The organism is Streptomyces sp. NPDC045695, from assembly GCF_056432025.1.
In genome coordinates this window covers 4,271-85,230 of the sequence record NZ_JBWKJU010000025.1, presented here as the reverse complement: position 1 = coordinate 85,230, position 80,960 = coordinate 4,271, and the positions used below count along the sequence as shown (strand labels likewise).

At 71.9% G+C, this 80,960-nt stretch carries 76 protein-coding genes and 5 pseudogenes; 44 read left to right on the top strand and 37 right to left on the bottom strand.

Translation table 11 applies throughout. The features are described from left to right. Positions 1-777: pseudogene (locus AC07DU_RS30215) on the bottom strand (Fe-S oxidoreductase); the annotation flags it as partial. 227 nt (positions 778-1,004) lie between these two features. Here AC07DU_RS30215 and AC07DU_RS30210 point away from each other — a divergent pair. Next, a pseudogene (locus tag AC07DU_RS30210) lies at positions 1,005-1,376 on the top strand (flavin reductase family protein); the annotation flags it as partial. Positions 1,377-1,457: 81 nt separating this feature from the next. Here AC07DU_RS30210 and AC07DU_RS30205 read toward each other — a convergent pair. Continuing rightward, positions 1,458-2,342 (bottom strand): helix-turn-helix transcriptional regulator, encoded by an 885-nt coding sequence (locus tag AC07DU_RS30205; RefSeq protein WP_479114871.1) that lies wholly within the window; start codon positions 2,340-2,342, stop codon positions 1,458-1,460. A 230-nt stretch (positions 2,343-2,572) separates the two neighbouring features. Here AC07DU_RS30205 and AC07DU_RS30200 point away from each other — a divergent pair, with 230 nt between their 5' ends. After that, positions 2,573-3,589, top strand: a complete 1,017-nt coding sequence (locus tag AC07DU_RS30200; protein ID WP_479114869.1) for a zinc-dependent alcohol dehydrogenase family protein — start codon at positions 2,573-2,575, stop codon at positions 3,587-3,589. Between the two features lie 26 nt (positions 3,590-3,615). Beyond that, positions 3,616-4,113 (top strand): cyclophilin-like fold protein, encoded by a 498-nt coding sequence (locus AC07DU_RS30195; protein ID WP_479114867.1) that lies wholly within the window; start codon positions 3,616-3,618, stop codon positions 4,111-4,113. Positions 4,114-4,197: 84 nt separating this feature from the next. Here the strand turns inward: AC07DU_RS30195 and AC07DU_RS30190 are convergent, their stop codons facing one another. The 5 genes and pseudogenes from AC07DU_RS30190 to AC07DU_RS30170 all read right to left on the bottom strand — a co-directional run. Beyond that, positions 4,198-4,470 carry a hypothetical protein gene (locus AC07DU_RS30190; protein ID WP_479039045.1) on the bottom strand — a complete coding sequence of 91 codons (273 nt, stop codon included), beginning with the start codon at positions 4,468-4,470 and terminating at the stop codon, positions 4,198-4,200. Positions 4,471-4,604: 134 nt separating this feature from the next. Then, a complete protein-coding gene (locus AC07DU_RS30185) occupies positions 4,605-5,222 on the bottom strand; it encodes a hemerythrin domain-containing protein (RefSeq protein WP_479114865.1) in 618 nt (205 codons plus the stop codon). Beyond that, positions 5,222-6,418 carry a hypothetical protein gene (locus AC07DU_RS30180; protein WP_360902109.1) on the bottom strand — a complete coding sequence of 399 codons (1,197 nt, stop codon included), beginning with the start codon at positions 6,416-6,418 and terminating at the stop codon, positions 5,222-5,224. Before AC07DU_RS30180 ends, AC07DU_RS30185 begins: the two co-directional genes overlap by 1 nt. Before the next feature lie 204 nt (positions 6,419-6,622). Next, positions 6,623-7,120, bottom strand: a complete 498-nt coding sequence (locus tag AC07DU_RS30175) for a DUF1360 domain-containing protein (protein WP_479039039.1) — start codon at positions 7,118-7,120, stop codon at positions 6,623-6,625. Positions 7,121-7,223: 103 nt separating this feature from the next. Continuing rightward, positions 7,224-7,493 (bottom strand): annotated as a pseudogene (locus AC07DU_RS30170) (phosphatase PAP2 family protein); the annotation flags it as partial. A gap of 107 nt (positions 7,494-7,600) precedes the next feature. Between AC07DU_RS30170 and AC07DU_RS30165 the strand changes: the two are divergent. The 3 genes from AC07DU_RS30165 to AC07DU_RS30155 all read left to right on the top strand — a co-directional run bounded on the left by AC07DU_RS30165 (position 7,601) and on the right by AC07DU_RS30155 (position 10,310). Next, positions 7,601-8,128 (top strand): DUF4142 domain-containing protein, encoded by a 528-nt coding sequence (locus tag AC07DU_RS30165; protein ID WP_479114863.1) that lies wholly within the window; start codon positions 7,601-7,603, stop codon positions 8,126-8,128. Positions 8,129-9,174: 1,046 nt separating this feature from the next. Further along, positions 9,175-9,663, top strand: a complete 489-nt coding sequence (locus AC07DU_RS30160) for a phage holin family protein (RefSeq protein ID WP_479039030.1) — start codon at positions 9,175-9,177, stop codon at positions 9,661-9,663. Then, positions 9,639-10,310, top strand: a complete 672-nt coding sequence (locus tag AC07DU_RS30155; RefSeq protein WP_479114861.1) for a DUF3618 domain-containing protein — start codon at positions 9,639-9,641, stop codon at positions 10,308-10,310. The genes AC07DU_RS30160 and AC07DU_RS30155 overlap by 25 nt, the downstream gene beginning before the upstream one ends. Positions 10,311-10,414: 104 nt before the next feature. Here the strand turns inward: AC07DU_RS30155 and AC07DU_RS30150 are convergent, their stop codons facing one another. Further along, a complete protein-coding gene (locus tag AC07DU_RS30150; protein WP_479039026.1) occupies positions 10,415-11,065 on the bottom strand; it encodes a YqjF family protein in 651 nt (216 codons plus the stop codon). Between the two features lie 1,095 nt (positions 11,066-12,160). On the opposite strand from AC07DU_RS30150, the gene panD reads away from it, so the two are divergent. The 5 genes from panD to AC07DU_RS30125 all read left to right on the top strand — a co-directional run bounded on the left by panD (position 12,161) and on the right by AC07DU_RS30125 (position 15,316). Then, positions 12,161-12,580, top strand: coding sequence for an aspartate 1-decarboxylase (panD, locus tag AC07DU_RS30145; RefSeq protein ID WP_470860336.1), 420 nt, complete (start codon positions 12,161-12,163; stop codon positions 12,578-12,580). Positions 12,581-12,594: 14 nt separating this feature from the next. Further along, positions 12,595-12,936, top strand: coding sequence for a GNAT family N-acetyltransferase (locus AC07DU_RS30140; RefSeq protein ID WP_479037766.1), 342 nt, complete (start codon positions 12,595-12,597; stop codon positions 12,934-12,936). Then, a complete protein-coding gene (locus AC07DU_RS30135; RefSeq protein ID WP_479037763.1) occupies positions 12,933-13,607 on the top strand; it encodes an aspartate/glutamate racemase family protein in 675 nt (224 codons plus the stop codon). The genes AC07DU_RS30140 and AC07DU_RS30135 overlap by 4 nt, the downstream gene beginning before the upstream one ends. Before the next feature lie 20 nt (positions 13,608-13,627). Next, on the top strand, positions 13,628-13,822 hold the full coding sequence (locus AC07DU_RS30130) for a hypothetical protein (RefSeq protein WP_360902079.1): 195 nt from the start codon (positions 13,628-13,630) through the stop codon (positions 13,820-13,822). A gap of 240 nt (positions 13,823-14,062) precedes the next feature. Next, entirely contained in the window at positions 14,063-15,316 is a 1,254-nt protein-coding gene (locus AC07DU_RS30125) for a transglycosylase family protein (RefSeq protein WP_479037782.1), read from the top strand. A gap of 24 nt (positions 15,317-15,340) precedes the next feature. On the opposite strand, the pseudogene AC07DU_RS30120 reads toward AC07DU_RS30125, so the two are convergent. After that, positions 15,341-16,153, bottom strand: a pseudogene (locus AC07DU_RS30120) (DMT family transporter); the annotation flags it as partial. Positions 16,154-16,443: 290 nt separating this feature from the next. Here AC07DU_RS30120 and AC07DU_RS30115 point away from each other — a divergent pair. From AC07DU_RS30115 to AC07DU_RS30105, 3 genes are all read left to right on the top strand, one after another. After that, entirely contained in the window at positions 16,444-17,931 is a 1,488-nt protein-coding gene (locus AC07DU_RS30115) for an SDR family NAD(P)-dependent oxidoreductase (protein ID WP_479114859.1), read from the top strand. A gap of 587 nt (positions 17,932-18,518) precedes the next feature. Next, positions 18,519-18,692 carry a hypothetical protein gene (locus tag AC07DU_RS30110; RefSeq protein ID WP_360902130.1) on the top strand — a complete coding sequence of 58 codons (174 nt, stop codon included), beginning with the start codon at positions 18,519-18,521 and terminating at the stop codon, positions 18,690-18,692. Positions 18,693-18,876: 184 nt separating this feature from the next. Further along, on the top strand, positions 18,877-19,860 hold the full coding sequence (locus AC07DU_RS30105; RefSeq protein ID WP_479114857.1) for an NAD-dependent epimerase/dehydratase family protein: 984 nt from the start codon (positions 18,877-18,879) through the stop codon (positions 19,858-19,860). Here AC07DU_RS30105 and AC07DU_RS30100 read toward each other — a convergent pair. Then, the gene (locus tag AC07DU_RS30100) at positions 19,846-21,285 is read right to left on the bottom strand and encodes a lipase maturation factor family protein (RefSeq protein ID WP_479114855.1); all 1,440 of its coding nucleotides are present in this window, start codon (positions 21,283-21,285) and stop codon (positions 19,846-19,848) included. The genes AC07DU_RS30105 and AC07DU_RS30100 overlap by 15 nt on opposite strands. A gap of 355 nt (positions 21,286-21,640) precedes the next feature. On the opposite strand from AC07DU_RS30100, the gene AC07DU_RS30095 reads away from it, so the two are divergent. The 4 genes from AC07DU_RS30095 to AC07DU_RS30080 all read left to right on the top strand — a co-directional run bounded on the left by AC07DU_RS30095 (position 21,641) and on the right by AC07DU_RS30080 (position 26,293). Continuing rightward, a complete protein-coding gene (locus AC07DU_RS30095) occupies positions 21,641-22,816 on the top strand; it encodes a DUF6777 domain-containing protein (RefSeq protein ID WP_479114853.1) in 1,176 nt (391 codons plus the stop codon). Positions 22,817-22,823: 7 nt separating this feature from the next. Beyond that, complete coding sequence (locus tag AC07DU_RS30090; protein WP_479114851.1) at positions 22,824-24,887, top strand: SpoIIE family protein phosphatase; 2,064 nt, start codon at positions 22,824-22,826, stop codon at positions 24,885-24,887. Between the two features lie 134 nt (positions 24,888-25,021). Beyond that, positions 25,022-25,882: an Fpg/Nei family DNA glycosylase gene (locus AC07DU_RS30085; RefSeq protein ID WP_479114849.1), complete on the top strand. Its 861-nt coding sequence runs from the start codon at positions 25,022-25,024 to the stop codon at positions 25,880-25,882. 27 nt (positions 25,883-25,909) lie between these two features. Continuing rightward, a complete protein-coding gene (locus tag AC07DU_RS30080; protein ID WP_479037745.1) occupies positions 25,910-26,293 on the top strand; it encodes a hypothetical protein in 384 nt (127 codons plus the stop codon). Positions 26,294-26,328: 35 nt separating this feature from the next. Here the strand turns inward: AC07DU_RS30080 and AC07DU_RS30075 are convergent, their stop codons facing one another. Both AC07DU_RS30075 and AC07DU_RS30070 read right to left on the bottom strand, forming a co-directional pair. Continuing rightward, a complete protein-coding gene (locus AC07DU_RS30075; RefSeq protein ID WP_453370065.1) occupies positions 26,329-26,829 on the bottom strand; it encodes a hypothetical protein in 501 nt (166 codons plus the stop codon). A 243-nt stretch (positions 26,830-27,072) separates the two neighbouring features. Beyond that, positions 27,073-27,612 (bottom strand): sigma-70 family RNA polymerase sigma factor, encoded by a 540-nt coding sequence (locus AC07DU_RS30070; protein WP_360902049.1) that lies wholly within the window; start codon positions 27,610-27,612, stop codon positions 27,073-27,075. Positions 27,613-27,928: 316 nt separating this feature from the next. Between AC07DU_RS30070 and AC07DU_RS30065 the strand changes: the two genes are divergently transcribed. The 3 genes from AC07DU_RS30065 (at position 27,929) to AC07DU_RS30055 (ending at position 33,473) form a co-directional block, all read left to right on the top strand. Next, complete coding sequence (locus tag AC07DU_RS30065; RefSeq protein ID WP_479037739.1) at positions 27,929-29,125, top strand: CapA family protein; 1,197 nt, start codon at positions 27,929-27,931, stop codon at positions 29,123-29,125. A 69-nt stretch (positions 29,126-29,194) separates the two neighbouring features. Then, positions 29,195-32,497 (top strand): bifunctional lysylphosphatidylglycerol synthetase/lysine--tRNA ligase LysX, encoded by a 3,303-nt coding sequence (gene lysX / locus AC07DU_RS30060; protein WP_479114846.1) that lies wholly within the window; start codon positions 29,195-29,197, stop codon positions 32,495-32,497. Positions 32,498-32,567: 70 nt separating this feature from the next. Continuing rightward, positions 32,568-33,473: a polysaccharide deacetylase family protein gene (locus tag AC07DU_RS30055; protein WP_479114844.1), complete on the top strand. Its 906-nt coding sequence runs from the start codon at positions 32,568-32,570 to the stop codon at positions 33,471-33,473. Between the two features lie 11 nt (positions 33,474-33,484). Here the strand turns inward: AC07DU_RS30055 and AC07DU_RS30050 are convergent, their stop codons facing one another. Next, a complete protein-coding gene (locus tag AC07DU_RS30050; RefSeq protein WP_360902037.1) occupies positions 33,485-34,147 on the bottom strand; it encodes a class F sortase in 663 nt (220 codons plus the stop codon). A 408-nt stretch (positions 34,148-34,555) separates the two neighbouring features. On the opposite strand from AC07DU_RS30050, the gene AC07DU_RS30045 reads away from it, so the two are divergent. After that, a complete protein-coding gene (locus tag AC07DU_RS30045) occupies positions 34,556-35,056 on the top strand; it encodes a hypothetical protein (protein WP_479114842.1) in 501 nt (166 codons plus the stop codon). 147 nt (positions 35,057-35,203) lie between these two features. On the opposite strand, the gene AC07DU_RS30040 is transcribed toward AC07DU_RS30045, so the two are convergent. The 3 genes from AC07DU_RS30040 to AC07DU_RS30030 all read right to left on the bottom strand — a co-directional run bounded on the left by AC07DU_RS30040 (position 35,204) and on the right by AC07DU_RS30030 (position 36,940). Further along, entirely contained in the window at positions 35,204-35,797 is a 594-nt protein-coding gene (locus AC07DU_RS30040) for a hypothetical protein (protein WP_479114840.1), read from the bottom strand. Between the two features lie 183 nt (positions 35,798-35,980). Continuing rightward, complete coding sequence (locus AC07DU_RS30035) at positions 35,981-36,751, bottom strand: bestrophin-like domain (protein WP_360904336.1); 771 nt, start codon at positions 36,749-36,751, stop codon at positions 35,981-35,983. Between the two features lie 36 nt (positions 36,752-36,787). Further along, positions 36,788-36,940, bottom strand: coding sequence for a hypothetical protein (locus AC07DU_RS30030; RefSeq protein WP_479037727.1), 153 nt, complete (start codon positions 36,938-36,940; stop codon positions 36,788-36,790). 282 nt (positions 36,941-37,222) lie between these two features. Between AC07DU_RS30030 and AC07DU_RS30025 the strand changes: the two genes are divergently transcribed. Then, positions 37,223-37,633 (top strand): hypothetical protein, encoded by a 411-nt coding sequence (locus AC07DU_RS30025; protein ID WP_479037725.1) that lies wholly within the window; start codon positions 37,223-37,225, stop codon positions 37,631-37,633. Between the two features lie 87 nt (positions 37,634-37,720). Here the strand turns inward: AC07DU_RS30025 and AC07DU_RS30020 are convergent, their stop codons facing one another. Continuing rightward, the gene (locus tag AC07DU_RS30020) at positions 37,721-37,945 is read right to left on the bottom strand and encodes a hypothetical protein (RefSeq protein ID WP_479037785.1); all 225 of its coding nucleotides are present in this window, start codon (positions 37,943-37,945) and stop codon (positions 37,721-37,723) included. Here AC07DU_RS30020 and AC07DU_RS30015 point away from each other — a divergent pair. Continuing rightward, positions 37,884-38,714 carry an SAM-dependent methyltransferase gene (locus AC07DU_RS30015; RefSeq protein WP_360904359.1) on the top strand — a complete coding sequence of 277 codons (831 nt, stop codon included), beginning with the start codon at positions 37,884-37,886 and terminating at the stop codon, positions 38,712-38,714. The genes AC07DU_RS30020 and AC07DU_RS30015 overlap by 62 nt on opposite strands. Positions 38,715-38,815: 101 nt before the next feature. Continuing rightward, entirely contained in the window at positions 38,816-40,957 is a 2,142-nt protein-coding gene (locus AC07DU_RS30010; RefSeq protein WP_360904362.1) for a putative bifunctional diguanylate cyclase/phosphodiesterase, read from the top strand. 19 nt (positions 40,958-40,976) lie between these two features. On the opposite strand, the gene AC07DU_RS30005 is transcribed toward AC07DU_RS30010, so the two are convergent. Beyond that, positions 40,977-42,044, bottom strand: coding sequence for an FAD-dependent monooxygenase (locus AC07DU_RS30005; protein ID WP_479114838.1), 1,068 nt, complete (start codon positions 42,042-42,044; stop codon positions 40,977-40,979). Positions 42,045-42,183: 139 nt separating this feature from the next. On the opposite strand from AC07DU_RS30005, the gene AC07DU_RS30000 reads away from it, so the two are divergent. After that, a complete protein-coding gene (locus AC07DU_RS30000; RefSeq protein WP_479037720.1) occupies positions 42,184-42,828 on the top strand; it encodes a TetR/AcrR family transcriptional regulator in 645 nt (214 codons plus the stop codon). 22 nt (positions 42,829-42,850) lie between these two features. Here AC07DU_RS30000 and AC07DU_RS29995 read toward each other — a convergent pair whose 3' ends face one another. Beyond that, entirely contained in the window at positions 42,851-43,729 is an 879-nt protein-coding gene (locus AC07DU_RS29995; protein ID WP_479037717.1) for a LysR family transcriptional regulator, read from the bottom strand. Positions 43,730-43,800: 71 nt separating this feature from the next. Here AC07DU_RS29995 and AC07DU_RS29990 point away from each other — a divergent pair, with 71 nt between their 5' ends. The 4 genes from AC07DU_RS29990 to AC07DU_RS29975 all read left to right on the top strand — a co-directional run bounded on the left by AC07DU_RS29990 (position 43,801) and on the right by AC07DU_RS29975 (position 48,034). Next, the gene (locus AC07DU_RS29990) at positions 43,801-44,505 is read left to right on the top strand and encodes a succinate dehydrogenase cytochrome b subunit (RefSeq protein ID WP_479114836.1); all 705 of its coding nucleotides are present in this window, start codon (positions 43,801-43,803) and stop codon (positions 44,503-44,505) included. 2 nt (positions 44,506-44,507) lie between these two features. Further along, positions 44,508-46,466, top strand: coding sequence for a fumarate reductase/succinate dehydrogenase flavoprotein subunit (locus tag AC07DU_RS29985; protein WP_479114834.1), 1,959 nt, complete (start codon positions 44,508-44,510; stop codon positions 46,464-46,466). Continuing rightward, the gene (locus AC07DU_RS29980; RefSeq protein ID WP_479037711.1) at positions 46,463-47,209 is read left to right on the top strand and encodes a succinate dehydrogenase/fumarate reductase iron-sulfur subunit; all 747 of its coding nucleotides are present in this window, start codon (positions 46,463-46,465) and stop codon (positions 47,207-47,209) included. The genes AC07DU_RS29985 and AC07DU_RS29980 overlap by 4 nt, the downstream gene beginning before the upstream one ends. A 174-nt stretch (positions 47,210-47,383) precedes the next feature. After that, positions 47,384-48,034, top strand: a complete 651-nt coding sequence (locus tag AC07DU_RS29975) for a hypothetical protein (protein WP_479114832.1) — start codon at positions 47,384-47,386, stop codon at positions 48,032-48,034. Between the two features lie 33 nt (positions 48,035-48,067). Here AC07DU_RS29975 and AC07DU_RS29970 read toward each other — a convergent pair. Next, positions 48,068-50,456, bottom strand: a pseudogene (locus AC07DU_RS29970) (excinuclease ABC subunit UvrA). A gap of 10 nt (positions 50,457-50,466) precedes the next feature. Further along, the gene (locus AC07DU_RS29965) at positions 50,467-51,465 is read right to left on the bottom strand and encodes an LLM class flavin-dependent oxidoreductase (protein WP_479114830.1); all 999 of its coding nucleotides are present in this window, start codon (positions 51,463-51,465) and stop codon (positions 50,467-50,469) included. A 72-nt stretch (positions 51,466-51,537) separates the two neighbouring features. Here AC07DU_RS29965 and AC07DU_RS29960 point away from each other — a divergent pair, with 72 nt between their 5' ends. Next, on the top strand, positions 51,538-52,029 hold the full coding sequence (locus AC07DU_RS29960) for a phosphatase domain-containing protein (protein ID WP_360903700.1): 492 nt from the start codon (positions 51,538-51,540) through the stop codon (positions 52,027-52,029). A 16-nt stretch (positions 52,030-52,045) separates the two neighbouring features. Here AC07DU_RS29960 and AC07DU_RS29955 read toward each other — a convergent pair whose 3' ends face one another. Next, entirely contained in the window at positions 52,046-52,261 is a 216-nt protein-coding gene (locus AC07DU_RS29955; RefSeq protein ID WP_030012846.1) for a dodecin, read from the bottom strand. A gap of 165 nt (positions 52,262-52,426) precedes the next feature. Between AC07DU_RS29955 and AC07DU_RS29950 the strand changes: the two genes are divergently transcribed. Continuing rightward, positions 52,427-53,689: an extracellular solute-binding protein gene (locus AC07DU_RS29950; protein ID WP_479114828.1), complete on the top strand. Its 1,263-nt coding sequence runs from the start codon at positions 52,427-52,429 to the stop codon at positions 53,687-53,689. A gap of 207 nt (positions 53,690-53,896) precedes the next feature. On the opposite strand, the gene egtD is transcribed toward AC07DU_RS29950, so the two are convergent. Genes egtD through egtA form a run of 4 tightly spaced genes read right to left on the bottom strand, consistent with a single transcriptional unit; the run spans position 53,897 to position 58,369 of the window. Continuing rightward, entirely contained in the window at positions 53,897-54,907 is a 1,011-nt protein-coding gene (egtD, locus tag AC07DU_RS29945; protein WP_360903696.1) for an L-histidine N(alpha)-methyltransferase, read from the bottom strand. Then, positions 54,904-55,662 carry an ergothioneine biosynthesis protein EgtC gene (egtC, locus tag AC07DU_RS29940; protein ID WP_479037693.1) on the bottom strand — a complete coding sequence of 253 codons (759 nt, stop codon included), beginning with the start codon at positions 55,660-55,662 and terminating at the stop codon, positions 54,904-54,906. The genes egtD and egtC overlap by 4 nt, the downstream gene beginning before the upstream one ends. Then, complete coding sequence (gene egtB, locus AC07DU_RS29935) at positions 55,662-57,050, bottom strand: ergothioneine biosynthesis protein EgtB (RefSeq protein ID WP_479037690.1); 1,389 nt, start codon at positions 57,048-57,050, stop codon at positions 55,662-55,664. Before egtB ends, egtC begins: the two co-directional genes overlap by 1 nt. Continuing rightward, positions 56,993-58,369 carry an ergothioneine biosynthesis glutamate--cysteine ligase EgtA gene (egtA, locus tag AC07DU_RS29930; protein ID WP_479114826.1) on the bottom strand — a complete coding sequence of 459 codons (1,377 nt, stop codon included), beginning with the start codon at positions 58,367-58,369 and terminating at the stop codon, positions 56,993-56,995. The genes egtB and egtA overlap by 58 nt, the downstream gene beginning before the upstream one ends. Positions 58,370-58,484: 115 nt before the next feature. On the opposite strand from egtA, the gene AC07DU_RS29925 reads away from it, so the two are divergent. Further along, the gene (locus AC07DU_RS29925; RefSeq protein WP_479114824.1) at positions 58,485-59,330 is read left to right on the top strand and encodes a TIGR02452 family protein; all 846 of its coding nucleotides are present in this window, start codon (positions 58,485-58,487) and stop codon (positions 59,328-59,330) included. A gap of 86 nt (positions 59,331-59,416) precedes the next feature. On the opposite strand, the gene AC07DU_RS29920 is transcribed toward AC07DU_RS29925, so the two are convergent. Continuing rightward, entirely contained in the window at positions 59,417-59,881 is a 465-nt protein-coding gene (locus tag AC07DU_RS29920; protein ID WP_479037682.1) for a type II toxin-antitoxin system PemK/MazF family toxin, read from the bottom strand. 142 nt (positions 59,882-60,023) lie between these two features. On the opposite strand from AC07DU_RS29920, the gene AC07DU_RS29915 reads away from it, so the two are divergent. Further along, on the top strand, positions 60,024-61,241 hold the full coding sequence (locus AC07DU_RS29915) for a phospholipase D-like domain-containing protein (RefSeq protein WP_360903677.1): 1,218 nt from the start codon (positions 60,024-60,026) through the stop codon (positions 61,239-61,241). 84 nt (positions 61,242-61,325) lie between these two features. On the opposite strand, the gene AC07DU_RS29910 is transcribed toward AC07DU_RS29915, so the two are convergent. After that, positions 61,326-62,201, bottom strand: coding sequence for a YihY/virulence factor BrkB family protein (locus tag AC07DU_RS29910; protein ID WP_453370045.1), 876 nt, complete (start codon positions 62,199-62,201; stop codon positions 61,326-61,328). A gap of 213 nt (positions 62,202-62,414) precedes the next feature. On the opposite strand from AC07DU_RS29910, the gene AC07DU_RS29905 reads away from it, so the two are divergent. The 4 genes from AC07DU_RS29905 (at position 62,415) to AC07DU_RS29890 (ending at position 67,175) form a co-directional block, all read left to right on the top strand. Beyond that, positions 62,415-63,614: a thiolase family protein gene (locus tag AC07DU_RS29905; protein WP_479114821.1), complete on the top strand. Its 1,200-nt coding sequence runs from the start codon at positions 62,415-62,417 to the stop codon at positions 63,612-63,614. Between the two features lie 173 nt (positions 63,615-63,787). Next, positions 63,788-65,227, top strand: a complete 1,440-nt coding sequence (locus tag AC07DU_RS29900; RefSeq protein WP_479114819.1) for an aldehyde dehydrogenase family protein — start codon at positions 63,788-63,790, stop codon at positions 65,225-65,227. 71 nt (positions 65,228-65,298) lie between these two features. Then, positions 65,299-65,706: a thioredoxin family protein gene (locus AC07DU_RS29895; protein WP_360903665.1), complete on the top strand. Its 408-nt coding sequence runs from the start codon at positions 65,299-65,301 to the stop codon at positions 65,704-65,706. A gap of 41 nt (positions 65,707-65,747) precedes the next feature. Next, positions 65,748-67,175 (top strand): dihydrolipoyl dehydrogenase family protein, encoded by a 1,428-nt coding sequence (locus tag AC07DU_RS29890; protein ID WP_479114817.1) that lies wholly within the window; start codon positions 65,748-65,750, stop codon positions 67,173-67,175. 4 nt (positions 67,176-67,179) lie between these two features. On the opposite strand, the gene AC07DU_RS29885 is transcribed toward AC07DU_RS29890, so the two are convergent. Beyond that, positions 67,180-67,380, bottom strand: coding sequence for a DUF5988 family protein (locus tag AC07DU_RS29885; protein ID WP_360904899.1), 201 nt, complete (start codon positions 67,378-67,380; stop codon positions 67,180-67,182). Positions 67,381-68,160: 780 nt separating this feature from the next. On the opposite strand from AC07DU_RS29885, the gene AC07DU_RS29880 reads away from it, so the two are divergent. Further along, positions 68,161-68,934: a metallophosphoesterase gene (locus AC07DU_RS29880; protein WP_479114815.1), complete on the top strand. Its 774-nt coding sequence runs from the start codon at positions 68,161-68,163 to the stop codon at positions 68,932-68,934. Here the strand turns inward: AC07DU_RS29880 and AC07DU_RS29875 are convergent. From AC07DU_RS29875 to AC07DU_RS29845, 7 genes are all read right to left on the bottom strand, one after another. Continuing rightward, positions 68,907-69,215 carry a DUF2087 domain-containing protein gene (locus AC07DU_RS29875; protein ID WP_479114813.1) on the bottom strand — a complete coding sequence of 103 codons (309 nt, stop codon included), beginning with the start codon at positions 69,213-69,215 and terminating at the stop codon, positions 68,907-68,909. The two genes, AC07DU_RS29880 and AC07DU_RS29875, sit on opposite strands and share 28 nt — an antisense overlap. A gap of 150 nt (positions 69,216-69,365) precedes the next feature. Further along, positions 69,366-70,016: a hypothetical protein gene (locus AC07DU_RS29870; protein WP_479037662.1), complete on the bottom strand. Its 651-nt coding sequence runs from the start codon at positions 70,014-70,016 to the stop codon at positions 69,366-69,368. Continuing rightward, positions 70,013-70,489, bottom strand: a complete 477-nt coding sequence (locus tag AC07DU_RS29865; RefSeq protein ID WP_360904914.1) for a DUF6114 domain-containing protein — start codon at positions 70,487-70,489, stop codon at positions 70,013-70,015. Before AC07DU_RS29865 ends, AC07DU_RS29870 begins: the two co-directional genes overlap by 4 nt. Next, on the bottom strand, positions 70,480-71,109 hold the full coding sequence (locus AC07DU_RS29860) for a DUF6230 family protein (protein ID WP_360904917.1): 630 nt from the start codon (positions 71,107-71,109) through the stop codon (positions 70,480-70,482). Before AC07DU_RS29860 ends, AC07DU_RS29865 begins: the two co-directional genes overlap by 10 nt. 107 nt (positions 71,110-71,216) lie before the next feature. Next, positions 71,217-71,969 carry a MerR family transcriptional regulator gene (locus AC07DU_RS29855; RefSeq protein WP_360904920.1) on the bottom strand — a complete coding sequence of 251 codons (753 nt, stop codon included), beginning with the start codon at positions 71,967-71,969 and terminating at the stop codon, positions 71,217-71,219. A 28-nt stretch (positions 71,970-71,997) separates the two neighbouring features. Beyond that, complete coding sequence (locus tag AC07DU_RS29850; protein ID WP_479114877.1) at positions 71,998-73,191, bottom strand: methyltransferase; 1,194 nt, start codon at positions 73,189-73,191, stop codon at positions 71,998-72,000. A 69-nt stretch (positions 73,192-73,260) separates the two neighbouring features. Further along, complete coding sequence (locus AC07DU_RS29845) at positions 73,261-73,629, bottom strand: tetratricopeptide repeat protein (protein WP_479037777.1); 369 nt, start codon at positions 73,627-73,629, stop codon at positions 73,261-73,263. A 188-nt stretch (positions 73,630-73,817) separates the two neighbouring features. Here AC07DU_RS29845 and AC07DU_RS29840 point away from each other — a divergent pair, with 188 nt between their 5' ends. Further along, positions 73,818-74,783, top strand: a complete 966-nt coding sequence (locus AC07DU_RS29840) for a pirin family protein (protein WP_479114811.1) — start codon at positions 73,818-73,820, stop codon at positions 74,781-74,783. A gap of 1,238 nt (positions 74,784-76,021) precedes the next feature. Here AC07DU_RS29840 and AC07DU_RS29835 read toward each other — a convergent pair. Next, the gene (locus AC07DU_RS29835; RefSeq protein WP_479114875.1) at positions 76,022-77,275 is read right to left on the bottom strand and encodes a protein-glutamine gamma-glutamyltransferase; all 1,254 of its coding nucleotides are present in this window, start codon (positions 77,273-77,275) and stop codon (positions 76,022-76,024) included. A gap of 1,511 nt (positions 77,276-78,786) precedes the next feature. On the opposite strand from AC07DU_RS29835, the gene AC07DU_RS29830 reads away from it, so the two are divergent. From AC07DU_RS29830 to AC07DU_RS29815, 4 genes are all read left to right on the top strand, one after another. Beyond that, a complete protein-coding gene (locus tag AC07DU_RS29830; RefSeq protein ID WP_479114809.1) occupies positions 78,787-78,987 on the top strand; it encodes a hypothetical protein in 201 nt (66 codons plus the stop codon). 233 nt (positions 78,988-79,220) lie between these two features. Continuing rightward, positions 79,221-79,604, top strand: coding sequence for a hypothetical protein (locus AC07DU_RS29825; protein ID WP_479114807.1), 384 nt, complete (start codon positions 79,221-79,223; stop codon positions 79,602-79,604). Between the two features lie 5 nt (positions 79,605-79,609). Then, positions 79,610-79,741 carry a hypothetical protein gene (locus AC07DU_RS29820; protein WP_479114805.1) on the top strand — a complete coding sequence of 44 codons (132 nt, stop codon included), beginning with the start codon at positions 79,610-79,612 and terminating at the stop codon, positions 79,739-79,741. Between the two features lie 703 nt (positions 79,742-80,444). Continuing rightward, a partial coding sequence (locus AC07DU_RS29815; protein WP_479114803.1) for an RlpA-like double-psi beta-barrel domain-containing protein occupies positions 80,445-80,960 on the top strand: 516 nt, incomplete at its 3' end.

Here is an 80,960-nt window from a genome sequence, read left to right as displayed (position 1 = left end):
GAGGGCGACCGCGCCGTCCGCGTTGCGCTTGAACCAGATGTTCGGGAAACCGAGGAAGCGGTGCCAGGCCACACCCATGTTGGTGTTGAGCGAGATCGTGATCATCCAGATGAAGGAGGCCGAGATCTTGACCATGGCGAAGAAGTAGACGAGGTTCGCCAGCGTGTCCGTGCTCAGCCCGTCGAAGGCGAGCACCAAGGGGTACGAGGCGAAGTACGCGGCCTCGTAGCCCTCGACATGGTGCAGCGCGCCCTCCAGGCCGCGCAGGACCATGATGCAGATGCCGATGGTGAGGATGACGGCCTCGACGAAGTACGCCTGCCACGCCTTCGAGCCGGTGAAGCGCGACTTGCGGCCGGGCCGGGAGGGCAGGTTCGCCAGGCGGATGGCGATGAGGGTGAGGATGCCCACGGTCATCATCGAGCCGAACACCTCGACCACCAGCTCCCACGGCAGGAAGCTGCCGATGATCGGGAGCAGCCAGTCGGCCTGGAAGAGCTGGCCGAAGGCGTTGACGATGGTGAGGAGCAGGCTGAAGAAGCCGACGGCGACGAACCAGTGGGCGACGCCGACGACGGCCCAGTTGTTCATTCGGGTGTGGCCCAGGAACTCCCTGACCACGGTGACCGTCCGGGCGACAGGATCGTTGGTCCGCGATCCGCCCGGGACCGGCTGGCCGAGCAACACGAAGCGTAAGAGCTGCGCGATGGCTCGGCCGAACAGTGCGACGCCGACCGTGGCGAGCACCAGCGACACAATGATCGCGGTGAGTTGCATGAGGGGCTCCTCGGGCCTGCGAGAGCGGGTAATTCGAGAACTACTCGGCGGTAACTTTGGTGTTCTCGGCAGAGATTACCCAGGACCGAGAGCTTCATGAAGTCGCGCCATCGGTGATCTACGTCGCTGTGCCGGCCCTGACTCCCGCCCCGCCGGTACCCGGCTCGTCGTCCGTCTTCAGCGGGGAGGGGGCGCGGCGGTGACGAGGGCACCGATGCTCGCTCTCCCTCGATCCACCGCTGGTACTGGTCTGCCTCTCCGTCAACGCGCAGTGCCACGCCGCTTTCTCGGCCGCGAGATCGTGGGTGGTCCACATACTGCCGCCCAAGCACCGAGACCTCGCCCTGTGGTTCTCTTCCAAGGGCGTCGACAAGTTCTCCCGGGGCGAGTTCACGACGAACCCTCAAGGCCACCCCCTGCTCGAGGGTGCCTGCGCCGTGCTGGAATGCGCAGCGACCGCCCGATATGGAGGCGGCGACCACTCCATCCTCGTGGGAGAGGTCACGGACGCTCGCGTGTACGACGAGGACCCGGCCGTGTACTTCCGGCGGGAATTCCACACTCTGACACCGCTGTTCGAGCCGAGCCCACCCTCCTGAATCCCGCGTTCCGAACCGTTGACTGGCTGTTTCGCCGGTCCCAAGGCCGACGATGGGGACGGGATGGTCAGTCGCGGATCCTCAGTCGCTTGAGTGGGGTGCGAGGGTCTGGGGCGTGGCAGCCCATGACGCGAGCAGGCGAAGTCCCTCTTCGGAGGGTGAGCCGGGTTCGGCGCAGTAGATGGTGAGGGTGAGGCCGGGTTCGGCGGCCATCTCCAGGCCCTCGTAGGCGAGGGTGAGGTCGCCGACGGCCTGGTGGTGGAAGCGTTTGGTGCCGGCGCCGTGGTGGCGGACGTCGTGGGCGCCCCAGCGGGTGCGGAAGGCGTCGCTACGAGTCGACAGCTCGCCGACGAGGTCGTGGAGGTCCTTGTCGTGGGGATTGCGGCCGGCCTCGGTGCGCAGGATGGCGACGACCACGTCGGCGGCGAGGTCCCAGTCGGGGTAGAAGCGGCGGGAGGCGGGGTCGAGGAACTGGAAGCGGGCCAGGTTCGCCTCGTTGCCGGGCGTGGCGTAGACGTCGGCGTAGAAGGCGCGGGCGAGCTGGTTGGCGGCCAGGATGTCCATGCGTCCGTTGCGGACGAAAGCGGGTCCGGCGGTGATGGCGTCCAGGGTCCACTGGAGGCTGCGGTGCGGCTTCCACTGGTCTTTGGTACGCCGGCGGCGGGGTCGGGTGAGGGCGTCGGTGCCGTCGGCGGCCTGGGCCAGATGGAGCAGGTGGGCGCGTTCGGCGTCGTCGAGCCGGAGGGCGCGGGCGACGGCTTCGAGGACGGCCGGTGAGACGCCGGCGAGGTTGCCGCGCTCCAGTTTGGCGTAGTACTCGACGCTGACGTCGGCGAGCGCCGCGACCTCGCTCCTGCGCAGGCCGGGGACACGTCGGCGGGGTCCGGTGGGCAATCCGGCCTGCTCGGGGGTGATCTTCGCGCGCCGCGAGGTGAGGAACTCGCGGACCTCTTCCTGGTTGTCCACCCTCCGACCGTACGCCCGGCACGCCGGGGTAGGGATGTACTGCCGGTACACCCCTTGTCAGTGACTCGCTGCGCGCGTGAAGTGAGGGTTGGCTGGATGGCGTGGCGCTTCCTCGGCCGATTCTCGGGCGGGAAGGAGCGCCGCGGTCCCACGGTGTTCCCGCTTCAGGGAAGGCCGACACATGAGCCGCACCCAAGCGGTCCGGCCCCTCGTAGGTGAGGAAGACCCCCATGCGCGGCGCAGTGATCCACGCCCCTGGTGACGTCCGTTTCGAGACCCTGGACGACCCGAAGCTCCTCCGTCCCACTGATGCCGTCATCCGGACGGCCGCCACCTGTGTCTGCGGCTCCGACCTGTGGCCGTACCGCGGTGCGGAGCCGATCGGTGACCCGCAGCCGATGGGGCACGAGTACGTCGGCTTCGTGGAAGAGGTCGGCTCCGAGGTCACGTCGCTCCGCCCGGGCCAGTTCGTCGTCGGCTCCTTCGCCACCTCCGACAACACCTGCGTGAACTGCCAGAACGGGTTCCAGTCGAACTGCCTCCACCGAGAGTTCATGTCCACCTGCCAGGCCGAGTACGTGCGCATCCCCAACGCCCAGGGCACCCTGGTCGCCACCGGTGAAGTGCCCGGTCATGAGCTCTGGCCCGGCCTTCTCGCTGTCTCCGACGTGATGGGCACCGGCTGGTGGGCGGCCGACGCCGCCGAGGTCAGGCCCGGCTCGACCGTCGTGGTCGTCGGCGACGGCGCGGTCGGCCTGTGCGGCGTGATCGCGGCCAAGGAGATGGGCGCGGAGCGGATCATCGCCATGTCCCGTCACGAACCCCGGCAGAAGCTCGCCTGGGAGTTCGGCGCCACCGACATCGTCACCGAGCGCGGCGAGGAGGGCGTGGCCCAGATCAAGGAGATGACCGGCGGGATCGGCGCCGACAGCGTCCTGGAGTGCGTCGGCACCGCCCAGGCCATGAGCCAGGCACTGCGCTCGGCCCGCCCGGGCGGCAGCGTCGGCTTCGTCGGAGTCCCTCACGACGTCGCCGTCGACGGTCAGGAGCTGTTCTTCTCCCACGTCGGCCTGCGCGGCGGCCCCGCCCCGGTACGCCGTTACCTGCCCGACCTCATCGACCGCGTCCTTGCGGGCCGGATCGACCCGGGCAAGGTCTTCGACCTCACCCTGCCCCTCGCCCAGGTCGCCGAGGGCTACCAGGCCATGGACGAGCGCCGCGCCGTCAAGACCCTCCTCAAGCCCTGAACCACCCGCCGCCCGAAAGAGCGATCATGCAGATCACCCGCAGGTCGATCGACGTCGCAGGCGAGGACTACACCGCTGCCGCTGCCGCTGCCCCGGCCACCGACTGCCTCGGGCGGCCTGCGCCCCTACCTGCACGACGATCCCCGTCGTCCGTCTCCGACAGGAGCACCGCCGCCATGGACATCCGCGTCACCCTCGACGGCCGCTCCGTCGGGGCCACCTTGAACGACAGTCCCGCCGCCCGCGACTTCGCCGACCTGCTCCCGCTCACCCTGCGCCTTGAAGACTTCCACGGCACGGAGCGAGTCGCCGACCTGCCGCGCAAGCTGGACACCTCCGGCGCCCCCGAACCGGCCGTAGTCGATACCGGAGACATCGCCTATTACGCCCCCTGGGGCAACCTTGCCCTCTTCTACCGGGACGGGCCTGCTGCTTCTGCCGACCTGCTCATCCTCGGCCACCTCGACGGCAGCGCCGACCAGCTCGGCAGGGCCGACCGCATCACCCTCGAAGCCGCCTCCTGATCGGTGCGAACCCACCTACGCGCCCGAGGAACACACGGCAGGGTCGGGCCTCGCTGCGCCCGGCGTGGTGGCGGCGGGTCTCGGTCAGTCGAGGAGCTGTGTCCTGATCAGGTACTCGGCCTGAGCGGACAGCTCCGTGCGCCGGGTCTGTTCGTCGGCGATCTCGATTTCCCTGCGCAGCACCAGTTCGGTGCGCAGCACCGTCGTCCGGGGAACCGGCACCCGTTGGCCGGGTTTCTCGGTGAACGGCTGCAGTTCTCCGGCGAGGGCGTGGGCATCGGCGGACGTGCCACGTCGCAGGGAGAGGAACACGCGGGCGAGCCAGTCCGCGGGGATCTGAACCATGAAGTCAGACATGCCGGTACAACGACGGGTCACGTAGCCCGTGGCGCTCAATCGCCCGTCCGGCCGAGTGCCGGGGCCGCCCGTGCGGACCCCTCCCCGCAACAGCCGAGACCTCCGATGGCGTGGGGTGCCTCGGGCCATGGCCGTCAGGCGCCGTCGCCGTCCCGCATGGCGCCGCGAATGGCGTCGCGCGCCCGGTCGACGACGGCCGCCACGGGACCCAGCGTGAGGTTCGCGGTGGCCGATTCGACCCCCGGGTGCGGGCGCGTCGGCGCGGTCGCCTCGGCCGCCTTGACGGCCTTGGCCATCAAGGCCAGCCGGGCCGGTGAGGTGCTACGGCGCAGCAGGGCGAATTCGTAGCGTTCCTCTGCCCGGGCGTGTGCCAGGACGGCGTCGCGGAGGGACAGCAGGGTCGGCATGAACTTGGGGTCGGACACGTCCAGGTCCTCCAAGGCGGAGAGCTTCTCCTTGGCGGCCTTCTCCTCGGCGAGCCGCTCCTCCACCACATCACCTCCGCCGTCGAAGGCGGAACGGGCGTGGGGGTGCACGACCTCTTCCTCGGCGGTCTCGTGTACGGCGAGCAAGTGCATCAGACGCCGGAACGGCTCTTCGCGTTCCTCACCCTCGGCGGCGCGCACCTCGTCGAAGAGGGTGTGGATCTGACCGTGCTGGCGCATGAGGAGTGCCACCACGTCCTCGTCGGCCGCCGGGTCGCCCTTCTGAGCCTGCTCGTCCATCACCTCGTCGTCTCCCGTCCCGGCCATCAGGCGCGCTCGGATTCGACGGGGTGGGGGCCTTCTGTTTCCATGCGGTAGTCGCGGTCGAACATCTCCTGGTGCTGGTCGATGACGCGGTCGCTCGGCGGCTTCTCGCCGTCGTGCAGGCGCTGCTGCATCTGCTCGAACCGCTCGTGCGCCTCACGGACGTAGCCCGCCCCCAGGGTCGTCAGGTCGATCTGGGTCGCCAGGAGTTCGCGCAGGTACTCCTTGTTCGGTTCGAAGGTGAGCACGTTCGGCAGCTGCGGAGCGAGGACCTCCTCAGGCTCCCGGCCGTCGTGCCGGCGCATCAGGTCGCAGGCGATCCGCAGGTGCTCCAGCTCCATGTTCAGGTGCAGCTCCCACAGTGCCTTCACCTTCGGGTGGGACTCCTGCTCCATGAAGGAGTAGTACAGGTAGCACTCGTTGTACTCATGGTTGACCAACTGCTCCCACCACGTCTCCCCCGGGTCGACCAGGGACTCGTAGTGGGTGACGTGCTCCTCCTCGATGAGCCCGATCTCCTGGTAGAGCTGACGTGCGATCGGCTCCATGTAGGTAGGACCGGTGTTCATGTAGAAGTTCATCGTCTGCTGCTCCGCCGACAGCACCGTCAGCGCGTGCAGCTTCGACAGCGGGTCGGTGGCCGCCTTGTCGTAGGGGTCGCGGACGTTGTCGAACGGGTGCCGGTGGTGCATGCGCGTGGGCCGGCCCGGCATGACTTCGGTGAGGCCGTCGACGATCGCCTCTGCCTTGCGGTGCTCGATCATCTCGTACAGGTTCGCGTACCGGTACAGGTGGTCGAAGTCCTCCAGCACGCCGAACTGGTACGCCTGCTGGAGGTAGGGGTCCGGCTCCATTCGGGCGATCCAGGACGTGAGGTCGACAGCCACCTGCTCGTAGGCGATCGTCGTCTCCAGCACCGAGGAGACGCCCGGCAACAGCCAGTTGACCGCCTTCTGCTGCTGGGCCTCGACGTACCTCACCTCGGCGAGCTGCCGCTTGACGTCGGGGTCGACCGTGTTCCGGGCGAGCTGGTGGCTGAACAGGATCGCCTCGACCTCAATGCCGTTCATCGTGATGACCCGGCAACGCGTGTAAGGATCTGAGGCATCGGGGTCGATGGGGGACACGTTCAGCTCGCGCCAGCTGCGTACCTGGCGGTCCAACGGGATGCCCCGCTGCTCCAGAGGGTTGAACGTCATACGGCACCAGCCTTTGACCGAGGGCGAACGGGACGCAGTCGGTCATCCTTCCCGGCCCTCCCGCCGGGTGCGCTGCTCCACACGCGGCGCCCTGCGCAACTCACTCCATCGGGCCCGCCCGCCGAGCCGGGGCGCGGCTCGAGAGCCGGCGCGCACTACAGAGCGGCCCCGTGGGCAGAGCCGCGGGGGCCCCGGTCCCGCGGGTTACTCGCGCTCGCTGTCCGGTTCGCCTTCCGCCGCGCGGACCAGCATCGAGTAGGCAAGCTGCATGGCATCGGCGACGGCCACCACCGCCAGCGTCCGCTCCGCCGCCGTGGTCGCACGCGGCCAGATCAGGCGCGCGCCGGTGAGACCGGTCGCCACCCACACGCTCAGGCAGAACGGACAGCTCGCCAGTTCTCCCATGATGCGCCGGTCTTCTCGGGGGAACTCATTCAGCTCCGCCGGGGCCCCGTCGCCGTCCACCTCCGTGAAAGGGGCGCGCAGGGGCCTGGTGATCTTGGCCTTCCCGATCAAGCGGCTCAACCGGAACGTGGCGGCCGCGCTCAGCAGCACTCCCGTCGGCCGTTCGAGATGGGCGGCAGGCCGACCGCGGAGCTGTACCTGCCAGGCCCAGGCGGCGGCGTAAGCCCCATAGGCTGCCAGAGCCACCAGCCGTGTCGGCTCCAGGCCCGAGCGGTCTTTCCTCGTCGGCGTGGTCATGGGCTGCGCCTGCCCGCAAGACGAGCAACGATGCGCCCCGACCTGCCGCCCGTCCCATGCGGGGGCACAAGAGGAGGTGGAGCGCCATCGGGACCATCGTGGCGGCCGTGACGCCGACCACCGCGCCGGCTGCGACGTCGGAGGAATGGTGAGCGCCGCTGTGGACCCGCTCAACCGCCACCAGCACCGCCGGCACGGCCCACCCGGCAACCGCCCACGGCCACTCGGTCGCGACGGACACGGTGAACGCCACGGCGGCGGCCGTGGGCCCGGACGGGAAGGAGGAGCCGTCGGGCCGGTCGCGGCTGCCTCGCGACCCGCGGGCAGGACTGCCAGAAGTCCCCTGTCCTGCTGTTTCTCGGGCATCACCGATTTTTGACGGCGTCTGCGTTTGGCGGGCGCGGACCTGGTAAGGCGCCGCGGAGAACGCGGTCGCACGCGTGGCTCGCCGAGCCCGGGCCGTGTGAGGAGATGAGTGCCATGGGCAAGCGCATGCTCATGCTGGCTGTGGCGGCCACCGCGACGGCGGTGACCGGGATGTGCGCACCGGCAGCGCTGGCCGGCGTGCCTGCCGGTGACCAGGACACGACCTACGTGACGTCAGCCCACCAGGGCAACCTGGCGGAGATCGCCGCAGGCCAGGATGCCCAGAGGAATGCGATGACCTCCTGCGTCAAGGACGTGGGCGCACAACTGGTCGCCGATCACCAAAAGCTCGACAGGGACCTGAAAGCCCTCGCCGCCAAAGCCGACATGACCCTGCCCACCGCTCCCACGGCCGCGCAGCAGCAAGAGCTCAAGGACGTCCAGGAGAAGGCCGGCACGGCCGGATACGACCCGGCATGGCTCGCCAACCAGGAAGCCGCCCACCAGAAGACCCTGACTCTGATCGACACTCAGATCCGGTCCGGCAGCGACACGGCCGTCACCGACGCCGCCAAGAAGGCACGCCCGATCGTCGCCATGCACCTCGACATGGTCCGCGGCGGCGCCTGCCACACCTCGTAGCACGACGACGCCCTCACTCGCCGCCACCCGGTCCCCCGGCGCCGCGCTTTTCACGCCCTTGCCAAGGAAGCTGGGCGAAGGAGCCGGCTCCGTGCCTGTCCACCCGCCGGCGTGATGATCGGCGCGGAAGGAAGGGCGCTCCGTACCGGATGCCGCGCAGTCGGCGGGGTACGCGCCGTGTGAAAGCAACCGACTGTTCGCTTCGAATGACCAGGAGGAGCCTTGAGTGACATCCAGGACTTCGACCGCCGACAGGAGGGCACGTCGGCGGGCATAGCGCACACCGCCCAGGACAAGGCAGGCGAAGGCGCCGCCCTGGTCGGGGAGAAGACCACCGATGTGGCCCAGACCGCCAAGGAGCAAGCGTCGGAGGTCGTCGGTGAGGCAACGGCACAAGCCAAAGACCTCGTCGGTGAACTCCGCCATCAGCTACAGGACCAAGCCCATACGCAGACGCAGCGCCTGGCGGACAACGTCCGCAAACTCGCGGGTGAGCTTCGTGACATGAGCGAGAACGGCGCACCGGATTCCACCGCCGCAGGGATCGTCCGCCAGATATCCGACGGCGGTCACCAGGTCGCCGAGCACCTAGAGAGGCGCGGCCCCGACGGACTGGTCACTGACCTCCAGGACTTCGCCCGCCGTCGGCCAGGAGTGTTCCTCGCCGGTGCCGCGCTGGCCGGATTCGCCGTTGCCCGAGCGGGCAAGGGCGTCAGCGGCGCGGCACCCTCGGGGTCCGCTGATCCCGGTGCCTCGGACCCCCGTACGTCGGATCCTCGTACGTCGGATCCTCTTGGCTCAGTCCCGACAGCGAGCCCCCGGCCGGCCGAGGCCCCACGCACGGCAGACAGCTCCCTGACCACTCGGGACCGCCTCGGCGAGGCCGGTTACCAGGACCCCGCGGAGACGTACGGGCAGTCACAGCCCCCGCACGTGACGCACGCGCCGCCGGTCACACCCGCCCCGCCGGCCTACCCGCCGGCAGCGGCGGATCCTTCCCGGCCCGGGTCGGCACAGAGCGTCCGACCCGGTGAAAGGAGCTGACCGTGGCCATCTCCTCCCACGAGCGGCCCACGGCGCCTCCCGTTCCCCCGGCGCCTCCCGTTCCCCCGGTGCCGCCCGCACCCTCGGCCACCCGGCACTCGCCGGGCAGGTCACACGACCCGTCGATCGGTGACCTGATAGGGGAAATCGGCACGGACCTCTCCCAGCTGGTCCGGGACGAGTTCGAACTGGCGAAGGCCGAGATCAAACAAGAGTCCACGAAAGCCGGCAAGGCCTTCGGCATGCTGGGCGGCGCCGGGTACGCCGGGCATCTCGTCCTGCTGCTGGGCAGCCTGACCGTGATCTTCGCCCTCGCCAACGTCATGGACCCTGCGTGGGCCGCACTGATCGTCACCGCCGTCTGGGCCGTAGTGGGCACCGTCCTGTACGCCACCGGGCGCAAGCGCCTGCGCACCGTCAACCTCAAGCCCGAACAGACCGTGGAAACGCTGAAGGAGGACGCCCGATGGGCACGACACCCGACGAGCTGAGGAGCGACGTGGAACACCGGCGGGCGCACCTGGCGCGCAACGTCGACCTCCTGGCCGACAAGCTGACGCCCGGCCGGGTGGCGCGACGCAAGGCCGCCTCCGTGCGGCACGGACTGACCGGGGCGAAGGAGCGCGTGATGGGCACGGCACACGACACGGCGCACAGCATCGCCGACAGCGCCGGGCAGGCTGCGAGCGGCATGGCCGACACGGCCAAGGAAGCGGTGGGCAGCGTGAGCGAAACCCTTCAGCAGGCGCCTGCCCAGGTCACACGTCAGACGCAGGGCAGTCCCCTGGCCGCCGGGATCATGGCGTTCGGTGCCGGCATGCTCGCCGCGGCTCTGCTGCCCACCACCGAGGCGGAGGAACGCGCGGGGCAGCGGCTGAAGCAGCACTCCGACCAACTGGTCGAACCGGTCAAGCAGGCCGCCGTGGAGGCGGCCCAAGAAGTGAAGGAAGAGATGAGCGGCCCCGCTTCCGAGGCGGTCGAGTCGGTCAAGACAACCGCGCAGGAGGCCATGGCCACGGTCACGGACGACGCCCGGGCGGCCGGCCGAGAGACCTCCGAGGGACTGCGCCAGGTAGGCCGCGAAGCGGCCCGGGAGGTGCGCGACACCCCCGGCAGCCAGAATCCCCCCTCCGGCTGACCGCCGACTCCGTATGACGTCGCAGCTCGGTCACCGAATGCCCAGCTGCGACGTCAAGCTGTCAAGCTGCGAGGTCAACGGGAACGCGGAGCCCGGTCGCGCGCTCAGCCGTGCCGGGGGAAGCCGAGTCGTACGGGACCGACGCCCGGCGAAGTGTGGACCAGGGCGGAAGCGGCCGGTTCGGGCAGTCCCGCGGAGGTCAGCAGGGACTCCTCCAAGCGCACGAGCGTTCCGCGGGAGAGCGGCCAGGGCTCGTGGCGGACCGGGGTCCGCCAGAGCAGGCCAGCCGACATCGAGTACGCGTGGAAGCGGTTGGTCAGCCAGGAGTCCAGTCGGTCAGGCGCTTCGATGCACCGGCCGGTGCGCACCTCGATCTCATAGCCGGGACCGCGGCGCCCGCGGCGGCCCGCGTAGTGATGGGTGCGGCCCTGGCCCTGTACGGAAAGGCGTGCCAGGGAGTAGGGGATTCCCAGCAGGCGCGCGGCCAGCATGGCCGGGTGGGTGACGTCCAGGGAGAAGAACCACAGGCCGCTCGGCCCGCCTTTCCGGCGCACGTAGGTGCGCAGGTTCGTCTCGGGGAAGGTTCCCCCGGGGAGCGGCACGCCCAGTACCCGGGTGGAGGACATGACGAAGGGGGTCAGGCTCACCCAGCCCTGCCCTTCGAAGACATCGACTTCGAGATGAGGCGGCAAGAGGCGCTGGAGGACCGCCGACGGATAAGGCCAGTGCAGGAACGTCTGTCGCGTCCAGTGCACCGACAACAAGGGAACCCGCACACCCTCCCTTGCGACCTCCCCGGGGTGCCGAGGCCCGTGTCCCGACGTGGTCGCCGGACGGGTGGGTGGGAAGGGTGCCTCGCTCATGTGCTGCGCCTACCCGTCGGAGCGCGAAGGATGCCGTGCTGTGCGGCCGCCCGCAGGTCCGCAGGGTGACTAGTCGGACGATACGAGGGTTCGTCCCGGCGAGGCCGGTCACCGCCCGGGGCCGCCCGGGAGCATCCTGCAAGCAGGAGACCGGACGACAGGGCTGTTGGTCCGCGAGGCCGGGCTCCTCGGACGGGTACGGGCCCACGTGGGTCGACCTGGCACGGCCCTGCTGCCCACGGCCCAGGACGCGTCGGCCCGTTTCGCGAACGCGCGCCCTGTTCAGCGGGGCGATGCGAACGGAGCAGGGCTCCTTCACGGGATACGTCTCCCCGCTACCGCAGTCCTCCGCCCACGCGGCAGCGGAACTGGAGGAGTGGGGGACGAGGCTGGGTCGGCACTTGGCCGACCGCGGCTGTCTCGGCCCGTTCGGACTGGACGCTCTCATCAGTTAGGACGGCGTCACGTACGCCAGCGAGAGCAACGTCCGCCGTACCGCCACCACCACACCGCACACCATGGTCACCCGGCTGACGACGGCGGTCGGCCTTCCGCAGCCGGCGTGGGCGGTGTCCAAGAGGCGGACTCGGCGATCCGTCGGGTTCGCAGAGGCTCTCGACCGGTTGCGCGAACAGCGCGTTGCCTTCGACGCGCAGCGTGGCGAGGGGTCGTCCTCTCCGCGGACGCGCCACCGGACGGCCACTCCTGGCGCTGCGCTACGCGGTCATCGCCGCGCACGGGAGTCGCGCGCGCGAGCTGGAAGTCGCTCTGGCGGAGGCTTTGGAGTTCGAGGTGCCGACCACCCCGCGCCGGAGGCCATGGGCGGTCAGCCATGCCGAGGCACTTCGCCTCGGTGACGACACGGTCAGCGCGAATCCTGAAAGACCGGGGAGATCCGCCCGAACATGCGAATGGTTGTAGGGTGCCGGGGACAGCCCTTGACCCCCGAAAAGTGGGCAGGGAGCGGATGTTTTCGGGAGTATCGCCATGCTTCGTACCATGTTCAAGTCCAAGATCCACCGGGCCACCGTCACCCAGGCCGACCTGCACTACGTCGGCTCCGTGACCGTCGACGCCGACCTGCTGGACGCCGCCGATCTGCTGCCCGGCGAGCTCGTCCACATCGTGGACATCACCAACGGGGCGCGGCTGGAGACTTACGTCATCGAAGGTGAGCGCGGGTCCGGGGTCATCGGGATCAACGGCGCCGCCGCGCACCTGGTGCACCCGGGGGACCTGGTCATCCTGATCAGCTACGCGCAGGTCGAGGACGCCGAGGCCCGGGCGCTGAAGCCCCGCGTGGTGCACGTGGACGCCGACAACCGGATCATCGAACTGGGCGCGGATCCGTCCGCCCCGGTGCCGGGTACGGATCAGCGGCGCAGCCCCCACGCAGTGGCCGTCTGAGGGGAGCGGGGACCGTGGCGATCGAGATCCGGGACGAGCGCAAGGCCGGACGGCTGCTCGCCGTCGAGGACGGGGAGGTGGCCGGCACCATCGCCTACTTCGTGCTGGCCGAGGCGCCCCACGCCCTGGTGGCCGTGCACACCGTCGTCGAGCCGGGGCGCGAGGGCCGGGGCATCGGCGGGGAGCTGGTGAAGACCTTCTACGAGATCGCCGCCGCCGAGGGTGTGCCCGTGGTCCCGCTCTGCCCGTACGCCGCGCGCTGGGCCGTCAGACACCCCGACCTGGCGCCCGCAGCGCCGGCCGAGGTCGTGGCCACCGCCAAGGCGCAACTGGACGCCGACCCGGACCTCTGGTGACGGAGCCGGTCGGTGCGCCGGTGGCCGGCGGTGCCGCTCTGACCCTGCTGCACACCTCGCCCGCGCACGTCCCGGTCTTCGACGCGCTCCGGGACCGCCACCACCCGGGGGCCGTACTGCGGCACCTGGTGGCGGTGGAGCTGCTGGACCGGGCCCGCGCGCACGGGCCGGAGTCGGTGTCCCCGGCCCTGCTGGAGCTGCTCGCCGCAGCCGGGCCCGGGCGCGTACTGGTCACCTGCTCGACGATCGGGGCGATCGCGGAATCCCTGGCTCCGGCCCTCGGCGCCCCGGTGCTGCGGGTGGACCGGCCGATGGCGGCCGCGGCGGTGCGCACCGGTGCGCGGATCGCCGTACTGGCCACGGTCGAGTCCACGCTCGCCCCGACCCGGGAGCTGCTGGCCGAGGAAGCGGGCGGGCGGCCCGTGTCGATCCGCACGCACGTGGTCGCGGGGGCGTGGGAGCGGTTCGAGGCGGGGGACACCGCGGGGTATCTCGCCCGCGTGGCCGCGGCCGCCGAGGGTGTCACCGACGCGGACGTCATCGTGCTGGCCCAGGCCTCCATGGCCGGGGTGGCCGACCTGGTCACGGGCCGGATCCCGGTCCTGTCCAGCCCGGCCCCGGGTCTGGCGGCGGGGCTGCGGCTGCCCCACCCGGAGGGTGAAACGGCTTAAAAAGCGGCAAAATGGGACTCATGGTACGCAAAGCCGAGCAGACCGTGCCGCCGGTCCCCGAGCCGTCGCCCGTCCCGGAGCCGCCTCCCGCGCCCGGGCCCGGGCCGAGCCCGGGGCCCAGCCCCTTCCCGGACCCCGAGCCCATCCCGCGGCCCGTGCCGCCCAGCCCGGAGCCGATGCCGCCGCCGACGCCGCCGCCGAGCCCGCTGACCTGAGTCCGCCGAGCCGAGCATGCATGCGGGCCTGAGGCGCCGACCTGAGCCCGTCGGCCCGAGCGCGCTGACCTGGGCAGTGCCGAGCACGGGCGCCGTCGCCGCCGCCGGTGCGCCCCGGCGTGCTTCCCGCGGCCGGGGGGCCGCCCAAGTTCCGCACGCGTGCGCCCTGTTGTGCCCCTTGTCATGCCCTGGTCGGCTCGTTAGGTTGTGGGGTTCCTGATGTCTTCCTGGGGGGCTCCCATGGGTGTACGGGGCCGGCACCGCCGGTATCAGCCGAGCAGCATCAACCGGGCCTCGCTGGCCGTCACCGCCGGTGGGGCCGGGATCGCCTTACCGCTCATCGGTGCCGGAGCCGCCCACGCCGCCTCCGTGGACACCTGGAACAAGGTCGCCGCCTGCGAGTCGACCCACAACTGGGGCATCAACACCGGCAACGGCTACTACGGCGGCCTCCAGTTCAGCCAGAGCACCTGGCGGGCCTTCGGCGGCACCGCCTACGCCCCCCGCGCGGACCTCGCCACCAAGGACCAGCAGATCGCGGTCGCCGAGAAGGTACTCAAGGGCCAGGGACCCGGCGCCTGGCCGAACTGCGGGAAGCACGCCGGCCTGACCCGCAGCGGTCCGGCCCCGGCCGTCGCCCCGCAGGGCCCGTCGCAGCCGAAGGCGGTTCCGGCGCAGGCCGCGGCGCCCCGCCCGACCGGGACCTCCGTCCTGCCGAACCCGTACGTCGTCGCGCCCGGCGACTCGCTCTCCGTGATCGCCACCCGGCAGCACGTCGAGGGCGGCTGGCAGGCGCTGTACGAGACCAACCGCGCCACCGTGGGCGGCAACCCGAACCTGATCTTCCCCGGCCAGCGGCTCACCCTGCGGATCACGGCCGCACCGACCACGCCCGCCGAGCCGCCCGCGCAGGACCCGCAGAAGCCGCCGCGGACCGCCGAGCCGGTGAAGCCCGTGGAGCCGGCGGCCGAGAAGCCCGCCGCGGAACCGGCCGGGAAACCAGCTGAGAAGAAGGCCGAGCCGAAAGCCGAGCCCAAAGCCGAACCGAAGGCCGAGAAGCCCGCCTCAGTGCAGGAGAAGCCGCAGGCGGGCGGCTTCCACGCCCCCGTCGACGCCGCCCTCGGCACCGCCTACCGGGTGTCCGGTTCCTCCTGGTCGAGCGGCTACCACACCGGCGTCGACTTCCCGGTCGCCACCGGAACCACCGTCAAGTCCGTCGGCCCCGGCCAGGTCGTCTCCGCCGGCTGGGCCGGCGCCTACGGCTACCAGGTCGTCATCCGGCACACCGACGGCCGGTACTCCCAGTACGCCCACCTCTCCGCCCTCGGCGTCAAGGCCGGCCAGCAGGTCTCCGGAGGCCAGCGCATCGGCCGCTCCGGCTCGACGGGCAACACCACCGGACCGCACCTGCACTTCGAGATGCGCACGGGGCCCGGCTACGGCTCCGACATCGACCCGTTGAAGTACCTCCGCGGCCACGGCGTCCACATCTGACCCCCGCGTGTGCGACGGTACGGCGGTGAGCACGATCAGGCCTGCCGCCGCCAGCGCGGCGCTGGTCAGCGCCGCCGCCGTGCCCGCCGCCCCGTAGCGGAACCCCTCGTCGAACAGCGTGATGCCGACCGTCGCCGCGACCACCGGGTTGATCACCGTGACCGTGGCCAGCGGAGCGGTCAGCCCGGCGCCCCGGTAGGCCGCCTGCGAGAGCAGCAGCCCGCCGGCCGCCAGCGCCGCGATCGCCGCCAGGTCGGGCCACAGGACGGTCAGGGCGTCCGGGGCGACGTTCTCGGCCACCGACTTGGTGAACACCGAGGCCATGCCGAAGGCCGTACCGGCCGCCGCGGCCAGCAGCACGCTGCGCAGCACCGCCCGGCGCATCCGGTGCGCCGCCAGGAACAGCGCCGCCACCGCCGCCCCCGTCGCCGTGAGCAGCACGCCGCGCTCACCGCCCGCCAGGGCCTGCTCGGCCCGCCCCTCCCCGCCGGTCAGCGCCAGCAGTCCGGCGAGGCCCACCGTCGCCAGTACGGCCCCGCGCCAGGCCGCCGCGCCCGCCCGGCGCCCTACGAGGACGGCCGCCATCGGCAGGGCGAAGACGATGGTCAGCGCGCCGAGCGGCTGGACCAGGCTCAGCGGCCCGTACGCGAGCGCCACCACGTGCAGCAGGGCGCCCAGGCCGTTCAGCCCCACGGCCACCCACCAGCCGCCCCGGCGCAACGGCGCGTACGGGCGGTCCGGCGTGCTCGCCGCGACCTGTTCCTGGACGATCGCCCCGCCCGCGTACGCCAAGGCGGACACGAGGCAGAGCAGGACCGACAGCGCCAGTGCACTCATAAGGTCCACAATGCACGACCCCCCTGGGGCTATTCCTCCGCCCACAGGTGGTGATCAGTCATACTCCGGACGTAGTACGGGAGTACTCAGCGTGGTCACCGCCGTAGCGCAGCGCTACCCCTGTCGTGGCCGAGAGTTACCCCTCCGACCCCCAAAGTGACGGTCCGCTCGCGGTGCGTGAGGGCGGCGCGAGCGGGTTTGGACCGGGGCTCGTGGGATCCGTACAGTTTCCCTTTTGAGGACTTCCGCAGCAGGCGGATGCGGACGAGTGATCAAGGAACGCAGCGGCCATGACGGTGACCGAAGACAGTCAGGACTACGGGCAGGACTACGGCCCGGGCATCGACCCCGACCGGCTCGCGCTCTGCCTCAGCGTGCTCGACGAGCTGGACAAGATCGACGTCGACCACCCGGACGCGATCACCGTACGCCGCGCCACCGCCGGGCTCTACCGCACCGTCAAGCAGCGCCGCCGCCAGGAGCGCCGAGCCGCCAAGACCGCCAACGACAAGGCCGTCACCGAGGCGACCGCGACCGGCTCCGCCGAGCGCATCGACGACGAGACCGAGGGCCTCCTGCCCTCCTCCGTCACGGACGCCGGCCGGATCGCCGGGATACTCCAGCGCCCGCGTTCCTGCTACGTCTGCAAGGTGCGCTACGTCGAGGTCGACTACTTCTACCACCAGCTCTGCCCGAGCTGCGCCACCGAGAACCGGACCAGGCGTGAGGCCCGTGCCGACCTCTCCGGCAAGCGCGCGCTGCTCACCGGTGGCCGCGCCAAGATCGGCATGTACATCGCGCTGCGGCTGCTGCGCGACGGCGCCCACACCACGATCACCACCCGCTTCCCCAAGGACGCCATCCGCCGCTTCAAGGCGATGGAGGACTCGGCGGACTGGCTGCACCGCCTGGAGGTCGTCGGCATCGACCTGCGCGACCCGGCCCAGGCCGTGGCGCTCGCCGACCAGGTGGCCGAGGCCGGCCCGCTGGACATCCTGATCAACAACGCGACGCAGACCGTGCGCCGCCTGCCCACCGCGTACGCCGCGCTGGTCGACGGGGAGAGCGCCCCGCTGCCGGCCGGCGAGCTCCCCGCCCACCACGTCATCGGCGCGTTCAACTCCGGTGCGGTCGACGGCCTGGCGGCGCTGCCCGTCGGCGTGAGCGGGCTGGAGGCGCAGAAGGTCGCCGACCTCGCCCTGGTCGCGGGCAACGCCAGCCTGGAGCGGCACCTCGCCGGAACCGCCATCGACGCGGGCGGCCTGCTGCCCGACGTCGTCGAGAGCAACACCTGGGTGCAGACCATCGACCAGATCTCCCCGGTGGAGCTGCTGGAGACCCAGCTGTGCAACTACACCTCGCCCTTCATCCTGATCAGCGCGCTCCGGCCGGCTCTGGCCGAGGCCGCGCGGAAGGCGTCCAGCGGGCGTGCGTACGTCGTGAACGTCTCGGCGATGGAGGGCGTCTTCAGCCGTGGCTACAAGGGTGCGGGGCACCCGAACACCAATGCCGCCAAGGCCGCGATGAACATGGTGACGCGGACCAGCGGTCAGGAGATGTTCCAGACCGACCGCATCCTGATGACCTCGGTCGACACCGGTTGGATCACCGACGAGCGCCCGCACTACGACAAACTGCGCCTCGCCGAGGAGGGCTTCCATGCCCCTCTCGACCTGATCGACGGCGCGGCCCGGGTCTACGACCCCGTCGTCCGCGGCGAGGCCGGCGAGGACCTGTACGGCGTCTTCCTGAAGGACTACGCCCCCGCGAACTGGTAGCCCGCCCCCCGGCCTGCTCGATGCCCGTGACGACCCCCTCGGTGAACCGAGGGGGTCGTCGCCGTTCAGGGGCCGCCTCCGCCCGCGGAGGCGGCGCGAAACGTGCCGTCACCCGGACAGAGCAGCGTGCCGGGCCTCCTGCACCAGGCCCGCCACCTGGAGTTCCTTGCCGGAGGGCGGGGCGCGGCGCAGCCGGGCCGAGGTCCGTCGACAGCGCTCTGCGAGGCCCGCGCGCACAAGATCCCTGCGCTCCACCGCCCTTGTGACGTACGGCACTTGGCGCCTCGGCGGCCCGGGCCGGGACCACCGCCGTCGCCCTCCGTCGCACCCCGCCCGCCCGGTCCCGGGCAGAGCGTTCGGCACGGACCCGCCGACCCGCGACGTGCCGAACGCGCGGCGAAACTGGGTGAACGGACCGGATTTTGCCGTTCCATCGAGCGGGGGTCCGCTCATATGTGTACTCTGGGGCATCAAGACGGCCCCTATCCGGGCCGCGCTCCACTAAGGCGCCACCGCGTCCGGAACCCTCTTCATCCCTGCCCGGCGCGCGGTCCGCCGCCGGGTTACGCGACACGAAGGAGTGCGCGGTGACTGAAATGACCAAGCCCGAACCGGAGTTGCTGGAACGGACGGGATCGCGCAACAAGCCCCGGACCGACGAGCTCGGGAGCCTCGAAGTCTGGGCACGATCCGCCCCGATCCGCTTGGCGGGCTACGAGGACGACCTGGCGGAATCACACATCCTGCGCGGTATCGACTAGTCCGCAGAACGGTACAAGCGCCCCCGCGCCCACCGGCGCCGGGGCGCTGTCCGCGCCCCGGCTGCCGGCCGCCGCCCGTAGCACCCTGGCGCGCATGGTTCCCGTACCGGCTACGCCCTGAGCGTCTTCGCCGTCGGCGATCACGGCTTCCGCGCCCGCGCCCCGCCCGGGCAGGCTGACGCCCATGAAGCTGCTGATGCTGGGTGGTACCGAATTCGTCGGACGCGCGATCACCGAGGACGCCCTCGCCCGGGGCTGGGAGGTGACCGTCTTCCACCGTGGACACCACGGGCCCCCGCCGGGCGCCACCGCCCTGCACGGGGACCGCACCGCCCCCGGCGGCCTGGACGCCCTCGCCACGGGGGAGTGGGACCTCGTCGTCGACACCTGGGGCGGCGCCCCCACCGCCGTGCGCGACAGCGCCCGCCTGCTGGGCGACCGGGCCGCGCACTACGCGTACGTCTCCAGCCGCTCGGTCTACGCCTACCCCGCCCCCGCCGGACTCGACGAGGACGGCCCCCTCGTCGAGGGCTCGCCCGACGCCGGGTCCACGGCCTACGCCGAGGACAAGCGGGGCGCCGAGATCGCCGCCCTGGACGCCTTCGGGGACCGCGCCCTGCTGGTGCGCGCCGGGCTGGTCCTCGGCCCGTACGAGAACGTCGGCCGGCTGCCCTGGTGGCTGAACCGCACCGCCCGCGGCGGCCCGGTGCTCGCCCCCGGCCCGCGCGAACTCCCGCTCCAGTACATCGACGTACGCGACCTCGCGCGCTGGACCCTGGACGCCGCGGCGGCGGGCCGCGGCGGGGCGTACAACCTCGTCTCCCCGGTCGGGCACGCCACCCTGGGCGGGCTCCTCGACGCCTGCGTCGCCACCACCGGCGGCGGCGCCGAGCTGCGCTGGACCGACCCGGCCCTGCTCGAAGGGGCCGGCGTACAGCCCTGGACGGAGCTCCCGATCTGGGTCCGCGAGGGCGAAACGTACGACCACATGTTCGGCGGCGACGTCAGCAAGGCGCTGGCGGCCGGCCTCACCTGCCGCCCGGTCGAGGAGACCGTGGCCGACACCTGGGAGTGGCTGCGGACGCTCGGCGGGGTGGCCCCGCAGCGGGCCGACCGGCCGGCCCCCGGCATCGACCCCGAGCGGGAGGCCGCTCTACTCGGGCTCTGACCAGGAGGCCTCCGCGAGACGGGTCGGCGGCAGGTACTCGCGCACCAGCGTGCGGTGCCACCAGTCGCCCGTCTCGCGCAGCTCCCGCCAGGTCGTGAACCGGTAGCGGTACAGCAGGGCCCGGACGTAGACGGGCGGTGCGCCCGGGAAGGGGTTGTGGCGCAGCAGCCGCAGGGTGTCCCGGTCGCCCGCGAGCAGCCGCTCCACGAACGGCCCGAACCAGTCCCGCGCGTAGCCGGGGGAGATCGCCGCGAACCACATCAGCCAGTCCAGCCGCAGGTGGTACGGGGCGAACTGGCGGGGGATCCTGCGCAGTTCGGTCGGTTTGCCCTTGAAGCCGTACTCCCGCCAGGCGCCGTCCGTGTGCGGGAGGCGGTCGGCGGTGCCCTCCACCACCACCTCCATGCGGACCCGGCCCACCGAGCCGAAGGCCCCGTAGGTGTTGACCAGGTGCAGAGCGTCGAAGGAGCGGTTCATCACCTGCCGGCGCGAGACCATGTTGAGCACCGGACGGTGGCTGAGGAACAGCACCAGGGCCGTGACCGCACACACCAGGACCACGAACCAGAGCGGAGCCGTCCGCGCCGCGGCGGCCGGGGGAGGGCCGGCGAGCCCGGTGAAGTCCACGGCCGGGAGGGCCAGCGTGATCGTCAGCCAGTTCAGCCAGGCGAAGTTGCCCGAGAGCACCAGCCACAGCTGCGTGGCGATGACGGCCCCGGCGGCGTACGAGGCCACCGGCTGCGGGGTGAACAGCAGGACCGGGACGATCAGTTGCGTCACGTGGTTGGCCGCGCACTCCACCCGGTGCACCGGCTTCGGCAGGTGGTGGAAGAACCAGCTCAGCGGCCCCGGCATCGGCTGCGTCTCATGGTGGAAGTACAGGCAGGTCAGATCGCGCCAGCAGGAGTCCCCGCGCATCTTGATCAGCCCGGCCCCGAATTCCACGCGGAAGAGCACCCAGCGCAGCAGCCACAGGACCAGCACCGGCGGCCCCGCCCGCGCGTTGCCGAGGAAGACGGCGAGGAAGCCCACCTCCAGCAGCAGCGACTCCCAGCCGAAGGAGTACCAGGTCTGCCCCACGTTCACGACGGAGAGGTAGAGCAACCACAGCAGGGCCCACATCGCCATGGCCGCGCCCAGCGGCACCTCGTCCCCGGCTCCGGCGGCCAGGGCCGCGGCCAGTGCGGCCCCGGTCCAGGCGCAACCGGCGAAGAAGCGATCGGAGTAGTGCAGTTGGAACAGGCTCGGGGCGCGCCGGAACGGCACGTACCGCACGTAGCGCGGCACGGGCAGCATGCCGTGCGCTCCGATCAGGGCCCGGAACTGCAGGGCGGCCCCGACGAAGGCCACGAGGTAGACACCGGCCAGGGCCCGCTGGAAGACCAGCCGGGCGAGCCAGTATCCGGGCGCGGTGAACCAGTCCATCGCTTCCAGTATCGGACCGGTCGGGTGGGGGTGCGAACGGCGGCGAACGCGCCCGGGGCGACGGTCCCGTGCGCGCCGGTACCGCCCCCCGGACTCCCCCCAATGCGGTGAACCAACGCCTGAACGCGTTCAATTCACGGAGGCGAGCCTACGAGATTCCTTGAACATGTTCAAGCAGTGTTCCGGTTGCGCCGCTCCGGTTGCGGCACTCCCGGGCATGCGGCAGACAAGAGGGAGCAACCGGGGCGAAAGGGAGATCCACGTGCAGGCACCGTCACCTCCGACACCTCCTCAGACACGTCCTGCGACACCTCGTCAGGCGTCGCGCCGTCACGCACCGGCCGGCGCCGCCCTCTTGGCCGTCCTCGCCCTGTTCGCCGCGGGATGCGGCGGCTCCGACGCACCCGCGAGCGGCGCCGGCCCCGAGAGCCAGGAGCTCCAGCTCCAGCCCGTGGGCTCGCCGGGGCCCGACCCCTTCACCGCCTCCTCGGCCACCGCCGAGTCCGCCCCCGTACAGCCCCCGACGCCCAATCCGACCGGCCAGGGCATCCGCACGGTCAACGCGGACACCCCCGGCCTGTACGGCGGCACCCAGCGGCTCGGCAGCTGCGACGTGGAACAGCAGGTCCGCTACCTGACCGCCGACAACGCCAAAGCGCGCGCCTTCGCCCAGGCCTCCGACATCGAACAGGCGAAGATCCCCGAATTCCTCCGTGACCTCACCCCCGTCGTGCTGCGCGCCGACACCCGCGTCACCAACCACGGCTTCCGCGACGGCCGCGCCGACAGCTTCCAGTCCGTCCTCCAGGCCGGCACCGCCGTCCTCGTCGACGAACACGGAATGCCACGGGTCCGCTGCGGCTGCGGCAACCCGCTGGCCTCCCCGCGCGCCGCCAAAGGCTCCCCGGTGCACAAGGGCGCCCCGTGGAACGGCTATCAGCCCAACCAGGTCGTCGTCATCGAACCCACCGTCCATGAGATCGACAACCTGGTGATCGTCAACATCGCCGACAACACCTGGATCGAGCGCAAGCGGGGCGACGACGGCGCCCAGGACCGCACCCCGCAGGTCGTACCGCCTTTCGACCCGGCCGACGGCATCCCGGACGGCCCGGTCACCCCGCCCGGGACCACCCCGGCCGACCCGTGCCGCAGCCCCGAGGACAACGGCCCGTCCCGCGGTGCGACGCCGACCTCGCCCGCGGCCCCGCCGTCGGAGACGGACTGCCCGCCCACTCCGTCGAACCCGTCGAGCCCGCAGAGCTCACCCGGCGGGAACCCGCCGTCGAACCCGGCCACCCCGCCGCAGCAGCCGCCCTCGGACCTCCCCCCGGACCAGCCCTCGGACGTCCCCTCCGACCTGCCGAGCGACCTGCCGCCGGACGTCCCGACCGACCCCGGGATCCCGCTCGACCCCGACGCGACGGCGCCGCAGCCGAGCGATCCCTACGAGCCGTACGCGGACCCGTACTCCGACCCGGGCCTGCAGCCGCCACCCCCGGACGACGGCTACCCGCTGGAGAGCGCCTGACCGGCCCGTGTGTCATGGTGGATCGGTGCCGACCGCCGTATCGCTGCCGGACGACTGGCCCGCACACCCGGACCAGTCGCTCTCGCTCAACCGGATGGGCAGTTTCGACTGGGACCTGACCACCGGGCTGATGCACATGGACGGAGCCGCCCTCGACGTCTTCGACACGCCCCCCGACGACTACGACGGCCGGCCCGCCTCCCTCTCCCGGCGCGTCCCGCCGGCCGAGGCCGCCCGGCTCGACGCCCTGGTCTCCGCCGCCCTCAAGAGCGGCCAGGACAGCTACGGCGCCTACTTCCGCATCCGCTGCCACGACGGGCGGCTGCGCTGGACGCACACCCAGGGCCGGGTCATGCGCGACCGCGGCGGACGCCCGCACCGGATCATCGGCATCGTCCGGGACGCGACCGAGGAGCTCAGCCATTCGGCGGAGCGCCTCGGCCTGGACGAGGAACGGCGCCGCCAGACCTCGGTCGTCGAGTCCACCACCGCCGCCCTCGCGCACGCCCGGACCGTGCAGGACGTCATCGACGCGCTCGGCGACGCCCACGGCCTGGAGCGGCTCGGCTCGATGGGCATGGTGATGGGCCTCGTCGAAGCGGGCCGGATCCACCTCGTCGCCGAGGGGCCCGTGGGCAGCTTCGTCCCCGGCACCCGCTACACCCGCGTCGACGAGCAGTACCCGATGAGCGAGGTCGTCCGCTCGCTCCAGCCGCGCTTCCTCGACTCGGCGCAGGAGTTCGCCGCGGACTACCCCGCGCTCTGGGAAAAGATCTCCTACATGCGGATCTCGGCGGCCGCCTACCTGCCGCTCATCGCCCAGGCCCGCCCGATCGGCGCGATCGGACTGCTCTACCAGGACAAGGACGGCTTCACCCAGGACGAGCGCAACCTGCTCGTCGCCCTCGGCAGCAGCATCGCGCAGAGCCTCCAGCGGGCCATGCTCCTGGAACAGGAGCACGACCTCGCCGAGGGCCTGCAGCAGGCCATGCTGCCGAGGCGGATCCCGTCGGTGCCCGGCGGGGAGATCGCCGTGCGCTACCGCTCCGCCCGGATGGGCCAGGACATCGGCGGCGACTGGTACGACGTCATCCCGCTGCCCGGCGGCCGGGTCGGCGCGGTCATCGGCGACGTCCAGGGCCACGACACGCACGCGGCGGCCGTCATGGGCCAGCTGCGGATCGTCCTGCGCGCCTACGCGGCCGAGGGGCACGCGCCCGGCACCGTCATCGCCCGGGCGTCCGTGTTCCTCCACGAGCTGGACACCGACCGCTTCGCGACGTGCACCTACGTGGAGGCCGACCTCTCGACCGGCGTGCTCCAGCTGGTCCGGGCGGGCCACATCGACCCGCTGCTGCGCACCCGTGACGGGGACTGCCGCCCCCTGCCGGTGGAGGGCGGGATGCCGCTCGGCCTCTCGGCGGAGTTCGGCCACATCGAGTACCCGGTGACCACGGCGGAACTGGACCCTGGGGAAACGCTCCTGCTGTGCACGGACGGCCTCGTCGAACAGCCCGGCACCGACCTCGACGACGGGATCCGGCTGCTCGCCTCGCGCGTCCGCAGCGGACCGGCGGACCTGCAGCTCCTGGCGGACCGGCTGTGCGAGGTCGTCGACGACCGGGGCGGGGACGACGACATGGCGCTGCTCCTGCTGCGCCGCGAGGCGGCGGTGTCCGCCCAGGGCGGCGGCCGCCTGCAGCAGCACGTGGCCCCGGGCGATCCGGAGGCCCTGGTGGCGGCCCGACACATGATCGGGACGGCGGTACGGGCGTGGGGCGCGCGGGAACGGTCCGACGAGATCGAGCTGGTCGCGGACGAGTTGATCGTGAACGCGCTGATGCACACGGACGGCCCGGCGATCGTGACCCTGCGGGTCCTGACCGGCCCCCAGCGCAGGCTGCGGGTGGAGGTCGAGGACCGCTCCAGCGCACTGCCGAGGCGGCGCGAGGCCGGGGAGTCGGGGGTCTCGGGGCGCGGCCTGATGCTGGTGGACCGGCTGGCCGACGTCTGGGGCGTGGAGTCGCGGGGCGGCGGCAAGTGCGTGTGGTGCGAGTTCGTGATGACGTAGGGGCGGTGACGGCGAGGGGCAGCCCGGACGGGGTACCGCGCCGCCACGGGGTACCGCGCTGCCCCGGGTGACCGCACCGTCACCGGGCCCGCGCCCGGCTCGCGTTTCGGCCGGGGCGGCGGCAGGCTGGACCCATGCCGGAGCTGCCCGAGGTCGAGGCCCTGCGGGAGTACCTCGACGAGCACCTCACCGGGCGGGTGGTCGAACGCGTCCTCCCGCTCGCGGTCAGCGTGCTCAAGACGTACGACCCGCCCCTGGCCGCCCTCGAAGGGCAGCCGGCCGGCGCCGTCGCCCGGTACGGCAAGTTCCTGGACCTGCGCATCGGCGAACTGCACCTCGTCACCCACCTGGCCCGGGCCGGGTGGCTGCGCTGGCGGGACACCCTGCCCGCGCAGCCGCCCGGCCCCGGCAAGGGCCCGCTCGCCCTGCGCGTCGTCCTGGAGGGGGGCGGCGGCTTCGACCTCACCGAGGCGGGGACCCAAAAGCGCCTCGCCGTGTACGTGGTCCGCGACCCCCAGGAGGTGCCCGGCATCGCCCGCCTCGGACCCGATCCGCTCGCCGAGGACTTCGACCGGGACGCCTTCGCCGCCCTGCTCGCGGGGGAACGGCGCCAGATCAAGGGCGTCCTGCGCGACCAGAGCGTCATCGCGGGCATCGGCAACGCCTACAGCGACGAGATCCTGCACGCGGCGCGGGTCTCGCCGTTCAAGCTCGCCGCGTCCTTCGGCGAGGAGCAGGTCACGCAGCTCCACGCGGCCCTTCAGGACACCCTGCGCGAGGCCGTCGCCCGGGCGCACGGGGTGGCCGCCGGCGCCCTCAAGGCCGAGAAGAAGAGCGGCCTGCGGGTGCACGGCCGGACCGGGGAGCCGTGTCCGGTGTGCGGGGACACCGTCCGCTCGGTGTCCTTCGCCGACTCCTCGCTCCAGTACTGCCCCACCTGCCAGACCGGCGGCAAGCCGTTGGCCGACCGCCGCCTCTCCCGCCTCCTCAAATAGCCGGCGCGCTGCGTAGACTTCCTCGCCATGGCCGAGGGGCAGCAGTCGCCACCCCGGCGCGAGATCGTCACCGGGGTGCCCCGGGGCACCCGCCGCCGGCCGCACGCGCACGCCCCCGCGCGTTCGGAGATCTCCGAACAGACCACCCTCGGGGCCACCTACGTACGGGCCCTCATGCGCAGCCAGCTGCGTGCCGGGCTGGGCGCGCTGGCCGCGCTGGCGTCGCTGGTCGGGGCGCTGCCGTTGCTGTTCGCGCTGCCGCGCGCCACGTCGGGCCCCTTGGTCTGGGTCGCGCTCGGCCTGCTGGTGTATCCGGTGATGTGGCTCATCGCCCGCTGGTACGTCACCCGGGCGGAGCGCAACGAGGCCGATTTCACCGGGCTCGTGATGGATCCGGCGGACCGGGCCTGAGCCGCTGCCGTCCGGGCCCTTGCCCGCGGCCGGGCTCAGAACAGGTGCATCGCCAAGTGGCCCAGCGGGAGGCCGAGTTGCCAGGCGGGGGTCCATACCCGCGCGTTCTCGTCCAGGCCCATGGGCGTCTCGGCGTGGCCGTGCCGGCCGGGGTCGAGGTTGGTGGCGAACAGCTCGGTGCGGTCCAGCCAGCGCCACGCCGCCCGGGCCAGTTCCAGGTCCGGGTCCTCGCCGCGGCCGTCCTCCCTGGCCTGCTCGCCCAGGGCCAGGAAGCGGGTGTGCACCCAGTCGCGCCAGGGATGCCCGTACGCCGTCAGTGACAGCCACTCGTCGAGCTGCGACACGACGCGGATCCCGGAGAGCTCTCCGGCGGCGTCCGACAGGTAGATGGTCAGGGCGAGCGTGTCGCGTCCGGCCCGGAACTCCAGGGTGCTGACCGGGATCAGCCGGCCCGTGCGCAGCAGTTCGTCAGCGATGTACTCGGCGTAGAGCCAAGCCATGGGCACCGCGAGCCCGCCGTCACTGGTGCCGTTCATACCCTCGGGCTGCACCGTTCCACCTTCTCCCGTGCGTCGAGCGTCCCGTCGTCAGCCCTGAGCCTTCACCGAGCGACGCGCCGACCGGGGGATGTTTACTCAACTTGGACGCTCTGATGCCGAATTCAGTGCGTTTTTTGTCCGGTCCGCGTCCATCGGGGACGTTCCGCGACCTCTCCCGCCCCTGCCCTCGTGCCGGACCGGCCCGAGCCCCCGGCCAAGAGCGCCTCCGCGGGCACCGGTTCAGGCGCCGAGGTCGTATCCGTAGCCCTGGAGGCCCTTCTTCAAGGCGCGCAGGGCGTAGTGCGTACGGGATTTGACCGTCCCGGCCGGGATCCCGAGCTCGGCCGCGGCCTCGGCCACGGACCGGTCGCGGAAGTAGACCTGTACCAGGACCTCGCGGTGCTCCGGCCCCAGGGACCCCACGGCCCGCCTGACGTCGATCGCCGTCATCGAGCCCACCACCGCGTCCTCGGGTGCGGGGGCCTGCTCCAGCCCTTCCGGGTCCACCTCCTGCGGCCGTGAGAGCCGGGCCCGCCGGGCGTCGATCGCGAGGCGCCGGGCCACCGTGAACAGCCACGGCCGCAGGGAGTCGTGCCCGGTCGAAAGGACTTCCGGATGCTGCCAGACCCGTACGAGGGTCTCCTGTACGAGGTCCTCGGCGCGCTGGGCGTCCCCGGCGGTGAGCCCGAGCAGGAAACCGAACAGCGCTCGCCCGTGATCGCGCTGGAGTTCGGCCAGCGCCTCGGGGTCCGTGCGCGGGCGGGTGGGGGAGAGCGGCACGAGGGGCTCCTTCCGAGGTGGGCGGGGGCCGAAGCGGCGGGGCTCGTCCACCCTGACCTGCGCGGAGCCGACCGGGAACCGTCCGGCCCCGGCGTTGCGCCCAAGCACCCGGGTCGTCCGCCGGGCGGCCGTGCCGGGCGGTGAACGGTCGAACGGCGCGGCGAACGGCAGGGGGCGGCCGGCGGCGGGTGTCCGTGTCCGCCGACGGGGTGGAGGCGCGCCGAGCGGACGGACCCGTTCCTTGACTTGGCGCGTGTATGTCTATGGATTGCAGGGGAACGATCGTCGGATAGTCGTACTAATGAGAGCTGGACCGATGACCACGCGAACCCGTCCGCAGGCCGTCGCCCTCCTGTCGGCCCTCCTGCTGTCCGCGGCCGCCGGATGCACGGCCACCGGGGGCTCCGCACCGGCCCGCCTCGGGGACTCCGGCGGACCGGCCCCCTCCACGGCCGCCGGATCCCCCGCCGCCAAGGGCTTCACCCTGCTCGCCAGCGGCGACGTCCTGCCGCACACCTCCGTCATCCAGCGCGCGGCGGACGACGCGGAGGGCGACGGCCACGACTTCAGGCCGATGTTCTCCGGCGTCAAGCCCGTGGTCTCCGCGGCGGACCTGGCCCTCTGCCACATGGAGACCATCTACGGAGAGGACGGCGGCCCGTTCTCCGGCTATCCGGCCTTCACGTCGCCGCCCGAGGTGGCCGACGCCCTGAAGGACGCCGGGTACGACGGCTGCTCCACCGCCTCCAACCACACCCTCGACGACGGGGCCGCGGGCCTGCGCCGCACCCTGGACCGCTTCGACAAGGTGGGGCTCAAGCACGCCGGTTCGGCCCGTACGGCGGCCGAGGCGGCCACGGTGACCCTGTACACGGCGGGCTCCGCCAAGGTGGCGCACCTCGCGTACACCTACGACACCAACGGCTACCCGCTGCCGGAGGGCCAGCCATGGGCGGTCAACCTCATGAAGCAGGACGCGATCGTCGCGGATGCGCGGGCGGCCCGGAAGGCGGGCGCGGACGTGGTGCTGGTGAGCGTGCACTGGGGCACGGAGTGGCAGACCGAACCGGACGCGACCCAGCTCTCGCTCGGCAAGGCGCTGACCGCCTCACAGACCGGCGGCCGACCCGACATCGACCTGATCCTCGGCACGCACGCGCACATCCCGCAGCCCTACGAGAAGGTCAACGGGACGTGGATCATCTACGGCATGGGCGACCAGGTCGCGGGCGAGATGTTCAACTACACCGGCGCTCGGGACCTGCGCGGCAACTACGGATCGATCGGCCGTTTCACCTTCGCCCCGCCGGCCGCCGCGGGGCAGCGCTGGCAGGTCACCAAGGCCGAGTTCGTGCCGCAGATGATGGACCTGTCGGCCGGCCGGGTCGTCCACCTGCCCGACGCCCTCGCCAAGCATCCCGGCCGGGAGGACTACGAGAGCGCCCGGGACGACATCAGCGAGGCCGTCCTGAGCCGCGGCGCCGCCAAGGACGGCCTGACCATGGGCAGGTAGCGGGGGCCCGGGCAGGGAGCCGTCCGGCTCGGCGCGCGCACGGGCGCGGCCCTCCCTACAGTGCGAACCATGAGTGCCACCGTGGAGGAGACGCGCGGGACCCGGAACCGCTTCCTGAACCGGGTGCCCGACGCATTCGGCGCGTTCTTCGGAACGCTCGGCCTGCTGTGCGCACTGCTCTCGTTCTCCCCGACGCTGCGGCGGCTCCTGCGGCACGTCGTGCGGTTCCTCGACACGGTCGTCGTCCCCGTCAGCGCGAACCTCGCCTACGCCGTCTTCCTCTTCCTCCTCGCCGCGGCCCTCGGCACCCGCAAGAAGGTCGCCTGGTGGATCGTCATCACCTATTTGGCCCTGCTGATCCTCGTCGACGTGCTGATCATGGCCGAGGGGGACTACTGGGTCGGCGGGCCCTCCATGGTCCTGGCCGTCGCCGCGACGGGCGTACTGATCGCCGCCAGGGGCGAGTTCTACGCAGCCTCGCGCCCCGGCGCCCTGTGGCGGGCCCTGCTCGTCCTGGGCCTCGGCCTGCTCGCCGCCGTCCTGGTCGGCTGGGGCCTCGTCGCGCTCTTCCCCGGCTCCCTGCCCCGGGGCCAGTGGCTGGACTGGGCCGCCAAGCAGGTCTTCGGCGGGCTCTTCTCGGCCCGCCAGTTCGACGGCCGCCCGCCCAGGCCGCTGTACTTCCTGCTCGGTCTCTTCGGCGCCCTCGCCCTGCTGAACGCGGCCACGACCCTCTTCCGCTCCCAGCGCCTGACCGCCGCCCTGCACGGCGACGAGGAGCTCCGCATCCGCGCACTCCTCGGCGCCTACGGGCGGGCGGACTCCCTCGGCTACTTCGCCACCCGCCGCGACAAGGCCGTCGTCTTCGCCCCCAACGGCAAGGCCGCCGTCACCTACCGCGTCGAGGCGGGCGTCTGCCTGGCCAGCGGCGACCCGGTGGGGGACCCGGCCGCCTGGAGCCCGGCCGTCGACGCCTGGCTGGCCGTGGCCCGCCGCTACGGTTGGCAGCCCGCCGTCATGGGCGCCTCCGAGGACGGCGCCACCGCATACGCCCGCTCCGGGCTCAGCGCACTCCAGCTCGGCGACGAGGCCATCCTGCACGTCGCCCACTTCGACCTCGACGGCCGTGACATGCGTGTCACCCGCCAGGCCGTCAACCGCGTGAAGCGCACCGGCGCCACCACCGTCATCCGCCGCCACTCGGCCCTCTCGGAGGACGAGATGCGCAGGATCGTGGACCGGGCCGACCACTGGCGGGACACCGAGACCGAGCGCGGCTTCTCCATGGCCCTGGACCGGCTCGGCGACCCCGCCGACGGGGACTGCCTGCTGGTCGAGGCCCTCGACGACGAGGGCGAGCTGATCGCCCTGCTGTCCTTCGTCCCCTGGGGCAAGGACGGCATCTCCCTCGACCTGATGCGCCGCGACAGCACCGCCCCCAACGGCGTCATGGAGTTCATGGTCGCCCAGCTGTGCGCGGCGGCCCCCGGCCTCGGCGTGCGCAGGATCTCCCTCAACTTCGCCGTCTTCCGCTCCGCCTTCGAGGAGGGCGGCCGGATCGGCGCCGGCCCCGTCCTCAAGCTGTGGCGCAGACTGCTGCTCTTCTTCTCCCGCTGGTGGCAGCTGGAGGCGCTGTACCGCTCGAACGTCAAGTACGGACCCGAGTGGTACCCGCGGTTCCTCTGCTACCAGGACGCCGGCTCGCTCGCCCGGGTCAGCCTCGCCTCCGGCATCGCCGAGGGCTTCGTCTCCGTACCCAGCCTGCGCACCCTGTGGGGCAACGGCCACCCCAAGGGCCTCACCGCGCCCGTGACCACCGCCGGGCTGCCCTCCATCGACTCCCTGGGCCTGGACGCCGTGGCGCAGGAGGGCGATGCGGTCCGGCCCGAGCGGCAGCCCGAACAGGTCCGCGTCCGGCACGCCAAGCTGGAGCGCATCCGGGCGGCCGGCACCGACCCCTATCCGGTGGGGATCCGCCCGCGGACCCACACCGTCGCCGAGCTGAAGGCCCTGCACCCCGGACCTCCGCCCGGCGCCCGGTCCGGGGAGCAGGCCACCCTCGCCGGGCGCGTGATGCTCGTACGCGACCTCGGCGGCGTGGTCTTCTGCGTCCTGCGCGACTGGTCCGGGGACATCCAGCTGATGTTCACCCGGGACGAGAGCGGGCCCGGGGTCCTGGACTCCTTCACCTCCCAGGCCGACTTCGGCGACCACGTGGTCGTCAGCGGCGAGGTCGGCGCCAGCAGGGCCGGCGAACTGTCGCTCGTGGTCGAGTCCTGGCAGCTCACCGGCAAATGCCTGCGCCCCCTCCCGGACAAGCGCAAGGGACTCGCCGACCCGGAGGCCCGGGTCCGGCGCCGCTACCTCGACCTCGTCGCGAGCCCCGACGCGCGGGACGTGGTGCGGGCCCGTTCCAGCGCCGTCCAGGCCCTGCGCCAGGGACTGCTCGACCGCGGTTACCTGGAGGTCGAGACCCCGATGCTCCAGCAGATCCACGGCGGCGCCAACGCCCGGCCCTTCCGCACCCACATCAACGCCTACGACCTCGACCTGTACCTGCGCATCGCGCCCGAGCTGTACCTCAAGCGGCTCTGCGTCGGCGGAATGGAGAAGGTCTTCGAGATGGGCCGCACCTTCCGCAACGAGGGCGTCTCCTACAAGCACAACCCCGAGTTCACGATGCTGGAGGCGTACCAGGCGTTCGCCGACTACGACGTGATGCTCGACCTCACGCGCGAACTGATCCAGGGCGCCGCCACCGCCGCCTTCGGCTCGCCCGTGGCCCACAAGGCGGGGCCGGACGGGAAGCTGGTGGTCCACGACATCTCCGGGCCCTGGCCGGTCAAGACGATGTACGGGGCCATCAGCGAAGCCCTCGGCGAGGAGGTCGACGCCGACACCGAGGAGCCCGTCCTGAGGACGCTCTGCGACCGCTCGGGCGTGCCGCACGCCCCCGAGGACAGCCGCGGGGACGTGGTCCTGGAGATGTACGAGCGGCTGGTGGAGGAGCGGACCACGCTGCCCACCTTCTACAAGGACTTCCCCACCGACGTCTCCCCGCTCACCCGCCAGCACCGCAAGGACCCGCGGCTCGCCGAGCGATGGGACCTGGTGGCCTTCGGCACCGAACTGGGCACGGCGTACTCGGAGCTGACGGATCCCGTGGAGCAGCGGCGCCGGCTCACCGCCCAGTCGCTGCTCGCGGCGGGCGGCGACCCGGAGGCCATGGAGCTGGACAACGACTTCCTCGACGCGCTGGAGTACGCGATGCCGCCGACGGGAGGGCTCGGCATCGGCGTGGACCGCCTCGTCATGTTCCTCACGGGCCTGACGATCCGCGAGACGCTTCCGTTCCCCTTGGTGCGGCGCGGCTGATCGGGTGAGGGGCGGCAGGCGCGTCCGCGCCTCTCGACATCTTCGGTGATGTCGTTGATACGTAGTAATAATGAAAAATGACGATCCGACAGTGGGGCGGCGCGCGCTCCTGCGCACCGCCGTCTTCCTCGGAGCGGCCGCCGCCTCCGGACTGTTGTCCGCGGGCGGCGACACCGGTGCGCCGGGCACCGGCCCGGCCGCGGGGGCGGGCCCCGGCGGTCCCGGGCCCGCGGCCGGGCCGGGCCCCCACCCCGCGGCGGGAGCCCCCGGGGCGTTCCCCGAGCGGCTGTCCGAGAAGTCCTACCGGCTGCGCCCCATGACGGCGGAGGTCCCCGCCCGCCCGGCCGCGGCCAAACCGGCCGTCCGGACGCGGCCCATCCTGGAGCTCCCGCAGGGCGCCGGCACGTCGAGCTCCATGGTGCTCACCTTCGACGACGGGCCCGACCCCCGCTACACGCCGGGCATCCTCGACACCCTCGCCCGGTACGGCGTGCGCGCCATGTTCTTCGTCTGCGGGGAGATGGCCACGGACAACCGGGACCTGGTGCGCCGGATGGCCGCCGAGGGCCACGTCATCGGCAACCACACCTGGACCCACCCGCTCATCCCCAAGCTCAGCCGGCCCGCCCTCGCCTCCGAGATCGGCCGCACGAGCGAGGTCGTCGAGCAGACCGTCGGAGAGGCGCCGCTGTGGTTCCGGGCGCCGTACGGGGCGTGGAACCGGGCCGCCTTCGAGATCGGGGCCGAGCTGGGCATGGAGCCGCTCGCCTGGACCGTGGACACCCTGGACTGGAAGGAGCCGGGCACCGGCACGATCGTCTCCCGGGTCCTGGGCGGCGCCGGACCAGGCGTGATCGTGCTGTCGCACGACGCGGGCGGCAACCGGTCGCAGAGCGTCCAGGCCCTCTCCTCCTACCTTCCCCAACTGCTCGCGCGCGGCTACCGGCTGACCGTGCCGACGCTGCCGCCCCGCTGAAGGGGCGGCCCTCAGCGGGCCTCCACCATGCGGGCGAAGACGACCACGTTGCCGTCGTAGCCGCGGGCCTTCGAGTACCCGCCGCCGCAGGTGATCACGCGGAGTTCCGGATGCCCGGTGTCGCCGTACACCCGGGCACCGGGGAAGGACTCCTTGGAGAACACCTCCACGCCGTAGACCTCGAACACGGCCGTGCGTCCGTCGTACCGCTCCACCTCGATGGTGCTGCCCTGCTTCACCGAGCCCAGCCCGTAGAAGACCGCCGGACCCTGTGCGTTGTCCACGTGCCCCACGATCACCGCCGAGCCGCGCTGGCCCGGCGAGATGCCGTTCAGGTACCAGCCGGCGAGATTGCGGTCCTGCGGCGGCGGGGCGTCGATCCAGCCCTCCGCGTCCAGCCCGACCGTCATCACCGGCGCGTCCACGCTGATCGTGGGGATCCGGATGCGCTGGACCGAGGAGTGCTCCAGCACCTCCATGTCCGCCGGCGGCGTGGGCGGATTCGCCGGCAGTTGATCCGCCGTCACCGCGACGGCCGAGGCCGCGGTGGGCTGGGGCGGCCCGTCGTCCACATCGACACCGTTGCGCACCATGGCGAGGCCGGTGAGCATGACCAGGGCGATGACGCCCCACGGTGAGCGTTTGCGTGACTGCCCGGTCTCGTCCTCGCCCATCGTTCTCCCTTCCCGACGCGGGGGTCCCGACCCGCGTTCCCGTCCCACCCCTGTACGCCCTACTTCACGCACGTTAAGGCTGCCTCGTCAGGACGGCGAGACGGGAGGGGCGAACGGGTGGCCGTGGACCGGTAGGGGGGACGCGGGGGGAGCCGGATCGGGTCCGGAGGGGGCCGGATGGGGCCGGACGGGATGCGCCCATCCAGGTAATCGTCACATAAATGCCTGACGGGTCGTGACCTGCGGATCCGTCAGCTTCGCCGCCCGCGCTTCGGCGTGTCGCTCAACCGGGCGGCCCAAAGCCGGACATGCGGAGCTTGCGGGTGGACCCGAGGGTTCGATTGGGAGGCGTTCTCGTCGATCATCCGGGGCCGACGCTCCGGGGCGCTTTCCGCTGGAGGTTCCACCATGCGTGTCTTGCGCGCCCTTACCGTGACGGCGGCAGCCTGCGCCGCGATCGGCCTCAGTGCCCCGTTCGCCTCTGCTAACCCCCCGCAGGGTGGGAACGGCGGCCCCAGCAACATCTCGGTCAACCCGTACGCCGTGCACCAGGGATCCACGATGCAGGTGAGCGCGTCGGGCTGTGGACAGGGCGGTACCGTCACCTCGCCCGGCAACTTTCCGCCGGCCAGCCTGTCCGCCGGGTCGATCGGCTTCGCGACCGTCCGGATCTTCAACCACGCTTCTCCCGGCACCCACACGCTCCAGGTCAAGTGCAACGACAGCAGCCTGGTCGCCACCGCGCGCTTCAGGATCCTGGAGGGCAACCCGGCACAGGGCGGCATCGGCGGATCCTTCGGCCCGTCCACCGCCGAGACCGCCATCGGCGCGGGCCTCGTCGGCGCCGCGGCCCTCGGCGCGGGCGTCCACGTGATGCGCCGTCGCCGCCCGCTGCGCGGCCGGGCCTGACCTGCCGGCCTTCCCGGACACGGCCCGCCGCCGGTCGCCTCGAGTCTTTACGGGAATCGGGGCGACCGGCGGTGGCGGGGAGTGTCCGGGGTCGTCGGTGACCGAGGCTCCTTCGGCGACCGGGCTCCCTTCAGGGTTCCGGTTCCCTCAGTGACCGCGACGGCTTCCCCTGCGGCGCAGTGCGTACGCGGTGCCGCCCGCAGCGGCGAGGAAGAGGCCGGCGCCCGCGCCGAACTCCACCGGATCCATGCCGGCCACGCTGCCCCCGAGACCGCCGCGGACACCCCGGGCGGCGGCCGAGGCGGCGGGCGAGGTGGCGGCGGGCGCGGTGGGCCGGGCGGTGGCGGTACTCGTGGAACTCGTGGTCGGTCTGCTCGTGCCGCCGGCGATCGTCAGGTCGGCCGAGCCCGTCTCACCGTTGCACGTGAAGGAGACGGAGTAGACGGCTCCGCGCCGGGCGTCCCGGTCCACCGTGATCCGCGCGCTCTGGCCGCGCAGGATGCTCACGGTGTCGAAGACCCCGGAGGAGACGGTGGCGTAGGCGGCGTTGCAGCCGCTGACCGCGAGCTCCACCTGACCGCCGGGGGCGACGGTCGAGGGGGTGAGGGTGAAGCCAAACGAGGTGATGGGTTGCGCCTCGGCCGCGGAGGCGGCGGGCGCGCCGAGGACGCCGAGCGCGAGTACGGCGCCCGAGGCGCCGGCGCTCAGCAGGGCTGTGGCAGCGGTACGTATCGCACCCATGGTTGTTCTCCGGATCTCCGAGGAGCAGCCGCGGAACGGTTTCCGCACGTGGGGGGTCGTGCGCCTCGATGTCCGCCACGCTAGGTCCGGGAGCTGTGACCCGCGATCAGTAACGCGCGAATGGGTTATCCCACTGGGCCGAACCGGGGACGGAAGGCCCGCCGCCGGTTTGCGGGGCCGCCCTCAGCCGCCGAGGTCCAGGTGGCGGAACTGTGAGAGGAACGGGTCGGCGGTGGCGGCGATGCCCCGGCCGAACGGCGCGTCGAAGTCCCAGATCAGGAACAGCAGGAACGCGATGAGCGCGCTGAACAGACCGGCCAGCAGCAGCTCCCGGAACGACCGCCTGATCTGCAGGGTGAAGATCAGACCCACCGTCACCAGGGCGCCGACGATCAGGCCGAACCACACCACCCCCGGCATCGTTGCCCCGGCGCTCTCGCCGCGCGCACTGCGGGCGTCGTCCGCCACCGCGACCTGGTCGACCAGCGGCTGGTACGCCTGCCCCTCGTGGTCGGTCTGCGGCTCGTAGTCGGTGACGTCACGGCGGATACGTTCCAGCAGCTCGCCGCCGCGGTCCGTGAGGTTGCCGTGGTCGGCCATCTCCTTCCACTCCGTTTCGACCACGTACGTCACGTACGCGTCGACGTCGGAGCGGATCTTCTTGCGCACCTCGGCCGGATAGACCTCGGAGCGGACGCTGATCTCGTGCAGGGCCTGCGCCTCCTGGCGCACGTACTCCTGGGCGGCTCCGCGGCCCTCCCAGACGCCGGCGATGGCCAGGCCGAGGACGATCGCGTAGATCACCCCGATCATCATCGTCATGTATTCGATGACGTCCGGGGTCTCGTTCGGATCGTCGTCATCGCCGATCCTGCGGTGGTTCAAGAGGGCGATGGACAGCACCACGGCGCATGCCGCGGCCATCGCGAGGGACAGGACGAGCCATTCCGACAAGATGACTCCCAATCGGTTGCTGGTGGGACGCAGGGGCTACCGCGGGCGCAGCGCGACGATCGCGAGCACGGCGGGAGCCGCGGTCAGCAAGGTGAAGGTCACGGGCGAGACGCGGTGCTCGGTCGGCTTGCGGGCCGGTGCGTGGTAGGCCGGACGGGCTACGGGCTTCGGTTCGGCCGTGGTGACCACCGGGGCGGCCGCCGGCGGCGGTACGGGCCGGGCCGGTGCCGGTTTCGGTGGGGCCGGGGCGGGCCGGACGGGCTGGGGGACGGGCTTCGGCGCCGGCGGGGGCGGGGGCGGTGGGGTGGGCTTCGGGCTGGGCGTGGCTTTCGGTGGCGGCGGCGGCGGCGGGGGTGGCGGTGGCGGTACGGGGGGTGACGGGGGCGGTGGCATGGGTTTCGGGGGTGGCTGGGGCGGACACGGCGGGGGAGGCGGCGGAGGGCAGGGCGGGTGGGCGTGGTGGCCCCAGCCGTGACCGCCTCCATGCCCTCCGTCGTGACGTCCGCCGTCACGTCCGTCGTGACCGCGGTCGGGACCTCGCTCGTGACCGCCTCCACGCGCCTCGGCCCGGCCTCCTGCGTGGTCGCCGGCGTGCCCGGCGGCTCGCTCGGCACCGTGATGTCCGCCACCCGGATCGCCTCGACGGGCGCCGCCTCCGGCCACCGCGAGGACGGTGGTGGCGGCCCGGTCCTCGCCGGAATCGGTGGTCGCGTAGGCGCGGCTATCAGCCACGGCCGGCGTGGCGGACAACGCCGCCCACAACAGGACCGGGACCGCCAGCAGGCGCCTGGCACAGGCTCTCTTCACCCCGGGAGCATGGGCCCGCGCGCCCCGGGGCGCGCGACGCTCGGCCACGGTTCGCCTGAACGGGTGGACCGTTGACCATAGAGGTTTGAGCCAGTTCCGGATCGGTTGCGTGCGCTTCTGATCGTCTTCCGACATTTCTCAAATGGGATGTGTCGGAAACGCTCATTCTCCGTGCCGGGTGCGGCACGTGCCTTTGGTGTGTGACGAAGAACGGATCGCCAATTTCCGCTTTTGCTCGCCCTGTTGGGCAATGATCAGTACATTCGGCTCCAGCAGCAGTCCGACCTCGGACGGATCACCGTAGGAACAACGCTTGGAGACCCCGATGGAGCGCCCGGCCTGGGCCCCGCCAGGCATCGACATTTCGGTGCCGAGCGTGTCCCGCATCTACGATTACTACCTGGGCGGGTCCCACAATTTCGAGGTCGACCGCCAGGCGGCCCGGCGCGCCATGGAATTCATGCCGGGGCTGCCCAAGATCATGCAGGCCAACCGCGCATTCATGCGCCGGGCCGTCCGCCACGCGGTCGCCGAGGGCGTCACGCAGTTCCTCGACATCGGCTCCGGCATCCCCACCTTCGGCAATGTCCACGAGGTCGCGCAGGCCGCCAGCCCCGAGGCGCGCGTGGTGTACGTGGACCACGACCCGGTGGCCGTGGCCCACAGCCAGGCGGTCCTCGACGGCGACGACCGCACCGGCGTCATCGCCGCCGACCTGCGCAAGCCGAAGGAGATCCTGGAGGCCCCCGAGGTCGGCCGGCTGCTCGACCTCGGCCGTCCCGTCGCCCTGCTCCTCGTCGCCGTCCTGCACTTCCTGGAGGACGCGGACGACCCGTACGCCGCCGTGGCCGAGCTGCGCGACGCGCTGGCCCCCGGCAGCCTGCTGATCCTCACGCACGCCTCGTACGAGGGGATCCCGCTCACGGAGGAGGTCGCGGGCGGCGTCGTCAGCGTCTACCGGGACATCCGCAACCCCCTCGTCATGCGCACCCGGGAGCGGATCAGCCCCTTCTTCGACGGGTTCGAGATGCTGGAGCCGGGGCTGGTCTCCATGCCCGACTGGCGGCCGGACCGCCCCGCGGGAGCGCTCGACGGCGAGGCGGCGGAGGACCCCTACGCCTTCTCCGGCTTCGGTGGCGTGGGACGCAAGGCGTGAGACTTCCGGTACAGACGACGGGCGCGCCGGACGCTTCCGCGCCCGAGCCCGCCGCCGCGTCCGGCGCGGCCCCGGCCTCGGCCTCGGCCCCGCAGGGTGGCATCGAGGACCGGATCGCCCGTTTCGCGACCATCTGGGGACGGGCGATCTTCCCGGTCACGGCGACCTCGCTGACCCGGACCGAGTTCGAACGGCACCTCCTGCCGCTCACCCGGACCCTGGCCGAGGCCCTGCGCGCCCGGCCCTTCGACGCCGGCGTCGCCCAGCGGGTGGGGGCGGAGCTCGTCGCCGTGCACTGCACCGACCCCGAGGCCCTGGCCGGCACCCTGGGCGTGGTCGAGTCGTACCTGGTGCTCTACTGCGGCCCTGACGGACCCGAGGGCTCCGGCGTGGAGGGCACCGAGGAGTACCGGTCCCGCTGCGCCCGGCTCCAGCACGGCATCGCGGCGGGATACGCCCGCGCCCTGCGCGAGCGCACCCTCAAGGAGCAGGAGGCCATCGCCCGTTCCGCGCTGACCGCCCGCTCCGACGCCCAGCAGGCCCTGCACGCGAGCGAGGAGCGTTTCCGGGCCGTCTTCGAGGGTGCGGCCATCGGGATCGGGATCGCCGACCTGGACGGGAACGTCCTGGAGGTCAACGACACGCTGCTGCAGATGTTCGGCGGCCTGGAGGGCCACGTCCGCAGCCGCAACGTCAGCGAATGGGGCCACCCCGACGACACCCCGCACGTGTGGCGGATGTACGGCGAGCTGGTGCGCGGCGAGCGCGAGAGCTACCGCGTGGAGAAGCCGTACTACCGGCACGACGGCACCGTGCTGTGGACCAACCTGACGGTGTCGCTGCTGCGCGACGCCGCCGGGAACCCGCAGTACCAGCTGGCGCTGATGGAGGACACCACCGAACGCCGGCTGCTGAACCTGCGGCTGCGCTACGAGGCCACCCACGACGCCCTCACCGGCCTGCCGAACCGGACGCTGTTCTTCGAGCGGCTGGAGAAGGCCCTCAGCGGGGCCGGCGGCAACCGCTACGGCCTGTGCTACCTGGACCTCGACGGTTTCAAGGCGGTCAACGACAGCCTCGGACACTCGGCGGGGGACCGGCTGCTCGTGGAGGTCGCCGACCGGCTGCAGAGCTGCGCGACCGGCCCCGGCGAGGTCGTCGCCCGGCTCGGAGGTGACGAGTTCGTGGCCCTCACCACCGGCAGCGACACCGAGGAGAAGGTCACCGACCTCGCGGTCCGGATCCTGACCGCCCTGTCCACGCCGATCCGGCTGGAGGGCCGGGAGCTGACGGTCCGGGGCAGCATCGGCATCGTCGAGGGCCGCGCCCAGGAACGCACCGCGGCCGAGGTGCTGCGCAGCGCCGACATCACCATGTACCGGGCCAAGGCGGCCGGCGGCAACCGCTTCGAATTCGCCGACGCCGAGGCCGACGCCCGCGCGATCACCCGCCACGGCCTGACGAACGCCCTGCCGGCGGCGCTGGAGCGGGGCGAGTTCTTCATCGAGTACCAGCCGCTGGTCCACATGCGCGACGGCAGCGTGCACGGAGCCGAGGCCCTGGTGCGCTGGTCCCACCCGCAGTACGGGGTCCTCGGCCCGGACCGGTTCATCCCGCTCGCCGAACGGACCGGGCTGATCGTGCCGCTCGGCCGCTGGGTCCTGGAGGAGGCCGTCCGCCAGGCCCGCATCTGGCAGCGCCAGCACGGCGGCTCGGCCCTGCGGATCAACGTCAACCTCTCGCCGACCCAGCTGCACCATCCCGGGCTGGTCGCCGACACCGTGGCGGTCCTGGAGAAGTCCGGCCTCGCCCCGGGCGCGCTGTGCCTGGAGGTCACCGAATCGGCCCTGATAGGAGCCGACGACGAACTGCTCGAACCGCTGCGCAGGCTCGCCGCCCTGGGCGTGGACATCGCGCTCGACGATTTCGGCACCGGCTACTCGAACCTGGCCAACCTGCGCCGCCTGCCGGTCAGCGTCCTGAAGCTCGACCGCTCCTTCACCCAGGGGATGCAGCAGCAGCCCGCCAACCCGGTGGACGTCAAGATAGTGGAAGGGATCGTCGCCCTGGCCCACAGTCTCGAACTGGCCGTCACCGTCGAAGGGGTGGAGACCGGCGTCCAGGCCGCCCAGCTCCGCGCCCTCGGCTGCGACACCGCCCAGGGCTGGTACTACGCGCGCCCCGGCTCCCCCGACCGTATTCACGCCCTCTCCCTCTGCGACGCCGTACCCACTCCCTCCTGACCCCTTCGCGGCGCCTGGGTCAGCCCAGCCCGGCCTCGGTGCCGTGGCCGGGCTGGCGCACCGCGGCCACCACCCGCTCGTACCGCGCGACGGTGTCGGCCAGCACGTGGGCGGCCGCCGGGAGCCGTTCGGCCTCGTAGGCGTCGAGCACGCTGTCCGCTGCCGGTCCGGGGAGGGCGGCGGCCAGGGTCCGGCTGAGGGCGACCGCGTCCTGTATCCCGGTGTTCATGCCCAGGCCCCCGGCTATGGGGTGCACGTGTGCTGCGTCCCCGGCGAGGAAGACCCGGCCCTCGCGCATCCGGGCGGCGATCCGGACGTTGACCCGCCAGGACGAGAGCCAGGTGGGATCCGCCAGGTGGATCCCCGGCATCCTGGCGTGCCGGTCGAAGAGCCGCTGGAAGCCCTCCAGCGAGGGCGGTCGGGACTCGCCGCTCTCGGTGAGCTCAGGGGAGGCCTGGAGCTGGAAGGTGTCGGTCCCCGGCATCGGGCAGAGCAGTATCCCCCCGCCGTCCGAGGTGAACCACTGATGCCAGAACGCACGGCTCAGCCCGGGCGCCCTCACATCTCCGAGCACCATCGTCTCCGTCTCGTCGGTGTGTCCCTCGAAGGGGATCCCGAGGAGCTTTCGGACCGAACTGCGTCCCCCGTCGCACCCGGCGGCGTAACCGGCGCGGACGGCACGGCCGTCCGCGAGCCGTGCGGTGACCCCCGTCCCGTCCTGGGTGATCGCGGTGACCTGGGCTTCGTACTCGACGCGGACGCCGAGGCCCGCGAGGCGTGCACGGAGGGCCTCTTCGACCTGCCACTGGCCGATCAGGACGCCGGCAGCGGTCGGGGTGTCGTTGACGTGGTCGCCGTCGAAGTACTTGCGCAGGATCACCTCCCGGGCGCCGACGGCTGACAGCTCCTCCGCCACGCCGATCCTGGCGAACACCTCCAGGCTGGCGGGCGTGAGGCCCTTGCCCCGGGACTCGCGGTGCGGTGCGCAACGGGCTTCGAGTACCCGGACGCTGACGCCGCGCAGGGCCATGTCGCAGGCCAGGGTGAGGCCGGTGGGGCCGGAGCCCACGATCAGTAGGTCGGTCATCGGAAGTCCTCTCGTCGTCGATGTCTCAAGGAGAACCGCTTCCGAGCGAAAAAGCAACCCAGTCTCAAAAATTATTCGGTTCCAAGATTTACCCGGTTTGAATAGTGACTCGGTAACGACCCCGTGCTACGTTGTGAGCATGGACAACACCTCTGGACTGCGCGAGAACAAGAAGCTCCGTACGCGACGCCAACTGGCGGCGACGGCGCTCGAACTCTTCCTGGAACGGGGCTTCGACGACGTCTCCGTGGCGGACGTCGCCGCCGCCGCGGAGGTTTCCAAGCCCACGCTGTTCCGGTACTACCCGAGCAAGGAGGACCTGGTCCTGGACCGGTTCGCCGACCACCAGGACGAGCTGGCGCGCATCGTGCGCGAGCGGCCGGCAGGTCAGGGGCCGGTCGGGGCCGTGCACGCGCACTTCATAGAGGCCCTCGACCGCAGGGACCCGATCACCGGGCTCTGCGACGATCCCGACGTCGTCGCCTTCCAGAGGCTCCTCTACTCCACCGCGAGTCTCCAGACCCGGCTCGCCCACTACAGCGCCCGCGAGGTGGAGCTGCTCGCCGCCGTGCTGGAGGACGAAGCCGTCCCGCCCCTCACCGCCCGGCTGGCCGCCCTGCATCTCGTGAACGTCCGCCACGAGCTGGGTCGGGAGAACTGGCGTCGGATCGCCTCGGGGAGCAGCGCCGACGAGGCCCACCCCGCTGCCGTCACCGATGCCGACCACGCCTTCGGGATGCTCGCCGGCGGGCTGGACCAGGGCTTGCCCATACGCACGGCCTGACGGCCGGACGTCCGCCGCCGGGTCAGCCCAGGAGCATGCGCTTCAGCTCGCGTGCGGCGCGCGGGGGAGCCACGTCCGTGCGGTGGGCCAGGGCGATCGTGCGGCGCAGCGGAGAGCCGACGAGGGGGGTCACCCGCAGGCCCCGACCCGCGCCGTCCACCACCATCGCCGGGACCACCGCGAGGCCGAGCCCCGCCCGGACGAAGCCCAGCACCGCGTCCATCTCGCCACCCTCCACGGTGAACGCCGGCTCGAAGCCCTCCGCGCGGCAGGCCGTCACGGTCAGCTCCCGCAGGTCGTAGCCGTGCCGGAACATCACCATCGGCTCGTCGCGCAGCGCGGAGATGGTCAGCTCGCCGCCCCCGCCCGGTGCCGGACGCTCCGCCGAGGAGACCACGACCAGGTCTTCCGTCAGCAACTCCACCGTCGTCAGGGCCGGCGCCGAGGGCGGCAACGGCAGGGCGATCAGGGCCAGGTCCAGGGCCCCCCGCGCGAGCTCCCGTACGAGGTCGAGCGAACCGCTCTCCTCGATCAGCAGCTCGATGCCCGGGTGCGCGGAGTGAAAGGCGCGCAGCACGTCCGGCAGCAGGCCCGTGCACACGCTCGGCGTGGCGCCCAGCCGGACCCGGCCGCGGCGCAGTTGCGCCAGCTCCTGCACCTCCAGGCGCGCCGTGTCGGCGTCCGCCAGGATCCTGCGGGCCAGCGGCAGCAGCGTCTCGCCCGCGTCCGTGAGCGTGATGTTGCCGCGAGCCCGGCTGAACAGCTCGGCGCCCAGTTCCCGCTCCAGCGCCTTGATCTGCTGGGAGAGCGAGGGCTGGGCCACGTGCACCCGTTCCGCTGCCCGGGTGAAGTGCCGGGTCTCGGCAACGGCCACGAAGTACAGGAGCTGCTGAAACTGCATAGGCCATGTCTATCAAGATGACCGGGATCATGTCTTGGACCTTTCAGGTCCCGCATCCTTACCTTCGATCCATGGCTCTGGCAACGCGCACCCGGACCGGCGGCTCCGCCGTCTCGACCGTCTGGGGCTCCACCATCGGAAAGAAGACCGTCATGGCGGTCTCCGGGCTGATCATGCTCGGCTACCTCGTCGCGCACATGCTCGGCAACCTCAAGATCTTCTTCGGGCCCGACGAGTTCAACGGCTACGCCCGCTGGCTGCGGCACATGGGCGAGCCCTTCCTGCACAGCCACTGGGGACTGTGGACCGCCCGCGTGGTCCTGCTCGCCGCGGTGGTCGCCCATGCCGTCAGCGCGTACCAGCTCAGCCGCCGTGACATCAAGGCCCGCCCGGTCGCCTACGCCCACAAGCGCCGCCGGGCGAGCTATGCCACCCGCACCATGCGCTGGGGCGGTGTCATCCTCGGCCTCTTCATCGTCTGGCACCTGCTCGACCTGACCACCCTCACGGTGAACGAGCGGGCCCTGGAGGGCCACCCGTACGAGAACGTGGTCGCGACCTTCTCGGCCTGGTACGGCAACGCGATCTACCTCGTCGCGATGATCGCCATGGGCCTGCACGTGCGGCACGGCTTCTGGAGCGCCGCCCAGACCCTCGGCGCCGGAAACGCCCGCCGTGACAAGGCGCTCAAAGCCCTCGCGAACCTGCTCGCCGGCGTACTGACCGCGGGCTTCGTCTCCGTCCCGATAGCCGTCATGACCGGACTGGTGAGCTGACTGTGACCACCCACACTCCCTACGCCTCCTACGCGACCGGCGAACCCCTCGCCGACACCAAGGCCCCCGACGGCCCGATCGCGGAGCGGTGGGACCGCCGCCGCTTCGAGGCCCGGCTCGTCAACCCCGCCAACCGCCGCAAGCACACCGTCATCGTCGTCGGCACCGGCCTGGCGGGCGGAGCGGCCGGCGCGACCCTCGCCGAACAGGGCTACCACGTCGTCCAGTTCTGCTTCTCCGACTCGCCCCGCCGGGCCCACTCGATCGCCGCCCAGGGCGGCATCAACGCCGCCAAGAACTACCGCAACGACGGCGACTCGGTGCACCGCCTCTTCTACGACACCGTCAAGGGCGGCGACTTCCGCGCCCGCGAGTCCAACGTGCACCGCCTCGCCCAGATCTCCGTCGAGATCATCGACCAGTGCGTGGCACAGGGCGTCCCCTTCGCCCGCGAGTACGGCGGCCTCCTCGACACCCGCTCCTTCGGCGGCGTCCAGGTCTCCCGCACCTTCTACGCCCGCGGTCAGACGGGTCAGCAACTCCTCCTCGGCGCCTACCAGGCACTGTCCCGGCAGATCGCCGCGGGCAACGTCGAGATGCACGCCCGTACCGAGATGCTCGACCTGCTCGTCATCGACGGAACCGCCCGCGGCATCGTCGCCCGCGACCTGATCACCGGCGAGATCAGCACCCACTTCGCCGACGCGGTCGTGCTGGCGAGCGGCGGCTACGGCAACGTCTTCTACCTCTCCACCAACGCCATGAACTCCAACGCGACCGCCGTCTGGCGGGCGCACCGGCGCGGCGCCTACTTCGCCAACCCGTGTTTCACCCAGATCCACCCCACCTGCATCCCGCGCACCGGCGACCACCAGTCCAAGCTCACCCTGATGAGCGAGTCCCTGCGCAACGACGGCCGCATCTGGGTCCCCAAGGCCAAGGGGGACACCCGCCCCGCCGCGGACATCCCCGAGGCGGAGCGCGACTACTACCTGGAGCGGATCTACCCCTCCTTCGGCAACCTCGTGCCCCGCGACATCGCCTCCCGCGCCGCCAAGAACGTCTGCGACGAGGGCCGCGGCGTCGGCCCCGGAGGCCAGGGCGTCTACCTCGACTTCGCCGACGCCATCCGCCGCATGGGCCGCGACAAGGTCGCGGAGAAGTACGGCAACCTCTTCGACATGTACGAGCGGATCACCGCGGAGAACCCGTACGAGGTGCCCATGCGGATCTACCCCGCCGTGCACTACACGATGGGCGGCCTGTGGGTCGACTACGACCTCCAGACCACCGTCCCCGGCCTCTTCGCCATCGGCGAGGCCAACTTCTCCGACCACGGGGCCAACCGCCTCGGCGCCTCCGCGCTGATGCAGGGCCTCGCCGACGGTTACTTCGTCCTGCCGTCCACGATCAACGACTACCTCGCGCGGCGCCCGCACCGGGACACCGTGGACGACACCCACCCCGAGGCGGTGGCCGTCGTACGCGAGACCCGCGACCGGCTCGCGCGGCTGCTCGCCGTTGACGGAGACCGCACCCCCGACTCCTTCCACCGCGAGATCGGCGCACTCATGTGGGAGTACTGCGGGATGGCCCGCAGCGAGGACGGACTGCGCAAGGCCCTGGACCGCATCCCCGAGATCCGCGCGGAGTTCTGGCGCCGCATCAAGGTGCCGGGCAGCGGGGAAGAGTTCAACCAGTCGCTGGAGAAGGCCAACCGCATCGTCGACTACCTGGAACTCGCCGAGCTGATGTGCCTCGACGCACTCCACCGCACCGAATCGTGCGGCGGCCACTTCCGCGAGGAGTCCCAGACCCCCGACGGCGAGGCGGCCCGGCGCGACGAGGAGTTCGCGTACGCCGCCGCCTGGGAGTTCACCGCGACCGGCGCCGCTCCCGTCCTACACAAGGAAGACCTCGTCTTCGAGTACGTCCACCCCACCCAGCGGAGCTACGCATGAAGCTCACCCTGCGCGTCTGGCGCCAGCGCGGCGCCGACGCCCCCGGCCACATGGCGTCCTACGAGGTCGACGGCATCTCGCCGGACATGTCCTTCCTGGAGATGCTCGACACCCTCAACGAGGACCTCACCCTGCGCGGCGAGGACCCGGTCGCCTTCGACCACGACTGCCGCGAGGGCATCTGCGGCGCCTGCAGCCTCGTCATCAACGGCGACGCCCACGGCCCGGAGCGCACCACCACCTGCCAGCTCCACATGCGGTCCTTCGCGGACGGCGACACCATCGACGTCGAGCCCTGGCGGGCCGCCGCCTTCCCGGTGGTCAAGGACCTGGTCGTGGACCGCGGCGCCTTCGACCGCATCATCCAGGCGGGCGGCTACATCACGGCCCCCACCGGCGCCGCTCCCGAGGCGCACGCCACCGCCGTACCCAAGGCCGACGCCGACTTCGCCTTCGAGCACGCCGAGTGCATCGGCTGCGGCGCCTGCGTGGCAGCCTGCCCCAACGGCTCCGCGATGCTCTTCACCTCCGCCAAGGTGAACCACCTGAACGTCCTCCCGCAGGGCTCCCCGGAGCGGGAGACCCGGGTGCTGGACATGGTGGCCCGAATGGACGAAGAGGGCTTCGGCGGCTGCACCCTGACGGGGGAGTGTGCCACCGCCTGCCCGAAGGGGATCCCGCTGCCGTCGATCACGGCGATGAACAAGGAGTGGCTGCGGGCCGTCCGCAAGGGCCCCCGCTGACCCCGCACGGCCCACGCCGCCCGCGCCGCCCATGCCCTGCGCCGCACGGGCCGTACGCCGCGCCGTGCTGCGGTGGCCCGGGCGGCGCGGTGGCCCTGCGCCGATCGGCTGACCGGCGCAGCCCGTCCCGCGCCGTGCCCCGGCGGCGCCGGGCCCGTGGGGGACAGTGGCCGCATGCCACACGCCCCCGCCGGGTCCGGACCGCGCCGCCGAGCCGTACTGGCCGCCGCCCTCGCCCCGCTGGCCGTGGCCGGCTGCTCCGCGCGGGAACCCGCGCCGGGCCCGGCGGCCGGCGGGCAGGCCGCGCCGAAGGACGCGCTGATCATGGTGATCCGGCACGCGGAGAAACCGTACGCCGGCGACTCCGGCTGGGACGAGGAGGGCGAGGACGACCCCGGCTCGCTCGCGGGGCGCGGCTGGCGCCGCGCCGAGGAGCTCCCGCGCCTCTTCCCGCCGGCCCGCGGCTCCTCGCTGCCCCGCCCCGCGGTGGTCTTCGCGGCCGGAGGCAAGGGAACGGCGCCCGCCCGCTGCAAGCAGACCGTGGCGGCGCTGGCCGCCGCGCTGCGCACCCCCGTCCGCTCGGAGTACGCCGTGGGCTCCGAACAGGCCCTGGTGCAGGCCGCGCTGGCGGGGCCCATGCCCGTACTCGTCTGCTGGGAACACACCGGGATCCCCCGCCTGGTCCGCGCCCTCGGCGCCCACCAGCTCCCCGGCACCCCCGCGACCTGGCCCGACCGCCACGACCTCGTCTGGACCTTCACCCGCCGCCGGGGCCAGTGGAGTTTCCGCGAGCTCCCGCAGCACCTGCTGCCCGGGGACGCGTAGGCGCCCGTCAAGGCGACGACACCCCGGCTGCCCCTACCCGCCGAGCGCCCGCGCCAGGTAGGCCGCCGTGCGGCCCTGGCCCGCCGCCGCCACCTGGGCCGGGGTGCCGGAGGCGACGACGCGTCCGCCCTCCGTGCCGCCGCCCGGGCCCAGGTCGATGACCCAGTCGGCGCCCGCCACCACCTCCATGTCGTGCTCCACGACCACCACCGAGTGCCCGGCGTCCACCAGGCCGTGCAACTGCCGCAGCAACACCCGTACATCGGCCGGATGCAGGCCGGTCGTGGGCTCGTCCAGCAGGTACAGGGTGTGGTCCCGGCGCAGCCTCTGCAGCTCGGTGGCCAGCTTGATCCGCTGTGCCTCGCCGCCCGAGAGCTCGGTCGCCGGCTGTCCCAGCCGCAGGTAGCCCAGCCCGATGTCCTCCAGCGCGCGCAGACTGCGCGCCGCCGCCGGGACCTCCGCGAAGAAACCGGCCGCGGACTCCACCGTCAGGCCGAGCACCTCCGCGATGTTCAGCCCCGCGTAACGGACCTCCAGGGTCTCGGCGTTGTACCGCGCACCGGCGCACTCGGGGCACGGGGCGTAGGTACTGGGCAGGAACATCAGCTCCACCGAGACGAAGCCCTCGCCCTGACAGGTCTCGCACCGGCCGCCCGCCACGTTGAAGGAGAACCGGCCCGCCTTCCAGCCGCGGGCCTTCGCTTCCGGAGCCGCCGTGAAGAGGCGCCGCACCACGTCGAACAGGCCCGTGTAGGTGGCCAGATTGGACCGCGGGGTCCGGCCGATCGGCTTCTGGTCCACCTCCACCAGCCGCCGTACGGGAAAGGCCGGCTCGGTCAGCCGCTCGCCGACCTCCCGGGCCAGCACCTGCCCCACCAGCGTGGACTTCCCCGACCCCGACACCCCGGTGACGGCCGTGAACACCCCGAGCGGGAACCGCGCGTCCAGGTCCCGCAGGTTGTGCCGGTCCACCGCCGTCACCCGCACCGACCCGGCCGCCTCGCGCACCCGCCGGGCAGCTCCGGCGGGCTGCGGCTCCCGCTCCGCGAACAGGTGCCGGGCCGTCGCCGACTCCGTCATCCCGGCCAGGCCCTTCGGCGGCCCGCTGTAGAGCACCTGACCGCCGTGCTCACCGGCCAGCGGTCCCACGTCCACCAGCCAGTCGGCGTGCCGCACCACGTCCAGCTGGTGCTCCACGACGAAGACCGTGTTCCCGGCCTCCTTCAGCCGGTCCAGTACGCCGAGCAGCGCCTCGGTGTCGGCCGGGTGGAGCCCGGCCGACGGCTCGTCCAGTACGTACACCACCCCGAAGAGCCCCGACCGCAGCTGCGTCGCCAGCCGCAGGCGCTGTAGCTCGCCGGCTGACAGGCTCGGCGCGGTACGGTCCAGGCTCAGGTAGCCGAGCCCCAGCTCCGTGACGGGCCCGATGCGCGAGCGCAGGTCCTCGGCGAGCGGGTGCGCCGGACAGTACGCCGTCCAGTTCCGTCAGGGGCATCGCCGCGAGCGAGGCGATGCCGTGCCCGGCGAAGGTGACGGCCAGGGCCTCCGGGCGCAGCCGCCGCCCCTCGCACACCGGGCACGGCGCATCGGTGAGGAACCGCTCGGCGCGGGCCCGCAGGGTGGCGCTCTTGGTGTCGGCGAAGGTGCGCATGACATAGCGCTGGGCGCTCATGTACGTGCCCTGGTAGGGACGTTGGATCCGGTCGGCCTCCCGCACCGGGTGCACGGTCACCACCGGCTGCTCCTCGGTGAACAGGATCCACTCGCGGTCCTTCGCGGGCAGCTCCCGCCAGGGCCGGTCCACGTCGTGGCCGAGGGTTTCCAGGACGTCGCGCAGGTTCTTGCCCTGCCAGGCACCCGGCCACGCGGCGATGGCACCTTGACGGATCGACAGGCTGGGGTCGGGCACCAGGAGTTCCTCGCTGGTGCGGTGGATCCGGCCGAGCCCCTGGCACGAAGGGCAGGCTCCGGCGGCGGTGTTGGGCGAGAAGGAGTCGGAGTCGAGCCGCTGCGCTCCCGGGGGGTAGGTCCCGGCCCGCGAGTACAGCATCCGCAGGGAGTTGGACAGCAGGGTCACCGTGCCGACCGAGGAGCGCGAGCCGGGGGAGGAACGGCGCTGCTCCAGCGAGACGGCGGGCGGCAGCCCGGTGACGGAATCGACCTTCGGGGCGCCGATCTGGTGGATGAGGCGGCGGGCGTAGGGGGCGACCGACTCGAAGTACCGGCGCTGGGCCTCGGCGTAGAGCGTGCCGAAGGCCAGCGAGCTCTTCCCGGAGCCGGAGACCCCGGTGAACACGGTGAGCGCGTCGCGGGGGATGTCCACGTCGACGCCCCGCAGGTTGTGCTCCCGGGCGCCCCGGACCCGTACGAATGGATCGAGGGACGCGTGGGGAAGGGCGGTGGATGCGGCGGCCTGGTCCATTCGTCCCAGTTTAGAGGCCCGAGAGGCCCGCCAGGCGCGCCAGTCGGCCGTAGGAGTCCAGCAGCGCCGTCCGGTCGTAGGTGGAGGTGGTGACCAGCAGCTCGTCCGCACCGGTCAGCGCGGCCACCTCGGAAAGCTCCGCCGCGACCTGCTCCTCGGTGCCGTGGATGTGCCCGGCGAGGGCGTTCTCGTACAGCTCCCGCTCCTTCGGGCTCATCTCCAGCGCCTCGACCTCCTCGGCCGGGCGCAGCGGCGGGAAGCTGCCCCTGGTCCGGGAGTACGCGAGGGACCACGCCTCCGGAACCAGCATGCGCCGGGCCTCCTGCGTGGTCGCGGCGACCGCCACCGTCCCGGAGACCACCACGTACGGCTCCGAGCCCCCGGCGGCCGGCCGGAACTCCTCGCGGTACCGCGCCACGGCCTCGGCGACCCGGCCGCGGCCACGGAGATCGCCGACCACCAGCGGCAGCCCGGCCCGGGCGGCGATCTGGGCGCCCTCGCCCGTGGCCAGGACGAAGGCCGGTACGCGCAGCCCCTCGGCCGGGTGGGCGTGCACCTCGGGGTGCGCCCGCTGGGTGCCGTCGAGCCAGCCCAGCAACTCCGCCAGCTGCTCCTCGAAGCGGTCGGCGTCCCCGATGTCGCGGCCCAGAGCCCGCCGGATCCCGTTGGTGAAGCCGACCGAGCGGCCCAGCCCCATGTCGATCCGGCCGGGGAACAGCGACTCGAGGACCCCGAACTGCTCCGCGACCACCAGCGGCTCGTGATTGGGCAGCATGACCCCGCCCGTGCCGACGCGGATCCGCCGCGTGGCCGCGGCGACGGCCGCGGCCAGCACGGTCGGCGCGGAGCCCGCGACCCCGGGCACGCTGTGGTGCTCCGACACCCAGAAGCGGTGGTAGCCGAGCTCCTCGGCCGCACGCGCGAGTTCCACGGTGTCGCGCAGGGCCTGCGGGGCCGAGTGGCCCTCGCGGGTGCGCGACCGGTCCAGTATCGAGAGTGTGCGGATCACACCGTCCTCAACGTCCCGGGGCCGTGAGGATTCCCGGCGGGGCGCGCGGCCCGCATCTCCTAGGGTGGCGGCATGACCGGGATCACCACGCGGCCGCTGGCCGTCTTCGACATCGACAACACCCTGGCGGACACCGCTCATCGCCAGCACTTCCTGGAGCGCCGCCCCCGGGACTGGGACGGCTTCTTCGGCGCCGCGCCGGCCGATCCGCCGCTCCCGCGCGGTGTCGCGCTGGCCGTGGAGAGCGGGCAGGACTGCGAGGTGGTGTATCTGACCGGGCGCCCCGAACGGTGCCGGGCGGACACCGTCGACTGGCTCGCCCGGCACGGTCTGCCCGAGGGGCGGGTGTGGATGCGCGGCAACCAGGACCGGCGGCCCGCCCGGACGACCAAGCTGGAGATCCTCAAGCGGCTCGGCCGGGGCCGGGAGGTGCGGATGCTCGTGGACGACGACGAGCTGGTGTGCCAGGCGGCGCGCGCCGCCGGCTTCCGGGTGGTCCTCGCCGACTGGGCGGCGGACGCGCCCGAGCTCAAGGACGCCCAGGAGACCGAGGGCCGGACCTGAGGGAGGGCTCCCGGCCTCAGTCCTCGCCGTCGAGGCGGAAGCCGACCTTGAGCCCCACCTGGTAGTGGGCGATCTCCCCGTTCTCGATGTGTCCGCGTACCTGGACCACCTCGAACCAGTCCAGGTTCCGCACGGTCTGGCCCGCCCGGGCGATCCCGTTGCGGATGGCCTGATCGATGCCCTCGTGGGAGGTGCCGACGATCTCGGTCACCCGGTACGTGTGATTGGACATGGAGTCTCCCGACAGTGGGTGGCTTTTGCCTGGTTCTACGGTGCCCCAGTAAGTCCGGCTGCGCGAGCTTTGCGTGAACAGTCCCCGGGGAAAGGCACTTGACCGGCCTATTGGTCTATGCCAATTTCTAGCCATCTGAGATCGAGCCCCCAGAAGGTGACCCTCTTGAAGATGCGCTTCCTCGCCGTGTGCACCGCACTCGCGGCCGCGACCGCCCTCACGGGCTGCAGCCAGCTGGCCGACCCGGCCGCAGGACCGCAGAAGGTGACGCTCTGGCTGATGAAGGGCAGCGCCTCGGAGGACTTCATCGACGCGTTCACCGCGTCGTTCGAACAGGAACACCCCGGCACCGACCTGGAGGTCAGGATCCAGGAGTGGACGGGCATCGGCGACAAGGTCAACGCCGTCCTCGAAGGCAAGAGCAAGGAGAGCGCCGACGTCATCGAGGTCGGCAACACGCAGGTCGCCCGGTACATCGAGACCGGCGGCATCGAGGAACTCACCCTGGAGGGCCTGCGCGAGTGGGGCAGCAAGGACTGGCTCAAGGGCCTTTCCGACCCGGGAAGCATCAACGGCGCCCAGTACGGCATCCCGTGGTACGCCGCCAACCGCGTGGTCATCTACCACAAGGACCTCTTCGCGAGCGCCGGGATCAAGGCTCCGCCGAAGAACCGCCAGGAGTGGATCCAGGCCACCCAGAAGCTCGACAAGGGCGACCAGCAGGGCATCTACCTGGCGGGCCAGAACTGGTACGTGCTCGCCGGCTTCATCTGGGACGAGGGCGGCGACATCGCCGTCGAGACCAGCGGCCAGTGGGTCGGCGCCCTCGACGACGAGAAGGCCCTGGCCGGCATGGACTTCTACAAACAGCTCCAGGCCCTGGGCGACGGCCCCAAGGGCGCCGACGAGGAGACGCCTCCGCAGTCCCAGGTCTTCGCCCGCGGCGAGGTCGCCCAGATCATCGCCCCGCCCGGCCAGGTCGCCGAGATCGAGGCGGCCAACCCCGCCCTCAAGGGCAAGCTCGGCTTCTTCCCGATCCCCGGCAAGACCACCGACAAGGTGGGAGCCGTCCTCACCGGCGGCTCCGACCTGATCATCCCGGAGCGTACGAGGCACCGGAAGGGCGCCGTGGACGTGATCACGGCCCTGGTCAGCGAGAAGTGGCAGACCGAACTCGCCCGGACGATGAGCTACGTCCCCAACAAGACCACCCTCGCGCGCGTGGTCGAGGGCAACGAGGGCGCCGCCGCCATGGCACCCGGCGCCGCCCAGGGCCGCGCCACCCCCAAATCCGCCCGCTGGGCCGAGGTGGAGGCCAAGAACCCGATCAAGCCGTTCATGACCGCCGTGCTGACCGGCCAGGACCCCAGGCAGGCGGCCCGGGCGGCCTCCGAGGAGATAGGGAAGGTGCTCAGCGCGGACCGCTGAGAGGGGCCGCCATCGCGTTCAGCGTCCGCACATCCAGGTGCCGCTGAGCGGTCATGTCCACTCCAGCGCCGGTCACGGAAGAGGGTTCCACCAGGCGCGGACGGGCCCCCGGGGACGTTCCACAGGGCCGCCTTCCAGACGGCCCTGGACGCCGTCGCGGATCCCGCCGGGCCGGCACACGAACCGGCGGGACCTCGCGGCCGCGGCTCAGGAGGCCGTCGCCGGAGCCTGCGTCCCGGCCGGAGCGCTCGGCGACGGGCCGACTTCAGACAGCGACAGCGCGAAACGGCCCGCCGCGTCCGTCCACCACTGGGTCAACTCCAGCCCCGCCGCGGCCAGTTCCTTGCGGACACCCTCCTGACGGAACTTCGCGGACACCTCCGTCAGGATCTCCTCGCCCGCCGCGAACGGCACCACCAGATCCAGGGCCCGGACCTTCACCACCACCTCCGACCGGGCCCGCAGCCGCATCTCGATCCACTCCTGCTCCCTGTTCCACACCGCCACGTGCGCGAAGTCGGCGGTGTGGAAGTCCGCCTCCAGCTCCCTGTTGATGACGGCCAGCACGTTCTTGTTGAACTCCGCCGTCACGCCGCGCGCGTCGTCGTACGCCGCGACCAGCACGGCCTCGTCCTTCACCAGGTCCGTGCCCATCAGCAGCGCGTCCCCGGGCGACAGCATCGCCCGTACGGACGCCAGGAACACCGCCCGCTCCGGCGGCAGCAGATTCCCGATCGTCCCGCCCAGGAACACCACCAGCCGCGGACCGGGGGAGTCCGGCAGGTGCAGGGCACGCGTGAAGTCGGCCAGCAAGGCGTGCACCCGTAGCCCCGGATGCTCCGCGAACAGCGTCTCGGCAGCCCCCCGCAGGGCGCTCTCGCTCACGTCCACGGGCACGTACGTGTCCAGCGCGGGCATCGCCTCGATCAGGTGCCGGGTCTTCTCCGAGGAGCCGGAGCCCAGCTCCACCAGGGTGCGGGCGCCGCTCGCCGAGGCGATCTCCTGGGCCCGCTCCAGCAGGATCTCCCGCTCCGCGCGCGTCGGGTAGTACTCCGGCAGGCGGGTGATCTCCTCGAAGAGCTCACTGCCCCGCGCGTCGTAGAACCACTTGGGCGGCAGCACCTTGGGGCTGCCCGTCAGGCCCCGCAGCACATCCGTGCGCAACGCGGTCTCCGCCGCGTGCTCGTCGAGGGTCCGGGTCAACTGAAAGCTGGTCACGGGCAGTTCTCCTTGAGCGGGGTCAGCTCGACCCACGTGCGGGTGGCGGTCAGCAAGGTCCGGTCGGGCACTTCGCACCACCGGGGGTCGTCGTCGTAGGGCTCGGAGGCGACCACGGTGCGCCGGTCGTCCGGCTCGGACAGGTACCAGAGCGAGTCCCCCCACGCGGTGGCGGCGATGGCGGTCCCGTCCGTCACGAGCAGGTTCAGCCGCGAGCCCGGCGCGGCCGCGGCCAGGTCGCGGACCGGCTCGGCGAGCGCCGTGCCCAGGTCGTCCCCCGCCCGCAGGCGGCGTAGTACCAGGGCCCAGATCAGCGCCGAATCCGTGCGCGCGGCCAGCCGGAGCAGTTCCCCCGGCGGCAGCCCGGCCGCGAGCGGGACCGCCGCGTCGGGCCAGTTCCGCAGGGCGCCGTTGTGGCTGAACAGCCAGGGCCCGTCCGCGAAGGGCGCGGCCGCCGCCTCCCCGTCGCCCCCCGGCTGCGTGGCGTCCCTTACGGCGGCCAGTGCGGCTCCGCTGCGCACCACCCGGCCGAGGTCGGTGAAGGTGAGGTCGGCCCAGACCGGCCCGGCCCGCCGGTAGCGGGCCGGAACGGGGTCGCCCGGCGCGTACCAGCCGATGCCGAAGCCGTCGGCGTTCACCGTGCCGGACCGCTGCCGGCGCGGCTCCCAGGACTGGCGCACCAGTGAGTGCTCCGGCTCGCTCAGCAGCCGCCCGAGCGCCACCTCGGGCCCCAGATAGGCGAGATGGCGGCACATCAGGCGTCCCTCGCGGTCCGGAAGCCGGAGAAGATCTGCCGCCGTACGGGGAGGTCCCAGTTGCGGAACGTGCCCCGGCAGGCCACCGGGTCCACCGCGAAGGAACCGCCGCGCAGCACCTTGTGCTCCGGGCCGAAGAACACCTCCGAGTACTCCCGGTACGGGAAGGGACGGAAGCCCGGGTAGGGCAGGAAGTCGGAGGCCGTCCACTCCCACACGTCGCCGATCAGCTGGCGCACCCCGAGCGGGGAGGCCCCGGCCGGGTAGCTGCCCGCGCGGGCCGGGCGCAGATGGCGCTGCCCCAGATTGGCGTGGGCGGGCGTCGGGTCCTCGTCGCCCCACGGGTAACGCGTCGAGCGGCCGCTCCCGGGATCGAAGCGGGCCGCCTTCTCCCACTCCGCCTCCGTGGGCAGCCGCCGGCCGGCCCAGCGGGCGTAGGCGTCCGCCTCGTACCAGCTGACGTGCAGCACCGGCTCGTCGTCCGGCACCGGTTCCGTCACCCCGAAGCGGCGGCGCACCCACTGGCCGCCCTCCGCACGCCAGAACAGCGGCGCCCCGATGGAGTGGGCCCGTATCTGCTCCCAGCCCTCGGGGGCCCACCAGCGGCGCTCGCCGTAGCCGCCGTCCGCCATGAACTCCTTGAAACCGGCGCAGGTCACGGGGGCCGTGTCGATCCAGAACGGCGCCACCTCCCGCTCGTGCGCGGGGCGTTCGTTGTCCAGCGACCACGGCTCGACCGAGGTCCCCATGGTGAACGGCCCGCCGGGCACGAGCACTTCGGTGGCGGTCGGGGCCGGGCCGCTCGGTGGCGACGGGTCCGGGGCGGCCAGCACGGGCGCACCCCTGCGGAGCTGGTGGGTGATCAGCATCGTCTCGTCGTGCTGCTGCTCGTGCTGGGCGATCATGCCGAAGACGTAGCCGGAGTCGAGCAGCGCCGTCCCCTCCAGCGGGGTGCGCTCCAGCAGGTCGAAGACGCGGCCGCGCACCTCGGCCGCGTACGCGCGGGCCTCTTCGGGGCCCAGCAGCGGCAACTTCGGCCGCTCGGCCCGGGGGTGTTCGAACGCGTCGTAGAGCGGGTCGATCTCGGGGCGCATGGCCTCGTGTCCCGCGACGTTGCGCAGCAGCCAGAGCTCCTCCATGTTCCCGATGTGCGCCAGGTCCCAGACGAGCGGGGACATGAGGGGGGAGTGCTGGGCGGTCAGTTCCGGGTCGGTCACGGCGTCGGTCAGCGCGGCCGTGCGCGCCCGCGCTGCCGTCAGGGCGGCCGCGGCCCGCTCTCGCAGGTCGTGCGTGGCCGGCGTGCCCGGCGTGGCAGGCGTGGATTGCGTGGTCACCGTCGGGTCTCCTTCGCGGTGAGCTGCAGTTGCTCCTGCTCGTCGGCCGGACATCGGCCGCGCAGGACGAAGCGTTCGGTGAAGGCGCCCACCGTGTCCTGGACGTGCGCGCTCGCGCCGAGCCGGGGCAGGGCCTCGGCCGCGGCCAGGAAACAGGCCCGCGCGGCCGTCCGCAGGTCCCGGTCGCGCAGGCCGTCGCGGGCGGCGGACCGCCAGAGCGGATTGCGGGGGGCGGGCCGCGGCCCGTAGGCGTCGGCCAGGGGCTTGGTCGCCCGGTACGCGGTCTCGGCGGCCTCCGGATCGTCGAACAGCGCGTGCACGACGGCCAGCGGGACCAGCCAGCCGTCGTCACCGGGCTGCGCGTCGATCATCCGCAGCTCCAGGTGGCCGCGCGGCCGCACCGGGGGGAACAGGGTGGTCAGGTGGTAGTCGAGGTCCTCGGCGGCGGGCGCGCGCAGGCCCGGGCCGCCACCGGCGCGCAGCCAGTCGCGGAAGGTCGTGCCGCGCGGGATCTCCCCCGGCTCGCCGTCGTACGACCGTACGCACATCACCTCGGTGTCCAGCGCCTGCCGCGTCCACCCGGCCCGGGGGTCCGTGTCCAGCGGCGGGGCGAGCGAGCGCCGGGTGTCGAGGTCGCTCCAGAGCCCTTGGCGGGCGCAGCGCCAGCCCGCGTAGGGGCCCTCGTGCGCGGGGGAGTTGGCGAAGGCGGCCACGAGGACCGCGCCCAGCAGGTGTGCCATCCGCCAGCGTCGGCCGTGGCCGAGGACGCCCGGCTCCTCGTACCCGGCGTCCACGCAGACCTGCACCGAGGCGGAGGCGCACATCATGGCGCGCCCGGCGGGGCCGGTGCGGTCGAGGTAGGTCTCCATTGCGTCGTAGCGCGGGCTGTTCAGCAGCCGGCGGTACGGCCGACGCGGGTCGTGGCCGAGGCCGCGCAGGACCAGCCCCTGCGCGAGCAGGGCGCCCCGTACGGCGGTGAGGTCGGCCTGCAGGCCGTCCACGCATCCGGTGAGGGATGCGGCGGGGGCCGAGCTGAGTTCGAGCTGACCGCCCGGTTCCACGGTCAGCCCGGAGTGCAGGGGCAGGGCGCGGGCGGCGGTGTGCGCGGCCCGCAGCCGCTCGGGAGTCAGGGGCTGCCCGGGCCGCTCGGCGTCCAGGACCAGCCATTCGAGTTCGGCGCCGATCAGACGGGGCGGACCCGTCTTGAAACAGATCCCGTGGATCAGGGCCTCGGCCTCGGGCTCGGTGATCGGGGAAGCCGCGGAGGGCTCGGACGGTCCGGGGGCAGCGGGGGTCGTGGTGGCCGTGGTGGCCGTGGGGGGAGCAGGTGAGGCAGGTGGGGCGGATGAGGCAGGTGAATCCTGTGGTGGCATGACCGGGTCCTCGTCTCCTGTCGTCTGCGATGACATCACCCGTGCCTACCCGTCCCTCGAACCCTCGAACACAAATTCCTTTGCCGCCCGGGAGAGCCGTGTCGAGGATGAGCCAATGAGCAGCAGATTGCGCGAGATCGCGCGGGAGAACGCGGAAATCCTGGCGTCCGGCGGCTATCGGACGCGGTCCGGGCGGCAGATCCCGCTTGCCGCCGCCCTGGCGGAGGCCAAGGCAGGAACCAGGATATATGGACCAAACCGGGTCATTCCAAGCGAGAAAATCGCCCGGGGGTACGCCCGGACGGCGGTCGAGGTCACGGGCGAGAGCAGCACGGTCGCGGCACGCAGGCTCGCCGCGCGCCACCAGGAGGAGCCGGAGGAGGCGTCCAGGGTGGCGGTGCTGAACTACGCGTCGGCCCGGAATCCCGGGGGCGGCTACGTCCGCGGCGCCAAGGCCCAGGAGGAGGCGCTGTGCCGCGCCTCGGCCCTGTACGAGACCCTGCTCCAGGCCCCGGAGTACTACGAGGTCCACCGCGCGGAGCGCAGCACCTTCTACACCGACCGGGTGATTCACTCGCCCGGCGTCCCCGTCTTCCGCGACGACCGGGGTGACCTGCTGGAGACCCCCTTCCGGGCCGGCTTCCTCACCTCACCCGCCCCGAACGCGGGCACGATCCGGCGCCAGGAGCCGGAGCGCGTCGCCGAGATCCCCGGGGCGCTGGCCCGGCGCGCCGGGCTGGTCCTGGAGGTGGCGGCGCTGCACGGCTACCGGCGGCTGGTGCTGGGCGCGTGGGGGTGCGGAGTGTTCCAGTGCGACCCGGCGGAGGTGTCCGCGGCCTTCCGGGGGTTGCTGGCCGGCCGCTTCGCGGGGGTCTTCGAGCGGGTGGTGTTCGGGATCCTGGACCGCAAGCCCGAGACGCGGGAGGCCTTCGAGCGGACCTTCGCGGACTTCGGCACCTGAGGCGCGGCGGTCCGGGCGGCGCCGCCCCCCTGCCCCCCCGCCCTCCGGACCGCTGCCCCCGGCCCCCGCCCTCCGGACCGCTGCCCCTACTGCCAGCCGTACCGCTCGCCCAGCCGGTCGACCACCAGCCGAAAGCGCCCCCGGTCCAGTGCGCAGGCCTCGCGCCGCATCCCCGACTCGTGCACCCGCAGCACGCGGTCGACGGCCACCCAGGACTCCCGCCCGGCGCTGTCCCACGGACCCGTCCCGATCGGCACCCACTCCCGGTCGTGGTCGTGCCGCTTGCTGGACAGCTGCACGGCGAGCAGCGTCCGCCCGCCCGCTTCCCGCGCCACGACCAGCACCGGGCGGTCCTTGCCGCGGCCGTCGTTCTCCTCGTACGGGACCCAGGTCCACACGATCTCGCCGGGGTCGGGATCCCCGTCCGGGTCGGGGGCGTACTCGGTGCGGACCGGCCCGATGGAGCGCGGATCGGCCTCGACGGTGGCGGTGTCCCCGTCCCGTCCGGGCTGCTCGATGTGACCGTTGCCCTGATGCGAAAGTGCCGTCATGCGGCGGAGCGTACTGGGTTTCGAGACGGGGGACGGCCGGGCCGGGTGCGGCTCCCCGCGCGCCCCGGGGATCTGGGACCGGAGCCCTCGATGCCGTCGGATAGGGTCCTGAGCGCCCATGTCCCGACCGAGGAGAGCCGGTATGACTGACGGAGAGCGGCCGCTCGGCGGTGCAACGGCTGTGACCGCCGACAGCGGCCTGGCGGACGAGCGGATCCACCGCATACGCCGGCGTCTGGAGCGGCTCATAGGCATCGCGGCGACCGAGGGCAACGCCGTACGGCCCCTGCGCAACGGGGACGAGATCTTCACCGCGATGCTGGAGGCGATCGGCGGCGCCCGCCACACGGTCGACATGATGACCTTCGTCTACTGGCGGGGCGACATCGCACGGCGTTTCGCCGAAGCCCTGAGCGACCGGGCGCGTGCGGGGGTGAGGGTGAGGCTGCTGCTGGACGGTTTCGGCAGCCGTCTCATAGAGCGCGACCTGCTGGACCGGATGAGCGGGGCCGGAGTCCAGATCGCGTGGTTCCGCAAACCGCTCTACCTCTCGCCGCTCAAGCAGAACCACCGCTGCCACCGCAAGGTCCTCGTGGTCGACGAGCAGACGGCCTTCACCGGAGGCGTCGGCATCGCCGAGGAATGGTGCGGTGACGCGCGCAACCCCAGCGAGTGGCGGGACACGCACGTAGAGGTCCAAGGGCCCGCCGTCGACGGCATCGCCGCCGCCTTCGCCCAGAACTGGGCCGAATGCCACGAGGAACTCTTCGACGAGCGCGACCGGTTCGTCAGCCACGGGCCCAGCGGGGGCGCCATCGTGCAAGTGGTACGCGGATCGGCCAGTTTCGGCTGGCAGGACATGCAGACCCTGATGCGCGTGATCCTCGAATCGGCCGAGGAGCGGGTCCGTCTGGCGACCGCCTACTTCGCCCCCGACACCTACTTCATCGACCTGCTCTGCGCCACGGCCCGCCGCGGCGTGGAAGTCGAGATCCTGCTGCCCGGCCCCCACACGGACAAGCGGGTGTGCCAGCTGGCGGGACAGCACCGCTACGAGGCGCTGACCGCCTGCGGCGTACGCATCCACCAGTACCAGCCGACCATGATGCACGCGAAGATCATCACCATGGACGGCATCGTGTCCCTGATCGGCTCCACGAACTTCAACCGCCGCTCCCTCGACCACGACGAGGAGGTCATGCTCGCCGTCATGGACGCCGAGTTCACCGCCACCCTCGACGCGCACTACGCCGAGGACCTCGAAGCCAGCGAACTGATCCGCCCCGACCGCTGGAAGCGGCGCTCGCTGCTGCAGCGCGCCCGGGAGACCGCAGTGCTACCCGTCCGCCGCTACCTGTAGCTGGAGGAGGCGACGGGCGCGGCGCTAGCAGGAGGAGGCGGGCGCGGCGCTCCTGCGGCCGGCGGCCGGCGGCGCGGCGCCGGATCATTTGCCGCCCCGTGCGATCACCGCGTTGAACTGCGCGCCGGCGAGCAGTGCCAGGTTGGAGAACCACAGCCACACGAGGAAGACGACGACCCCCGCCAGCGAACCGTAGAGGCGGCTGTAGGTCCCGAACTGCGTGTAGAAGGTGAAGAGCGCCGAAGCGCCGAGCCACAGGAACGCCGCCAGGGTGCCGCCCGGAAACCCCCGGCGCACTCCGCGGGCTTGAGCGGGTCCGGTCCGGTAGAGGATGAGGATCAGGGCCGTGACGATCACGAGGAGCACCGGCCACCGCAGGACCCCGATGGCGTCCGGGCCCGAGTAGCCGGCGGCCGCCGCGAGCCGGCGGGCCACGGGGCCGGTCGCGACGAGGCTCGCGGCGCCCGCTGCGAGCAGGGCCAGCAGGACGCCGGCGGTGAGGACGAGGACGTGGGCCGCGCGCAGGGGCGGCCGGGTGTCGGGCAACCGGTGCATCGCGTGCAGGGCGCGGCGGAAGACCGCCAGGTAGCTGGAGGCCGACCACAAGGCGCTCACGACGCCGCTGAGGAGCAGGACCCACAGGGAGGACGGCGCCGAGGTGAGGCCGTCCAGAGCCTCGCGGAGCACCTGGGCCGACTGGGGCGGGGCGTAGGAGGTGAGGTCGAGGATCAGGCGCTCGCGGGTGCCTTCCCCGGCCAGTCCCACCAGGGAGACCGAAACGAGCAGGGCGGGCACCAGCGCCAGCACCGCGTAGTAGGTGAGAGCTGCCGCGTAGTCGGCGATGTTGTCGTGCCAGAGGCGTACTGCGGTACCGCGCAGGGGTGAGCGCGCCCGTCTCAGCAGCTCGACGGTGCGGTTCCCCGGTGTGCTCCGGCGCGTGCGGAGAGTGTTCGATGCCACGCTGCCCTCTTGCCCGGCGTCACCGCTCCCATCCTCCGTCCCCTTCAGCCATTTCACAGCGGGCCCCGAGCGTCCCGGGGGACCGTTGACAGGCGGCGATGCGCGGAAGGAGACTGCGGGCGCGCCCCACCGGGCGCACCCGGGGGCGTGTCCCCGTGCCCACACCGGCACCGATGCGCCGCCGCCCGTACGGATCCGCCCAGGAGAGCCGCCATGAGCATCCGCACCGTCCGCGACGTCTACGTCGTCGACGCCGTCCGCACCCCGATCGGCAAGTTCGGCGGTGCCCTCGCCGGGGTCCGGCCGGACGACCTGGCCGCGCACGTGGTGCGCGCGCTGGTGGACCGTACGCCCGACCTGGACCCGGCCCGCATCGACGACGTCGTGTTCGGCGACGCCAACGGCGCGGGCGAGGACAACCGGGACGTGGCCCGCATGGCGGTGCTGCTGGCGGGGCTGCCCGTGAGCGTCCCCGGGGTCACCGTCAACCGGCTCTGCGGGTCCGGTCTCGAAGCCGTGGTCCAGGCCGCCCGGGCCATCGCCGTCGGCGACGCCTCCGTGGCGATCGCGGGGGGCGTCGAGTCGATGAGCCGCGCCCCCTGGGTCGTGCAGAAGCCCGAGCGGACCTTCCCCGCCGGGCACCAGCAGATGTGGTCCACCACCCTCGGCTGGCGGATGACCAACCCGCTCATGCCCGCGGAGTGGACCGGCTCGCTCGGCGAGGGCGCCGAGCTCGTGGCGGACAAGTACGGCATCACCCGAGAGGCGCAGGACGCCTTCGCGCTCCAGAGCCACCGCAAGGCCGCGGCCGCGTGGTCCGCCGGGCTGTACGACGACGAGGTCGTGCCGTACGCCGGCGTGGACCTGGTGCGCGACGAGTGCATCCGGGAGGGTTCCACCCCCGAGGCGCTGGCCAAGCTGAAGCCCGCGTTCCGGACCGACGGCCGGGGCACGGTCACGGCCGGCAACGCCTCGCCGCTCAACGACGGCGCCGCCGCGCTGCTGTTGACGGACGAGGAGGGTCTGGCCGCCACCGGCCGGGAGCCGCTCGCCCGGATCAGCGCCGGCGCCGTCACCGGGATCGAGCCCCAGTTCTTCGGTCTGGGTCCCGTCGACGCCGTCCAGCGGGCGCTGTCCAAGGCCGGCCGGGGCCTCGACGACCTGACCGCCTTCGAGCTCAACGAGGCCTTCGCGGCGCAGGCGCTGGGCTGCCTGGCTGCCTGGCCGGAGCTCGACCCGGCCGTGGTCAACCCGCGGGGCGGCGCCATCGCGATCGGCCACCCGCTCGGCGCCTCGGGCGCCCGGCTGGCCGGCTCCGTCGCGCACCAGCTGGCGGCGGCGGGCTCCGGTACGGGCATGGCGGCCCTGTGCATCGGCGTCGGGCAGGGCATCGCGCTCGTCCTGGAGCGCTGAACCCGCCGCCCCGGCCAGAGCGTCGATCATTTCCGGTCACCGTGCAGCGCCAACTGCCTTATAACTGAACAGAAGTGGCGCTCCGGGTCTGGCACGATGGCGCGTGCTGCCACCCCTCGGGGGGTGTTCCGCCGCCCAGCAGCCCGCCCATCCCCACCCGGAGGCCCCGCGCCATGCCGCTCCTCGACCCGACGCTCTGGCAGGACGGACCCACCCTCACCGGCGGCGCCGCTCCGGTCGTCGAACCCGCCACCGGCCACCCCCTCGCCACGCTCGCCCTCGCCGCGCCCGCGGACGTCGCGGAGGCCGCCGTACGGGCCGGGGCCGCACAGCAGGACTGGGCGCGCGCCCCTCACGCCGAGCGGGCGGCCGTGCTGCGCCGCGCCGGGGACCTGTTCACCGCCCACGCCGACGAACTGCGGTCCTGGCTGGTCCGCGAGTCCGGCTCGATACCCGGCAAGGCCGACTTCGAGCTGCACGTCGCCGCGCAGGAGTGCTACGAGGCGGCCGCGCTGGCCTCGCGCCCGACCGGGCAGGTGCTGCCCAGCGAGGCGCCCCGGCTGTCCTTCACCCGCCGGGTCCCGGCCGGGGTCGTCGGGGTCGTGACCCCCTTCAACGCCCCGCTGATCCTGGCGATCCGCTCGGTCGCCCCGGCCCTGGCGCTCGGCAACGCGGTGCTGCTGAAGCCGGACCGGCGCACCGCCGTCTGCGGTGGCCTCGCCCTCGCCGCGGTCTTCGCCGCCGCCGGACTGCCCGGTGGGCTGCTGCACGTCCTGCCCGGCGGCCCCGAGACGGGCGCCGCGGTGGTCGCCGACCCGCGGGTCCGCGTGGTGTCGTTCACCGGGTCCACCGCCGCCGGACGGGCCGTCGGCGAACTGGCGGGCCGTCACCTGACCCGCGCCCACCTGGAGCTGGGCGGGAACTCCGCGCTCGTCGTGCTCCGCGACGCCGACGTCGAGGCCGCCGTCGCCCAGGCCTCCTGGGGCTCCTTCTTCCACCAGGGCCAGATCTGCATGACCGCCGGCCGCCACCTCGTACACGCCTCGCTCTACGACGAGTACGTCGAGCGGCTCGCCGCGCGCGCCGAGGCGCTGGCGGTGGGGGACCCGTACCGCGAACCGGTCCACCTCGGCCCGCTGATCGACCGCGGCCAGGTGGAGCGCGTCCACGCCCTGGTGGAGGCCAGCACCGCCCAGGGGGCCAAACTCCTCGCCGGCGGCACGCACCGGGACCACTTCTACCGGCCGACCGTACTGGCGGGCGTCGACGCCGACACCCCGGCCTACGCCGAGGAGGTCTTCGGGCCGGTCGCGCCCGTACGGTCCTTCGCGACGGAGGAGGAGGCGGTGGAGCTGGCTTCGGCGGGCCCGTACGGCCTCTCCCTCGGGATCGTGACCCGGGACGCGGCGCGCGGGCTCGACCTGGCCGAGCGGATCCCGACCGGGATCGCGCACATCAACGACCAGACGGTCAACGACGAGGCGGTCGCCCCGTTCGGCGGAGTCGGCGCGTCCGGCACCGGCGCCCGGTTCGGCGGCGAGGCCAATCTGGACGCCTTCACCGAGCTCCGCTGGACCACGTCCCGCGCCACGCCCGCCGGCCACCCTTTCTAATCGCGAGGAATGTCCGGGACAGGTTGTTCGTTCTCAGAGACCAGACGGCTCAATCAGGAGGTCAGCACACCGTGGCTACAGTCGAGCTCACCAAGGAAAACTTCGACCAGACGGTCAGCGAGAACCCGTTCGTACTGATCGACTTCTGGGCGGGCTGGTGCCGGCCGTGTCTCCAGTTCGCCCCGGTGTACGACAAGGTCTCCGAGGCCAACCCCGACCTGGTCTTCGCCAAGGTCGACACCGAGGCGCAGCAGGAGCTGGCCGGCGCGTTCCAGATCACCTCGATCCCCACCCTCATGATCGTCCGTGACCAGGTGGCCATCTTCGCCCAGCCCGGCGCCCTGCCGGAGGCGGCCCTGAAGGACCTCATCGGCCAGGCCCGCGCCCTCGACATGGACGAGGTCCGCGCGAAGATCGCCGCCACGCAGGAGGGCGGCCAGGCCCCCGGAGCCCAGGACCCCGGCACGCCGGAGGCATGAGTACGCGACGCGGACGCGGACCAGCGGTGACACTGGCCCGTATGACTGAAGCCGTGGAGTACGACGTCGTGGTGCTCGGCGGGGGGCCGGCCGGCGAGAACATCGTCGACCGGACCCGCGCCGCCGGGCTGAGCACGGCGCTGGTGGAGAGCGAACTGGTCGGCGGCGAGTGCTCGTACTGGGCCTGCATCCCGAGCAAGGCGCTGCTGCGCCCGGTGCTGGCGCGGGCCGACGCCCGCCGGGTGCCGGGCCTGGCGGGGGCCGTCGGCGGGCCCCTGGACGGCGCGGCGGTGTTCGCGCACCGCGACTACTGGGTCGGCGACTGGAAGGACCAGGGCCAGATCGACTGGCTCGACTCCACCGGCGCCCACGTCTACCGGGGCCACGGCCGGCTCTACGGGATCCGCAAGGTCGCCGTCACCAGCCCCGAGGGCGAGCACCACGTGCTGTCGGCCCGGCACGCGGTGGTCGTCGCCACCGGCACCCGGGCCGTGATCCCCGACCTGCCCGGCATCGCCGGGGCCCGCCCCTGGACCAGCCGCGAGGCGACCTCGGCGCAGCAGGCTCCCGGGCGGCTGCTGATCGTGGGCGGTTCGGTGGTGGCCGCCGAGATGGCCACCGCCTGGCAGGCCCTCGGATCGCAGGTCACCGTCCTCGTACGCGGCTCACGGCTGCTGCCCCGGATGGAACCCTTCGCCGGAGAACTGGTCGCCGAGGCGCTGCGCGCGGCCGGCGCGGTGGTCCGTACGGGAGTGAGCGTCGAGGCGGTCGTACGGGACGGCTCCACCGGCCCCGTCCAGGTGGTGCTGGCGGGCGGCGAGATCCTGGAGGGCGACGAACTGCTGATGGCGACGGGCCGTGCACCGCGGACCGAGGACGTCGGGCTGGACACCGTGGGCCTGCCCGCCGGGGAGTGGATCGGTGTCGACGACACCTGTCGGGTGCCGGGGCACGACTGGCTGTACGCCGTCGGGGACGTCAACCACCGCGCGCTCCTCACCCACCAGGGCAAGTACCAGGCCCGGATCGCGGGCGCCGCCATCGCCGCCCGTGCGGCCGGTACGCCGCTGGACACCGGGCCATGGGGTGCCCATGCGGCGACCGCGGACACCCACGCCCTTCCGCAGGCGGTCTTCACCGACCCCGAGGCCGCCGCCGTGGGCCTGACCCTGGCCGAGGCAGAACGGGCCGGCCACCGCGTGCGCGCCGTCGACTACGACCTGTCCAAGGTCTCCGGCGCCGGACTGTACGCCGACGGCTACCGCGGACAGGCCCGGATGGTCGTCGACCTCGACCGCGAGATCCTGCTCGGGGTCACCTTCGTCGGCCCGGGCGCGGCCGAGCTGATCCACGCGGCCACCATCGCGGTCACGGGGGAGGTGCCGATCGCGCGGCTGTGGCACGCCGTGCCGGCCTTCCCGACGATCAGCGAGGTCTGGCTGCGGCTGCTGGAGGCCTACCGCGGGTGAGCCGTCATTCGGCGATCTCGGTGCGCTCCCACCACTCGTAGACGGGCAGCGGCCCCTCCGGGCTGTTCTGGTGGCGCGAGGTCACCTTGAAGTGCTCGTATCCGCCGCGGTGCGGGATCTTCAGGTCTTCTCCGGGAGAGCTGACCGGGACGACCCGCTCCGGCAGATCGTCCGGGCCGCCCTCAAGCAGTGCCTTGTTCGCCATGAACCCAGTCTTCCCATCCCCGGCACCGCCCGCATCACGAGGGGCGCTGCCGGGAGTACCCCGTGCCACGGGGCCACCGCGGGAAGCCCGTCCGCAGGGCAAGGCCGTGCACCGTTGATGCCCACCCGTGTCATTGGATAGGCTCCGGCCTCCACACGACGGGAACCGGCACGTTCCTCCGTCGTCGACGCGCAGGAGTGAGAGCATGCGTGCACAGGTGACAGGCTGGCCAGACGACGGGCCCGGCGAGATCTGAACCTTCAAGATCGCTTCACGGTGCTCGTCACAGGGGGCGGATCGGGCCTGGGCGGGCGGGTTCTGGAAGCCGCACGTGCACTGATCGCGGCACGAACCGGCGTACAGCTGCTACTGAACGCGGGCAGCAATGCCCGGCTGTTCGAGGATTTCACGGATCTGTGCGCCGCGGAAAGGTCCGGGCGTCGTCGGAGACCGAGACGGTCGTGGCCGTCAGCGGTGTCGGGGCGCTGGTCCGGTTCCTCCTCTTGGGAACCCTCGCGTTGGGCCTGCAAGCCGTCCTGAGGGGTTATCACTCCTTCTGGACGGTGTATGCGGCCGCCATGCTCCTCTCGATCCTGTCGCTGGGGAGCTCCGTCCGTGAGCTCAGCCGGGCGTACGGGGGTGGCGTACGAGGCGGCGAGGGCCGCCGACGCCTCGCACGGGCCGTAGCACCCAGCCGCACGGCGACGGCGATACGGGAACCGCTCCCCTGTTGAATGTGTCGTACCCATCTCTCGACCAGAGATCAAGGAGACACCGCCCGTGATCGTGATCGCCCACCTCAGCGACATCCATCTCGACGGCGGCCGGCGCGCAGCCGACCGTACCCGCATCGTCATGGAGTACCTCGATGCCCTGCCGTACGACCTGGACGCCGTGCTCGTGAGCGGGGACATAGCCGACCACGCCGCCGCCCACGAGTACGAGCAGGCCGCCACGTTGCTGCGCTCGCGGCACCCCCTGGTCGTCTGCCCCGGCAACCACGACGAGCGGGCCGCCTTCCGGCAGGGGCTGTTGGGGGAACCGCGGGAGGGGGCGGCGGCCGTGGCACCGGTCGACCAGGTGATGCGCGGCGACGGGTTCGTGCTCGTGGTCTGTGACTCCTCCGTACCCGGCGCGCACCACGGCCTGCTGGAGGAGTCCACCCTGGCCTGGCTGGACGGCGTACTGACCGACACGCCGCAGGACACTGCGGTCCTGGTCGCCTTCCACCACCCGCCCGTCGCGCTGCAGACCCCGTACGTCGACGAGATCCGCCAGTTCGGCGAGGAGCGGCTCGCGGAGCTGGCCGAACGCCATCCGCACCTGACCGCGTTCCTGTGCGGGCACGCGCACACCGCGGCCGCCACCACCTTCGCGGGACGGCCGGTCCTGGTCGCGCCCGGCGTGGTCTCGACCCTCCGGCTGCCGTGGGAGAGCCCCTCGGGGTCCTCCCCGCACGTCCACCTCGACGAGCCGCCGGCCGTGGCCTTCCATGTGCTGGGCGACGACGGGCGGCTGACGACGCATTACCGGGTGGTCGTGGACCGCCGGTAGCTGCTTCCGTCGCGGGTCCGCGTGAGCAGGCCCGCGGTGATCAGATAGCGGCGCAGCGCCGAGCAGTCCTCGTGCACGGTGCGCAGCGCGTCGTTCACCTCGGGTTCGGTGTACTCCCGGTCCACCGCGAAGAGGGTCTCGGCGAGGTGCACGAGCAGTTGCTCGCGGCGGGCGGCCTTGCGCGGAACGGCGATGAGGCGTCCGCCGGAGAACAGGTCCTGGACGTCCCTGCGGGCCGGGCGCGGTGCGCGGGACTGATGGTCATCGGTGCTTCGTGACATATCGGCGAGCTTGACCCGTCCGGGGCCGGGGGGCAACGGAATTTCGCACGGAACTCCCAGGAACTCCCGCGGAACTCCCAGGAGCTCCCGCGCGAAGGGCCCGCTGTCCCGTGGGGTGTCCGGGGCAGCGGGCCGCGGCCGCTGTTCGGTTCAGGGGCCGACGGTGATCTGCTGCGCCGGGTCGGTGGTGTCGGTGACCCTGTAGACCGCGTTGAAGGTGGACGAGGTCGCGCTCGTCGGGCAGCCGAACCCACCGGTGACCGTGACCGGCACGGAGGCGTTGGTGAACGTCAGGGTGGACGGGGCGCCGTTGGTCCAGCTGCCGCCCACGCTCGCCGCGGCCGTGGGCGCCGCGGTGACCGTGCACGAGGCGAGCCCGGTCGTCTTGACCACCAGCCCGCCGACCGGCACGGTCATGGTCGCCGTGACGGGGGAGCCGTTCTGCATCGACACCGCCCAGGCTCCGCTGGTGGTGACCGTGGGGGTCACGCCCGGCATGCTGGACGTGCAGGAGCTGTAGGTGGGCGCCGAGATCGGCGAGGACACCGGACCGGCGGGGTTGGTGTTGCCGGGGGCGGCCGGCACGGTGCCGGTGGCGACGGAGACCGTACAAGTCACCGTCACCGAACCGGCCTTGAGGGTGGCCTTGCCGCTGAGGGTGGCCTGGAAGCCGTGCCCGGCCGGGGTGACGGTGGTCGACCCGGCCAGCGGCAGGGGAGTGGCGGTGGCGGTGGCCGAGGCCGCCGCCACGGCTGCGGCGACGGCCATCCCGAGGGCGAGCGCGGTGCGCGTGCGGCTCATGGCTGTGCTCCTTGGGGATCGGAGTGCGGGGTGGGGGGATCGGTGGGGGGAGCGGAAGGGGGGACGGTGACGGGGGGAGCGGAGGCGGGCTGACCGGCTGGGGGACCGGCGGGGGGAGCGGAGGCGGCGTACGGCTGCCACGCGAACATCAGGCCGCCGCCGAGAATGCCGAGCAGGGTGCCGATCAGGAACCCGCCCAGATTGGAGAGCACCAGTGCGGCGGTGGCGATCAGCGTGGTGAGGACGCCCGCCAGGGCGCGCTGTGGGGGAGCGAACCAGGCGGTGAGGCCGAGCACGATCATCACCAGGCCCATCAGAACCGACGGGATGCCCGCCACGCCCTGCTGGAGCATGATCTTCAGTGGTGCCAGCGGCAGGACGCAGATCCACGATCCGGCCAGGACCGCGAACAGCCCGCCCCAGAACGGTCTGCTGCGCCGCCACCGCCGCCACCGCGAGCGGCTCAGAAGCATTCCTTCTTGCCCTTGCTGACGCTCATGCTCAGCCCCGACAGCTTGAAGGTGCCGGCGTTGGTGGCCCACGCCGTCTGCTGGAGGCCGGTGATCCGGACCGTGTCCGCCTGCTGGGCGAAGAGGTCCTGCATGCCCTGCGCGTCCGCCGGCCCCTTGTCGAGGGTGGAGGCGTCGCGCCCGATCTCGATGTTGCTGAAAACGGCGTCGCCGGAGAGCTGAGTGGCGTCGACGAACAGGTTGCTCGCCTCCACCGGCGCTTTCTGACCTGCGGTCAGATTGAGCGAGATGTCGCCGACCACCGGGAGCGAGGTGACCACCGACTGGCAGAGACTGTGGAGCTTGGCCTCCCTGATGGCGGTGACCGCCACCGGGACGAGTTCACCACGGGCGTTGACGTCGACGCTGCCGTACTGGGCGAAGCCCTCGCCCTCCAGGCTGCTCGCCGACACCTTGAACTGCTGCCCCGACACCGCGAAGGAGGCGGCCAAGGCGCCTTGCGCGAGGGCGATGCCGAGGCCGGCGGTCACGGCGACGGCGGGGACGGTCAGGACGGCGAACCGCCGCCAGCGGACGCGGCCGGAGCCGCTGGGAACGTCGGATAAGTGAGGGGAACCGGTCATGAGATCGTCCCTAATATCGGCTGTGCACCGTTGTTACCGACGAGTTGAATGTAAGAGTGCCAATGGCGGCTGGCAAGGTTGTGCGAGTGCACCCTTTGAGCCGACTCCTACTGCTCCGTACGCAGCAGTTCGCCGACCTCCGCCTCCACCCGCCGAGCCATCGCCCGCGCGAACTCCGTGGTCACGACCTCGCCGGCCACCGGCCGCAAGGCCGCCACCGCGGAGGTGATGTGCTGGAGCTGCGTGGCCGAAAGCTGCTCCAGCCCCTCCGTACCGATCACATGGCGCCGGAACAACCCGACGAACCGGTCCGCGAGCGCCGCCGCCTGCGCCTGGACGAACTCGCCCGCGTCCAGGATCTCCGCCAGCGGGACTCCCTGCCGCACCAGCGTGAGCGTCGCGTGCAGCAGCCGGGGACTCGGGTGCGTGACCCGGTCCCCCTCGATCGTCACGTACCCCAGCTCCGCCGCCCGCCGGGTGTCCTGGGCGGTGGCCGTGGGGCCGAACAGCTCCCGCAGCTCGGCGCGGGTCATCGTCACCGGCTCCTCCTGCACCCAGTCCCGGGTCATCTCCCGTTCCAGGCCCAGCAACCGGGACAGGCCGCCGCCCTCCTCCCACGCGTGCAGGAGCTCGGCGATGCCGTTGACCGTGTAGCCGCGGCCCAGCAGATCGCTGATCAGGCGCAACCGGGTCAGGTGGTCGTCGGAGTACCAGGCGATCCGGCCCTCCCGGCGCGGCGGCGGCAGCAGCCCGCGCTCCTGGTAGTAGCGCAGGTTGCGCACCTTGACGCCGGCCGCCCGGGCCACGTCCTCCCGGCGGTAGCGCTCGCCACCGCTCCCGTCCCCCACCTCGCTGCTCACGCGGCAGAGTGTAGGACGTACTGGCAGGTCACATGGGCCGCGGACGATCCTGCTTGACCGCCCGCAGGACGACGAACTTCGGCTCGCTCGCGACGACTTCGCTGTTGCCGAAGAGCCGGCGCAGGTGCGTGTGGTAACCCATGTGCCGGTTGGCGACGATCCACAGCTCGCCGCCGGACCGCAGCACCTTGCGCGACTGCGCGAACATCCGCAGCGCCGTGGCGTCCGTCGTGGCTTGGTGGGAGTGGAACGGCGGGTTGCTCAGCACCAGGTCCACGGAGCCCGGGGCCAGCATCGCCACCCCGTCCCCGACGAAGAACTCGGCGGTCCGCCGGCCCTGGCGGATGTTCGCCGCGTACGTGGCCCGCGCCGACGCGAGCGCCTGGTAGGACTCGTCCGTGAAGACGACCTCGGCGTCCGGATCGTGCACCTGCACCGCCGTACCGACGACACCGTTGCCGCAGCCCAGGTCCACGACCCGGGCCCCGTCGGTGTTGGTCGGCAGGTTCTTCAGGAAGAAGCGGGTGCCGACGTCGAGCCGGTCGGCGCAGAAGATCCCCGCGTGGTTGACGACGGTCAGGCCGGAGGCCGACCCGGCGTCCTCGTCCACCGTGTACGTCAGCGGCCACGGCCCCTGGACGGTGGGGCGGGCCGCCCCCGGCGTGCCCGGCGTGCAGAAGATCAGCCGGGCCTTCTTCTCCGCGAGCGAGGTCTTCGTCGGCCCGAGGATCTTCTCGAACAGCCGCAGCGTGGAGGTGTGGATCTCCTTGACCATGCCGGCGCCGACGACGACGGTGCCCGCGTGCACGTGCGGAGCCAGCCGGTACAGCTGGTCCTCCAGCAGCGCCAGGCTCTTGGGCACGCGCACCAGCAGTACGTCGATCCGCTCGGGCGGCGGGTCCTGCGTGGTGAGCAGCGTCACCGTCGCCTTGGACGTGCCGATCCCGGCCCGGTCGAGGTTCGCGGCGGTCGCCGAACGGGACAGGGCGGAGTCGGTGATCTGCGTCGGGCGGTAGGCGGCGAGCGCCGTCGTCAGCGTCCCCCAGCGGTCCCCGACGACGGTGATCTGGCCGGCGGAGGCCAGATCCACCGGGCCGCGCTCCCCGGTACCGGAGTCGAGGTGGCGCAGCAGGTACTCGTCGGCGGCGTCCCAGGCCTGGAGCCGGTCGCGCGGGTCCTCGGGGAAGCGGGAGAGCTCGTAGGAGCCGAAGGGTGTGGTCAGACGGTTCATATGGGACCCAGGCTATCGGAGGAGGCCGCCCGACCCCGCATCGCACGGGGCCCGGGCGCGCTACTCGGGAAACTCGCCCGCCATGGCGGCGGCCGTCCGCAGGTAGCGGCGGGCCTCGCCGGCCCGGCCCAGCCGCTCCAGGGTGCGACCGAGCATCAGCTGCGCGTAGTCCTCCACCGGCCAGCGCTCCAGGATGGCGCGGAGCTCGTGCTCGGCGCGGGAGAGCCGGGCGGAGTGGTAGTAGGCACGGGCGAGCAGCAGCCGGGGCGCGAGCTGCTCGGGCGCCTCGGCCGCCAGCGCGTCCAGGATGCGGGCGGCCGTCACGTACTCCTTCGCGTCGAAGAAGAGCTGGGCGCGCGCCCAGCGCTCGGCCTCGGTCCCGTGCGAGACGTACGCCCCCGACGCGTCGAGCGCGGCGACGGGGGCCACGTCGTCCGCCGCATCTCGGGCGCCCACGGCATCGCGCGGGTTGGTGGCGTCCATGGGTTCGTCCATGGGTTCCCTCGTGTCCACGACATCCCTTCCGCCGGTCAGGTGGTTCCTCGCTGCCTCCAACACCACTGCGCGGTGCAACATTCCACTCAACACGGACGCCCGGTCGGGGCTAGGTTGTCCGCATGAGCAATCTCGATCGCCAGCCCGCTCTCTCCACCTGCGGCGGCCGCGGTTTCGTCGTCGCCGAACCGGTGCGCGAGCTCCTCAGCCCGCGCACGGTCAAGCTCGGAGAGTCCACCGAGGTCCGCCGACTCCTGCCGAACCTGGGCCGCCGCATGGTGGGCGCCTGGTGCTTCGTGGACCACTACGGCCCGGACGACATCGCCGACGAGCCCGGCATGCAGGTCCCGCCGCATCCGCATACGGGACTCCAGACGGTGAGCTGGCTGCACGAGGGCGAGGTGCTGCACCGCGACAGCGTCGGCAGCCTCGCCACGATCCGCCCGCGCGAGCTCGGCCTGATGACCTCCGGCCGCGGCATCAGTCACTCCGAGGAGAGCCCGCGCCCCCACGCCCGCTTCCTCCACGGCGCCCAGCTGTGGGTGGCCCTGCCGGACGCCCACCGCGACGTGGAACCGCACTTCCAGCACCACGCCGATCTTCCCCGGGTGACGGCCCCGGGCCTGGACGCGACGGTCATCCTGGGCACCCTGGACACGGCGACCTCGCCCGGCACGGCGTACACCCCGATCGTGGGCGCGGACCTCGCCCTGGCGGCGGGCACCGAGACCCGCCTCCCGCTCGACCGGGACTTCGAGTACGCGGTCCTGTCGATGTCGGGCGAGGCCCACGTCGACGGCGTCCCGGTCCTCCCCGGCTCGATGCTCTACCTCGGCTGCGGCCGCACGGAACTCCCGTTGCGCGCGGTCTCGGACGCCGGCCTGATGCTCCTGGGCGGCGAGCCGTTCGAGGAGGAGATCGTCATGTTCTGGAACTGGATCGGCCGCTCCCACGAGGACATCGCGCAGGCCCGCGAGGACTGGATGCACGGGTCGCGATTCGGTGAGGTGAAGGGGTATGACAGCCCTCCACTTCCGGCTCCTGACCTGCCCCCGACCCACCTCAAACCACGCGGTAGAGTGCGCTGACCTGCCGTAACTGGAGGGAGGCGGTCCCGCGGGGTGCGGGTCATACGCCTTCCTGTGGCTGAAGCCTCGGCGCTTCCGATCACGCCCCGCGCTTGCCTGGAAGTTGTTCCCGGCTACGTGCCGGTCGGGGTGCCCACTGCGCTTCGCAAGGGCCGGACCGAGAGTCTGATCGCCTGGGTGCTACCGCTTGTAGGAAGCCGACTGAATCCGGGGAGCGGCGCCGACTTCCATGAGACGCGGGAGTGGTGGGCTTACAGCGGAATTTTCAACCGGCCCCGCGTGACCGCCACACGCGGTGCCTGCGCGCGTGGCTGGCGCGGCACCGCGCGGTATCCGATTGACTGGGAGGTGGCGGACGCGGCCAGCATCTACGAGCCGGTCATCGAAGGCCCGCAGGAGGACTGGGAGCGCCACCTCGACGAGGCTGAGGCACGGACGGTGCGCCCATCCTGCGGGAAGGCGCGGATCCGGACCGCGCGTCGCTCGTCCGGAAGTCCGGGCATCTCGAGTGGCTGGCCCGTGGTCTGATCCCCTCGGACGCCGGAGCATGGGACACAGCATTCGGGGAATACCGAACTGCCCGCCCGGCACACCTCGAACTTGCGCGAGCGAGTCTTGGCCTGCCCAGTGGGGAAACACGGTCGGATGTAGCCCTGGCCGCCGTCCTGGCGGCCTCCGCCGGACCGCGCCAGAAGGCGTCCGGGACCATGTTCCGTTGCCCGGGGACGAGAGGGTGGCCGCAAGGTCCTGAGGTGCGCGAAGAGTCATGTGAGCGGTTGTCCGCGCTCGCGGACGAGCCCGCGGCGTACTCGCCCGACGTGGCACCTACACCCTGTCAGACCTCGCCGGCATCGGGAAGACCGGCGGCAGACGGCTCCGGTGTCCGCCCGGGCCGTGGTAACCGCCGGGCTTCCGGCCCGCGATGCGACCGTCATTCCCACGAAGGTACCGGCCGCCTCCCCTGTCGTGAGTGGCAAGAGGGGAGGCGGGATACACCGGTCCGGTTCCTCGACGGGTTCCACCTGGTCCTTGTCGACGATGCGGAGGACTGCCTGTCCGAGTGTTCAGTGCTCATAGCGGAGCCCGGGGGGTGATGGGCAGCACCCGGTTGGGGCGGGTGGTCATCGGGCCGCGAATTGGCGGGTGTGGGTGATCGAAGGGTTGCCCCGCTCCGCATGTGGCACGTGGTGGGGCTGGGCAGTTGCGCGGAGGGCGTGTTCGTGGTGAGGGGCGGGGTGTTACGGCCAGCCCTGCTTCACCTTGGCGGGGGCGGTGTTCCAGTTCTTGGGTATGAAGGTGATGATGTAGGTTCCGCGGTCGAAGTCCGTGTAGCCGCTGGACCAGCTGCGGAACTTGCTCTCGTATACCTGCATGGGCCCCATGGCGCCGCCGGGCGAGTGGTAGTGGTTGGCATGGGTCCATATGGTGTTGTCGGGGTTTGCTTCCTTCTGGTCCCCGAACCAGCCGTAGTCGAAGTTGACGTAGCTCTCGCCGGGCTTGGCGGGGCTACGCGAGGTGTTCCTGTCCTGCGACATGTCGACCAGGCCTGTGCTCTGGTTGGGGCGGAAGGCGTCCGGGTCGCCGTACTTCCTCTTGTCGGAGGGATTCCTGGGGTCCTGTCCGCTCCAGAAGTGCTTCGAGTAGATGACCGCCTTCATCTTGGACGGGTCGTAGTTGCCCCCGTTCCTGTCCTTGAAGGCCGGTGTGTTCCTCAGGGCTGAGTAAAAGTTCGAACGGATGTCTTCTTTGGACAGGGCGTCGTTGCTTTTCGTGAGCTCTGCCTTGAGGTAGCTGAGATAGACCCCCTCGTCGTGGGCGTTCTCCAGGGCCTTGTTCATGACGGATGCCACATCACGAGCCCGGTTGAACCCCTTTGTCTCGTCGAAGCTCTGCTTGGCGATGCGCCCCTCGAACTCGGCCCGCGTCTCGCCCGGCCGTGGGCCGGTGGTTTCCAGAGCGTTCTTGTACTTGTCCTCGTCAAAGGACGCGAAGGCCAGCTTGTTCGTCGGGTAGGGGCCTGAATTGACCCAGGTGACGCCGACGCACCCGTAGGACAGCTGCTCTCGCTGCTCTTCGGTCATCTGCTGAGGTTTGCCGTCGCGGTGACTATAGGCCTGCTGCCACTTGCGTATGTAGTTGCTGATGCCGGTAGTGGCCCTGTCTCCGTGGGCCCGGTACGCGTCAGGCATGCTGTCGAGCGGCTCGGCGGGAGGGGTCACCCTGTCGCCAGCCGATGCGGAGGCCCTGAGGGACTCGGCGGCACTCGGCAGTAACCCTCCCGATGACTCGCCGAGCTGACCCAGATTCAGAGCCTTCTCGTTCAGTGCGTTGATGTGCCCGATGTCATCCACTGTCAGGCCGTGCTTTTCGGCGTAGGACCCCTTCTCGCCGCCGCCGCTGCCGGCTGCCTGGCTGACCGATGGCGTGAGACCAGCGGTGCACAGCACTACGCCCACCGTGGTGAGGGCGAGAAACCCCGAGCGTTGGTACATGAAGATCAAGAACTCCTTTGATGGTGGAATGCAGGGCATGCGAGAGAGCGGCACGGTGGAGGAGATCGCGGCGAGCTGCGATCAGGTCATGGCCGTGCTCCGTCGGCAGTTGACGGGCGGATGGCCATGTCTTGCTCGGCCGACCGGGGATCGTCGTGGTCAGAGCCGGCTCCGCCCACCCCGTTCGGGCCGGGTCGGCTGCATCAGGTGATGACGACGCGTGTCGGACCGCGTGGTCTGCGTCGGCGCAGTAGCGGAGTCCGGCGTACGGGGCGGCATACATGAAGCCGTGCTGCCAGGCGGACCCACTCGGCGTGAACGGCCGTGCCACGCGGATGTTGTAGTGCGGGAGAAGCTGAGAACCGCCTGCGCGAGGGCCGAGACGAAAAGCTCCCGGAGTTCCCCTGAGTGGCTTTGCAGGTGAGTTTCAGAAACGTCCCTTGTTCAGAAACCAGAACCCTGCACGGTGGCCCCGGGTTGCAGGTACTGGAAGGCGGCCCGCAGGCCGTCCAGCCCCATCCCGTGGAAGGGGGTTTGCTATCACATCTCGGCTCCCGGGTGAGTAGTCAGGTTGTACGAGAAGCGATCATGGCCCGGTGCCAACTCCGCGACAACACCGCGGCTTCAAAATCGGCCACGCCGTCTAATAGGGCGGTATTCGGTCATCAAGGCGGGCGAGTCCGGCATTGGGATCGTGTAGCGGCAGCGTTCTCCCGCCCGTGGCGTACGGCCCGCGGCGAGACCGGTAACAATGACCTCGGGAGTCCTGAGGAGTCGTGCACGACGGCGCTGTCAGCCGGGCCGAAGCGTTTCGTGCAGCAGCGGCGGCGAACCGCATGCGAAGGCTGCGGTCCACGCCCTCCGGGTCTCAACCGGACGAACGCCCGCCGGAAGGACCGCAAGATCTTCGCCACTTTCCACTGCTGCCCGACCCAGGGCTGTCATTCGCCCTCGCCTTCCGTGCAACGGCTGGTTGCGATCTCTTGGTTTTGGGGTGATGGGGTGAGAGTCGGTGGGCTTTGGGACGTTATTGCTGGTAGCAGGCTGTTTTCAGCGAGTGGGGTCACTGACTTGGGGGTAAAAGATTTGCCATGGGATCGCTGTTCCCGGGCTTTATCGCACGTGGGGTGACGCTGTCTCAGTTGCGTGAGTTCTGATACCGGTCCAGCGGGGGTTGGTGTGATCGGCGGGTGGATCAGGAAGCACGGGGACCCGGGCTTGGCAGGAATAGGTACTGGCCCGGACGCTGCTTTGCCAGCGGTGTCGGTGCGGGCGTTGCGGGGCCGGCAGTAGGCCGGGCTGCCCGGGCAACCCTGGTCCGACCGGTCCCGCCGGTCCCGCAGGTGCGCGGGGTCTGTCAGAGCCCTGGACGCCCCAAATCGAGGAGGGTGAGCGGGGAGGCGCCGCCCCGTCCGCAGGTACTTCTTCTGTTTCGCGCGCTCCGCGGCCGTGGGTGCGAATCGTCGTCCTGGGAGCCTGCGGAAGGCGAGACCGGGATGGAGGAGGGGCACATGGCCAAGGACGAGACGTGGAAGTCCGAGGAGTACGGCAGGTCGCATGAGGGTCGGGTCGCGGTGCTGCTGTTCGACGGCACGAGGCCCGAGCCGGTGTACTTCGACTCGGCCTCCGGCCCGTCCGGCATGGTGGTCCGGGTGACGGCTCCGACCTCCCCACCCGGCCCAGCGCACGTTCTGCGGGCGGAGTGCGCCTGAAGCTGGACAGGCCAGGCGCACCCCGTGGACTGGGAGGATGCGCCCGCCCGCCCGCCCGCCCGCCCGCCCGCCCGCCCGCCCGTCCCGCGAGCACGGAAGCAGGACAGTGGGCCAGTGCCTGGACGACTGGGACAAGCACACCATCGTCGTAGGAGCTCGTAACAGGATCATGATTCCGGCTTGTTGAGGCGTCGCCAGCAGATGAGGCTGCAGGCAAGGGAGACGAACGCGTCGTGGAACTCGGTGCGGCGTTCCCATCGGACGCAGAGGCGTTTGCACTGGGGGAGCAGGGCGAAGGTCTGCTCCACGACGTAGCGGAGCTTGCCGATGTCCTTGATGTACGGGGCTCCTTTGCGGGAGATGACGGGCAGGGTCCGGCGTTTGCGCAGTTCATCGCGATTGGGGTTGGAGTGGTAGCGGCGCCTCCCGGTTCAGTCGTCCCCGATAGTGATCCCGAGTTCGTTCACGAGGGCTTCGGCGAGGTCGGACTGCTGGCCGGGGTCGATGCGGACTTCGGCGAGGTTCGCCACGCCTCGGATTGCCGCCAGGTCGTTCTCGCGCAGGTCGGTGTTGCGGTAGCGACCCCTGCCGAATTCGGTGAGCGGGTCCGCTCCTGAACCTGTTGATTGAGGGACAGCCGTTCACCCTCGCCGCGCTCGCGCAGCACTCTGGGCTCACCGTCGACCAGGCCGCCGAGGTGGTGACCGCACTGGCCGCAGGACAGGCCGCCATCGTCCTGGGGAGCAGCCGGTGACTGTCTCGCTCGGACTGGGCACGTACAGAGTGCGCGTCGTACCGAAGCTGGCGCGCACCGCCTGTCCCCAGGGCGCGGCCTGGATCGACACCGCCCCCAACCACGGTCGCGCACACCAGCAACTCGCCCTGTCCTCGCCGAGCATGCAAGGGGGCCGTTTGCGGCCATTGATCACAAGGACCGATCTCGCCGCCCTCTCGCGAGTGACCGAAGTAGACGCAACCGTACCCCCGGCCCGCTGCCTCGACGAGCTGGGCAGGGATGCTGTCGTTCATGACGGAAGACCGTCGCACCAGCCGGGACGGAGGGGAGGCCGCAGCACGCCCGGCCGTGCTGCCTACGACGACCCACTCTGATGCCCGTGGGCCGCGCTTCCGGTTGCTTTGGGCTGGTTAAGGGCCCCTCAACTGAGCCTTAAGGGCGCCTGTGGTCTCCGCGCCCCGCGCCGATCGAAACCGTAGAGGTGAACGCCGCACGGACGTCGGCCTCCATCGGCTTCAGGGACGTGACCTGCTTCTTTGAACGCAGTCCAGTGGACATGGGCCTTGTCGTACGCCGCCGCGCAGCGCCGCGAAACGCCTCTCAGCCCAATTTGTGAGGCTGCGACAGATCTCAACCATGCGCGTGATGCCGGCCGTATGCAGGACGTGGCGGGGGACAGTGTCCATCGGATCGAGGAGTGCCAGTGTCCAGAAAACGGACTATGAGTCGTACGAAGAAGCTCGTGCTCTCTGTCTTCGCGGGAGCCCTCGTGACCGCAGGGGTCGCCGCCACGATGGCGACCGGCAATGCCGCCGTCCCCGACGTGGTGTGTCAGGGGTCGACGGTGACGTTGTCGGGTGAAGCGGGACCGCCGGCGGCGAGCAGCGGGACGTTTCCGGCAGGGACGAAGGTGAAGGTGACCAACCTCGACAACGGCCAGTCGACAACGGTCACGGTCAACGGCCCGTCAGGCAGTTGCGTCCTGCTGAACAACGCGGCCTTCGACAAGGTGAGGGAACCCGGCAAGAACCTCATCCGACGCGCACGCGTCGAACGCGTGGCCGGTGGTAATGCCGCGCCGAACCGTGGGGCGGCCGCATCCGCCGAGGCGGGCGCGCCGGTGCCGCCGGCCACCGGGGAAGTGGTGTGTCAGGGGTCGACGGTGACGTTGTCGGGTGAAGCGGGACCGCCGGCGGCGAGCAGCGGGACGTTTCCGGCAGGGACGAAGGTGAAGGTG

Coding starts and splice junctions, on each gene's coding strand:
- AC07DU_RS30075 (WP_453370065.1), bottom strand. CDS start 26,829: ATGAACGGCACCAGTGACGGCGGGCTCGCGGTGCCCATGGCTTGGCTC.
- AC07DU_RS30165 (WP_479114863.1), top strand. CDS start 7,601: ATGGGCAAGCGCATGCTCATGCTGGCTGTGGCGGCCACCGCGACGGCG.
- AC07DU_RS29975 (WP_479114832.1), top strand. CDS start 47,384: ATGCCACACGCCCCCGCCGGGTCCGGACCGCGCCGCCGAGCCGTACTG.
- AC07DU_RS29905 (WP_479114821.1), top strand. CDS start 62,415: ATGAGCATCCGCACCGTCCGCGACGTCTACGTCGTCGACGCCGTCCGC.
- AC07DU_RS29875 (WP_479114813.1), bottom strand. CDS start 69,215: ATGTCACGAAGCACCGATGACCATCAGTCCCGCGCACCGCGCCCGGCC.
- AC07DU_RS29980 (WP_479037711.1), top strand. CDS start 46,463: ATGAAGCTCACCCTGCGCGTCTGGCGCCAGCGCGGCGCCGACGCCCCC.
- AC07DU_RS30015 (WP_360904359.1), top strand. CDS start 37,884: ATGGAGCGCCCGGCCTGGGCCCCGCCAGGCATCGACATTTCGGTGCCG.
- AC07DU_RS29925 (WP_479114824.1), top strand. CDS start 58,485: ATGAGCAGCAGATTGCGCGAGATCGCGCGGGAGAACGCGGAAATCCTG.
- AC07DU_RS29955 (WP_030012846.1), bottom strand. CDS start 52,261: ATGTCCAATCACACGTACCGGGTGACCGAGATCGTCGGCACCTCCCAC.
- AC07DU_RS29990 (WP_479114836.1), top strand. CDS start 43,801: ATGGCTCTGGCAACGCGCACCCGGACCGGCGGCTCCGCCGTCTCGACC.
- AC07DU_RS29960 (WP_360903700.1), top strand. CDS start 51,538: ATGACCGGGATCACCACGCGGCCGCTGGCCGTCTTCGACATCGACAAC.
- AC07DU_RS30020 (WP_479037785.1), bottom strand. CDS start 37,945: ATGCGGGACACGCTCGGCACCGAAATGTCGATGCCTGGCGGGGCCCAG.
- AC07DU_RS30080 (WP_479037745.1), top strand. CDS start 25,910: ATGGCCGAGGGGCAGCAGTCGCCACCCCGGCGCGAGATCGTCACCGGG.
- AC07DU_RS30155 (WP_479114861.1), top strand. CDS start 9,639: ATGGGCACGACACCCGACGAGCTGAGGAGCGACGTGGAACACCGGCGG.
- AC07DU_RS30115 (WP_479114859.1), top strand. CDS start 16,444: ATGACGGTGACCGAAGACAGTCAGGACTACGGGCAGGACTACGGCCCG.
- AC07DU_RS30000 (WP_479037720.1), top strand. CDS start 42,184: ATGGACAACACCTCTGGACTGCGCGAGAACAAGAAGCTCCGTACGCGA.
- AC07DU_RS29860 (WP_360904917.1), bottom strand. CDS start 71,109: ATGACCGGTTCCCCTCACTTATCCGACGTTCCCAGCGGCTCCGGCCGC.
- AC07DU_RS29900 (WP_479114819.1), top strand. CDS start 63,788: ATGCCGCTCCTCGACCCGACGCTCTGGCAGGACGGACCCACCCTCACC.
- AC07DU_RS30040 (WP_479114840.1), bottom strand. CDS start 35,797: ATGGGTGCGATACGTACCGCTGCCACAGCCCTGCTGAGCGCCGGCGCC.
- AC07DU_RS30055 (WP_479114844.1), top strand. CDS start 32,568: ATGAAAAATGACGATCCGACAGTGGGGCGGCGCGCGCTCCTGCGCACC.
- AC07DU_RS30200 (WP_479114869.1), top strand. CDS start 2,573: ATGCGCGGCGCAGTGATCCACGCCCCTGGTGACGTCCGTTTCGAGACC.
- AC07DU_RS30190 (WP_479039045.1), bottom strand. CDS start 4,470: ATGTCTGACTTCATGGTTCAGATCCCCGCGGACTGGCTCGCCCGCGTG.
- AC07DU_RS29915 (WP_360903677.1), top strand. CDS start 60,024: ATGACTGACGGAGAGCGGCCGCTCGGCGGTGCAACGGCTGTGACCGCC.
- AC07DU_RS30045 (WP_479114842.1), top strand. CDS start 34,556: ATGCGTGTCTTGCGCGCCCTTACCGTGACGGCGGCAGCCTGCGCCGCG.
- AC07DU_RS29870 (WP_479037662.1), bottom strand. CDS start 70,016: ATGAGCCGCACGCGCACCGCGCTCGCCCTCGGGATGGCCGTCGCCGCA.
- egtB (WP_479037690.1), bottom strand. CDS start 57,050: ATGTCCGGCCGACGAGCAGGAGCAACTGCAGCTCACCGCGAAGGAGAC.
- AC07DU_RS29865 (WP_360904914.1), bottom strand. CDS start 70,489: ATGCTTCTGAGCCGCTCGCGGTGGCGGCGGTGGCGGCGCAGCAGACCG.
- AC07DU_RS29835 (WP_479114875.1), bottom strand. CDS start 77,275: ATGTACCAACGCTCGGGGTTTCTCGCCCTCACCACGGTGGGCGTAGTG.
- AC07DU_RS30005 (WP_479114838.1), bottom strand. CDS start 42,044: ATGACCGACCTACTGATCGTGGGCTCCGGCCCCACCGGCCTCACCCTG.
- AC07DU_RS30065 (WP_479037739.1), top strand. CDS start 27,929: ATGACCACGCGAACCCGTCCGCAGGCCGTCGCCCTCCTGTCGGCCCTC.
- egtC (WP_479037693.1), bottom strand. CDS start 55,662: ATGTGCCGCCATCTCGCCTATCTGGGGCCCGAGGTGGCGCTCGGGCGG.
- AC07DU_RS30175 (WP_479039039.1), bottom strand. CDS start 7,120: ATGACCACGCCGACGAGGAAAGACCGCTCGGGCCTGGAGCCGACACGG.
- AC07DU_RS30130 (WP_360902079.1), top strand. CDS start 13,628: ATGGTACGCAAAGCCGAGCAGACCGTGCCGCCGGTCCCCGAGCCGTCG.
- AC07DU_RS29885 (WP_360904899.1), bottom strand. CDS start 67,380: ATGGCGAACAAGGCACTGCTTGAGGGCGGCCCGGACGATCTGCCGGAG.
- AC07DU_RS30085 (WP_479114849.1), top strand. CDS start 25,022: ATGCCGGAGCTGCCCGAGGTCGAGGCCCTGCGGGAGTACCTCGACGAG.
- AC07DU_RS30180 (WP_360902109.1), bottom strand. CDS start 6,418: ATGACGTTCAACCCTCTGGAGCAGCGGGGCATCCCGTTGGACCGCCAG.
- egtA (WP_479114826.1), bottom strand. CDS start 58,369: ATGCCACCACAGGATTCACCTGCCTCATCCGCCCCACCTGCCTCACCT.
- lysX (WP_479114846.1), top strand. CDS start 29,195: ATGAGTGCCACCGTGGAGGAGACGCGCGGGACCCGGAACCGCTTCCTG.
- AC07DU_RS30100 (WP_479114855.1), bottom strand. CDS start 21,285: ATGGACTGGTTCACCGCGCCCGGATACTGGCTCGCCCGGCTGGTCTTC.
- AC07DU_RS29830 (WP_479114809.1), top strand. CDS start 78,787: ATGGCCAAGGACGAGACGTGGAAGTCCGAGGAGTACGGCAGGTCGCAT.
- AC07DU_RS30185 (WP_479114865.1), bottom strand. CDS start 5,222: ATGGCCGGGACGGGAGACGACGAGGTGATGGACGAGCAGGCTCAGAAG.
- AC07DU_RS30105 (WP_479114857.1), top strand. CDS start 18,877: ATGAAGCTGCTGATGCTGGGTGGTACCGAATTCGTCGGACGCGCGATC.
- AC07DU_RS30125 (WP_479037782.1), top strand. CDS start 14,063: ATGGGTGTACGGGGCCGGCACCGCCGGTATCAGCCGAGCAGCATCAAC.
- AC07DU_RS29995 (WP_479037717.1), bottom strand. CDS start 43,729: ATGCAGTTTCAGCAGCTCCTGTACTTCGTGGCCGTTGCCGAGACCCGG.
- AC07DU_RS29890 (WP_479114817.1), top strand. CDS start 65,748: ATGACTGAAGCCGTGGAGTACGACGTCGTGGTGCTCGGCGGGGGGCCG.
- panD (WP_470860336.1), top strand. CDS start 12,161: ATGCTTCGTACCATGTTCAAGTCCAAGATCCACCGGGCCACCGTCACC.
- AC07DU_RS29840 (WP_479114811.1), top strand. CDS start 73,818: ATGAGCAATCTCGATCGCCAGCCCGCTCTCTCCACCTGCGGCGGCCGC.
- AC07DU_RS30050 (WP_360902037.1), bottom strand. CDS start 34,147: ATGGGCGAGGACGAGACCGGGCAGTCACGCAAACGCTCACCGTGGGGC.
- AC07DU_RS29920 (WP_479037682.1), bottom strand. CDS start 59,881: ATGACGGCACTTTCGCATCAGGGCAACGGTCACATCGAGCAGCCCGGA.
- AC07DU_RS30195 (WP_479114867.1), top strand. CDS start 3,616: ATGCAGATCACCCGCAGGTCGATCGACGTCGCAGGCGAGGACTACACC.